This window comes from Burkholderia sp. MSMB1826, assembly GCF_001526325.1.
GTDB lineage: Bacteria > Pseudomonadota > Gammaproteobacteria > Burkholderiales > Burkholderiaceae > Burkholderia.
The window spans coordinates 284,082-384,613 of the sequence record NZ_LOYN01000043.1 but is presented as its reverse complement, the minus strand read 5'-3'; the positions used below and the strand labels follow the sequence as shown (position 1 = coordinate 384,613).

90 protein-coding genes and 4 pseudogenes (1 of these 94 only partly in view) are annotated in these 100,532 nt (G+C 67.0%); 65 read left to right on the top strand and 29 right to left on the bottom strand.

Annotated features, from left to right (window positions below):
• From WS95_RS34120 to WS95_RS25425, 4 genes and pseudogenes are all read left to right on the top strand, one after another.
• Positions 1 to 134 (top strand): annotated as a pseudogene (locus WS95_RS34120) (acetyl-CoA C-acetyltransferase); the annotation flags it as partial.
• A 135-nt stretch (positions 135 to 269) separates the two neighbouring features.
• Positions 270 to 1,010 (top strand): 3-ketoacyl-ACP reductase, encoded by a 741-nt coding sequence (locus WS95_RS25435; protein WP_034207422.1) that lies wholly within the window; start codon positions 270 to 272, stop codon positions 1,008 to 1,010.
• A 119-nt stretch (positions 1,011 to 1,129) separates the two neighbouring features.
• Positions 1,130 to 1,696, top strand: a complete 567-nt coding sequence (phaR, locus tag WS95_RS25430) for a polyhydroxyalkanoate synthesis repressor PhaR (protein ID WP_006485265.1) — start codon at positions 1,130 to 1,132, stop codon at positions 1,694 to 1,696.
• A gap of 105 nt (positions 1,697 to 1,801) precedes the next feature.
• Positions 1,802 to 2,926: a lysozyme inhibitor LprI family protein gene (locus WS95_RS25425; RefSeq protein ID WP_230624924.1), complete on the top strand. Its 1,125-nt coding sequence runs from the start codon at positions 1,802 to 1,804 to the stop codon at positions 2,924 to 2,926.
• 121 nt (positions 2,927 to 3,047) lie between these two features.
• Here the strand turns inward: WS95_RS25425 and WS95_RS25420 are convergent, their stop codons facing one another.
• A complete protein-coding gene (locus tag WS95_RS25420) occupies positions 3,048 to 3,302 on the bottom strand; it encodes a hypothetical protein (RefSeq protein ID WP_059498821.1) in 255 nt (84 codons plus the stop codon).
• Between the two features lie 401 nt (positions 3,303 to 3,703).
• Between WS95_RS25420 and WS95_RS34115 the strand changes: the two genes are divergently transcribed.
• Both WS95_RS34115 and WS95_RS25410 read left to right on the top strand, forming a co-directional pair.
• Positions 3,704 to 3,976, top strand: a complete 273-nt coding sequence (locus tag WS95_RS34115) for an AbrB/MazE/SpoVT family DNA-binding domain-containing protein (protein ID WP_082747009.1) — start codon at positions 3,704 to 3,706, stop codon at positions 3,974 to 3,976.
• Positions 3,973 to 4,341, top strand: coding sequence for a type II toxin-antitoxin system PemK/MazF family toxin (locus WS95_RS25410; RefSeq protein WP_257139945.1), 369 nt, complete (start codon positions 3,973 to 3,975; stop codon positions 4,339 to 4,341). Before WS95_RS34115 ends, WS95_RS25410 begins: the two co-directional genes overlap by 4 nt.
• Positions 4,342 to 4,674: 333 nt before the next feature.
• Here the strand turns inward: WS95_RS25410 and WS95_RS35900 are convergent, their stop codons facing one another.
• Together WS95_RS35900 and WS95_RS25405 are read right to left on the bottom strand one after the other, a co-directional pair.
• Entirely contained in the window at positions 4,675 to 5,814 is a 1,140-nt protein-coding gene (locus tag WS95_RS35900) for a phytanoyl-CoA dioxygenase family protein (protein WP_257139944.1), read from the bottom strand.
• 53 nt (positions 5,815 to 5,867) lie between these two features.
• Positions 5,868 to 6,443: a recombinase family protein gene (locus WS95_RS25405; protein ID WP_257139943.1), complete on the bottom strand. Its 576-nt coding sequence runs from the start codon at positions 6,441 to 6,443 to the stop codon at positions 5,868 to 5,870.
• Positions 6,444 to 6,574: 131 nt separating this feature from the next.
• Between WS95_RS25405 and rimO the strand changes: the two genes are divergently transcribed.
• The 4 genes from rimO (at position 6,575) to WS95_RS25385 (ending at position 10,824) form a co-directional block, all read left to right on the top strand.
• Positions 6,575 to 7,936 carry a 30S ribosomal protein S12 methylthiotransferase RimO gene (rimO, locus tag WS95_RS25400; RefSeq protein ID WP_006497181.1) on the top strand — a complete coding sequence of 454 codons (1,362 nt, stop codon included), beginning with the start codon at positions 6,575 to 6,577 and terminating at the stop codon, positions 7,934 to 7,936.
• Positions 7,937 to 7,939: 3 nt separating this feature from the next.
• A complete protein-coding gene (locus tag WS95_RS25395) occupies positions 7,940 to 8,866 on the top strand; it encodes a sugar kinase (RefSeq protein WP_034207417.1) in 927 nt (308 codons plus the stop codon).
• Between the two features lie 120 nt (positions 8,867 to 8,986).
• Positions 8,987 to 9,529 carry a hypothetical protein gene (locus WS95_RS25390; RefSeq protein ID WP_059785950.1) on the top strand — a complete coding sequence of 181 codons (543 nt, stop codon included), beginning with the start codon at positions 8,987 to 8,989 and terminating at the stop codon, positions 9,527 to 9,529.
• A 113-nt stretch (positions 9,530 to 9,642) separates the two neighbouring features.
• Positions 9,643 to 10,824 carry a cystathionine beta-lyase gene (locus WS95_RS25385; RefSeq protein WP_034207415.1) on the top strand — a complete coding sequence of 394 codons (1,182 nt, stop codon included), beginning with the start codon at positions 9,643 to 9,645 and terminating at the stop codon, positions 10,822 to 10,824.
• A gap of 87 nt (positions 10,825 to 10,911) precedes the next feature.
• Here WS95_RS25385 and serB read toward each other — a convergent pair whose 3' ends face one another.
• Positions 10,912 to 11,757, bottom strand: coding sequence for a phosphoserine phosphatase SerB (serB, locus tag WS95_RS25380; RefSeq protein WP_034207414.1), 846 nt, complete (start codon positions 11,755 to 11,757; stop codon positions 10,912 to 10,914).
• 169 nt (positions 11,758 to 11,926) lie between these two features.
• Positions 11,927 to 12,865 (bottom strand): LysR family transcriptional regulator, encoded by a 939-nt coding sequence (locus WS95_RS25375; RefSeq protein ID WP_034207413.1) that lies wholly within the window; start codon positions 12,863 to 12,865, stop codon positions 11,927 to 11,929.
• Positions 12,866 to 12,989: 124 nt separating this feature from the next.
• Here WS95_RS25375 and WS95_RS25370 point away from each other — a divergent pair, with 124 nt between their 5' ends.
• Both WS95_RS25370 and WS95_RS25365 read left to right on the top strand, forming a co-directional pair.
• On the top strand, positions 12,990 to 14,006 hold the full coding sequence (locus WS95_RS25370; protein WP_034207412.1) for a zinc-binding alcohol dehydrogenase family protein: 1,017 nt from the start codon (positions 12,990 to 12,992) through the stop codon (positions 14,004 to 14,006).
• 159 nt (positions 14,007 to 14,165) lie between these two features.
• Positions 14,166 to 14,717, top strand: coding sequence for a DUF6013 family protein (locus WS95_RS25365; protein WP_034207915.1), 552 nt, complete (start codon positions 14,166 to 14,168; stop codon positions 14,715 to 14,717).
• Between the two features lie 268 nt (positions 14,718 to 14,985).
• On the opposite strand, the gene WS95_RS25360 is transcribed toward WS95_RS25365, so the two are convergent.
• Together WS95_RS25360 and WS95_RS25355 are read right to left on the bottom strand one after the other, a co-directional pair.
• The gene (locus WS95_RS25360) at positions 14,986 to 15,789 is read right to left on the bottom strand and encodes an ABC transporter permease (RefSeq protein ID WP_059785938.1); all 804 of its coding nucleotides are present in this window, start codon (positions 15,787 to 15,789) and stop codon (positions 14,986 to 14,988) included.
• On the bottom strand, positions 15,786 to 16,487 hold the full coding sequence (locus WS95_RS25355) for an ABC transporter ATP-binding protein (RefSeq protein ID WP_059826761.1): 702 nt from the start codon (positions 16,485 to 16,487) through the stop codon (positions 15,786 to 15,788). The genes WS95_RS25360 and WS95_RS25355 overlap by 4 nt, the downstream gene beginning before the upstream one ends.
• A gap of 152 nt (positions 16,488 to 16,639) precedes the next feature.
• Between WS95_RS25355 and WS95_RS25350 the strand changes: the two genes are divergently transcribed.
• Positions 16,640 to 18,937, top strand: a complete 2,298-nt coding sequence (locus WS95_RS25350) for an AsmA family protein (protein WP_059826759.1) — start codon at positions 16,640 to 16,642, stop codon at positions 18,935 to 18,937.
• 6 nt (positions 18,938 to 18,943) lie between these two features.
• Here WS95_RS25350 and WS95_RS25345 read toward each other — a convergent pair whose 3' ends face one another.
• Positions 18,944 to 19,396, bottom strand: a complete 453-nt coding sequence (locus WS95_RS25345) for a lipocalin-like domain-containing protein (protein WP_034207409.1) — start codon at positions 19,394 to 19,396, stop codon at positions 18,944 to 18,946.
• 169 nt (positions 19,397 to 19,565) lie between these two features.
• On the opposite strand from WS95_RS25345, the gene WS95_RS25340 reads away from it, so the two are divergent.
• The 6 genes from WS95_RS25340 to WS95_RS25315 all read left to right on the top strand — a co-directional run bounded on the left by WS95_RS25340 (position 19,566) and on the right by WS95_RS25315 (position 26,300).
• On the top strand, positions 19,566 to 21,158 hold the full coding sequence (locus tag WS95_RS25340; protein ID WP_059826756.1) for an ABC-F family ATPase: 1,593 nt from the start codon (positions 19,566 to 19,568) through the stop codon (positions 21,156 to 21,158).
• A gap of 233 nt (positions 21,159 to 21,391) precedes the next feature.
• Positions 21,392 to 22,141, top strand: coding sequence for an FkbM family methyltransferase (locus WS95_RS25335; RefSeq protein WP_059826754.1), 750 nt, complete (start codon positions 21,392 to 21,394; stop codon positions 22,139 to 22,141).
• Positions 22,142 to 23,140, top strand: a complete 999-nt coding sequence (locus WS95_RS25330) for a phosphotransferase enzyme family protein (RefSeq protein WP_059826752.1) — start codon at positions 22,142 to 22,144, stop codon at positions 23,138 to 23,140.
• 1 nt (position 23,141) lies between these two features.
• A complete protein-coding gene (locus WS95_RS25325; protein ID WP_034207405.1) occupies positions 23,142 to 24,020 on the top strand; it encodes a 4Fe-4S cluster-binding domain-containing protein in 879 nt (292 codons plus the stop codon).
• Positions 24,017 to 25,084 carry an asparagine synthase-related protein gene (locus tag WS95_RS25320; protein ID WP_059826751.1) on the top strand — a complete coding sequence of 356 codons (1,068 nt, stop codon included), beginning with the start codon at positions 24,017 to 24,019 and terminating at the stop codon, positions 25,082 to 25,084. Before WS95_RS25325 ends, WS95_RS25320 begins: the two co-directional genes overlap by 4 nt.
• 7 nt (positions 25,085 to 25,091) lie before the next feature.
• On the top strand, positions 25,092 to 26,300 hold the full coding sequence (locus WS95_RS25315; RefSeq protein WP_059826748.1) for a glycosyltransferase: 1,209 nt from the start codon (positions 25,092 to 25,094) through the stop codon (positions 26,298 to 26,300).
• On the opposite strand, the gene WS95_RS25310 is transcribed toward WS95_RS25315, so the two are convergent.
• Positions 26,257 to 26,946, bottom strand: a complete 690-nt coding sequence (locus WS95_RS25310) for a cephalosporin hydroxylase family protein (RefSeq protein ID WP_034207402.1) — start codon at positions 26,944 to 26,946, stop codon at positions 26,257 to 26,259. The two genes, WS95_RS25315 and WS95_RS25310, sit on opposite strands and share 44 nt — an antisense overlap.
• A 25-nt stretch (positions 26,947 to 26,971) precedes the next feature.
• Between WS95_RS25310 and WS95_RS25305 the strand changes: the two genes are divergently transcribed.
• Complete coding sequence (locus tag WS95_RS25305) at positions 26,972 to 27,937, top strand: phosphotransferase (RefSeq protein WP_059826747.1); 966 nt, start codon at positions 26,972 to 26,974, stop codon at positions 27,935 to 27,937.
• Between the two features lie 12 nt (positions 27,938 to 27,949).
• Here WS95_RS25305 and WS95_RS25300 read toward each other — a convergent pair whose 3' ends face one another.
• Complete coding sequence (locus WS95_RS25300; RefSeq protein WP_059826746.1) at positions 27,950 to 28,528, bottom strand: polysaccharide deacetylase family protein; 579 nt, start codon at positions 28,526 to 28,528, stop codon at positions 27,950 to 27,952.
• A gap of 408 nt (positions 28,529 to 28,936) precedes the next feature.
• Between WS95_RS25300 and WS95_RS25295 the strand changes: the two genes are divergently transcribed.
• Positions 28,937 to 29,419 (top strand): DUF2501 domain-containing protein, encoded by a 483-nt coding sequence (locus tag WS95_RS25295; protein ID WP_034207399.1) that lies wholly within the window; start codon positions 28,937 to 28,939, stop codon positions 29,417 to 29,419.
• 153 nt (positions 29,420 to 29,572) lie between these two features.
• On the opposite strand, the gene WS95_RS25290 is transcribed toward WS95_RS25295, so the two are convergent.
• Positions 29,573 to 29,938: a hypothetical protein gene (locus tag WS95_RS25290; protein WP_027784520.1), complete on the bottom strand. Its 366-nt coding sequence runs from the start codon at positions 29,936 to 29,938 to the stop codon at positions 29,573 to 29,575.
• Positions 29,939 to 30,205: 267 nt separating this feature from the next.
• On the opposite strand from WS95_RS25290, the gene WS95_RS25285 reads away from it, so the two are divergent.
• The 3 genes from WS95_RS25285 (at position 30,206) to WS95_RS25275 (ending at position 33,663) form a co-directional block, all read left to right on the top strand.
• Positions 30,206 to 31,642: an aldehyde dehydrogenase family protein gene (locus WS95_RS25285; protein ID WP_034207398.1), complete on the top strand. Its 1,437-nt coding sequence runs from the start codon at positions 30,206 to 30,208 to the stop codon at positions 31,640 to 31,642.
• Positions 31,643 to 31,765: 123 nt separating this feature from the next.
• Complete coding sequence (locus WS95_RS25280; RefSeq protein ID WP_059826745.1) at positions 31,766 to 32,956, top strand: NAD(P)H-dependent flavin oxidoreductase; 1,191 nt, start codon at positions 31,766 to 31,768, stop codon at positions 32,954 to 32,956.
• A 65-nt stretch (positions 32,957 to 33,021) separates the two neighbouring features.
• Positions 33,022 to 33,663, top strand: coding sequence for an OmpW/AlkL family protein (locus WS95_RS25275; protein WP_059826743.1), 642 nt, complete (start codon positions 33,022 to 33,024; stop codon positions 33,661 to 33,663).
• 74 nt (positions 33,664 to 33,737) lie between these two features.
• On the opposite strand, the gene WS95_RS25270 is transcribed toward WS95_RS25275, so the two are convergent.
• Positions 33,738 to 33,941 (bottom strand): DUF1289 domain-containing protein, encoded by a 204-nt coding sequence (locus WS95_RS25270; RefSeq protein ID WP_059826742.1) that lies wholly within the window; start codon positions 33,939 to 33,941, stop codon positions 33,738 to 33,740.
• A 417-nt stretch (positions 33,942 to 34,358) separates the two neighbouring features.
• Here WS95_RS25270 and WS95_RS25265 point away from each other — a divergent pair, with 417 nt between their 5' ends.
• From WS95_RS25265 to WS95_RS25250, 4 genes are all read left to right on the top strand, one after another.
• On the top strand, positions 34,359 to 35,453 hold the full coding sequence (locus WS95_RS25265; RefSeq protein WP_034207395.1) for a polyamine ABC transporter substrate-binding protein: 1,095 nt from the start codon (positions 34,359 to 34,361) through the stop codon (positions 35,451 to 35,453).
• Between the two features lie 86 nt (positions 35,454 to 35,539).
• A complete protein-coding gene (locus tag WS95_RS25260) occupies positions 35,540 to 36,700 on the top strand; it encodes an ABC transporter ATP-binding protein (protein ID WP_034207394.1) in 1,161 nt (386 codons plus the stop codon).
• Positions 36,697 to 37,623 carry an ABC transporter permease subunit gene (locus tag WS95_RS25255; RefSeq protein ID WP_034207393.1) on the top strand — a complete coding sequence of 309 codons (927 nt, stop codon included), beginning with the start codon at positions 36,697 to 36,699 and terminating at the stop codon, positions 37,621 to 37,623. Before WS95_RS25260 ends, WS95_RS25255 begins: the two co-directional genes overlap by 4 nt.
• Positions 37,620 to 38,441 (top strand): ABC transporter permease subunit, encoded by an 822-nt coding sequence (locus WS95_RS25250; RefSeq protein WP_034207392.1) that lies wholly within the window; start codon positions 37,620 to 37,622, stop codon positions 38,439 to 38,441. Before WS95_RS25255 ends, WS95_RS25250 begins: the two co-directional genes overlap by 4 nt.
• A 99-nt stretch (positions 38,442 to 38,540) precedes the next feature.
• Here WS95_RS25250 and WS95_RS25245 read toward each other — a convergent pair whose 3' ends face one another.
• From WS95_RS25245 to WS95_RS25235, 3 genes and pseudogenes are all read right to left on the bottom strand, one after another.
• Positions 38,541 to 39,347, bottom strand: a complete 807-nt coding sequence (locus tag WS95_RS25245) for a sulfite exporter TauE/SafE family protein (RefSeq protein ID WP_059785902.1) — start codon at positions 39,345 to 39,347, stop codon at positions 38,541 to 38,543.
• Between the two features lie 18 nt (positions 39,348 to 39,365).
• Positions 39,366 to 40,655 (bottom strand): annotated as a pseudogene (locus WS95_RS25240) (NAD(P)/FAD-dependent oxidoreductase); the annotation flags it as partial.
• An 82-nt stretch (positions 40,656 to 40,737) separates the two neighbouring features.
• Positions 40,738 to 41,622, bottom strand: coding sequence for an MBL fold metallo-hydrolase (locus tag WS95_RS25235; protein ID WP_059785897.1), 885 nt, complete (start codon positions 41,620 to 41,622; stop codon positions 40,738 to 40,740).
• Positions 41,623 to 41,875: 253 nt separating this feature from the next.
• Between WS95_RS25235 and WS95_RS25230 the strand changes: the two genes are divergently transcribed.
• Positions 41,876 to 43,273, top strand: a complete 1,398-nt coding sequence (locus WS95_RS25230) for a sigma-54 interaction domain-containing protein (protein ID WP_059826740.1) — start codon at positions 41,876 to 41,878, stop codon at positions 43,271 to 43,273.
• Positions 43,274 to 43,432: 159 nt separating this feature from the next.
• Here WS95_RS25230 and WS95_RS25225 read toward each other — a convergent pair whose 3' ends face one another.
• From WS95_RS25225 to WS95_RS25210, 4 genes are all read right to left on the bottom strand, one after another.
• Positions 43,433 to 44,461: a MerR family transcriptional regulator gene (locus WS95_RS25225; protein WP_034207388.1), complete on the bottom strand. Its 1,029-nt coding sequence runs from the start codon at positions 44,459 to 44,461 to the stop codon at positions 43,433 to 43,435.
• 123 nt (positions 44,462 to 44,584) lie between these two features.
• Positions 44,585 to 46,138: an efflux transporter outer membrane subunit gene (locus WS95_RS25220; RefSeq protein WP_059826738.1), complete on the bottom strand. Its 1,554-nt coding sequence runs from the start codon at positions 46,136 to 46,138 to the stop codon at positions 44,585 to 44,587.
• A 2-nt stretch (positions 46,139 to 46,140) separates the two neighbouring features.
• Positions 46,141 to 49,290 (bottom strand): efflux RND transporter permease subunit, encoded by a 3,150-nt coding sequence (locus WS95_RS25215; RefSeq protein WP_059826737.1) that lies wholly within the window; start codon positions 49,288 to 49,290, stop codon positions 46,141 to 46,143.
• The gene (locus WS95_RS25210; protein ID WP_059785883.1) at positions 49,287 to 50,396 is read right to left on the bottom strand and encodes an efflux RND transporter periplasmic adaptor subunit; all 1,110 of its coding nucleotides are present in this window, start codon (positions 50,394 to 50,396) and stop codon (positions 49,287 to 49,289) included. The genes WS95_RS25215 and WS95_RS25210 overlap by 4 nt, the downstream gene beginning before the upstream one ends.
• Positions 50,397 to 50,584: 188 nt before the next feature.
• Between WS95_RS25210 and WS95_RS25205 the strand changes: the two genes are divergently transcribed.
• On the top strand, positions 50,585 to 51,205 hold the full coding sequence (locus WS95_RS25205) for a TetR/AcrR family transcriptional regulator (RefSeq protein ID WP_034207384.1): 621 nt from the start codon (positions 50,585 to 50,587) through the stop codon (positions 51,203 to 51,205).
• Positions 51,206 to 51,287: 82 nt separating this feature from the next.
• On the opposite strand, the gene WS95_RS25200 is transcribed toward WS95_RS25205, so the two are convergent.
• A complete protein-coding gene (locus WS95_RS25200) occupies positions 51,288 to 53,021 on the bottom strand; it encodes a ClcB-like voltage-gated chloride channel protein (RefSeq protein WP_218921412.1) in 1,734 nt (577 codons plus the stop codon).
• 103 nt (positions 53,022 to 53,124) lie between these two features.
• A complete protein-coding gene (locus WS95_RS25195) occupies positions 53,125 to 54,201 on the bottom strand; it encodes a YeiH family protein (RefSeq protein ID WP_059826734.1) in 1,077 nt (358 codons plus the stop codon).
• Positions 54,202 to 54,313: 112 nt separating this feature from the next.
• Here WS95_RS25195 and WS95_RS25190 point away from each other — a divergent pair, with 112 nt between their 5' ends.
• From WS95_RS25190 to WS95_RS25155, 8 genes are all read left to right on the top strand, one after another.
• Positions 54,314 to 55,207, top strand: coding sequence for a LysR family transcriptional regulator (locus WS95_RS25190; RefSeq protein WP_059826733.1), 894 nt, complete (start codon positions 54,314 to 54,316; stop codon positions 55,205 to 55,207).
• Positions 55,208 to 55,369: 162 nt separating this feature from the next.
• Positions 55,370 to 56,134, top strand: a complete 765-nt coding sequence (locus WS95_RS25185) for a sugar phosphate isomerase/epimerase family protein (RefSeq protein ID WP_059826731.1) — start codon at positions 55,370 to 55,372, stop codon at positions 56,132 to 56,134.
• A gap of 28 nt (positions 56,135 to 56,162) precedes the next feature.
• Complete coding sequence (locus tag WS95_RS25180) at positions 56,163 to 57,155, top strand: sugar kinase (protein ID WP_034207379.1); 993 nt, start codon at positions 56,163 to 56,165, stop codon at positions 57,153 to 57,155.
• Positions 57,156 to 57,268: 113 nt separating this feature from the next.
• Positions 57,269 to 58,549, top strand: coding sequence for an MFS transporter (locus tag WS95_RS25175; RefSeq protein ID WP_034207378.1), 1,281 nt, complete (start codon positions 57,269 to 57,271; stop codon positions 58,547 to 58,549).
• Between the two features lie 4 nt (positions 58,550 to 58,553).
• A complete protein-coding gene (locus tag WS95_RS25170; protein ID WP_034207377.1) occupies positions 58,554 to 59,519 on the top strand; it encodes an NAD(P)-dependent oxidoreductase in 966 nt (321 codons plus the stop codon).
• A gap of 332 nt (positions 59,520 to 59,851) precedes the next feature.
• Complete coding sequence (locus WS95_RS25165) at positions 59,852 to 60,895, top strand: LacI family DNA-binding transcriptional regulator (protein ID WP_034207376.1); 1,044 nt, start codon at positions 59,852 to 59,854, stop codon at positions 60,893 to 60,895.
• Between the two features lie 55 nt (positions 60,896 to 60,950).
• Entirely contained in the window at positions 60,951 to 61,739 is a 789-nt protein-coding gene (locus tag WS95_RS25160) for a YhfC family intramembrane metalloprotease (RefSeq protein WP_034207375.1), read from the top strand.
• 13 nt (positions 61,740 to 61,752) lie between these two features.
• Positions 61,753 to 62,115, top strand: coding sequence for a DUF3022 domain-containing protein (locus WS95_RS25155; protein ID WP_034207374.1), 363 nt, complete (start codon positions 61,753 to 61,755; stop codon positions 62,113 to 62,115).
• Between the two features lie 85 nt (positions 62,116 to 62,200).
• Here WS95_RS25155 and WS95_RS25150 read toward each other — a convergent pair whose 3' ends face one another.
• Together WS95_RS25150 and WS95_RS25145 are read right to left on the bottom strand one after the other, a co-directional pair.
• Positions 62,201 to 62,632 carry a PGDYG domain-containing protein gene (locus WS95_RS25150; RefSeq protein WP_034207373.1) on the bottom strand — a complete coding sequence of 144 codons (432 nt, stop codon included), beginning with the start codon at positions 62,630 to 62,632 and terminating at the stop codon, positions 62,201 to 62,203.
• A 134-nt stretch (positions 62,633 to 62,766) separates the two neighbouring features.
• Positions 62,767 to 63,318: a Spy/CpxP family protein refolding chaperone gene (locus WS95_RS25145; protein WP_059826730.1), complete on the bottom strand. Its 552-nt coding sequence runs from the start codon at positions 63,316 to 63,318 to the stop codon at positions 62,767 to 62,769.
• Positions 63,319 to 63,566: 248 nt separating this feature from the next.
• Here WS95_RS25145 and WS95_RS25140 point away from each other — a divergent pair, with 248 nt between their 5' ends.
• Both WS95_RS25140 and WS95_RS25135 read left to right on the top strand, forming a co-directional pair.
• Entirely contained in the window at positions 63,567 to 64,031 is a 465-nt protein-coding gene (locus WS95_RS25140; RefSeq protein ID WP_006481526.1) for an Lrp/AsnC family transcriptional regulator, read from the top strand.
• Positions 64,032 to 64,528: 497 nt separating this feature from the next.
• Positions 64,529 to 65,629, top strand: a complete 1,101-nt coding sequence (locus WS95_RS25135) for a saccharopine dehydrogenase family protein (protein ID WP_006481527.1) — start codon at positions 64,529 to 64,531, stop codon at positions 65,627 to 65,629.
• A 123-nt stretch (positions 65,630 to 65,752) separates the two neighbouring features.
• Here WS95_RS25135 and WS95_RS25130 read toward each other — a convergent pair whose 3' ends face one another.
• Together WS95_RS25130 and cydX are read right to left on the bottom strand one after the other, a co-directional pair.
• A complete protein-coding gene (locus tag WS95_RS25130) occupies positions 65,753 to 66,370 on the bottom strand; it encodes an AAA family ATPase (protein ID WP_034207371.1) in 618 nt (205 codons plus the stop codon).
• Positions 66,367 to 66,513: a cytochrome bd-I oxidase subunit CydX gene (cydX, locus tag WS95_RS32450; RefSeq protein WP_063890180.1), complete on the bottom strand. Its 147-nt coding sequence runs from the start codon at positions 66,511 to 66,513 to the stop codon at positions 66,367 to 66,369. Before cydX ends, WS95_RS25130 begins: the two co-directional genes overlap by 4 nt.
• Before the next feature lie 201 nt (positions 66,514 to 66,714).
• Between cydX and corA the strand changes: the two genes are divergently transcribed.
• Positions 66,715 to 67,692 (top strand): magnesium/cobalt transporter CorA, encoded by a 978-nt coding sequence (corA, locus tag WS95_RS25125; protein WP_059785872.1) that lies wholly within the window; start codon positions 66,715 to 66,717, stop codon positions 67,690 to 67,692.
• Between the two features lie 7 nt (positions 67,693 to 67,699).
• Here corA and WS95_RS25120 read toward each other — a convergent pair whose 3' ends face one another.
• Positions 67,700 to 67,993 carry a YciI-like protein gene (locus WS95_RS25120; RefSeq protein WP_034207368.1) on the bottom strand — a complete coding sequence of 98 codons (294 nt, stop codon included), beginning with the start codon at positions 67,991 to 67,993 and terminating at the stop codon, positions 67,700 to 67,702.
• A 456-nt stretch (positions 67,994 to 68,449) separates the two neighbouring features.
• Here WS95_RS25120 and WS95_RS25115 point away from each other — a divergent pair, with 456 nt between their 5' ends.
• The 24 genes and pseudogenes from WS95_RS25115 (at position 68,450) to WS95_RS25000 (ending at position 98,175) form a co-directional block, all read left to right on the top strand.
• Positions 68,450 to 68,938, top strand: coding sequence for an aminoacyl-tRNA deacylase (locus WS95_RS25115; RefSeq protein WP_034207367.1), 489 nt, complete (start codon positions 68,450 to 68,452; stop codon positions 68,936 to 68,938).
• An 861-nt stretch (positions 68,939 to 69,799) separates the two neighbouring features.
• Positions 69,800 to 70,504: an energy transducer TonB gene (locus WS95_RS25110; RefSeq protein WP_059826729.1), complete on the top strand. Its 705-nt coding sequence runs from the start codon at positions 69,800 to 69,802 to the stop codon at positions 70,502 to 70,504.
• An 86-nt stretch (positions 70,505 to 70,590) separates the two neighbouring features.
• The gene (locus WS95_RS25105; RefSeq protein WP_059826728.1) at positions 70,591 to 71,490 is read left to right on the top strand and encodes a MotA/TolQ/ExbB proton channel family protein; all 900 of its coding nucleotides are present in this window, start codon (positions 70,591 to 70,593) and stop codon (positions 71,488 to 71,490) included.
• Positions 71,491 to 71,510: 20 nt separating this feature from the next.
• Entirely contained in the window at positions 71,511 to 71,933 is a 423-nt protein-coding gene (locus WS95_RS25100) for an ExbD/TolR family protein (RefSeq protein ID WP_034207364.1), read from the top strand.
• Positions 71,934 to 72,014: 81 nt separating this feature from the next.
• On the top strand, positions 72,015 to 72,446 hold the full coding sequence (locus tag WS95_RS25095; protein ID WP_059785861.1) for an ExbD/TolR family protein: 432 nt from the start codon (positions 72,015 to 72,017) through the stop codon (positions 72,444 to 72,446).
• 16 nt (positions 72,447 to 72,462) lie between these two features.
• Positions 72,463 to 73,644 (top strand): tetratricopeptide repeat protein, encoded by a 1,182-nt coding sequence (locus WS95_RS25090; protein ID WP_059826725.1) that lies wholly within the window; start codon positions 72,463 to 72,465, stop codon positions 73,642 to 73,644.
• A gap of 310 nt (positions 73,645 to 73,954) precedes the next feature.
• On the top strand, positions 73,955 to 74,530 hold the full coding sequence (locus tag WS95_RS25085) for a helix-turn-helix domain-containing protein (RefSeq protein ID WP_034207361.1): 576 nt from the start codon (positions 73,955 to 73,957) through the stop codon (positions 74,528 to 74,530).
• A 251-nt stretch (positions 74,531 to 74,781) separates the two neighbouring features.
• Positions 74,782 to 77,583 carry a TonB-dependent receptor gene (locus tag WS95_RS25080; protein ID WP_059826722.1) on the top strand — a complete coding sequence of 934 codons (2,802 nt, stop codon included), beginning with the start codon at positions 74,782 to 74,784 and terminating at the stop codon, positions 77,581 to 77,583.
• A 190-nt stretch (positions 77,584 to 77,773) separates the two neighbouring features.
• Positions 77,774 to 79,633, top strand: a complete 1,860-nt coding sequence (locus WS95_RS25075) for an extracellular solute-binding protein (protein ID WP_059826719.1) — start codon at positions 77,774 to 77,776, stop codon at positions 79,631 to 79,633.
• Positions 79,634 to 79,645: 12 nt separating this feature from the next.
• The gene (locus WS95_RS25070; RefSeq protein ID WP_059826716.1) at positions 79,646 to 80,698 is read left to right on the top strand and encodes a microcin C ABC transporter permease YejB; all 1,053 of its coding nucleotides are present in this window, start codon (positions 79,646 to 79,648) and stop codon (positions 80,696 to 80,698) included.
• Positions 80,652 to 81,767, top strand: coding sequence for an ABC transporter permease (locus WS95_RS25065; RefSeq protein WP_034207357.1), 1,116 nt, complete (start codon positions 80,652 to 80,654; stop codon positions 81,765 to 81,767). The genes WS95_RS25070 and WS95_RS25065 overlap by 47 nt, the downstream gene beginning before the upstream one ends.
• The gene (locus tag WS95_RS25060; protein ID WP_034207356.1) at positions 81,764 to 83,407 is read left to right on the top strand and encodes an ABC transporter ATP-binding protein; all 1,644 of its coding nucleotides are present in this window, start codon (positions 81,764 to 81,766) and stop codon (positions 83,405 to 83,407) included. The genes WS95_RS25065 and WS95_RS25060 overlap by 4 nt, the downstream gene beginning before the upstream one ends.
• 46 nt (positions 83,408 to 83,453) lie before the next feature.
• Complete coding sequence (locus WS95_RS25055; RefSeq protein ID WP_059826713.1) at positions 83,454 to 86,615, top strand: multidrug efflux RND transporter permease subunit; 3,162 nt, start codon at positions 83,454 to 83,456, stop codon at positions 86,613 to 86,615.
• A gap of 770 nt (positions 86,616 to 87,385) precedes the next feature.
• Entirely contained in the window at positions 87,386 to 90,106 is a 2,721-nt protein-coding gene (locus tag WS95_RS25050; RefSeq protein WP_059826710.1) for a TonB-dependent receptor plug domain-containing protein, read from the top strand.
• A gap of 718 nt (positions 90,107 to 90,824) precedes the next feature.
• A complete protein-coding gene (locus tag WS95_RS25045; RefSeq protein WP_059785835.1) occupies positions 90,825 to 91,079 on the top strand; it encodes a type II toxin-antitoxin system HicA family toxin in 255 nt (84 codons plus the stop codon).
• Positions 91,076 to 91,435 (top strand): type II toxin-antitoxin system HicB family antitoxin, encoded by a 360-nt coding sequence (locus tag WS95_RS25040; RefSeq protein WP_034207352.1) that lies wholly within the window; start codon positions 91,076 to 91,078, stop codon positions 91,433 to 91,435. Before WS95_RS25045 ends, WS95_RS25040 begins: the two co-directional genes overlap by 4 nt.
• Positions 91,436 to 91,533: 98 nt before the next feature.
• Positions 91,534 to 91,798, top strand: a pseudogene (locus tag WS95_RS34095) (hypothetical protein); the annotation flags it as partial.
• Between the two features lie 134 nt (positions 91,799 to 91,932).
• Positions 91,933 to 92,337 (top strand): annotated as a pseudogene (locus WS95_RS25030) (helix-turn-helix domain-containing protein); the annotation flags it as partial.
• A 399-nt stretch (positions 92,338 to 92,736) separates the two neighbouring features.
• Complete coding sequence (locus WS95_RS25025) at positions 92,737 to 93,879, top strand: acyl-CoA dehydrogenase family protein (RefSeq protein WP_059826707.1); 1,143 nt, start codon at positions 92,737 to 92,739, stop codon at positions 93,877 to 93,879.
• Between the two features lie 49 nt (positions 93,880 to 93,928).
• Entirely contained in the window at positions 93,929 to 94,831 is a 903-nt protein-coding gene (locus WS95_RS25020; protein ID WP_059826704.1) for an HpcH/HpaI aldolase/citrate lyase family protein, read from the top strand.
• A gap of 8 nt (positions 94,832 to 94,839) precedes the next feature.
• Positions 94,840 to 95,493: a pyridoxine/pyridoxamine 5'-phosphate oxidase gene (locus WS95_RS25015; protein WP_034207347.1), complete on the top strand. Its 654-nt coding sequence runs from the start codon at positions 94,840 to 94,842 to the stop codon at positions 95,491 to 95,493.
• Positions 95,493 to 96,722 (top strand): cystathionine beta-lyase, encoded by a 1,230-nt coding sequence (gene metC, locus WS95_RS25010; protein ID WP_059826786.1) that lies wholly within the window; start codon positions 95,493 to 95,495, stop codon positions 96,720 to 96,722. The genes WS95_RS25015 and metC overlap by 1 nt, the downstream gene beginning before the upstream one ends.
• On the top strand, positions 96,716 to 97,360 hold the full coding sequence (locus WS95_RS25005; protein ID WP_063890181.1) for a glutathione S-transferase family protein: 645 nt from the start codon (positions 96,716 to 96,718) through the stop codon (positions 97,358 to 97,360). The genes metC and WS95_RS25005 overlap by 7 nt, the downstream gene beginning before the upstream one ends.
• Before the next feature lie 32 nt (positions 97,361 to 97,392).
• A complete protein-coding gene (locus WS95_RS25000; RefSeq protein WP_063890179.1) occupies positions 97,393 to 98,175 on the top strand; it encodes a glutamine amidotransferase in 783 nt (260 codons plus the stop codon).
• Here the strand turns inward: WS95_RS25000 and WS95_RS24995 are convergent.
• The 3 genes from WS95_RS24995 to WS95_RS24985 all read right to left on the bottom strand — a co-directional run.
• A complete protein-coding gene (locus WS95_RS24995) occupies positions 98,098 to 98,832 on the bottom strand; it encodes an autoinducer binding domain-containing protein (protein WP_060260633.1) in 735 nt (244 codons plus the stop codon). The genes WS95_RS25000 and WS95_RS24995 overlap by 78 nt on opposite strands.
• A gap of 85 nt (positions 98,833 to 98,917) precedes the next feature.
• A complete protein-coding gene (locus WS95_RS24990) occupies positions 98,918 to 99,403 on the bottom strand; it encodes a hypothetical protein (RefSeq protein WP_230624922.1) in 486 nt (161 codons plus the stop codon).
• Positions 99,404 to 99,408: 5 nt separating this feature from the next.
• On the bottom strand, positions 99,409 to 100,532 hold the 3' portion of the coding sequence (locus tag WS95_RS24985) for a DHA2 family efflux MFS transporter permease subunit (protein ID WP_034207345.1). Its footprint extends 415 nt past the window's final position; the window shows 1,124 of its 1,539 coding nt (coding positions 416–1,539); the start codon falls outside the window, past its right edge — the gene reads right to left on this strand; its stop codon occupies positions 99,409 to 99,411.

Below are 100,532 nucleotides of genomic sequence, written 5' to 3'. Positions count from 1 at the left end.
CGATCGGCGCGTCGGGCTGCCGGATCCTGGTGACGCTGCTGCACGAGATGGTCAAGCGCGATGCGAAGCGCGGGCTGGCGTCGCTGTGCATCGGCGGCGGGATGGGCGTCGCGCTCGCGGTCGAGCGTCCGTGATCGGTCGTTCGTAACCGGCCGTTCGCCATCGGCGAACCGGATCCGTGCGCCGGCCGATTGCAGCTTCGGCCGGCGTCACGTGAAGTCAGAGGGGGCCTCCGGCAGCTCTCGAAACCAAAAAATGGAGTGAGATTTATGTCTCAGCGAATTGCGTACGTAACGGGCGGGATGGGCGGCATCGGCACCAGCATCTGCCAGCGCCTGTCGAAAGACGGCTTCAAGGTGGTCGCAGGGTGTGGCCCGAACTCGCCGCGCCGGGTGAAATGGCTCGAGGACCAGAAGGCGCTCGGGTACGACTTCATCGCGTCGGAAGGCAACGTCGGCGACTGGGACTCGACCAAGGAAGCGTTCGACAAGGTCAAGGCGGAAGTCGGCGAGATCGACGTGCTGGTCAACAACGCGGGCATCACGCGCGACGTCGTGTTCCGCAAGATGACGCATGAAGACTGGACGGCCGTGATCGACACCAACCTGACGAGCCTGTTCAACGTGACGAAGCAGGTGATCGACGGGATGGTCGAACGTGGCTGGGGCCGTATCATCAACATTTCGTCGGTGAACGGCCAGAAAGGGCAATTCGGCCAGACCAACTACTCGACCGCGAAGGCCGGCATTCACGGCTTCACGATGGCGCTCGCACAGGAAGTCGCGACGAAGGGCGTGACGGTCAATACCGTGTCGCCCGGCTACATCGGCACCGACATGGTAAAGGCGATCCGTCCGGACGTGCTCGAGAAGATCGTCGCGACGATTCCGGTGCGGCGTCTCGGCGCGCCCGAGGAAATCGGCTCGATCGTCGCGTGGCTCGCATCGAACGATTCGGGTTTCGCGACGGGCGCCGATTTCTCGCTGAACGGCGGCCTGCACATGGGCTGAGCGTCCGGGCTGCGCGGGCAGGATGGCTGCGCAGCCGGGCGTTTTCCGAAGGCCCCCGCCTCCCGGATTCGGGCGGCGGGGATTCGTCACTTGCGCTACGCTGCACTCAAAGGCGTTACATGACTACTACAAAGAAGACGGCCGAACGGCTCATCAAGAAGTACCCGAACCGCCGGCTCTACGATACCGAGACAAGCACGTACATTACGCTCACGGACGTGAAGCAGCTCGTGCTCGAGCAGGAGGATTTCAAGGTCGTCGACGCGAAATCCAACGAAGACCTGACGCGCAGCATCCTCCTGCAGATCATCCTCGAGGAGGAGAGCGGTGGCGTACCGATGTTCTCGTCGTCGATGCTGTCGCAGATCATCCGTTTCTACGGTCATGCGATGCAGGGCATGATGGGCACGTACCTGGAAAAGAACATCCAGGCATTCATCGACATCCAGAACAAGCTCGCGGATCAATCGAAGAACCTCTACGAAGGTAACGCGATGAATCCGGAAGTCTGGTCGCAGTTCATGAACATGCAGGCGCCGATGATGCAAGGGATGATGACGAGCTACATCGAGCAGTCGAAGAACATGTTCGTGCAGATGCAGGAGCAGATGCAGAACCAGGCGAAGTCGATGTTCAGCACGTTTCCGTTCAAGCAGCCCGGCGCATCGGAGCCCGAAAAGAAGTAACGGCATCGCGGCAAACCGGCCCGGGGCGGCGCGAGCCGTCGGGCGTCGGCGCCGCGAAGCGGGGCGGCCGGTCGCTGTCGTGCATTCGGGTACGGCGATGCGCGGTTGCCGCTTGCCGGAAGAGAGCGCCGACGGTCGTCCAGGATCGTCGGCACCGAATGCCCGTGCCCGGCAGGCGCGGACATCGTCGTCGTCCAGTCGATCGAGATCCCGTCCATACGAACGAAAGCCGGGTCGCACCGTGCCCGCGCGAACGCTTGCCTGGCGTACCATAAGCGGCCGCTGCACGGCGATGCGCGAAATGCGCTAGCGGTTCCCGCGCATGGCGAGAGGCCCGATGCCGCATCATGCGGGCGGCCGAGAAAAACAAACCGACTGAGAGAGAGCATGCGAGGGATTCGAACGGCATCGACCGGCAGGCTGGCCGGTCTTGCTGCGATGTTCATGATGGGTGTCGGCCTGGCCGTGCCGGGCTTTGCGATGGATTGTGCGAAAGCCGTCCAGCCGATCGAGAAGCGCATTTGCGCGAGCCCCGCGTTGCGCGCGGCCGATGCGCGGATGAATGCGGCCTATGCGGGCGCGCTACAGGCCGCGCCGGACACCGCCGTCCGCGACATGCTGGTGCGCAGCCAGCGCCGCTGGCTCGACGCGCGCAACAAACGACTCGATACCGATTACGACGGCCATCGGCTGGCAGCCGACGAAGTGCGCAAGGCCTTCGATCGGCGCACCGCCGTGCTGGCCGACCGATCGGGCGAAGGGCTGATCGCGCGCGCACTGGCCGAGCGGCAGTGGCTCGCGAAATACAGCGGCGGCCCGCTGGCCGGCTTCGATGCCAACTGCGATTTCATCCCCGACGATGCGAGCGGCGCGCATGTTTCTTATGCGTGCTTCGGCGCGATTCATGTGCAACATCATGCGCGGGTGTGCAGTCAGAGCGAGGACTGGGCGACCGGTGCGGTCTATCAGTACCGCCTGGTGAGCGCGGCCGACGGCGGGAAGGTGCATCCGGTGGCGTTCTGCGAAGCGCAGGGCACGCATGCATGCGACAGCGGCAGCGCGCAGGCGGGGTGGGTGCGGGCCGCGGCGTCCGGTGGCGAGAACCGTACGCCGGCGCCGGTGGCCGGCCTGCCGCAGCTCGACGCCGAATTGTGGCCGCTCGGGGAGGGCGGCGATGCCGCGTGGTTCGATCGGTGTCTGAAGGCGCCGGTGTTTCCGGATGCGCACTGACGCGCGGCGTTCCGAGTTCAAGCACGGCCCGCCAAGCGAATCGACGGGCTGGGTGCTGCGGCGCCGTGGACCGGCGCGCAGGGTCATCGGTACGGATGACCGCGGCGCGTTCCGTCGTTGCTCAGTGTGCCGAACCGAAATCCTGATCGTCGTCCGACGGAGGAAGGTCGAGCACGAGCTTGACGGCACTGTAGTTCGCTTTGAGCGAAAACACGCGACCGATCACGAGAAACGTCTGGCGCGAGTTATCGAGTTCGACGAAATCGCCCGGTTGCGGCACGTGCGCGCCTTGATCGTAGGAAAAGCTGGTGCTGGTCTGCTCGCCGATGGCTTCTGCGGCGTGCTCGGTGAATTCGATCGTGATGTGGGTGGTCATGCGGGCCCCGTTGGGTCGATTGGAGAGAGCGGATGCCGCATTTTCGCATAGCGGCTGCTCTAATTCGGGGCGATTCTTGCTCGAAGGGGCGGGGCAGTGGTGTCGGTTCTCGGGTGCGCGGGCGTTTCTTTCCCGGCAGCGCGACCGGGTGTTCGGGATCCGAGCGAGTCGCGCTTGAGCCCGCAGTGGCTCGACGTGGCTCAATCCGTCGGCCCTTCGACAACCCGCGCGGAGTCGGTTGACACCGACCGACTTCGATCGCGCGCGGGAACGGAGGACGTTTCAACGATGTTGGCACACTTCACGCCAGCTCCTACGATGTATCTACGCGTTGATACATCGTATGAGTAGTCTGCGATACAACATTGCACAAGTGGTGGGAAATCTATAAGGAGCGCCTAATGACCGTTCAAACCCTCAAGCGTTGGGGGAACAGTCTTGCGGTTCGAATCCCGGCGAGCGTTGCCCGAGAGGCGCATTTCGCGGAGGGACAAGAAGTCGACATTCATGTGGTTGATGGCAAGGTGCAGATTCTTGCGCACGTTGGCATCAAGCGGTTTTCTCGTGAGCGCTATCTGCAACAGTTGCGTGAAGGGAAGCTCGAGTCGCATCCGATTGTCGATTTCGGCGATCCGCAAGGCAGTGAGTTCGGGGGACCGGACGAACACTCTTGACGCAGAACCGAAAGGATCGAAGAAAAATGCTCAATGGAGTTCCGGAAGCAGGGGACGTGATTCGGCTCTATGTCGGGCCGAGTAAGGGCAACGAGCAAGACGGATATCGTGCTGTCGTGGTTATCGCGCCGGGCGATATCAACGAACTGACGGGGCGGGTGGTCGGCTTGCCGATCACGTCGACCGTGAGGGGCTGGGAATCTGAAATTCCGATTTCGAGCCTCGCGCGGCCAGGTGTGGCGCTCGTCGATCAGATCGTGAATCTGTCGTTCAAGGCGCGCGGGTTTCAGTTTAAGGACGAGCGCGCAACAGACGAAGAAATGGAGGCGATCAGGTACGCGGTTCGAATGTTTCTCGACCTGTAGCACTAAAACGGCGCTGCGCCGTTTTCTATTTGCTCCTTGTGCTGGGAGGCTGCGTGAGTACCCGCAGAGGCCCGTTGCCGATCAGGAAATTGCGATACGACCGAATCGCGACGTCCCACACCGCGTGCATGACACTCGGCCCGGCCTCGACGATTTTTCCGTTCTGATCGACGACGGCGAGCGTTGCGGGATGACCGTCCGGCGTCACGATGCTGAGCCCTTGAAATCTGGCGGCGAGACTTTTTCACTGCTTTCATCCGTGTCGGCCGGTCAGCGTAGTGTTTCGCATTGCGATCCATAGCGAAAACTTCAGCCAACGCGGCCCATCCGGTTTCAGCGCATCCTTCTGCCTTCGTGCTGACCATATTGTGCGTAATGCGCTCGACCCGATGCGATCACGCCCGACCTGACGGCGTCAGCAACGTCAGGATTGCACGCGAGATAAGCCTCCTCGGAGAATTCGTAGTTCCATTTTGCGTCTTCAGGAAGAGGTTGCGGAGCGCGGTTCATCCAATATGCGCCATTCAGTTGCTCGATCTTGTAGTCCATTTCCTTAACGTCGTCGAGCGAGTAGTAGTGGAATACGAGCGACTTGCGAGTAAGGTTTGGATTCCTGATGACACCGCCGGCATGGAGAAGGTTGCAATGCCAAATAAATACGTCTCCCTTCTTGGCTGAAAATGATTTCTTCTCGAGCCCGAGTTCACGTACTTGGCGCTCCATATATGCCTCCCACTCAGGCATCTCGCTTGGCACGAAATGACGAGTGCCGTTACTGAAGATCATCTGTTTAATTAGATGACTTCCGGGGAAGTACTCGAGCTGGCCGGCGTCTGGATGAGCATCTTCGAGTGCAATCCAAGACGCGATCAGATGCTCATCTGACTTTGGCGTCATATACAACGCATCAACATGAGGGGGTTGCGCACTGCCTTTTTCCAAATAAAGGCTATTGCACAGAACTGGAGTGTGGCCCAGCAGACTTCCAAGAATCGGTGCAAGCCGCTCTGACAGAGACAGTTCACGTACCGATGCCATCGGAAGATAGAGATCGTTGATTTTCATGCGGCGAGATTCGATCTCCTTGGGGCTCAGGTATCCCAATGTTGTTCGTTCGCCAGTGTCGAGCATGTCGACAACGATCTCAGTGGACCGTTGATTCTTTACATCGGAAATTTGCCGAGCAACTTCGTCCACTTGGCCCGGCGTATAGAACGCCGGCAGGTAAAGGTAGCCGTCTCGAACAAACTGGTCTCGCAGATTGGTCATTTTTCGCCGCGCATTTGATTGTGATTTGCATCGGAGTAAATCATACAGATGCGTTTTTTGTAAAGAGACGTCCTTTGAATACGTGTTTTTGGGGACGGAATGAAAGCGAACTCGCGACAAGCGCCGCGAAGGTGGTGCGAGCGACACCTCTTCGAGCCGGAACGTTTCGCCGTCCACCTCGACCGACTTCTCGCCGATCAGCATCCGATTCGCCAGCAGCCGGTAGATGTGGCTCGACGCCGAGCGGCCGCTCTCGGTTATCTTGAGCCCGCGGTCGGCCGAACTCGCAGACGATCCGGACCGCGCCGTGCCCTTGTTATGAATATTTCAATGACGAGATGCACGGCTGCCGCCCGGTCATCGGCCAGTTCAAACCCACCCGCTTCAGTCTTCCGCACCCAGTGCGGATCCTTCCCGACCCGGATAGGGGCGTGCCAAGTGCCGGCGATCCATCCCTGGCACTGCCGGCGGATTGCCGCCTTCACGCGCTTGCTCTTCGTGTCCGATTCCTCGTGCGCCCGGATCATCACCAGCAGGCTGTACACGAGATCCATCGGCTGCGCCTTGAGACGCTCGCGGTTGTACTCGCGGCCGTCGCTAGCCGTCACGACCGTGATGCCGGCGTTCACGATCTGCGTGAGCTGCGCCTGTGCCTGCAGTGGCTCGGCGCGACTCAAGCGATCCAGCCCCTCAACGATCAGTACCGAGCCGGCCGGTACTTGGCCGTCCTCGACTGCACGCAGGAATACCCCCGACGCGTCTTGCCGCACATGGCGCTGGTGGTACGCCGACAGCCCTTCGTCCCGCAGTGATAGGGACGCATCAAGCCCCATCTGGTTGTCGGCCGCCCACCGGGCGGCGTGCTCGAACTGCCGATCGACGATACCGCCGGTCGCTCATTTTGGCTCGCCGCCCCTAAATCGCTGTAAACTCACGCTTTTGCCGCCACGCCCCCACATTCCAGATGTCCCAATCCCCCAAAGTAGGGTTCGTATCCCTCGGGTGCCCGAAAGCGCTCGTCGATTCCGAACAAATCATCACGCAACTGCGTGCCGAAGGTTATGAAATCTCCGGCACCTACGACGGCGCCGACCTCGTCGTCGTGAACACCTGCGGCTTCATCGACGAAGCCGTGCAGGAAAGCCTCGACGCGATCGGCGAAGCGCTGACCGAGAACGGCAAGGTGATCGTCACCGGCTGCCTCGGCGCGAAGTCGAGCGCCAGCGGCTCGAACCTGATCGAGGAAGTCCACCCGAAGGTGCTCGCCGTCACCGGCCCGCACGCGGTGGGCGAAGTGATGCAGGCCGTGCATTCGCACCTGCCGAAGCCGCACGACCCGTTCGTCGATCTCGTACCCGCGGCCGGCATCAAGCTCACGCCGCGTCACTATGCATACCTGAAGATCTCCGAAGGCTGCAACCACCGTTGCACGTTCTGCATCATCCCGTCGATGCGCGGCGACCTCGTGTCGCGCCCGGTCGCCGAAGTGATGCTGGAAGCCGAGAACCTGTTCAAGTCGGGCGTGAAGGAACTGCTCGTGATCTCGCAGGACACGAGCGCTTACGGCGTCGACGTGAAGTACCGCACGGGCTTCTGGAACGGCAAGCCGATCAAGACGCGCATGACCGACCTGGTCGCCGCGCTCGGCGAACTCGCCGCGCAGTACGGCGCGTGGGTGCGCCTGCACTACGTATATCCGTATCCGAGCGTCGACGAAGTGATTCCGCTGATGGCCGAAGGTCCGTTCAAGGGCCACGTGCTGCCGTATCTCGACGTGCCGTTCCAGCACGCGCACCCGGAAGTGCTGAAGCGCATGAAGCGTCCGGCGAACGCCGAGAAGGTGCTCGAGCGCGTGCAGAAGTGGCGCGAGATCTGCCCGGACCTGACGATCCGCAGCACGTTCATCGCGGGCTTCCCCGGCGAGACGGAAGAACAGTTCGAAACGCTGCTCGACTTCGTGCGCGAAGCGGAACTCGATCGCGTCGGCTGTTTCGCGTATTCGCCGGTCGAAGGCGCGACCGCGAACGACCTGGACGGCGCGTTGCCGGACGAGGTCCGGGAGGAGCGTCGCGCGCGCTTCATGGAAGTGGCCGAGGAAGTATCGGCGAACCGCATGCAGCGCAAGGTCGGCAAGACGCTCAAGGTGCTGATCGACGAAGTCGGCGAAGAAGGCGGCATCGGCCGGACGGCAGCGGATGCGCCGGAAATCGACGGCGTCGTCTATGTCGAGCCGGCGGCGAAGGCATCGAAGCGCTACAAGGTCGGCGATTTCGTGTCCGTGAAGATCACGGGCGCCGACGGCCACGATCTGTGGGGCGAGGTGTAAGCGATGGCCGCTGCGTTTCCGGAGATCCTCGCGCTCGGCGAGGCGATGATCGAATTCAACCAGTCGCAGCCGGGGCGTCCCGAATTCCTGCAGGGCTTCGGCGGCGACACGTCGAACTTCTGCATCGCGGCGGCGCGCCAGGGCGCGTCGACGGGCTTCGTGTCGGCGATCGGCGACGATCCGTTCGGCCGGCTGCTGGCCGACATGTGGGCGGCGGAGCAGGTCGACACGACGTACGTGCGCATCGACCGCACGGCGCCGACCGGCGTGTATTTCGTCACGCACGGCATCGACGGCCATCAGTTCGACTATCTGCGCGCGGGGTCGGCTGCGAGCCGCTATGCGACGGGCGACCTGCCGCTCGACGCGCTCGCGGCCGCGAAGGCCGTGCACTTGTCGGGCATCAGTCTTGCAATTGGCACGGCCCCGTGCGACGCGGCATTCGCGGCGATCGACCATGCGCGTCGCCACGGCGCGAAGGTCAGCTTCGACACGAACCTGCGCCTGAAGCTGTGGCCGCTGCCGCGTGCCCGTGCGGTGATGCGCGAGGCGCTGCGCCAGACGGACATCTGTCTGCCGAGCTGGGACGACGTGACGGCGCTCACGGGCGCGAACGATCGCGACGCGATCGTCGACGCGATGCTCGAGCACGGGCCGCAGGTCGTCGCGCTGAAGCTCGGCAAGGAAGGCGCGTATGTCGCGACGCCGCATGAGCGGCGCGTCGTGCCGGGCTTCGCGGTCGAGGCCGTCGACGCGACCGGCGCGGGCGACTGCTTCGGCGGCGCGTTCGTCGCGCGGATCGTCGCGGGCGACGATCCGTTCGCGGCCGCGCGTTATGCGAACGCGGCGGCGGCGCTGTCGACGACCGGTTACGGCGCGGTCGCGCCGATTCCGCACCGCGCTGCGGTGGAAAGCCTGATGCAGGGCTGACGCGAAACGCGCACGCCGACGCAGTCGCGGCGCAGGCTGGCGCGGCGACGCAAGAGCCGGGTTTCGACCCGGCACGGTCCCGCGATCGACGGGCGAATCTGAAGCAAGGAGCAACACGAGGTGGGTCGATATTCGGAATGGCAACGGGCGCTCGTCGTCGCGGGTGCGCTGGCAGCGGGCATCGCGATGCCGGCGGCGGTCGAAGCGCAGGCGGTTGCACCCGGCGTGCAGCAGGATGAACCGGCGCCGGCGCGGCCGCTGAAGCCGAATCCCGAGTTCGCCCGCTTGCCGCGCTACGAAGGCACGCTCGGCGACCGGCCGATCGTCGTGCATCTCGGCCCCAAGACGGACGAGGAAGGCGTGCACGGCGAATACCAGTTCGCCGACACGGGCGAGGTCGTGCTGCTCGCGGGCGACCGCGACGGCGATACGCTCGAGATCGAGGAGTCGAACGACGGCACGAACATCACTGGCGTGTGGATCGGCCGTTTCGACGCGGCGGGCGACCTGAAGGCGGACCGGATGAATTCGGACGAATCGGATCCGCAGCCGGTCGTGCTGCGTTTGGCGCCGGGCAAGCGCGCGGCGCTGCAGGTGCGCGACGGCCGCGTGCGCGAAATCGAGACGGTGGGCGGCGTCGTCAACCTGCGAACCGACGACTGAACGGGCGCTGGCTCGGCGTGCGCGGCGCGCACTGTACCGGGCCAAGTGCGCCGATTTTGGCTACTCTAGCGACATATTCCGCAACCGAACGGCCTCGTGCCCGGCCTCCAGTCATGACCGCATCCACTCCCAAGCGCGCGCTGCAAACCCGCATCGTTCAACCCGACGACGCCATTCCGGAAGGCTTTCGTTCGTTCGTGCCGCCGGTCGCGCGCGCGTCGACGGTCGTGTTCCCCGATCTCGCGACGATGCGCGCGCTGGTCTGGCACGACGACAACCAGTGGCGCTACGGGCTGCACGCGACGCCGACGTCGCTCGCGCTCGCGCAGCGGCTCGCCGAGATCGAGGGCGGCACGCACACGCTGCTGCAGCCGTCGGGTCTCGCGGCGATCATGAACGTCTACTTCGGGATCGTGAAAGCGAGCGACGACGTGCTGATTCCGCACAACGTGTACGGCCCGAACGCCGATTTCGGCAAGTGGCTGGCGAACGATTTCGGCATCACCGCGCGTTTTTACGATCCGTTGATCGGCGCCGGCATCGCCGAGCTGATCCAGCCGAACACGCGGCTGATCTGGATCGAGGCGCCCGGTTCGGTGACGATGGAAGTGCCCGACGTGCAGGCGATCACGGCGGCCGCGAAGGCGCGCGGCATCGTCACCGCGATCGACAACACCTTTTCGGCGGGCCTCGCGTTCAAGCCGTTCGCGCACGGCGTCGACATCTCGGTGCAGGCGCTGACCAAGTACCAGTCGGGCGGCAGCGACGTGCTGATGGGCGCGACGATCACCGCGAACGCGGAACTGCATGCGAAGCTGAAGCTCGCGCGGATGCGCTGCGGGATCGGCGTGTCGGTCGACGATTGCTCGCTCGTGCTGCGCAGCCTGCCGAGCATGCAGCTGCGCTTCGACGCGCACGGCAAGAGCGCGCTCGCGCTCGCGCAATGGCTGAAGACGCGGCCGGAGATTGCGGCGGTGCTGCATCCGCAGATCGCCGACTGCCCGGGGCACGCGTCGTTCATGCGCGATTTCACCGGCGCGGGCGGGCTGTTCTCGGTGGTGTTCGACGCACGCTACAGCGCGGAGCAGGTCGACCGTTTCGTCGAGTCGCTCGAGCTGTTCGCGATCGGCTGGAGCTGGGGCGGCGCGTGCAGCCTCGCGATGCCTTACGACGTCGCGTCGATGCGTCCGGACTGGCCGCATCGCGGCACGCTGGTGCGTTTCTACGTCGGTCTGGAAGACGAAGCCGATTTGCGCGCGGACATCGAGCGCGCGATGCAGGCCGCACTCGGCTGATCGCCGGCCGGCAACGTCCGGCACGAAAACGAAACGCCGGCGCGATGCCCTGTCGCGCCGGCGTTTTTCATTGACGGTGCGGCCGGATCAGAACAGTCGCAGCAGCCCGTCGAGGCCGACATGGTCGAACGCGACCGTCGCCGCGTCGCGCACGACGGGCTTCGCGTGATACGCGACCGACAGCCCGGCTTCGGCCATCATCTTCAGATCGTTCGAGCCGTCGCCCATCGCGATCGCGCGGCGCGGCTCGAGGCCGAGCGACGCGCACGTCTCGCGCAGCAGGCGCGCCTTCACGTCGGCGTTGACGATCTCGCCGAGCACCTTGCCGGTGAGCTTGCCGTCGACGATCTCGAGCGTGTTCGCATGCGCGTAGTCGATGCCGAGGCGGGCTTTCAGCCGCTCGGTGAAGAACGTGAAGCCGCCCGACACGAGCAGTGTCTTCATGCCGGCGGCCTTCACGCCGGCCAGCATCGTCTCGGCGCCCGGCGACAGTTGCAGCCGTTCTTCGTACACGCGCTCGAGTGCGTGCGCGTCGAGCCCGGCCAGCAGCGCGACGCGGCGCGTGAGGCTTTCGTTGAAATCGCGGATCTCGCCGCGCATCGACGCTTCGGTGATCTCCGCGACCTGCGTCTTCAGTCCGCAGAAATCGGCGATCTCGTCGATGCATTCGATCGTGATCAGCGTCGAATCCATGTCCATCACCGCGAGCCCGAAATCGCCGAGCGTGAGGCCGGCCTCGACGAACCCGAAGTCGAGCGCGTGCGTGCCGCAGTACGCGTCGATGTCGAGGCGCTGCGCCGGGCTCGCGTTTTCGACGCGCAGCGCGTGATCGTCGGTCTGCACGATGCGGGTGCCGCGCGAGAGCGCGAGCAGCGGTTTGTGATGGGCGTCCGACAGCGGCGCAAGACTCTGGATGACGAGATTGTGGGTCATGACGAGTGGTTGGAAGACGAATGAATGACGTGCGCGGCCCACGGACGGCCGCCTGCGGACGCGGGCCTCGTGCGGCTGCAGGCCGTTGCGTCGCGAACGCGCCATTGTAGCCGGTTGGCCGTGCATGGCGGCCGGCGCCGGAGCGAAACCGCGCGCGGTGCGGTGGCGGTCATCCGTTTGCGCGATCCCAGTACGGCGGATCGCCGAAATGCTCGGCCAGGAACGCGATGAACGCGAGGGTTTTCAGCGGCACGTGCGCGCGGCTCGGATAGACGGCCCAGATCGCGACGTCCTCCGCGAACGGGTAGTCGTCGAGCACGGTGACGAGCGCGCCGCTCGCGAGCAGCGGGCCGACGTCCCAGGTCGACTTGATCGCGATGCCGAAGCCGTCGACGAGCGCTTCGCGGATCGCCTCGCCGTTGCTCGCGACGAGCCGGCCGCCGACCCGCACCGTGAGCGGGCCTTGCGGCGTCGCGAACGACCAGTCGCGCTGGTCGCCGAGGATCACGCATTCGTGCTGCGTCAGGTCGGCCGGATGGCGCGGCGTGCCGTGTTCGGCGAGATAGGCGGGCGAGCAGCACAGCACGCGGCGGTTGACGGCGAGCTTGCGGGCGACGAGCGTCGAATCCTTCAGCGCACCGAGGCGGATCGCGACGTCGTAGCCGTCGTCGACCAGATCGACGATCTCGTCGGACAGCCGCAGATCGAGCGACACGGACGGATAGCGGCGCAGGAACGCCGGAATCACCGGCGCGACGTGCTGGCGGCCGAACGACGACGACATCGACACCTTCAGCCGCCCGTACGGCTCGCTGCGACCGCGGCCGACCGACGCGCGGGCGGCGTCGGCGGCCGCGAGCAGCGCGTCGGCGCGCGCCATGAAGATTTCGCCGTCCTGCGTGAGGCTGATGCGGCGCGTGGTGCGATGCAGCAACCGCGCGCCGAGCTGGCGTTCGAGCTGCGCGATGCGTGCGCTCGCGACCGCTGCCGACACGCCGAATTCGCGCCCGGCCGCGCTGACGTTCGCGAGCAGTGCCGCGCGCACGAACAGCGCGACGTCGAGCAGGTCGAGCGGCTTGTCGGGCGCCGAAACGGGAGCGGACGTCATTATTCTGAAATTCCTGAAAATGTTTCAGGAAATATAGCGGTTTTCTCGAATTATCGGGTTGCCTACGATGGCACGCATGGAGGTTGCGCCGCAGCCTGCCGGATTTCCTGAAAGGAGTATCGAGATGAAAGCCGTTGGATTGACCCGTTATCTGCCGATCGACGACCCGCAAGCGTTGCTCGACGTCGAACTGCCGCAGCCCGTGCCGGGCCCGCGGGATGTGCTCGTGAAGGTCGAGGCGATTTCCGTGAACCCGGTCGACACCAAGGTGCGTGCGCCGAAGCCGCAGATCGAGGAGACGCCGCGCGTGCTCGGCTGGGATGCGGCCGGCACGGTCGTCGCGGTCGGCGCCGACGTCACGCTGTTCCGGCCCGGCGACGAAGTGTTCTACGCGGGCAGCATCACGCGGCCCGGCGCGAACAGCGAATTCCACGCGGTCGACGAGCGGATCGCCGCGCTGAAGCCGCGCACGCTCGACTTCGCGGCGGCGGCCGCGCTGCCGCTCACCGCGCTGACCGCATGGGAAGCGCTGTTCGACCGGTTGCGCGTGTCGCCGCAGGGCGCGGACGCGGGCAAGTCGGTGCTGATCATCGGCGGCGCGGGCGGCGTGGGCTCGATTGCAATCCAGCTCGCGAAGACGCTCGGCAAGCTGCACGTGATCGCGACTGCGTCGCGGCCGGCGTCGGCCGACTGGGTGCGCGCGCTGGGCGCGGATGCGGTGGTCGACCATTTCGGCGATCTGCCGGCGCAATTGCGCGAGATCGGCCATCCGAGCGTCGACTACGTGCTGATCTTCAACGATACCGACCATCATTTCCCGGCCGCTGCGGAAGTCATCCGGCCGCAGGGCGGTATTTGCACGATCGTCGAGAACGCGAAGCCGGTGCCGGTCGAATTGCTGAAGGCGAAGAGCGCCGCGTTTCACTGGGAATTCATGTTCACGCGTGCGATGTTCGAGACGCCGGACATGATCGAGCAGCACAAGATCCTGAGCGAGGTGGCGCGGCTCGTCGACGGCGGCACGCTGCGCACGACGCTCGGCGAACAGCTCGGCACGATCAATGCCGAGAACGTGCGGCGCGCGCACCGGATGCTCGAGGGCGGGCGCGCGATCGGCAAGCTCGTGTTGAGCGGGTTCTGAGCCGGCGGTACGCGTAAGGTTGCGGCGCCGCGAACGCAAGCGGGGTAACACCCGATGCGTTTGCGGCGCATTGCATCCCGCTTGGCGGTAGACTGGCAGCGCATCATGCATCGAAAACCGCGCGGCACGCGCGTGCCGCCGCATTACAAGGAGGTCAGCATGAGCCAACGCAGCTTGTCGGTCGCCGCATCGTGGTCGGTCGTGTTCGCGGCGGCGTGCGTCAGCGCGAGCGTATTCGCGGCGCCGCCGGTCAAGGGCAGCCTGAAGGGCGGCGGTACGGGACAGCTCGAATACACCGTCAAGGTCGACTCGAAGACCTTCGGCAATACGCAGGAGACCCGCAAGATCCGCTCGGGCGAGACGGACGATTTCAACTGGAAGTCGGTGCCGCCGAGCGGTGCCGTGGCGATGCCGGACGGCTGCCCGAACGCCGACAACCTGCCGCGCGACGCGAACGGCGCGATGGTGCGGCAGACCCAGGTGCGGCTCGCGCCGTCGGTCGACGCAAAGGGCGTCGCCAACGTGCAGTTGAGCTTCCAGGCGGCCGCGCCGAAGGGCACGCGCAGCGTGACGGCCGGCGGCAAGTCGCTGCAGTGTCCGGACGTCGCGTCGGTGAGCCAGGTGAAGTGGGTGTCGATTCCGACCAACGGCGGGTCGAAGTCCGTGACGATGAGCGACGGCACCAAGGTGACGGTGTCGATCAAGCGTTGAGCGGCGCGCGCGGGCCGGCGTTTCGTCCGGTCCGGTGCGCGCGCAACCGGTTCGACGGGGGGCGGAACGAGCAGGCCAGCACGCGAGCAGGTCTGCCGTGCCGCCGTCGCGATGCATCCGTTGCCGGCTTCGCGGCGCGGCGCGGCGCCGCGACCGTGCAACGGCGACGTGTGACGTGATGCGGATGTCACCTCATGCTCGCGCGCATCCTGTCCGTCCGGTCATGACATTTCGGTGAAACTTCGCATGCGCAGGCTGCCGCCGCGCGTCAGTGCGTGCGCTCTTCGAGCCGGGACGCGAGAAAGCGGTGATCGGCCGAGAACAGCCGGCGATAGGTCATCAGCACCGCGCCGACGGTGCCGAGCGCGGACGCGGCGGCGATCAGGAACATGATCACGATCTGGTAGCGCACGGCCTGTAGCGGCGACTGGCCGGCCAGCACCTGGCCCGTCATCATCCCCGGCAGGCTCACGACGCCGACCACCGCCATCTGGTTCAGCGTCGGCAGCATGCCCGCGCGCACGGCCTGGCGCGCGGCGTCCTGCGCGGCTTCCCAGCGCGTCGCACCCAGCGCGAGCGCGGTTTCGACGCGATCGCGGCGCGCGGTGAGTTCCTCCATCATCCGCTCGACGCCGAGCGAGACGCCCGTCAGCGTATTGCCGAGAATCATCCCGAGGATCGGGATCGCGTATTGCGGCGCGAACCACGGATGGATGCGGATCACGACGAACAGGCCGACCGCCGCGACGAACCAGCTGCTGAACCAGATCGACGCGATGCTGTCGATGCGTTGGCCGCGGTACGTGCGCTTGCCGCGCCCCGCGCCGGCGAAACCGGCGATCAGCGTCATCAACGCGGTGAGCGGCAGCACGACGTACCAGTGCGGATGGCCGAACACCCAGCCGAGCACGTAGCCGATCGCGAGCAACTGCACGACGGTGCGCATCGCCGCGAGCGCGAGCTTGCGGCCGAGGCCGAGCGACAGCGCCGCCGAGATCGCGCCGTTGACGGCGACGAGCGCGGCGGCGATGCCGACGTCGACCAGACTCAGGTCCTGCAGTGCCGGGCTCATCGCGCAACCTCCGTCGGGTCGGCCGCGTGCAATACGCCGGCCTGCATCACGAGCCGTGTCGTGCCGATCCGCGCGGCCTGGGCCGGATCGTGCGAGATCCACATGTAGGCGCGTGCGTCGGGCGCGGCGTCGAACCACGCGCCGACGAGCGCTTCGATCGCGCGTGCCGATTCGGGATCGAGGGCGGAGGTGGGCTCGTCGAGCAGCAGCACGTCGGGATCGAGCTGCAGCACGCGCAGCAGCGCGGCGATCTGCGCCTCGCCGCCGGACAGGTCGCTCGCGCGCTTGTCGAGAAAGTCGGCGCCGCGGCCGGCCTGTGAGGCGAGCGTTTCGGCGCGTGCGCGATCGAACGCGACGTCGCGATAGATCGCGAGCGAATACGGATAGCGCAACTGCGATTCGACGGTGCCGTCCATTTGCGCGGGGCGCTGGCGGACATAGGCGACACTGCGCCGGTAGCGCGGAATCGCGCTGCGCCGGATCCGGCTGCCGCGCCACAGGAGGCGGCCGCCGTCGAGCGGATCGAGTAGCGCGAGGGCGCGCAGCAGCACGCTCTTGCCCGACCCGGAGGGGCCGGTGACAGCGATTCGCGAGCCCGCGGCGAGGCTGAAATCGGTCGGGGCGAGCAGCGTCTTGCCGCTGCTGGCGTCGCGCCGCGTGATGTGCTGCGCGTCGATGAGGCCGGTGGGGGAGGTCATGTCACAAATGAAAAAAAGCGTTAATGGCGCCGAAAGGCCGTCATGTCGTGCGTCATAATACCGATCGAAAAGCCGCAGTTGTCGTGCGCCGTTCGTCCACGCAAGCGGCCCGGCACGGTGCGGCAAGACTTCAGAACAACAACGGAACCGCCATGACGCTAACCCGAGCCATCGGCAAATCGGCTGCATGGGTCGTCGGCATCGTCGCGGTGCTCATCGCGGCGGCCGGCGTCTTTCTTTTCACGTTCGACTGGAACCGCGCGAAACCGTGGGTCAACGAACAGGTGAGCGCTGCACTCGGCCGCCCGTTCGCGATCAACGGCGACCTCAAGGTCGGCTGGCGTCGCCCCGATGGCGAAACCGGCTGGCGCGCATGGGTGCCCTGGCCGAGCTTCTCCGCCACGCAACTCGAAATCGGCAATCCCGACTGGGCGAAGGCGCCCAAGTTCGTTACGCTCGATGCCGCGCACTTCGATCTCGCGATCCTGCCGCTGCTTGCGCATGAAATCGTCATCCCGTCGATCGACGTCGTGAATCCCGCCGTCGATCTCGAGCGGCGCGCGGACGGCAGCAATACGTGGACCTTCCAGTTCAAGCAATCGTCGCAGCCTTCGCGGTGGAAGGTGCGGCTCGACAGCTTCGGGTTCGCGAAGGGCACCGTCACGTATCGCGACGCGATCACGAAGGCCGATCTGACCGTCGCGATCGATACGCTCGGCCAGCCGATCCCGCTCGGCGACGTGCTGAAGGAACAGGAGCAGACGTCGCGTGCGGCGTCGGCGCAGCGCGTGGGCAAGCATGGCGCCGCGCAACTGGGCGCGAAGGCCGATGCGCAAGCCGCGTCGGGGGCGAGCGCGGCCGCGGCCTCGGGCGCGTCGGCCGCGAGTGTCGTTGCGTCGGCCGCTTCCGGTTCGTCGGGGTTGCCCGCTGCGTCCGCGCCTGCCACGCCTTCCGCGTCGGCGGCCGCTGCCGCGTCCGGCGCCAGCGGCGCGGCGGCGCCCGCGAAGCCGTCCGGCCCGACCTATGCCTTCGGGCTGAAGGTCGACGGCCGTTACAAGAACGTGCCGATCAGCGGCACCGGCAAGGTCGGCGGCGTGCTCGCGATCCAGGATGCGTCGCGGCCGTTCCCGCTGCAGGCCGACGTGAAGGCCGGCGATACGCGGCTCGCGATCGTCGGCACGCTGACCGACCCGATGCATCTCGCGGCGCTCGACCTGCGGCTGTGGCTGCAGGGCACGTCGATGTCGCACCTTTATCAGCTCACCGGCATCACGCTGCCCGATACGCCGCCTTATGCGACCGAAGGGCGCTTGATCGGCAACTTCAAGCCGCACGCGAGCACCTTCCGCTACGAGAACTTCAATGGCCGCGTCGGTGGCAGCGACCTCGGCGGCACGCTCGTCTGGGCGCAGCGCGCACCGCGGCCGAAGCTGTCGGGCGAACTCGTGTCGAACCTGCTGCAGTTCTCCGATCTCGCGCCGGTGATCGGCGCGGATACGGCCGCGAGCAAGGCCAAGCGCGGCGACACGACGCGCCAGCCGCCCGATCGCGTGCTGCCGGTGGAGACGTTCCGCACCGAACGCTGGAGCGCGATCGACGCGGACGTGAAGTTCACCGGCCGCAAGCTGATCAAGAGCCCGCAGTTGCCGATCACCAACCTGTACACGCACATTCTGATGCAGGACGGCGTGCTGTCGTTCGAGCCGCTGCAGTTCGGCGTCGCGGGCGGCACGCTCGAGACGAACGCGCATCTCGACGGCAGTCGCACGCCGCTCAAGGGCCGCTTCAAGCTGGTCGCACGGCATCTGAAGCTCAAGCAGCTGTTCCCGACGCAGAAGGTGATGCAGACGGCACTCGGCGAAATCAACGGCGACGCGTCGCTGTCGGCAACCGGCAATTCGCCGGCCGCGCTCGCGGCGACGTCGACCGGCGAAGTGAAGGCGCTGATCACCAACGGCCGCATCAGCCGCTTGCTGATGGAGGCGGCGGGGTTGAACGTCGCGAACGTCGTCTACGAGAAGCTGTTCGGCAACCGCGACGTCAACATCAATTGCGCGGCGATCGATTTCGTGGCGACCGACGGCATGCTCGACCCGAAGGTCTTCGCGCTCGATACCGACGATGCGCTGATCAACGTCGACGGCCCGATCAACCTGCGCGACGAATCGCTCGACCTGAAGATCCATCCGCATACGAAGGGCTTCCGGATCTTCTCGCTGCGCTCGCCGTTGTATGCGAAGGGCACGTTCAAGAACCCGAAGGTCGGCGTCGATGCGGGCGCGCTCGCGCTGCGCGCCGGCGCGATGATCGGGCTCGGGCTGATCAACCCGTTCGCGGCGCTGATTCCGCTGATCGCGCCGAGCAACAACCGCGACGTGCCATGCTCGGAACTGTTCGGGCAGATGAAGGCGCAGGCGGCGCAGAAGGCGGCCAGCAAGGCCGGCAAGTGATGCGCGTCAGCGGCCCGCGCGCGCCCACAGCAGCACGGCGTCGACCTCGCGGCCGTCGATCCGCACCGGCGCGACGGTGCCGAGCTGCAGACGATCGCCGTCGAGCATGACGGCCCGCTGCTGGACGTCGCCGATCCAGTTCGGGAACAGGCTGACGTCCATCGCGTGGGTCAGCGTGCCGTCGTCGGCGACCTGAAAGGGGCCGGAGTAGGCGATATAGCCGCGCGCGGCGGCCGCGCATTCGTCGTCGGTGCCGCCCTGAAGATCGCCGTTGGCGTAGCGCGGCCGGCCGGCGGCCATGAGCTGGGCCGACATGTAGCCGTCCGGCGTATAGAGGATCCAGCCGCGCACGTCGCGGCCGAGCGGATAGGCGACCGCGCTGCCGTCGCACGGGCGGATTTCGTAGGACACGAGGCGCCATGCGCCTACGAGACGTTCGCGAAGCTGGCTGGCGAGCATGCGGGATTCCGGCAAGACGGCGGTGGGGCGCGTGCCGTCGTGTTGATGGGCCGCCGGGCGGCGAGGCGGAGAGCCTGGAACGGGCTGCCGGGCGGTGCGGTCGGCAGTTTCGCCGACACCTGCTAAAATACACGGTTTTCCGTCGATTTCTCTCTTAACGGGACCTGCCGTGCTTTCTACTGCCAACATCACGATGCAATTCGGGCCGAAGCCCTTGTTCGAGAATATCTCGGTCAAATTCGGCGAGGGCAACCGCTACGGTCTGATCGGCGCAAACGGCTGCGGCAAGTCGACCTTCATGAAGATCCTCGGCGGTGACCTCGAGCCGAGCGCCGGCAACGTCGCGCTGGAGCCGAACGTCCGCCTGGGCAAGCTGCGCCAGGACCAGTTCGCGTACGAGGACGTGCGCGTGCTCGACGTCGTGATGATGGGCCACACCGAAATGTGGGCCGCGATGACCGAGCGCGACGCGATCTACGCGAACCCGGAGGCGACCGACGACGACTACATGCACGCGGCCGAGCTCGAAGGCAAGTTCGCCGAATACGGCGGCTACGACGCCGAGGCGCGCGCGGGCGCGCTGCTGCTCGGCATCGGTATCGAGGAGAAGTTCCACAACGGCACGATGGCCGACGTCGCGCCGGGCTGGAAACTGCGCGTGCTGCTCGCGCAGGCGCTGTTTTCGAAGCCGGACGTGCTGCTGCTCGACGAACCGACCAACAACCTCGACATCAACTCGATCCGTTGGCTCGAGCACACGCTCAACGAGTACAACTCGACGATGATCATCATTTCGCACGATCGTCACTTCCTGAACTCGGTGTGCACGCACATGGCCGACATGGACTACGGCACGCTGAAGGTCTGGCCGGGCAACTACGACGACTACATGCTCGCATCGGCCCAGGCGCGCGAGCGTCAGGCCGCGGCGAACGCACGTGCGAAGGAGCGCGTGGCCGAACTGCAGGATTTCGTGCGCCGCTTCTCGGCGAACAAGTCGAAGGCGCGCCAGGCCACCAGCCGCGCGAAGCAGATCGACAAGATCAAGATCGAGGAATTCAAGCCGTCGTCGCGGCAGAACCCGTTCATCCGCTTCGAGTTCGAGAAGAAGCTGCACAACGTCGCGGTGGTCGCCGAAGAGATCACGAAGAAGTACGAGCGCACGATCTTCCAGAACTTCAACCTGTCGGTGCAGCCGGGCGAGCGCATCGCGATCATCGGCGAGAACGGCGCGGGCAAGACGACGCTGCTGCGTGCGCTGCTCGGCAACCTGCCGCTCGATCACGGCACGGTGAAGTGGGCCGAGAACGCGAACGTCGGCTACATGCCGCAGGACACGTACGAGGAATTCCCGGACGACATCACGCTGATGGACTGGATCGACCAGTACCGCAAGGACGGCGACGACGAAACGATGGTGCGCGGCACGCTGGGCCGCCTGCTGTTCTCGTCGGACGACATCAAGAAGTCGGTGAAGGTGCTGTCGGGCGGCGAGAAGGGCCGCATGATCTGGGGCAAGCTGATGCTCGGCCGCCACAACGTGCTGTTGATGGACGAGCCGACCAACCACATGGACATGGAATCGATCGAGTCGCTGCAGATCGCGCTCGAGCAGTTCGAAGGCACGCTGATCTTCGTGTCGCACGACCGCGAATTCGTGAGCGGGCTGGCGAACCGGATCATCGAAGTGCGTACGGACGGCACGCTGTTCGACTTCGGCGGGAATTACGAGGAGTTCCTGGCGAGCCAGGGGCAGGAGTAAGTGTCCTGAGGTTTCGTCCGGTCGTGGGGCCAGGTCAGGAATCACCGCACCGGCGAACCGCCAGCAGCGCGACAGGCCCGCATCGACAGCAATGTCGATGCGGGCTTTTTCATATCCGCTGCGGCAAAACCTGCCACGCCGCGCATTCCGGTTTCCTCTGCTCAATCGACTTCGGGTAAATTACCCATCCAGCACCGCCCATCATTCCCCATTTCGCCCCGGAGCCGCTCTCGATGCAGGACCATCCTCTCCCGCTCGACCTGTCCGGCCTTGCGCCCAGCCTCTACGCGCAGGGCACCGAGGAGGGCATCCTGTCGCGTCTGATGGAGCGGATCGCGCCGACCAACCGCTTCTGCGTCGATATCGGCGCGAGCGACGGCCTGCGCAACAGCAATACCGCGCGCTTGCTGCGCGAGCAGGATTGGTCCGGCGTACTCGTGGAAGGCAGCGCATACCGGTTCGGCAAGCTTGCCGCGCACTACGCGGGCATGGAGCGCGTCCGTCTGCATCACGATCGCGTGCAGCCCGACACGGTCGACCGACTGCTCGCCGACGCGAACGTACCGACCGACTTCGACCTGCTGTCGATCGACATCGACGGCAACGATTACTGGGTGTGGCGCGGCCTGCAATCGTTCCGGCCGCGCATCGTCGTGATCGAATACAACCCGTACTACACGCCGCCCGAGCGCTGGGTCATGTGCTTCAATCCCGACCACGAATGGGACGGATCGACCTATTACGGCGCGAGCCTCGAATCGCTCGTTCATCTCGGCAGGCAGAAGGGCTATGAACTCGTCTGCTGCGACGACATGGGCAACAACGCGTTCTTCGTGCGGCATGACCTGTACCCGCTGCTCGGCATCGCGAACAACGATCCGTCGGTGTTGTTCCGGCCGGCGATGTACAAGCTGCGCTACGTGGGACACAACACGTTCCTGACCGGTCATCCGTATCGGCACGGGCCGGCCGAGCACATCTGAATGGATTCGCTCGCCGCCACCTTCGACCAGATTCGCGACGCCTACGGGCTCGGTCGCGGCGGCCCGCCGACGCAGGTCAGCGAGCGGGTGTGGCATCTGCCGACCGACGGCGGCGCGGCCGTGGCGGTCAAGCTCCATGCGCTTGAGCACCATGCGCGAGCGATCAAGGAAACCGCCGTCCTCGCGCATCTGGAAACGCATGGCGATACGCGTTTCCATGTGCAGACGCTGGAGCGTACGACGTCCGGCGCGTCGCTGTGGTCGGGGCAGCATTCGCACGCGATGCTGACGCGCTGGGAAGCCGGGCAATTCAAAACCTACGATACGTTCTCGCCAACCGAATGGGAGGCGCTCGGCGCGAGTCTGGCCGCGTTGCACCTGAGCCTCGAATCACTGCGTCTGCCGTCGCGCGATACGATCCGCGCGCGGCTGACCTCGATCGATGCGGACACGGTGCGCCGCAGTCTGCTGGATGCACTCGATCGAGCGAATGCGAGCGCCGCCGCTGCCGCGAACCTGCGCCGCTATGTCGATCTCGCGCTGCGCATGCTCGATCGCTACTATCCGGGCAGCATCGAGGCGTTTCCGGCCGACGATCCGCAGCACCCGATCCACAACGACTACAACCAGTTCAACTATCTGTTCACGGGCAAGCTGCCGCCGCTGATCCTCGACTGGGAGGCGTCGATCGGCGCGCCTCGCGAATACGAGCTGGTGCGATGCCTGAATCACTTGCCGCTGGAAGCGCCGCACCTCGCGGCAGCGTTCGTGCGTGCCTATCGGCGCGTGCGGCCGGTGAACCCGGCCAACCTCGGATGGGCGGTCGACGCCGCATGCTTGCAGCACGCGCTCAAGCTGTGGATCGTGCAAGGCTGGCTCGACGATCCGTCGCGCTTCGCGTCGCACCTGAACGGCGCGGTGACGATGGGGGCGGCGTTGGTGGACGCGCGCGACCATCTGGTCGATTTCTTTTTCCGATGCGTGGAAGCAGGAAGCTGATGTGAGTGCGAATCCGAACACGATCCCGAATCCGCCGCGAGCCGGCGAGCGCCAGCACGTGTTTCCGCCGCCGCTGGATCGCGATTACCGCGTCGAGGACGGGCGCGTCCAGACGCGCTCGCTGGAAGCGCATATCGTCGATCACTGCAACCTGACCTGCGCGGAATGCTGTTCGCTGTCGCCGCTTTTGCCCGAATGGTATGCACGGCCCGAATCGATCGAAGCCGATCTGCGCAAGGCCGCGAAGGTGCTCCGGCCGCGCATGTTCAAGCTGGTCGGGGGCGAACCGTTGCTGCATCCGGCGCTCGTCGAACTGGTCGAACGCGTGCGCGGCACCGGCATCGCGCCCGTGATCTCGGTCACGACGAACGGCCTGAAGCTCGGCGAGATGCCCGACGCGTTCTGGCAAGCGGTGGATGCGCTGACGATCTCGCGCTATCCGAAGCCGGCGCTCTCCGCCGATCTGGTCGCGCACGTCGAGCACCAGGCCGCGCGCTTCGACGTGCGCCTGAACTGGAAGGTGCAGGACGTGTTCACGACGATGAACCGCGCCCAGCCCGGCACGGACCGCGACGAAGCCCGGCGCCTTTATCGCGATTGCTGGATCCGCGAGCGCTGCCATATGATTCGCGACGGCATGTTCTACACGTGCACGCGTCCCGCGCATTTCCATACGCTGTACAAGGGCGAGAAGGATTTCCAGGCCGACGGCCTGCCGTTGCGCGACGATGCGGGCATGCTCGACGCGATGCTGGCCTATCTGCAACGCGAGACGCCGCTCGAAGCGTGCCTGCATTGTCAGGGCGGCAGCGCGCCGGTGGCGCCGCATCGCATCCTCAAACGCATTGAAGTGGACACCTTGAAGGCTCGTTATCCATGATCGTCGGCACGCGCGACCCGTTCGGTTTCGATCGTCTGCACTACCATCCGCGCAGCGGCGTGTCGGCGTCCGGCATCCGCGCCGTATTGCGGGCGTCGGGGCAACCGGCCGGCGCGCCGGATGCGGCCGCCATCGCGGGTTACCTGAGCGGCGAGCGTCTCGTCGGCCGGACCGTGCTGCGCGACGTGTTCGCGGTGCCGCCCGGCCATGCACTGATCCGGTCGCCGCAAGGGCTGACGGTGCAGCCGGCGCCCGAGCGGCCGCAGCATGCCGATCTCGACACCGTGCTGCGCGCGTCGCTGCAGCGCGCGCTCGACAGCGGCAAGCGCGTCGCACTGGCGCTGAGCGGCGGGCTCGATTCGGCGCTGCTGCTCGCGTTGCTGCGCGAGCTCGGCGCGTTGGGGCATGTGACGGCCTACATCCTCGCGACCGGCATGCCCGATTACTGCGAACGCGATGCGGCGCTCGAACTCGCCGCGCGGATGCAGGCGAACGTGAAGATCGTGCGCGCGAACGAGGCCGATTTCGTCGCGGCGCTGCCGAGAACGACCCATGCGGTCGAGGAGCCGATGTTCAACCTGCATCCGGTCGCGAAGCTGCTGCTGGCCGATGCGATGGCGGCGGACGGCGTCGAGGTGGCGATTACCGGCGACGGCGCGGATCAGGTATTGCGCCGCGACCGGTCGGCCAACTATCTGCCGCTGTGCCACGCGTTGTTCGACGCCGCGTCGGTCGACCTGCATCCGCCGTTCGTCGACCCCGCCGTCGTCGCGCATCTGACGAGCGTCGCGCCCGACCCGAACAAGCAGTGCCTGCGCGATCTCGGCGCGCGCCTGAAGCTGCCGGACCGTCTCGTGCACGGCCCCAAGCGCGGGCGGCTCGCGCCGGCGATGGATCTCGCGACGCTGCTCGATCGCGGCCGCACGCATGCGCTGGCCGACACGCTCGGCTTGCCCGCGCCCGCGTTGCAGACGGATACCGAGCGCGTGTTGTGGACCACGCTGACACTGATTCTCGATCATCTCGATCGCCTTCATCCCGATGCTGCGCATCGCCCGACCTGAGCCGCTCATGAAACGCATCCTGTTCTGCGTCGTGCCCGAGAAGGGCCACGTCAATCCCTGCATCGGCCCGGCCCAGCATCTGCGCGCGGCCGGTTGCGACGTCGCGTTCTATGCGCCGGCCGACATCAGCGAACAGCTCGACGGCGCCGGCGACTTCGCGTTCGTCGGGCCGCGCGAGACGCCCGAGCGCCACGACCTGTCGCGCGGCGCGAGCTTCGCCGCGAACATTCGCGACGCCGACTGGCTGCGGCACTGGATCCGCACACTGCTGATCGACCTCGCGCCCGCGCAGGTGGACGGCATCCGCGCGGTGCTGCGCGAATGGCAGCCCGACGTGGTCGTGATCGATCCGCTGCTCTATGCCGCGGCGATTGCCGCCGAACTGGAAGGGCTGCCGTGGGTTTCGATGTCCAATTCGCTGAATCCGGTGCTGCCGGACGATCTGGATTCGGAACTGCTGCGCACAGTGCGATGGCTGGAACCGGAACGCACGCGGCTGTTCGCCCGCTACGGCCTCGACGCGCGCTTTCGCGGTTGCGACGTGCTGTCGCCGCACCTGACGCTCGCGTTCACGACCGACGCGCTGGTCGGCGCGCCGCCGCCCGGCGTCGAACTGGTCGGCCCCGCGATGCCGTCGGGCCCGCGCGGCGACGAGACGGCGTTCCCGTGGGAACGCGTCGATGCGGATCGCCTGCTCGTCTATATGTCGCTCGGCAGCCAGCTTTACTACCATCCGGCGCTGTTCGCGAAGGTGATCGAGGCGACGCGCGCGACGTCCGCGCAACTGGTGCTGTCGGTCGGCGAGCTGGTCGATTCGGATCTGCTGCCGGCCGGCGACGAACGCGTGATCGCGGTACGTTACGCGCCGCAACTGGCGCTGCTGCAGCGCACGCACGCGTTCGTCAGCCACGGCGGCGCGAATTCGGTGATGGAGTCGCTCGCGTGCGGCGTGCCGATGCTGCTGTCGCCGTTCTGCAACGACCAGTTCCATTCGGCGCACTTCGTCGAGCGGGCCGGCGCGGGCTGCGTGCTCGATCTGCAGCAGGCCGGCGTCGCGGAAATCGCCGGCGCGCTCGAACGCCTGTTGCGCCCGGGATCGTTGCGCGAGCAGGCGGCGCGGATCCGCGACAGCTATGCCGCGCGCGACGGCTCCGCGCAGGCCGCCCGCCTGATCAGCGCACTCGCTTCAGGAAGCCGCCTGGCGACAGCGTCATGAGCACGCGGTCCTCGATGTCGCGATCGACGTCGAACCGGTCGTCGCGGGCCAGAAATTCGCGGGTGGCCGTGGCCGGGTTGTTGCCTCGGCCGTACGGCTTGCCGTCGAACATCGACTCGGGCAGGTATTCCATGATGGTGTCCATCACGATCGCGTAGCTGCCGGGCGTCACGAACGGCGCATAGCATTCGAGTTCGCGCAGCACGTGCGCATGCGTATGCGTGAGATCGAGGATCGCCATCACGCGCGCGCCGTCGCCGATCTGCGCGCGCACCGAGGCGAGCGTGTCGGCCGCGCACGATTCGCCTTCGATCAGCACCATGCGGTGGGCGAGCCGGTGTGCGTGCAGGCGCTGCCTGACCTCGTCGCGCAGGCGCGGTTCGATCGCGACGACGCGGCCCGGGTTGCCCGCCAGTTCGAGCATCGACGCGGTGAACACCACGCCGCCGCCCGCGGCGATGCCGGTCTGGACGATGCAGTCGGGGCGCTCGCGCCAGATCAGTTCCTGCAGCGCGAGCATGTCGCCGGGCAGATGGAAGAAGCGTTCGCCGAGCCAGCGGGTCTGGAACAGATGGCCGAATTCGGCGGCGCGCGTCAGCCATTCGACGTTGATGTCCCGCATGCGGGCCGAAGGACGCTCTGACATGGTCGATGCAACGAGTGGGAGTGACGTGAAAACGCTGGAATCGTGGCTACAGCGGTACTGGAACATCGCGCCGGCGCGCCTGCGGGCGCTGGCGTCCGGCCATACTAACAAAACGTATCTCGTCGAGTGCGATGCGGGGCGCACGGTGCTGCGCGTGTCGTGGGCCGGCAAGCCGGTCGGGCAGTTGCGGCGCGAGGCGTCGATACTCGGCCGTCTCGGCGATGCGCGCATGGCGTCGATGCTGCCCGCGCTGCCTCGGCTGCGGCCGACGGTCGATGCGCAAACCGGCGTGCAGATGCCCGACGGAAGCTGGCTGCATCTGTTCGAGCATATCGACGGCCGTCCCGGCTTGCCGGACGACCCGCACGCGGGGGCGACCGATGCGATGCGCACGCTCGCGCATCTGCATGCGGCACTGGCCGCGATACCCGCGAGCGAAGCGGCGCCGCTGGCGTGGTTGCGCGCACGTCATGCGCGTGTGGCGGCGCGCGCGATGCCGTCGCTGCCGAGCAACCTGCGCGACGCTTACGACACGGTGATCCGGCGGATCGGCGCGCAGCTCGACGCAGCGTCGTCGTGGCTCACGGGGCAGGTGCATTGGCTGCACGGCGACTATCACGCAGGCAATCTGCTGTATGTCGGCAACGCGGTGAACGGCGTGCTGGATTTCGACGATGTGGGGCAGGGGGCGCAATGGCTCGAGGCGGCCTTTGCGTCGTTCGCGCTGTCGCGCGATGCGGACCGCGACGACTGCTTCGTGTTCGACCGTGCGCGCTGGGCGGCCTGCCTGCAGGTTTATGCGGCGACGCGGGCCGACGCGGCGCCCGAATGGCTGCGCGACAACCGCGAGCCGTTGATGGCGCTGTTCTGCGCGGACCAGACGCTGATCCATCTCGAAGCCGCGCAGCGCGGCCTGTGGATGCCGGGGCCGGGCATCGGGTTCCTCGGCGGCTGGCGTCAGTTGCTCGACGGGGCGCGGCTCGCGGATTAGCCGGCCGTCGCGTCAGCGCTGCCGGTTCAGGAACAGCCGTACGGCTTCGACCGTGTTGGGTCGCGCGTCGCCGTGCCGCGATCCGTCGTGCAGGCAGAACAGTACGTCGCGATGCTGGGCTGCGCAGGCGTCGACGTGCGCGCACATCGCGTCGAACAGCGCCTGCGGCGATGGCGCCGGCCGCTGCCAGTCGTCCAGTATCGCGGTCCAGCCCGTGTGTTCGCGTTGCAGGCGCGCGAGCACGGCGGCGCGATCGTCCTGCGGCAGCAATCCGTACGGAAGGCGCAGCGGGATCGCGTCCGGCGCGGCGAGGCCGGCGCGGCGGTAGACGTCACGAATCAGCATGTCGGTCGTGTGGATTTCGTCGATCAGTGCGGCGTCCGCGAGCGCTCCCGGCCGCGCATGCGAATGGGTGTGATTGCCGAGCCGATGGCCTTCGCGCGCGATTCTCGTCGCGACGTCGAGCGCGCCCGCCAGGTGTTTGCCGAGCACGAAGAAGGTCGCCGCGCACGATGCGTCGCGCAGCACGTCGAGCAGCGCGGGCGTGGAGGGGCCGGGGCCGTCGTCGAAACTGAGGTGAATGGAGGTCATGGGTTGGCGGGGCCGCTCACTGAACCGGGTCGATGGCCGGCGGGCACGTGCCGACCGGACGCGCGCCGGCCGTCAGCGCGGTCGATGCGTCGGCGATCAGCAGAAGTCGATGGGCAAACGCCACGCGAGTGATCCTTCCTGTCCGAGATCGATGTCGGGTCGCGACGGCCGAACGGCCGGCGACGACGATTTTATGACGCTTCGCGCGGGCCGGCGAGACGGAATGGCGGTCGCCCGCCTGTCGAGCCGGCGAGGCCGCGCGCGATTTCGCGTCAAGCATTGTCAAATCGCCGCGATATCACGATGCCTGACGTTTCATGCGGTGCCGGAGGCTGTCATGCCGCGGTCGATTGAGTATCCTTGGATGCGAATCGCGGTACTCACGCAGTCACAACCGGGAGGCTTCACATGAATGCACGTCTTTACCGCGCGACCGTCGCCGGCGCGCTGATCGGATTGCTCGCGCCGTTTTCGGTCGCGCATGCGCAACTGGGCGATGTCCTGAAGCAGGTCGGCGGTGGCGGCGATTCGGGCGGCAGCGCGGGCGGGGCGCTGGGCAACCTCGGCGGACTCGGCGGCGCGCTGACGGGCGGCGGCGGTACGTCGCTGATGCCGGGCAGCACCGGCAACGTCGCGGGCCTGCTGCAGTTCTGCATCCAGAACAACTATCTCGGCGGCGCAACCGGCGGCGGCGCGGCGTCGGTGAAGGACGCGCTGATGGGCAAGCTCGGCGGCAACGCGTCGTCCGACAGCGGCTATACGAGCGGCGCGAGCGGGATCCTCGACGCAGGCAACGGCAGCAAGCTCGACCTGAGCGGCGGCGGCCTGAAGCAGCAGGTGACCAAGCAGGTGTGCGACAAGGTGCTGACGCAGGCCAAGTCGCTGCTGTAAACGTATCGGCACGCATCGCGCGTGCCGATGCCGGGGGGGCGGTGCGCATGCACCGTCCCCCGGCGATCATTCCGGCCGCTACGTTCGTCGCGGCGACAAGCGCGTCGCGCTCGGCGATGCCGCACCCCGTCGCATGGGCGGCCCTCGTGCGGCTCAATCGGCCAGCCGCTTGTCCGCGAGCGCTTTGCAGCAGTCCTCGTACACCCATTGCACGAGTTTGGCCCGATAGTCGAGATCGTCGGTATCGACGATTTCCTCGACCGCGTCGCGCGCCCACGACGCGTCGACGAATCCCGCATGCCGCTTCGCGATGTCCTGCGCGAGCGCTGCGAGCCGGGCGACCGCGAGCCAGTCGGCCTGGCGGTGATGGCGGTCGAGCCAGCGGTGCGCGGCCTGGACCTGGAACGCGGCGTCCGGCCATGATTCGTTGAGGTAAAACGCGCCGAGGTTGCCGCAGGTGAGCCAGCAAAGCAGCTCCAGGCGGTCTTGCGAGCCGAGGGTATGGGATGCGTCGGACATGGCAGCGCTCACGAAGTGCGTCGATTCCGGGCGGCGCCGGCCGCAACGGGCCGATGCCGATAATAAAAACATAGCACGATGCAGGCCCGGCCGCGCATCCTGGCGGATGCCGGCGTGGCGGCGGCCCGACGAATGCGTGGCCAGCCACGCGCGGCGGGCGACGGCGTACCGACGCGACGGCGCTCGGTCCTTTCGAATGGCTGTCATTCGTCACACCAGCCACCGGAACGCTCGCTAGAATGTCGGCTTCCCTGGAGGCGGAACACGATGAAAATCTACGACCAGTTCTATATCGACGGCGCATGGCGCAAACCGGCCGGCACCGGCACGATCGACGTGATCGATTCGGGCACCGAAGCCGTGATCGGCCGGATTCCCGAGGGCGTCGCGTCCGACGCGCAGGACGCGATCCGCGCGGCGCGCGCGGCCTTCGACGCATGGGCGGCCACGCCGGCCGCGACGCGCGCGGGTTATTTGCGCAAGATCGTCGAGCACCTGCAGGCGCGCAGCGAGGAACTCGCGCAGTCGATCACCGGCGAAGTCGGCATGCCGATCAAGCTGTCGCGCGCGATCCAGGTCGGCGGCCCGATCTACAACTGGAAGGCGTACGCGAAGCTCGCCGAATCGTTCGAATTCGAGGCGCAGGTCGGCAATTCGCTGGTGGTGCGCGAGCCGGTCGGCGTCGTCGCGGCGATCACGCCGTGGAACTACCCGCTCAACCAGATCACGCTGAAGGTCGCGCCGGCGCTCGCGGCCGGCTGCACGGTCGTGCTGAAGCCATCCGAAGTCGCGCCGCTCAACGCGTTCATGCTCGCCGAAGCGATCCACGCGGCCGGGCTGCCGGCCGGCGTGTTCAACCTCGTGTGCGGGTACGGCCCGGTCGTCGGCGAGGTGCTGGCCACCGATCCGGACGTCGACATGGTGTCGTTCACCGGCTCGACGCGTGCGGGCAAGCGCGTGGCCGAGCTGGCGGCCGCGGGTGTCAAGCGCGTCGCGCTGGAGCTGGGCGGCAAGTCGGCGTCGGTGATCCTCGACGATGCCGATTTCGCGACGGCGGTGAAGGGCACGGTCAACGCGTGCTACCTGAACGCCGGCCAGACCTGCTCCGCGCATACGCGGATGCTGGTGCCGGAAGCCCGCTACGACGAAGCGCGTGAGATCGCGAAGGCCGCGGCCGAAACGTACGTCGCGGGCGACCCGCGGCAGGAGACGACGCGCCTCGGCGCGCTGGCGTCGGCCGCGCAGCAGCAGCGCGTGCAGGCGTACATCCAGCGCGGGATCGACGAAGGCGCGGAACTCGTGACGGGCGGCACCGGTTTACCGGAAGGGCTCGCGAAGGGCTTCTTCGTGAAGCCGACCGTGTTCGGCCGCGTCGATCCGAAATCGACGATCGCGCAGGAAGAGATCTTCGGGCCGGTGCTGTCGATCATCACGTATCGCGATGAAGACGAGGCCGTGCGGATCGCGAACGATTCGCCGTACGGGCTCGGCGGCGCGGTGTGGGCCGGCAGCGACGAACGCGCGATGCGCGTCGCGCGCCGCATCCGCACGGGGCAGGTGGACATCAACGGCGGCACGTGGAACGGCGCCGCGCCGTTCGGCGGCTTCAAGCAGTCGGGGCACGGCCGCGAGAACGGCGTGTACGGGCTCGAAGAGTATCTCGAATACAAGTCGATGCAGTTGAAGCCGGCGAAGCCGGCCTGAACGCCGCTCGCGGCCCGAACCGGAAACGGCACGTTCGCGTGCCGTTTTTTTATTGACGGCCGTCAAGGTGCGCGGCGGCGGATCGTCGATCATCGCGATTCCGACGTTCCGACGAGGTTTCAGATGACCGTACGCACTTCCTTTCCGCCGCTGACGATTCGCGGCCGCACCTTGCTGCCCGTCGTGCAGGGCGGCATGGGCGTCGGCATCTCCGCGCACCGGCTGGCGGGCAGCGTCGCGCGCGAAGGCGCGGTCGGCACGATCGCGAGCATCGACCTGCGGCACCATCATGCGGATCTGCTCGCGCGTTGCCGCGCGCAACCCGATCGCGCGACGCTCGAAGCGGCGAACCTCGACGCGCTCGCGCGCGAGATCCGTCTCGCGAAGACCTACGGCGAAGGGCGCGGGATGATCGCGGTCAACGTGATGAAGGCGGTGAGCGCGCATGCGGACTACGTGCGGGTCGCGTGCGACGAGGGCGCGGACGCGATCGTGATGGGCGCGGGCCTGCCGCTCGATCTGCCCGACCTCACGCAAGGGCGCGACATCGCGCTGATTCCGATCCTGTCGGACAGCCGCGGGATCGCGCTGGTGCTGAAGAAATGGATGAAGAAGGGGCGCCTGCCCGATGCGATCGTGATCGAGCATCCGGCACACGCGGGCGGGCACCTCGGCGTCACGCAGATCGACGACATGCACGACGGCCGCTTCGATTTCGCGCGCGTGCTCGACGAAACCGCACAGGTGATGGCGTCGCTCGGTCTCGCCCGCGACACGATCCCGCTGATCGTGGCCGGCGGGATCAACGGTCACGACGCGGTGCGCGCGGCGTTCGCGGCCGGCGCGAACGGCGTGCAGGTCGGGACGCCGTTCGCGGTGACGGAAGAAGGCGACGCGCATCCGCAATTCAAGCGCGTGCTCGCCGATGCGACGCCCGACGACATCGTCGAATTCGTCAGCGTGACGGGGCTGCCGGCGCGCGCCGTGAAGACGCCGTGGCTCGATCGTTACCTGCGCAACGAGACGCGCATTCGCGACAAGCTCGGCGCGTTGAAGCAGCGCTGTCCGACCGCGCTCGAATGCCTGAGCGTATGCGGGCTGCGCGACGGCATCGAGAAGTTCGGCCACTTCTGCATCGATACGCGGCTCGCGGCCGCGCTGCGCGGCGACGTCGCGAACGGGCTGTTCTTCCGCGGCCGCGAAGCGTTGCCGTTCGGCCGCGCGATCCGCAGCGTGCGCGATCTGCTCGACCTGCTGCTGACGGGCAGCGCGACCGAGCCTGCGGCAAACCGTCCCACGTTTACGCTGGCTTGACCAATATCAAGATGGCGAAAAGACCCTATAGGGAGAATGGTAACCATTCTTTGGGGGTCCGTACCATGCATAAAACGATTCGAACTTGTATCACCGCAGCCGCCGTCGCGGCCGGCGTCGTCGCGATGCCGTCGCTGTCGCACGCGGCGTCGCCGGGCGACGGCATCAACCAGGGCGACGTACTGGCCCGGCTGCGCGCGATCAGCATCCAGCCGAACGAGCGCGCGAGCGATACGCTCGGCGCGATCAACACGGGCGTGAACAACGCGATCGTGCCCGAGCTCGACTTCACGTACATGATCCGCGATTACCTCGGCGTCGAGCTGATCCTCGGCACGTCGCGGCACCAACTGACGTCGAGCCTCGGCAATCTCGGCGGCGTGGGCGTGCTGCCGCCGACGCTGCTGCTGCAGTATCACTTCAACCATGCGGGCAAGGTGCGGCCGTACGTCGGCGCCGGGTTGAACTACACGTACTTCTACAACAACGGGCTCAACGTCGGCGGAGAGGGCGTGTCGATCAACAAGAGCAGCTTCGGCCCCGCGCTGCAGTTCGGCGTGGACGTGCAGCTGACGAAGAAGGTGTTCATGAACGTCGACGTGAAGAAGATCTGGATGAGCACCGATGCGACGCTCGGCGACAAGGGCATCGGCACGCTGCACATCGATCCGCTGATCGTCGGCGTGGGCGTCGGGATGAAGTTCTAGACGCGACGGAACAAGAACAGAGTTGGGGTTGGCGGCATGGCGGTCGGCATGCCGCTCTTTTTTGCGCGGCGGATTTACAGCTTGTCGTACTGGAAGCGCATCGCGGTGCCGTCGCGCGTGATGCGCTCCCACACCGCGCGCTTTTCGTCGTCGCTCAGGAACACCCAGTTCGAGACTTCGGCGGCCGTGCGGCCGCAGCCCTTGCAGACTTCGTCGAAGAGCGTCGAGCACACGCCGATGCAGGGGCTGTCGGGGAGGTCGTGAAGATTGGATGCCATCGGGAGGTTCGCGCAGTTGAATCGTCAGCCGCCATTTTAATGCATCGCGGCGGCCCGGCCGGCCGCCGACGCCGGCGGGTCGCTCGGCGCGGCGGCGGGACGGTCCGGCCGGGCGTCGGCCGCGTTCGCCGGGCGAGCGTACCTGCCATGCGAGCGCAGGTTCGTCGCCGTCCGCTTTTCCCGGTGGACAGCCGCCGATTACCCGATAGAATTCCCCCGGAACGCTCCGCCGCACGGGCAGGCCGAACGGCCGGCAGCGGGAATCTGTTCCGTTTGCGCGACACCGGCATGATTTTTTTGTGACGGGGCGCGAATGATGGTAGTTTTCGGGGTTTTCGAGGGGCGGCGCGCCAGAATGCGCCGCCATGACGAGGCAGACGGCAGCCGGGCAACGCGTCCGGCCGGAGGGAGAACGGGATGAAAGCAAAGGTAGTGGGCCGGTTCGCGGCGCTCGCGCTGTGCGTGGGGGCATCGGCGGCAGCGGCGAAGGATACGCAGCTCAATGTCTATAACTGGTCGGACTACATTGCGAAGGACACGATCCCGAACTTCGAGAAGCAGGCGGGCGTCAAGGTCCGCTACGACAACTACGACAGCGACGACACGCTGCAGGCGAAGCTGCTGACGGGCAGCTCGGGCTACGACATCGTCGTGCCGACCAGCAACTACGCGGGCAAGCAGATCGCCGCCGGCATCTTCGCGCCGCTCGACAAGTCGAAGCTGCCGAACCTCAAGTACCTCGATCCGCAACTGATGGCGCTCGTCGCCGGCGCGGACCCGGGCAACAAGTACTCGGTGCCCTGGGCATACGGCACGACCGGTCTCGCGTACAACCTGACGAAGGCGCAGCAGGCGCTCGGCAAGGTGCCGCTCGACAACTGGGACATCCTGTTCAAGCCGGAAAACCTGTCGAAGCTGAAGACCTGCGGCGTGTCGGTGCTCGACGCGCCCGACCAGATGTTCGCGGCGGCGCTGCACTACATCGGCAAGGATCCGATGAGCACGAACCCGGCCGACTACAAGGCCGCGATGGACGTGCTGAAGAAGATCCGTCCGTACATCACGCAATTCAACTCGTCGGGTTACATCAACGATCTGGTCGGCGGCGACATCTGCTTCGCGTTCGGCTGGTCGGGCGACGTCGTGATCGCGAAGCATCGCGCGATCGAGGCGAAGAAGCCGTACAAAATCGAGTACTACATTCCGAAGGGCGGTGCGCCGGTGTGGTTCGACGTGATGGCGATCCCGAAGGATGCGAAGAACAAGGAAGCCGCGCTGCAGTGGATCAACTACATCGAGGATCCGAAGGTGCACGCGGCGATCACCAACGCGGTGTACTACCCGAGCGCCAACGCCGAGGCACGCAAGTACGTGCGCCCCGACGTCGCAAACGATCCGGCGGTCTACCCGCCGGCCGACGTCGTGAAGACGCTGTTCCTGCTCAAGCCGCTGCCGCCTGAAATCCAGCGTCTGCAGACGCGTCTGTGGACCGAGCTGAAGTCGGGCCGCTGACGCGAGCCGAAGTGAACCCGCAGTCATGAAGCCCCTGGTGCCCCCGGGGGCTTTGTTCGTCTAACGCAGGAGAGAAGCAGCACATCATGAATAGCCAGTCGGGCGCGCCGGTCGTGGGCGCGCCGTTCTCCGTTCCTTCCTCCGGCGCCGATGCGCGCGCCGAGAACTTTGTCCAGATCGTCGACGTCGTCAAGAAATTCGGCGACACCGAAGCCGTGCGCAGCGTCAACCTGACAGTGCGCCAGGGCGAGCTGTTCGCGCTGCTCGGCAGCTCGGGCTGCGGCAAGTCGACGTTGCTGCGGATGCTGGCGGGCCTCGAGACGGTCACGTCGGGCAAGATCCTGATCGACGGCGAGGACCTCGCGCAGATGCCGCCGTACAAGCGGCCCGTGAACATGATGTTCCAGTCGTATGCGCTGTTCCCGCACATGTCGGTCGAGTCGAACGTCGCGTTCGGGTTGAAGCAGGAAGGCACGCCGAAGGCCGAGATCAAGGAGCGCGTTGCCGCGGCGCTCGAACTCGTGCAGATGGGCAAGTACGCGAAGCGCAAGCCGCACCAGCTGTCGGGCGGCCAGCAGCAGCGCGTCGCGCTCGCGCGTTCGCTCGTCAAGCGTCCGAAACTGCTGCTGCTCGACGAGCCGATGTCCGCGCTCGACAAGCAGATTCGCCAGCGCACGCAGATCGAGCTCGTCAACATCCTGAACAAGGTCGGCGTCACCTGCATCATGGTCACGCACGACCAGGAAGAGGCGATGACGATGGCGAACCGCCTCGCCGTGATGAGCGAAGGCCAGATCGTGCAGATCGGCTCGCCGAACGAAGTGTACGAATACCCGAACAGCCGCTTCTCGGCCGAATTCATCGGCTCGACGAACCTGTTCGACGGCGTGACGGTCGAGGACGAACCCGATCACGTGTACATCGAATCGCCGGAGCTGCCGAGCCGGCTGTACGTGAGCCACGGGATCTCGGGCCCGCTCGGCATGCCGGTCACGGTGTCGGTGCGCCCCGAGCGGATCGCGCTCACGCGCAAGCCGCCCGAAGGCGCGTTCAACTGGGCGCGCGGCCGAATCAGCAACGTCGCGTACATGGGCGGCTATTCGCTGTATCACGTGAAGCTCGACGCGGGCAAGACGGTGGTCGCGAACGTGTCGAGCCTCGCGATTTCCGAACTCGACACGCCGGCGCTCGGCGACGAGATCTACGTGCGCTGGAGCGCGACCGCCGGCGTGGTGCTGACGTCATGAGCGCGTTCAAGTCCCTGCTCGCGTGGCCGGTGCGGCGCTTCAACCTGACGGGTGCCACGGCGGTCGTCGCCGGGCCGTTCACGTGGCTCGTGCTGTTCTTCCTCGTGCCGTTCGTGCTGGTCGTGAAGATCAGCTTCGCGGAGCTGCAGCTCGGCATCCCGCCGTATACGGAGCTCGCGTCGTACGCGGACGGCGTCGTGCACATCGCGCTGAACCTGTCGCACTACGCGTTCCTGCTCACGGACAGCCTGTATTTCGCGACCTACGTGAACTCGGTGTGGGTCGCCGCGATCACGACGCTGCTGTGTCTGCTGCTCGGCTATCCGATGGCGTACTACATCGCGCGGTCGAACCCGGCCACCCGCAACCTGCTGATGATGGGCGTGATGCTGCCGTTCTGGACGTCGTTCCTGATCCGCGTGTACGCATGGATCGGGATCCTGAAGAACAACGGGCTTTTGAACAACTTCCTGATGTGGATCGGGCTCACCCATACGCCGATCGAGCTGTACCGCACGAACTACGCGGTGTACATCGGGATGGTGTATTCGTACCTGCCGTTCCTCGTGATGCCGCTCTACGCGCACCTCGTGAAGATGGACCTGCGCCTGCTCGAAGCCGCGTACGACCTCGGCGCAAAGCCGTGGAAGGCATTCGTGCAGATCACGCTGCCGCTGTCGAAGAACGGGATCATCGCGGGCTGCCTGCTGGTGTTCATTCCGGCGGTCGGCGAGTACGTGATTCCGGAGCTGCTCGGCGGCGCGAATACGCTGATGATCGGCCGTGTGATGTGGAACGAGTTCTTCAACAACGCGGACTGGCCGATGGCGTCGGCCGTGACTTGCGCGATGGTGTTGCTGCTGCTCGTGCCGATGGCGATGTTCCAGCACTTCCAGGCGAAGGAACAGGGAGGCCGTCGATGAAGCCGAATCGTTACCTGCAGTTCACGGCGCTGTTCGTCGGTTTCGCGTTCCTGTACATCCCGATCATCAGCCTGATCGTCTATTCGTTCAACGAGTCGAAGCTCGTCACCGTGTGGTCGGGCTTCTCGTTCCGCTGGTACGCGGCGCTCGTCGAGGACGACGAGCTGCTGGCGGCCGCATGGCTGTCGCTGAAGATCGGCGTGCTGACCGCGTTCGCGTCGGTGTTCATCGGCACGTGGGCCGGCTTCGTGCTCGCGCGGATGGGGCGTTTTCGCGGCTTCGCGCTGTTCAGCGGGATGATCAACGCGCCGCTCGTGATTCCCGAGGTGATCCAGGGGATCTCGCTGCTGCTGCTGTTCATCGAGCTCGCGAAGTGGATCGGCTGGCCGGCCGAGCGCGGCGTGTTCACGATCTGGCTCGGCCACGTGATGCTGTGCATCTCGTACGTCGCGATCATCGTGCAGTCGCGCGTGCGCGAGCTGAATCCGTCGCTGGAAGAAGCCGCGCTCGATCTCGGCGCGACGCCGCTGAAGGTGTTCTTCACGATCACGCTGCCGCTGATCTCGCAGGCGCTGATCGCGGGCTGGCTGCTGTCGTTCACGCTGTCGATCGACGACCTCGTGCTGTCGGCGTTCCTGTCGGGCCCCGGCTCGACGACGCTGCCGCTCGTCGTGTTCTCGCGCGTGCGCCTCGGCTTGAACCCGGAGATGAACGCGCTCGCGACGCTGTTCATCATCGCCGTGACGGCCGGCGTCGTGATCGCGAACTTCGTGATGCTGCGTCAGGAACGCAAGCGGATGGCGGGGTTCGCGGCCTGACGCGCCGGCGGTTGCCGCCGTGAAAAACGCCCGGTGCCGACGACGAGTCGGACCGGGCGTTTCGTTGGCGGCGCGTGATCGCCGGCCCGTCGTCGGCGTTCATGCGCCGAATGCCGCCTTCGCCAGCAACCCCACCGCGACGCACACGAGCACGGCCGCGAAGCCGGCCTGCACGTGCCGCGCGGCGAGGCGGCGCGACGCGCCGCGGCCGGCGGCCATGCCGAGCGCGGTGGCGACGGTAAACCACAGCGTCACGTCGAGCGGCGCGCGCGTGCCCGACGCGAGCGTCGCGAGCACGCCGCCGGTGCCGACCAGCGCGATCACCATCAGCGACGTCGCGACCACCCCATGCATCGACACGTTCGTGAACTTGCGCAGCATCGGCACGATCACGAAGCCGCCACCGACGCCGAGCAACCCGGTCATCAAGCCCGTGACTGCGCCGGTCGACGCCAGCGCGATACCCACGGGCCACGACCACACGAGTCGGCCCGTATCGGGATTCACGCGGCCGACGCACAGCGGCGACGCGTCGGCATCGGCCGGCTGCGGCCGTAGTGCCTGTCGCAGCAGGCGGCCGGCGACGACGAGCATCGTCAGCGCGAACAGCGTGAGCAGCAGGCGCTGCGGCAGCACGTGCGCGAGCCGGACGCCGAGCGTGGTCAGCGGCACGCCGGCCACGGCCATCAGCAGCGCCGCGCGATAGCGCACGAGCCCGCGGCGGAAGCCTTCGAGCGTGCCGAGCGCGGCACTGCCCGCGACCGCGACGAGTGCGACGGGGGTGGCCTGCTGCATCGGCCAGCTCATCCCGACGACGAGCGCGGGCACTGCGAGAATGCCGCCGCCGGCGCCGGTCAGGCCGAGCACGGCGCCGACGAAGCCGCCCAGTACGAGGGAAATCAGCATGACGTCATCGCGCTCCGGTCAACGTGCGATCGCGGGCTTCGCGAGCCATTCGCGGCCCTTGAGCATCGCCTTCCAGTAGAGCGGCGGCAGCACGCGCTCCTTGAGCAGCCACGCGAGCCGCGACGGCCGCTTGCCGTCGATCAGCCATGCGGGAAAGGTCGGGGCGACCTTGCCGCCGTACAGGAATTCGGCGAGCACGATCTTGCCGCGCTCGACGGTGAGCGGGCACGAGCCGTAGCCGTCGTACGCGGCGTCGCCCCATGCGAGGCCGAGCGACGCGAGCAGGTTGTGCGCGACGACGGGCGCCTGCTTGCGGGCGGCTGCGGCGGTTTTCGCGTTGGTCGTGTTGGTGACGTCGCCGAGGGCGTAGATGTCCGGAAACCGTGTGTGCCGCAGCGTCGTCGGATCGACGTCGATCCAGCCGGCCGCATCGGCGAGCGGGCTCGCGCGCACGAAGTCGGGCGCCTTCTGCGGCGGCACGACGTGAATCATGTCGAACGAACGCTCGACCGTTTCCTTGCCGCCGTCCGGCAGCGCGCGCGAGAACGTCGCACGGCGCGCAGGCCCGTCGATCGCGACGAGGTCATGGCCGAACGACAGTGCGATGTCGTAGCTTTTCACGTACTCCATCAGCGCGGGCACGTAATCGGCGACGCCGAACAGCGCGCCGCCCGCATTCAGGAATTCGACGTTCGCGGCGTCGAGGCGCCCGGTGCGTCGCCAGTGGTCGCACGACAGGTACATCGCCTTTTGCGGTGCGCCCGCACACTTGATCGGCATCGGCGGTTGCGTGAACAGCGCATTGCCGCCGCGGAACGCGCGCACGAGCTCCCACGTGTACGGCGCGAGTTCGTAGCGGTAGTTCGACGTGACGCCGTTGCGGCCGAGCGTGTCGGCGAGGCCGTCGATCGCGTGCCAGTCGAGCTTGAGCCCCGGGCACACGACGAGCCTGCGATAACCGATGCGTCGGCCGCCGTCGAGCACGACCGCGTGCGCGTCGGGCTCGAAGCCCGCGACGGCGGCCCGGATCCGCTGCACGCCGCGCGGCAGCACGTCGGTCATCGGCCGCGCGGTGGCGCCGGGCCGGAACACGCCCGCGCCGACCATCGTCCAGCCGGGCTGGTAATAGTGAACGTCGGCGGGATCGATTACCGCGATGTCGAGCGACGCGTCGCGCGCGCGCAGGCTCGACGCGACCGCGATGCCGGCCGCGCCGGCGCCGACGATCACGATGTCGTGCCGCGCGTCCGCGGCCGGCGCCGCCTGGCGGATGCCCGCCGCGTGAAGCGCGGGCAGGTCGGCCGCCGCGATCTGCGGCGGGACCGACTGCGCGTCGGTCAGCTTGCGAATGGTCATGTCGGGGTTCTCCGGAGGGGGCGGGGCGCGCGGCTCAGATCGCGTCGAGCGGGATCTTCAGGTAGCGCACGCCGTTGTTTTCGGGCTCGGGCAGGTGGCCGGCGCGCATGTTGACCTGCACGGACGGCAGCATCAGCACGGGCATGTCGAGCGTCGCGTCGCGCGCGGTGCGCATCGCGACGAAATCGTCCTCGGTCACGCCGTCCTTCACGTGCACGTTCGTGCGGCGCTGCTCGGCGACGGTCGTCACGAACTGCACGTCGCGGCCGCCCGGCTGGTAGTCGTGGCACAGGTACAGGCGCGTGTCGGGCGGCAGCGCGAGTACGCGCGCGATCGAGCGGTACAGCGTGCGCGCGTCGCCGCCCGGGAAGTCGCAGCGGGCCGTGCCGTAGTCGGGCATGAACAGCGTGTCGCCGACGAACGCCGCGCGCTGCGTCGCGTCGGCCACGCAGTAGGTCATGCACGCGGGCGTGTGGCCCGGCGTGTGCAGCGCGCGGATCGTCAACGCGCCGAGCGCGAGCGTGTCGCCGTCGTCGACGAGCCGATCGAACTGACGGCCGTCCGCCGCGAAGCCGGGGCCCGCGTTGAACAGCGTGCCGAACACGTGCTGCACGCGGCGCACGTGCGAGCCGATCGCGATCTGGCCGCCGACCTGCGTTTTCAGGTACGGCGCGGCCGACAGGTGGTCGGCGTGCACGTGCGTCTCCAGCAGCCAGTGCACGGTCGCGCCGAGCTCGGCGACACGCGCGATCAGCCGGTCGGCGCTGACGGTGCGGGTGCGGCCGGATTTCGGGTCGTAGTCGAGCACGCTGTCGATCAGCGCGCACGCGCGGCTCGCCGTATCGAGCAGCAGATAGCTGACGGTGTGGGTCGCCGGGTCGAAAAAGCCTTCGACCGACAGGGCGGGGGCGTTGCTCACGGGGTGTCCTCGATCGGGTTCTGCATCTGCAATCGCGATCTTCATTTCAAGAAGCGTGCCAGCGGGCGGCGCGGCACCGGCCGATGCGCCAGGGACTTGATTCGGCTCGGGTTTTCGGTGCGCCGGCGTCGCCGCGAGGGCGACAACGACAGCCGGTGGCTGACAGGGACTGCCACAACTGGCAGTGTCGTGGCAGAATTGGCAGTCGGCCTGGCAGTCCGTCCGGGCGCCTCTTCGCCAAGCGAGCCTGCGCATGAATCCGCACGACACCATTCCGATCGTTCCTGCCCCGCGCCGCGACGCGATGCCGGATGTCCGCGCGCTCGTCGCGTATCTCGAGCAGGACCCGCAGCCGATGATCGTGGTCGATCCCGCCTACCGCATCCTCGCGGCGAACGATGCGTACCGGCGCCAGTTCGGCGTGGCCGGCGTCGAGCACGTGGGCCGGCACTGTTTCCAGGTGTCGCATCGCTACGACGTGCCGTGCGACCAGGCCGGCGAGCATTGCCCGATGAAGCAGGCGCTCGAATCGCGCGGGCTGAACCGCGTGCTGCACATCCACCACACGCCGCGCGGCCCCGAGCATGTCGACGTCGAGCTGCGGCCGATCTTCGACGCGGACGGCAACGTGATCGCGTATGTCGAGCGGCTGACGACGGTGCGCAGCGCGTCGGCGCAGCCGAGCGCGGAAGGGCTCGTCGGCGGCGCCGACGCGTTCAACGCGGCGCTCGGCGCGCTGCAGCGCGTTGCGCCGTCGACGCTGCCGGTGCTGCTGCTCGGCGAATCGGGCACCGGCAAGGAGCTGTTCGCCCGCGCGCTGCACGAGGCGAGCGATCGCGCGATGGGGCCGTTCGTCGTCGTCGATTGCTCGGGGATCGCCGAGACGCTGTTCGAGAGCGAACTGTTCGGCTACGAGAAGGGCGCGTTCACGGGCGCGAACCAGCGCAAGCCGGGCCTCGTCGAAACCGCGCAGGGCGGCACGCTGTTTCTCGACGAGATCGGCGACGTGCCGCTGCCGATGCAGGTGAAGCTGCTGCGGCTGATCGAATCGGGCACGTTCCGGCGCGTCGGCGGCGTCGAGGCGCTGCGCGCCGATTTCCGGCTCGTCGCGGCCACGCACAAGCCGCTGCGCGAGATGATCGACGACGGCCGGTTCCGGCAGGACCTCTACTACCGGATCAACGCGTTTCCGATTCCGCTGCCGGCGCTGCGCGAACGGCGCGGCGACATCGCGCTGCTGGCCGAATCGATCTTGCGGCGGATCGCGAACGCGCGCGGCAATGCGAGCGACACGAATGCGCGACCGTTCACGGCCCGACCGTTCGTGCTGACCGAGCGCGCGCGGGCGTGCCTCGAGGCGTATGCGTGGCCCGGCAACATCCGCGAGCTGCGCAACGTGCTCGAGCGCGCATGCCTGTTCGCGGACGACGGGACGATTCGCGTCGAACATCTGCCGGCCGAGCTCGTCGCGGCAGCGGCGGCGCCGCACGCGCAGGCGGCGGACACGCGCGGCGTGTCCGATGCGGAGCTGGTCCGTATCGCGCGCGCGTTCGACGGCACGCGCAAGGCGCTCGCCGCGCAGCTCGGATTGAGCGAGCGGACGCTGTACCGGCGGATGAAGGCGCTCGGCCTCGGCGCCCGCGAGCGCTGAACGGGCCTGCAGCGCGGCCGGCGGCGGCACGCGGCTTTGCCGATCATGGCGCGTTCGTCTCCGGATGCGCCGGGTACGTCGCACAGCACGCGATGCCGGCTGCCGATGGTGAAACGGGCGACGAGCAGGAAACCCGCTTGCCGCCCGCGCATCATGCGATCAGCGCACCGGCGCCAGCTGCGCCATCGCTTCGCGCACGAAACCGATCAGCGTGTCGTCGGCCCACGAATCCTTCGTCAGCGCCGGCTCGTTCGCCAGCGCCGCGCGGAATTTCGCGTGCGTGGCCGGATCGTGGCCCGCGTAGCTGCAGAACAGTTCGAGCCAGCGCTGCGCGAGCGCACGGCCTTGCGGCGAATCGGGTGGCACGCCCGATTCGACCGCGTCGCGCACGTCGGCCATCAGTTGTGGCCATTCCGTCGCGCGTTCGCGATAGTGCGCCCGCATGAAGCGGATCTCGTCCGGCGCGAGGTACTTCTCGAAGAGGCGCATCTTCGTTTCCGACGAGGCACGCAGCACGTAGTCGCGCAATGCGGTCGAAATGCCGATCTTCGACTGCATCGACGGTTCCTGCTCGTGCATCAGGTTCAGCTTCGCGAGCAAGCGCGGATCGTTGTTCGTGTCGCGTACCAGCAGCGCCATCCAGCGCGCGGCGAGCGCGCGCACGCGCTCGTCCTCGGCGGGCACGCCCGCATCGTGCAGCGCTCGCACTTCGGCAACGAGCGCGATCCATTCGGCGTCGCCGGCCTGGCTCTTCTGGTACATCGGCAGGCGCGCGAGTTCTTCCTCGGAGAAATATTTGTCGTACACGGTCATCAACTCCAGTGTGGTGAGCCAATCGGCCAGTTCCGGCTCGGCGCCCGCCGCGAGCTGCGCATGCAGGCTCGCGAGCCGCTCGCGCAGCTGCGCGGTTTGCGCGAGCTGGCGGTCGAGCGACGCGATCTGCTTGGCGACGAGATCGACGAGCGGGGTGCCGGGCCGGTTCAGGTAATCGCCGATTTCGGCGAGCGACAGTCCGAAGCGACGCAGGGCCTGGATCTGGTGGAGCCGGGCGATGTCGTCGCGGTCGTACAGCCGGTAGCCGTTGTCGGCGCGCGCCGAAGGCGTCAGCAGACCGATTGCGTGATAGTGATGAAGCGTGCGGACGGTCAGCCCGGTGCGTTTCGCCAGTTCTCCCACTTTCAGCCGCATTCGTTCCTCCGTTGGTGCGCACACTGGAGTCTCGAACGTTACGCTACGTGAGGGTCAAGCGGAAGATCGGCGATCGGACGGACGTGGCGGGGCGTCGCACGCCCGTCCGATCGAAGGAACGCGCTACTGGGTCGAGGATGCACCGTCGGGCGTGGCGGCGGCGCGCGCGTCCTTGTCGGCTGCGCCGGCGGTTTTACGGGACCCGTCGCCGTTGCCCGCCGGCGGCGTGCCCATCGCCTGGTAGAGCCGCGCGGTATCCGCGAGCCGTGCGCCGGTCGCGCGAATCTCGTCGAGCCGCGCATTGCGGTACTGCAACTCGCTCGCGCGCGCGGCCGACGGCGGCAGCGCGCCGAGCCGCACGCGGGCGGCCGCGTCGTCGTAGGCGCCCCGCGCGGACAGCGCGGCGCGCGACGACGCATCGAGCGCCTGCGCGTCGTGCTCGAGCGCCGCGAGCGAATCGGCGACGTTCTGGAACGCGCCGAGCACCGCCTGCTTGTACTGGTCGACCGCGGCCTCGTAGGTCGCCTTCGCTGCGCGACGCTGCGCGAGCAGCGCGCCGCCGTGGAAGATCGGCTGGCTCAGCGATGCGCCGACGTTCCAGATCGCGCCGGCGCCCGACAGCATCGTCGGCCAACTGAAGCCGCCTTTGCCCATCGCCGCCGACAGCGACAGTTGCGGAAACATCTGCGCGGTCGCGAGGCCCACTTCGGCGGCGGCGGCCTTCAGCCCCGCGTCGGCGGCCTGGATGTCCGGGCGGCTTTGCAGCAGGTCCGACGGCACGACGACAGGCACCTGCTCGGGCAGGTGCAGATCGGCGAGCGCGAGATCGGCCGGCGGCCGATCGGGCGTGCGGCCGACCAGCACCGCGAGCGCATGGCGCGCCGAGTCGCGCTGCTGGCGCAGCGCGGGCAGGCTCGCCGCGAACGTGTCGGCGCTTTGCCGGGCCGTCAGCGCGTCGCTGCGCGATGCCGAACCGAGCGCATGGCGGCGCTCGGCGTCGTGCGCCTGGTCGTTCGCGAGCGCGACGAGCCGCTCGGTCGTCTCGATCTGCGCATCGAGCACCGCCACGGTGATCGACGCGGTCACGATGTTCGCGGCCAGCGCGCGCCGCGCGGATTCGAGCTGGAACGCGCTGACGTCGACGCGTTTCGCGAGCGCGCGGTTCGCGAAGCGCGACACGCCGAACAGGTCGACCGTATAGCTCGCCTGCAGTTGCCCGACGAACGTGTCGTACAACAGCGTCGGCGCGCCGAGCGCGGGAATCGGTACGCCGAGCGCGCGCTGGCGCGCGGCCTGGCCGACCGCGTCGATCGACGGCAGCATCGAACTGCCGATCTGCCCGCGCAACTGTTCGCGCGCGGCATCCAGCGAATGCGACGCCGCACTCAGCGTCGGGTTGTTGCGCAGCCCTTCGTCGACGAGCGCGTTCAGCGCATCGGAACGGTACTGCTTCCACCAGTCCGGCACCGGCCGCGCGCCGACCTCGAACTGCTGCGCGACACCGTGCGCGGACACGGTCTGCTCGACTTGCGGCGCCGCGCCGTAGTGCGCGGGCGACGGCATCGCGGGCGGCTCGCCGCTCGGCGCGAACCACGCGCAGCCCGCGAGCGGGCCGGCGACGCTCGCCAGCGCGAGCGCCCGCACGGCTTTGGTTTTCAGGGTCATCGATCGATCCATGGTCAGGCTCCCGACGGCGCGGCCGGCGTGCTGCCGCTTGGCGGCGGGCCGTCGTGCGGGTCGCGTTCGTCGCGCTTCACGCGGAACCACGTCGCGTACAGCGCGGGCAGGTAGAACAGCGTCAGCACGGTCGCGCTCGTGATGCCGCCCATCAGCGCGGTCGCCATCGGCCCGAAGAAGTTCGAGCGCAACAGCGGAATCAGCGCGAGCACGGCGGCCGCGGCCGTCAGCGTGATCGGCCGGAAACGCCGCACGGTCGCGCCGATGATCGCGTCGACGCGGCCGTGACCGACCGCGATGTCCTGCTCGATCTGATCGACGAGGATCACCGAGTTGCGCATGATGATCCCGAACATCGCGATCACGCCGAGCATCGCGACGAAGCCGAACGGCTGGCCGAACAGCAGCAGCGTCGCGACCACGCCGATCAGCCCGAGCGGCGCGGTCAGCACGACCATCAGCACGCGCGAGAAGCTCTGCAGCTGGATCATCAGCAGCGTGAACACGGCGATCGCCATCAGCGGCATCTGCGCGTTGATCGACGTCTGCGCCTTCGCGCTTTCCTCGACCGAACCGCCGATGTCGATCCGATAGCCGACCGGCAACTGCGCGCGCAGCGCGTTCAGCTTCGCGTCGACCGCGTGCGTGACGTCGATGCCCTGTGCGCCGGCGTGCACGTCCGACTGCACGGTGATGGTCGGCTGGCGGTCGCGCTCCCACACGACGCCGTATTCGAGCGTCGGCGTGAAGCGGCCGAGCGAGCCGAGCGGCACGGGGCCGTTCGGCGTCGGCAGCGCGAGGCCCGCGAGTTTCGCCGGATCGACGCGATCGGCCTGCGGCGCGCGCAGGTCGACGGCGATCAGCTTGTCGCGCTCGCGATACTGCGTGACGGTCGTGCCGGACAGCGTCATCGCGAGGAAGCTCGACACGTCCTGCGACGTGACGTTCAGCTCGCGCGCCTTCTTCTGGTCGAGCTCGAAGCGTACCGAGCGTTCGGCCGGCTCGTCCCAGTCGAACTGCACGTTGACCGTGCGCGCATCGCCGCGCATCGTCGCCGCGACCTTCTCGGCGATCGAGCGGACCGTCGCGATGCTGTCGCCGCTCACGCGGAACTGCACCGGATAGCCGACCGGCGGCCCGTTCTCGAGCCGCGACAGCCGCCAGCGCACGGCCGGGAAGCGGTCGCGCAGCGTGGTTTCGAGCCAGGTCGCGAGCTTCTCGCGATCCTCGACCGATTTCGCGGTGATCACGAACTGCGCGAAGTTCGGCAGTTGCAGTTGCTGGTCGAGCGGCAGGTAGAAGCGCGGCGCGCCGCTGCCGACGAAGTTCACCGAATGATCGATCTCGGGGCGCTTGTCGAGCACTTTCTCGAGGCGCTCGGTCTCGCGCAGCGTCGCCGCGAACGACGCGCCTTCGGGCAGCCGCAGGTCGACCAGCAGCTCGGGCCGGTCGGAGCTCGGGAAGAACTGCTGCGGCACCAGCGAGAAGCCCATCATCGCCACGACGAAGAGGGCGCCCGTGATCAGCAGCACGACGAAGCGCCGCTCGATGCACCAGTCGATCCAGCCGCGCAGCCGCCGGTAGAAGCGGGTGTCGTAGATGTCGTGCTCGTGATCGTCGGGCAGGTGCGCCTCGTGTGCGTGCCGCTTGCGCTCAGGCAGCATGTGGAAGCCCAGCAGCGGGATCAGCACGACGGCCGCGAACCACGACGCGATCAGCGCGATCGCCGACACCTCGAAGATCGAGCGCGTGTATTCGCCGGTGCTCGATTTCGCGAGCGCGATCGGCAGGAAGCCCGATACCGTGACGAGCGTGCCCGTCAGCATCGGGAAGGCGGTGCTGGTGTACGCGAACGCGGCGGCGCGGGCGCGGCTGTAGCCCTGTTCGAGCTTCACGGCCATCATCTCGACCGCGATGATCGCATCGTCGACGAGCAGCCCGAGCGCGAGCACGAGCGTGCCGAGCGACACCTTGTGCAGCCCGATGTCGAACAGGTACATGAACAGCGCGGTGACGGCGAGCACGACCGGGATCGAGATCACGACGACCATCCCGGTGCGCAGCCCGAGCGACACGAGGCTCACGACCAGCACGATCGCGACCGCTTCGGCGACGGCTTCGAGGAAGTCGTCGACCGAATGCGAGACCGCGTGCGGCATGCTCGACACCTCGACGAGCTTCAGCCCCGCAGGCAGTTGCGCCTGCAACTCCTTCGATTCGGCGTCGAGCGCCTTGCCGAGCCGGATCACGTCGCCGCCCGGCTGCATCGTGACGCCGATGCCGAGCACGGCCTTGCCGTTGCTGCGCATCTGCGTGACGGTCGGATCGTCGTAGCCGCGCCGGACCGTGGCGAGATCGCCGAGCCGGAACGTGCGGCCGTTGATGCGGATCAGCGTATCGGCGATCGCGCCGACGTTGTCGAACTGGCCGCTCGGCCGCACGAACACGCGATCGTCGGCGGTCGTCAGCACGCCGGCCGACGACACGTCGTTCTGCGCGTTGATCGCCTGCCCGAGCTGCTGCGGCGAGATGCCGAGCCGCGTGAGCTGCGCGTTGTTCACCTCGATGAAGATCCGCTGGTCGGGGTCGCCGAAATAGTCGACCTTGCCGACGCCCGGCACGCGCAGCAGCACGGTGCGCAACTGGTCCGCGTAGTCGTGCAGTTGCGCGGGCGTGAAGCCGTCGCCCTCGAGCGTCCAGATGTTGGTGTAGACGTCGCCGAATTCGTCGTTGAAGAACGGGCCCTGCACGCCGGGCGGCAGCGTATAGCCGATGTCGCCCACTTTCTTGCGGATCTGGTACCAGGTCTCGGGCACGTCCTTCACCGGCGCCGAATCCTTCATCGTGAAGAAGATCAGCGATTCGCCGGGGCGCGAATAGCTGCGCAGGAAGTCGATGGCCGGCGTTTCCTGCAGCTTGCGGCCGATCCGGTCGGTCACCTGTTCCTGTACCTGCCGCGCGCTCGCGCCAGGCCAGAAGGTGCGGATCACCATCACGCGGAACGTGAACGGCGGGTCTTCGGATTGCGCGAGCCGCGTGTACGCGAGGATGCCCGCGAGCGTCGCGAGCGCGATCAGGTAGACGACCAGCGCCTGGTGGCGCAGCGCCCATGCGGACAGGTTGAACCGGCCTTCTTCGTGGGAGACGCTCACGATGCGAAGTCCTCCGGATGCAGCGGCGCGATCGCGCGCACCTTCTCGCCCGCGCTGACCGTATGCACGCCCTGCAGCACGACGCGCTCGCCCGGTTGCAGCCCGTGCGACACGGTGACGGTGCGCTCGTTGAAGCGCGCGACGTCGACGCGGCGCAACTCGAGCGTGTCGTCCTTCGCGCGCACGACCCAGACGGCCGGGTGCGCGCCGTCGTGGAACAGCGCGGTCGCAGGCAGCGTGATCGGCTGCGTATCGGCGGCGGCCGGTGCGCCGTCGAACGCGACGTCCGCGGTCATCCCGAGCCGGATCGCCGGATCGGGCGCGCCGAGCGTGAGTTTCACGCGATAGGTGCGGCTTTGCGGATCGGCGGCCGGCGCGATTTCGCGGACTTTCGCGGCGAACCGGCGACCCGGCAGCGCCGGCAGCGTGACGGTGGCCGCGTGACCGGGCGCGAGCGACGCGAGCGCGGCCTCGGGCACGTCGCTGACCACGTCGACGTCGCCCGACCACGCGAGCTGGTAGACCGGCTGGCCGGCCGACACGTTCTGGCCGGTATCGGCCTGTTCGGCGGTGATGGCGCCCGCATGATCGGCGACGAGCGTCGCGTAGCGCAGCTGGTTCTTCGCGAGCGCGAGCTGCTGCTGCGCCTGGTCGCGTTGCGCGAGCGCCGACGTGTAGCTGTTCTGGGTCTGTTCGAGCTGCGCGGTCGCGATCAGGTTTTCGCGGGCCTGCGCGCGATCGCGATCGAGCTGCTGCTTCGCGAACGCGAGGGTGTGCGTCGCGGCATCGAGTTGCGCCTGCGCGCTTGCGGCGTTCTTCTCGACGTCGGACGGATCGAGCAGCGCAACGACCTGGCCGACCTTCACCGTATCGCCGAGCCGCACCCGGCGCTCGATGATCTTGCCGGCGATGCGGAACGACAGCGGGGTGGCGTAGCGCGGCTGGATGTCGCCGGGCAGCGTGCGCGCGGCCGCGAGGGTGTCGGCCCGTGCGGGCAGCGCGACGACGGGGCGCGGGGCGGGCGGTGCGGATTCTTTCGGATGACAGGCGGCAAGGACGAGCGCGGCGCCGATCAGCAGCGCGGCGCGGGAACCGGAGCGATTCACGAAACCCCCAGGTGAGGTGGAGCGGTACGAAGCCGGCAAGCGCGGCGGGCGCTTGCCCCGAGCGGCGCCGGCACCGGCGCACGCGGACAGACGAACGACATCTTCGGAAACTGTGGCGAATTCTAATACACACCTGTATTTGAATGCAAAGATGAATCTGAAAGGGAGGGGATGCTAGACTGCGCGTCATGAAACCACAGCGCTTAACTCGCGAGCAGAGCAGGGACCAGACGCGCGAACGTCTGCTGAAAGCCGCGCATCGAATTTTTCTGAAGAAAGGCTATGTGGCCGCGAGCGTCGAGGACATCGCGGCGGCGGCCGGCTATACGCGCGGTGCGTTCTACTCGAATTTCCGCAGCAAGTCCGACCTGTTGCTGGAATTGCTGGAGCGTAATCACGACGAGGTGCGCGCCGACTTCGAGGCGATTTTCGAAGGGGGCGGCACGCGCGAGCAGATGGAATCGATGGCGCTCGCGTATTACCGTACGCTGTTTCGCGACGACGAATACTCGCTGCTGTGGGGCGAGGCGAAACTGCAGGCCGCGCGCGACGCGAAGTTCCGCGTGCGCTTCAACCAGTTCCTGCACGGCAAGCGCGTGCAGATGGCCGAATTCATCCAGCGCTTCGCCGAGCGGTCGGGCACGCCGCTGCTGCTGCCGGCCGACACGCTCGCGTTCGGGCTGATGTGCCTGTGCGACGGCGTGCAGTCGTACTACACGGCCGATCCGCAGCACGTGTCGGTCGACGCGGCGGAAGCGGTGCTCGCGGGGTTCTTCGCGCGGGTCGTGCTGGGGCGCGCGCCGGACTGACGGCCGCACGTCCGTTGCCGGAGCGCTACGCGCGGCATCCGACGGTCAGCGCGCGGCGGTGTACGGCACGCGCGGCCGACGGTCAGCGCTCGCCGGTCATCCGCCGGTACGCGTCGAGCAGCGACGTCTTGTAGACGACGCCCGCGAGCGTCGGCTCGGCTTCGCTCTCGATCACCGGCAGCCGTTCGCCCTGGAACGCCATGAAGCGCTCGAGCGCGGTCGCGAGCGGCATGTCGGGCGTGAGCAGCGGAAACGGCGTATGCGCGTAGTGCGCGGCCGTCTTGTCGGTCGTGTCGCGCTTGTCGAGCAGGTCCGACGTGATGTCCTTCAGCGCGACCGCGCCGCGAAAGCGCCCGGCGTCGTCGGTCACGTACAGATACTTCACCGGATATTCGAGAAACACGCGCGTCATGTCGGCGACGCTCGCGGTGAGCGGCACGACCGTCTGCGCGGGCTGGATCAGCTCGCGCATCTGCGTGGTGCGCAGGCGCTGCCGCTCCTGCGCGTCCTGGTAGTGGTGCAGCGTGATCTCGTACATCGACGTCGTGCCCGTCGCGCGTGCGACGAAATACGCGAACACGCACGACACCAGCAGCGGCAGCACGACCTGATAGCTCAGCGTCATCTCGAAGATCATCAGGATCGCCATCAGCGGCGCTTGCGTGGCGCCCGCCATGAACGCGCCCATCCCGACGATCGCGTACGCGAAATACGCGGACGTATGGCCCGGCCACAGCGCGTCCATCGCGAGCCCGAACAGCGAGCCGAACACGGCGCCGACGAACAGCGTCGGCGTGAACACGCCGCCGATCGCGCCCGAGCCGGCCGTCGCGGCGGTCGCGATGACCTTGAACACGAGGACCGCGACGAGCGCCTGCCAGGTCCACGGCGAATGGAGGATGTGGTTCACGACGCTGTAGCCGTTGCCCCACACGTCCGGAATCCACACCGAGATCAGGCCGACGACGAGGCCGCCGAGCGCGAGCCGCACGGGCAGCGGCACGGGCAGCCGCTTGAACTGCGTCTTCGACGCGTCGAGCAGGTGCAGGAACTGCGGCGCCAGCACGCCGCACAGCGTGCCGAGCACGACGAACAGCAGCACCTCGGGGCCGGTCACGGCCGGAAACACCGGCATCTCGTACGGCGGCCGGTAGCCGGCGAATTCGCGCATCACGATGTTCGCGACGACCGACGCGACCACCATCGGCCCGAAGCTCTCCATCGCGATCGTGCCGAGCACGATCTCCGACACGAAAAAGGCGCCGGCGATCGGCGCGTTGTAAGCGGACGTGATGCCGGCCGCCGCGCCGCAAGCGACCAGCAGGCGCAGGCGCGGCGGGTCGAAGTGCGCGAAGCGGCCGACGAGCGACGCCGCGAGCGCCGCGAGCTGCACCATCGGGCCTTCGCGGCCGATCGAGCCGCCGCTGCCGATCGTCAGCAGCGACGACACGCTGCGCCACAGGCTCTGCCGTACCGGTACGACGCCGTTGCCGAGCGCGACCGATTCCATGTAGTCGGTGTTGGCGGCCTGACGGTCGCCGCGCGTCGCGAGCAGCAGCACGCAGCCGGCGAGGAATCCGCCCGCGGCCGGCATCCAGAACCGCACGTACCACGGCAGGCGCTTCGCCATCTGCACGAAGCTGCCGCTCTGCCCCGAGATCAGGTGCTGCATCAGGTCGATGCCTTCGCGGAACGCCATCGTGGCAAAGGCGCCGCCGACGCCGACGATGGCCGACCAGATCAGCATCGTATGGGCGTCCGACAGGCGGAACAGCGTTTGGGCGCGAGTGCGCAGCTTCAGCAGAAACGAGAGCACGGCTGAAAGGGGGCGATGGAAAACGACGCGAAGCATAGCACTGCGCCGCGCCCGCGGGATCTTCCCGTCGGGCGCGGCGCGCGAACCGTCACGGACGTGCGGCTCAGCCAAGCCAGTGCTGCACGGCCAAGGTGATCCCGTAGCCGCCGGCGATCAGCCACACGTACAGGATCAGGCCGGTCATCAGCGCACGCGGGCCGGCTGCGCGGATCTGCGCGACACGCGTCTCGATGCCGAGTGCGGTCATGGCCATCGTCAGCGCGAAGGTGTCGAGCACGTTCAGCGTATGCGTGACGTCCGCAGGCAGCACGTTCAGCGAATTGACGATCACGAAGCCGAGGAAGCCGAGCGCGAACCAGGGAACCGCCACCTTGCGCTTGCCTTGCGCGCCGCCGGCCGTGTCGCGAGCCGAGCGCACCGAGCGGGCGAGCCACCAGCCGAGCGCGAGCAGCACCGGCACCAGCAGCATCACGCGCGTCATCTTCACGATCGTCGCGACGTGCGCGACCTGCGGGCTGATGTCGCTCGCCGCGCCGACCACCTGCGCGACTTCGTGGATCGTGCCGCCGAAGAACAGGCCGAGGCCGGCCGGATCGAGGTTCAGCCACCCGGCGTGATAGGCGACCGGGTACAGGAACATCGACAGCGTGCCGAACAGCACGACACTGCCCACGGCCATCGCGCTCTGGTGCGGCTTCGACTGCAGCGTCGACTCGAACGCGAGCACGGCGGCCGCACCGCAGATCGCGCTGCCGGCGGCGGTCAGCAGCGCGGCGTCGCGATCGAGCTTCATCAGCTTCATGCCGACCCAGGTGCCGATCGCGAGCGTGCTGACGACGATCAGCACCGACACCGCGAGGCCCGGCAGCCCGACCTGCGCGATTTCCTGCAGGCTCACGCGCAACCCGAAGAACGCGACCGCGATGCGCAGCAGCTTGCGTGCGGAGAAATCGACACCGGCCGCCCAGCTGGCCGGCATGCCGTCGCGCAGCCCGTTGCCGTACGCCGCCCCGGCGACGATGCCGACGATCAGCGGCGACAGGCCGAGCCCCGCGATCGCGGGAAGCTCGGCGAGGCTCGTGACGGCGGCGGCGAACAGCGCGACGAACAGCACGCCGTTCAACTGGCCGCGCATCGACGGCGCGGCATGGCTGAGAGGGGGAGTCGGGGCAGTGGACATGGAGGCACCGTGACGGAGCGTGTGGCGATGGTGTAATCCTAGTTTCGTTATATCGATATGAAAAATTGTGATTTGTGACGTAAACTATCCGGAAAACCGATAATTCATCCCCATGACCCCGGATCAACTGATAACGTTCGCCGCCGTCGCTGAGCATCTGAACATCAGCCGCGCCGCCGTGGCGCTGCATCTGTCGCAGCCGGCCGTATCGGGCCAGTTGCGGCTGCTGCAGGACGAGTTCGGCGAGCCGCTGTACCAGCGCGACGGCCGCGGCATCCGCCTCACGCCGGTCGGCGAGCAACTCGCGCAATACGCGAGGGCGCAGCGCGACACGTTCGCGCAGGCGCGTGCGTTTCGAGACGCGATACGCGGGCTGGAGGCCGGCACGCTGCGTATCGGCGCGAGCACGACGCCCGCGAGCTATCTGCTGCCGTATCTGATCGCGGCGTTCCAGCCGCGCGCGCCGCGTGTGTCGATCCAGACGATGAGCGGCAATACGGCCGACGTGGTCGCGGCGCTGTCGTCGCTCGACATCGCGCTGATCGAAGGGCCGCCCGGCGAGACATTGCCGCCGGGCACGGCCGTGCACGCGTGGCACGAGGACGAGATCGTCGCGATCGTGCCGGCCGGCCATCCGCTCGCGGCGCCCGGCCACGACGCGGGCGTGACGCTCGACGCGCTCGCCGCCCATCCGCTCGTGCTGCGCGAGGCGGGTTCCGCCGTGCGGCAACTCGTCGAGCGCGCGTTCGCGCAGGGCGGCGCGCCGATGCGCGTCGCGTTCGAGATCGCGGGGGTCGAGGCGGTGAAGGAGGCCGTGCGCGCAGGAATGGGCGTCGGGTTCGTGTCCGCGATGTCGCTGCGTCACGAGGATGCCGCGCTCGTGCCGCGCTCGCTGGCGCCCGCGCCGCTCACGCGGCATTTCTCCATTCTCGTGCCGCATGGCGGCGCACCGTCGCGGGTCGCCGCGCAATTCCTCGAAATGAGCCTCGCGCAGGACCTCGCGTAGGCGCTCGCCGCCGCGCCGGGAACATGCGTTGCATACGGTTGCGCGCGTATTCGTGCGACGACACGGCCTTAGGGATTTCCTCTATGGCGTGGGTCCGACGCGAGGCGCACCATCCGTCTCAAGCAAATGGAACCGGTTCCATTCCGGTTGAAAAAGGGCAACATGGCAGACATCGTGATCGTGGCGAGCGCATTCGGGATGGACCGGGTGCGCCAGGAGGGCCACAGTGCATTCATCGCCACCGTGGCGGCATCCGGGGCGGCCGGCTTCGAGGTGCGGCGCGAGTTGTTCGCGTCGGACGACGACACGGCGCCCGGCGCGCTGGCCGCGCTCGGTGCGCAGATCGCCGGCCACGGGCTGTGGTCGGTCTATTCGACCCCGGACTCGCTGTACACGGAAACGGGGGCGCTCGACGCCGACGCCTTGCGCGATGCGCTCGCGCAAGCCGATGCGCTCGGCGCGCGCTTCGTGAAATTCCAGCTCGGCGGCTTTGCCGGCGACGCGCACGCGGCCGAGATCGTCGCGCTGGCGCGCGGCGCGCGGGCCCGCGTGGTGGTCGAGAACGGCCAGCTCGAGCTCGGCGGCGCGTTCGCGCAGTTCCGCGGGCTGTTCGACGCGCTGTCCGACGCCGGCATGCCCGATGCGCTCGGCATGACGTTCGACATCGGCAACTGGCAGTGGCGCGGCGAAGCGCCGCTCGACTGCGCGCAGGTGCTCGCGCCGCATGTGGAATACATTCACTGCAAGACCATCGAAGGCGAGGGCGCGCGTCGTTTCGCCGCCGCGCCGGCGCCGAACGACCCGCTCGTGACCGACGTACTCGCCGCGCTGCCGCAGCACGCGCCGCGCGGCATCGAGTTCCCGTTCGACGCGGCCGATCTGGCCGGCGATGCCTGCCGGCGCGTCGCATGGCTTGCGACCGCGTGACGGCGGAAGGATCCAGAGGCGTTCAGTCATGAAAACAGCACTCGATGTCGTGACCTACGGCGAAGCGATGGCGATGTTCGTCGCGACGGAGCCGGGCCATCTCGCGCACGCCGGGCAATTCGCGAAGCGGATCGCGGGCGCCGATCTCAACGTCGCGATCGGCCTGTCCCGGCTCGGCTTCCGGGTCGGCTGGATGAGCCGGGTCGGCCGCGACTCGTTCGGCCGCTACGTGCTCGACACGCTGGCGCGCGAGGGAATCGACGCGTCGTGCGTGACCGTCGATCCGCGCTACCCGACCGGCTTCCAGCTGAAGTCGCGCAACGACGACGGCAGCGATCCGACCGTCGAATATTTCCGCAAGGGCTCGGCGGCGAGCCACCTGTCGTGCGACGACTACGTGGCCGACTACGTGCTCGGCGCGCGCCATCTGCACCTGACGGGCGTCGCACCGGCGATTTCGGCGACGTCGTGCGAACTCGCATTCCGGCTCGCGCGCGAGATGCGTGCGGCCGGCAAGACGATCTCGTTCGACCCGAACCTGCGCCCGACGCTGTGGCCGTCCGCCGACGTGATGGCGAAGACGCTGAATGCCCTCGCGACGCTCGCCGACTGGGTGCTGCCGGGCCTGGCCGAAGGTCGGCAATTGACCGGGCACGAGACGCCGGCCGACATCGCGGGCTTCTATCTCGCGCGGGGCGCGCGCGGCGTCGTGATCAAGCTCGGCGAGCAAGGCGCGTATTTCCGCACGGCCGACGGCCGCGAAGGCACCGTCGCCGGCGAGCGCGTCGAGCGCGTGGTCGACACGGTCGGCGCCGGCGACGGCTTCGCGGTCGGCGTGGTCAGCGCGCTGCTCGAAGGCCGGAGCGTCGAGCAGGCGGTCGCGCGCGGCAACCGGATCGGTGCGCTCGCGATCCAGGTGATCGGCGATTCGGAAGGGTTGCCGACGCGCGACGCGCTCGACCGTCTCGAAAGTGTCGACAATCGCGCCGATCGCTTAGAGGAAACCGTCACCGCGCAATGAGAGGCCGGACACGGCACAATCCGCGGATCCATTTCGTGCGCGACGCACGGTAGTTTTGTTCGAGGCCGGGCGGGCGCTGGCGCCCACTGCGGCCCCTATACGGAGACACTCTCATGGCAGCCAATCTCGCAGCGCGTCGGTGGTGGACGATCATGCCGATCGTCTTCATCACGTACAGCCTCGCTTACCTCGATCGCGCGAACTACGGGTTCGCGGCGGCGGCCGGCATCAACCAGGACCTCGGGATCAGCAAGGGCCTGTCGTCGCTGATCGGCGCGCTGTTCTTCCTCGGCTACTTCTTCTTCCAGATCCCCGGCGCGATCTACGCGGAACGCCGCAGCGTGAAGAAGCTCGTGTTCGTCAGTCTCGTGCTGTGGGGCGGCTGCGCGGCCCTGACCGGCGTGGTCAGCAACATCCCGTCGCTGATGGCGATCCGCTTCGTGCTGGGCGTCGTCGAGGCGGCCGTGATGCCGGCGATGCTGATCTACATCAGCAACTGGTTCACGAAGAACGAGCGCTCGCGCGCGAATACGTTCCTGATCCTCGGCAATCCGGTCACCGTGCTGTGGATGTCGATCGTGTCCGGTTATCTCGTGCATGAATTCGGCTGGCGCCACATGTTTATCGCCGAAGGCGTCCCGGCCGTCATCTGGGCCGTGTGCTGGTGGTGCCTCGTGCAGGACAAGCCGGCCGATTCGCCGTGGCTCAGCGCGCAGGAAAAGCGCGACCTCGACGCCGCGCTCGCGGCCGAGCAGGCGGCGATCAAGCCGGTCCGCAACTATGGCGAGGCATTCCGCTCGCCGGCCGTGATCAAGCTGTGCGCGCAGTATTTCTGCTGGAGCATCGGCGTGTACGGCTTCGTGCTGTGGCTGCCGTCGATCGTGAAGAACGGTTCCGATCTCGGGATGGTCGCGACCGGCTGGCTGTCCGCGCTGCCGTACCTCGCGGCGACGATCGCGATGCTCGCCGCGTCGTGGGCGTCCGACAAGGTCGGTTCGCGCCGCGGCTTCGTGTGGCCGTTCCTGCTGGTCGGCGCGGCCGCGTTCGCCGCGTCGTACGCGCTCGGCTCGTCGCATTTCTGGATCTCGTATGCGCTGCTGGTCGTCGCGGGCGCCGCGATGTACGCACCGTACGGCCCGTTCTTCGCGATCGTGCCGGAACTGCTGCCGAAGAACGTCGCCGGCGGCGCGATGGCGCTGATCAACAGCATGGGCGCGCTCGGTTCGTTCGTCGGCTCGTATTTCGTCGGCTATCTGAACGGCGCGACCGGGTCGCCCGTCGCGTCGTACGCGTTCATGAGCGCCGCGCTCGTCGCCGCGGTGATCCTCACGCTGTCCGTCAAACCCCAGGCGCGCGATGCGCATCCGCTCGCGGCGCCGCTGCAAGGAAAATGAAACGATGAAGCCCCGTATCGTCGCGTACAAGCCGCTGCCCGATGACGTTCTCGCGTACCTGCGCGAGCATGCGGAGGTGGTGCAGGCCGACGGCGCCGACGCGCTCGCCGCTGCGCTCGGCGACGCGGACGGCGCGATCGGCGCGAGCCTGAAGGTCACGCCGCAGATGCTCGACCGCGCGCCGCGGCTGAAGGCGTGGTCGACGATCTCGGTCGGCTACGACAACTTCGACGTCGCCGATCTCACGCGGCGCGGCATCGTGCTCGCGCATACGCCGGACGTGCTGACCGAGTCGACGGCCGACACGGTGTTTTCGCTGATCCTGGCCTCCGCACGGCGCGTGGTCGAACTGGCCGAATGGGTGAAGGCCGGCCACTGGCATCGTAGCATCGGCCCGGACCTGTACGGCACCGACGTGCAGGGCAAGACGCTCGGCATCGTCGGGCTCGGGCGGATCGGCGGCGCGGTCGCGCGGCGCGCGGCGCTCGGCTTCCGGATGCAGGTGCTGTACGCGAACCGGTCCGCGCATGCCGAGGCCGAGACGCAGTACGGCGCCCGGCGCGTGACGCTCGATGCGCTGCTCGCGCAGTCGGATTTCGTGTGCCTGCAGGTGCCGCTGTCGCCCGACACGCGTCACCTGATCGGCGCGCCCGAATTCGCGAAGATGAAGCGCAGTGCGATCCTGATCAACGCGTCGCGCGGGCCCGTCGTCGACGAAGCCGCGCTGGTCGACGCGCTGCGCGCGGGGACGATCCGGGGCGCGGGGCTCGACGTGTTCGAGAAGGAGCCGCTGCCGGCGGATTCGCCGCTGCTGCAGATGAAGAACGTCGTCGCGCTGCCGCATATCGGCTCGGCGACGCACGAGACGCGCCATGCGATGGCGCGCTGCGCCGCGGAAAACCTGGTCGGCGCGCTGGCCGGCACGCTGCGCACGAATCTCGTCAATCCGGATGCGCTGGCGCACGCCTGAGCCGCCTCCGGCAACCGGCCGGCGCGGCGCCGGCGCCGTTAGAGTCGATGATCTTGGTGCCGGCGGGCCGGCTGCGTTATGATCGCCCGCTCTCGTCGCATCGACGGTCGGCCGCGCGGCCGGCCGCATCGGGCGACGGGCATCCGCGCCAGCTCCGGTGCGGCCGACTGCCGTAGCACGCGACCGGCGGGCGCTGCGCGAGCGCGAAGCACCGGGCCGGCGCAGGCGCCGACGCGCCAGCACAGGGGAGGCCGCCGATTGGCTTACGTTTCCAACAACAATGGTCCGTCTGCTCACGAAGCGGCGCGGATCGTACGTCGCGAGGCACGACAGTGACCGATTCGCAACCTTCCACGACGCGTCCGGCGACGATCAGCGACGTCGCGCGCGAGGCCGGTACGGGCAAGACCAGCGTTTCGCGCTACCTGAACGGCGAGACGCACGTGCTGTCCGTCGATCTGCGCCAGCGGATCGAAGCGGCCATCGCGCGGCTCAACTACCGGCCGAACCAGATGGCGCGCGGGCTCAAGCGCGGCCGCAACCGGCTGCTCGGCATGCTCGCGGCCGACCTGACCAATCCTTACACCGTCGAAGTGCTGCAGGGCGTCGAGGCCGCGTGCCATGCGCTCGGCTACATGCCGCTCATCTGTCACGCAGCGAACGAAGTCGAGATGGAGCGCCGTTTCCTGCAACTGCTCACGACCTACCGCGTCGAAGGGCTGATCGTCAACGCGCTCGGCGCCGACGAAGACGTGCTGCGCCCGTTGCGCGGCGCGGGCATTCCGGCCGTGCTCGTCGACCGCACGGTCGAGGGCTTCGAGGCCGACCTGATCGGTCTCGACAACGACGACGCGATCGAGACCGCGCTCGCGCACCTGGTCGAACACGGTTTCGACGCGATCCATTTCGTCGTGCAGCCGTTCGAGCGCGTCAGCTCGCGGCGCGTGCGCGAGGCCGCGTTCCGCGCGGCGCTGGCCGCGCGCGGGCTGGCGGTGCCGTCGACGGTCGTGCTCGACCTGAACGCGCCCGACGCGGCCGCGGCGGCGCTCGCCGACGTCGATGCGCGCATCGATCACGCGGCCCGGCGCGGCGTGCGCGCGGCGCTGTTCGCCGCGAATGCGCCGGTCGCGCTGGCGATCGCGCGCCACCTGCGCGCGCGCTTCGGCGCCGCGTGGCAGCAGCAGGCGGCGCTGCTGTCGATCGACGATCCGGAGTGGGCCGAGCTGATCGGCATCACGACGATCCGTCAGCCCACCTACGAAATCGGCTACAAGGCCGTCGAATTCGTGCACGAGCGGATCGACGGCGCGGCGGGCGACGTGCGCGTCGCGATGCTGCCCGGCGAGCTGATTGCGCGCGCGTCGACCGCAAGCTGAGTATCATTCGGGGCACGCGGCGCATCGGGTGCGCTGCCTCGAACCAAGGAAATACATGACTGTCGCTCCCGTCACGCTGGCGGCGCTGATCGCCGCCACGCTAATCATCGCGCTGCTGCCGCTCGTCCTCTACCGCATCCTGCGCAAGCCGCTTGCGCTCAATCGCCGCGACACGATCGTCGGCGTCGCCGTCTTCACGCTGTTTGCCATGATCCTCGAGCGCGCGTTCCACGGGCTCGTGCTGAGCCACACGCCCGAGGACGGCTGGCTCACGCAGCCGCTCGCGTTCGTCGCGTACGGCGCGCTTGCGACCGCCGTATTCGAGGAAGTCGGCCGCTATCTCGGGATGCGCGTGCTGAACCGTCGCTATGGCGCATCGGCCGGCGACGCTCGCGGCATCGGCTACGGGATCGGTCACGGCGGCGCCGAAGCGTGGTTCGTCGGCGTGCTGGTGTGGGGCCAGTGGTCGTATCTCGCGTGGCTCGCGAGCCGCGGCCAGCTCGAGACGCAGTTGTCCGACCTGCCGGTCGACACCGTCGTGCGGCTGCACATGATGCTCGCGACGCTGTCGGTCCAGTCGATCCTGCTGTTGCTGCTCGAACGCTGCGCGGCGTTCGCGGTGCAACTGGCGCTGTCGGTGCTGGTGTGGCGCGGCGTGCGGGCCGGCCGGATGGCCGTGTTGCCGCTCGCGATCGTGCTGCATGCGCTCGCGGCGACGCCGACGCTGCTGTACCAGGTGCGCGTGCTGCCGGCCGCATGGGTCGAGGCCGCGTATTTCGTGCTGGCCGCGATCCTGGCGGTCGTGCTGGCGAAGGCGTGCCGGCCGTCGCGTGCGGCGGCCTGACGGGAGAGACGGCATGGACGACTATCTGATCGAATGCCCGAGCGCCGAATTCGACGCGCTCGCACGCGTGATCTGCGATCTGTTTCCGGAGCAGACGCGCTTCGCCGAAAGCAGCGACGCGCGCGGGCGCTTCCTGTCCGTGCACTGGCTGGCGATGCGTTTCGGCGCGACGCCGAAGCGGATGACGCTCGACATCCGGATCGTGCCGGCCGCGCTCGCGCGCTACCTGGCGCTCAAGCCGATGCAGCGCGCGCGCAGCCATGCGGTGCTGCATGCGTATACGGAAGCGATGCTCGGATCGCTCGAAGAGCGACACGCGGCCGGCGAGGCCGTCGAGCGCGACGCGGAACTCGAGCTCGACGAAGACTTTGCGTGAGCAGCGGCGCCGGCCTTGGGCCGGCGCGGTGCATTACGCGGGTGCATTACGCGGGTGAATTACGCGGGTGAATTACGCGGGTGAATTACGCGTCGCGATAGACCTGCGCGAAGCGCTGCGCCTGCACGACGCCGTAGTCGCCCGGCGCGTATTGCATCACCCAGTCGCCGGCGACGCCGCGCAGCGTGTCGCCGTTCTCCGAGCGGGCGATCGTGAACGGCTCGTCCATCCGGCGTGCGAGCACGACGGCCGGCCGGTTGCGGTAAGCGCCCGGCGCACCGTGCGCGAGCGCCGGATCGGCGGGCAGGTATTTGGCGTCGAAGCGCGCGCGCGACACGACCCAGCGGTCGCCGGTCGAGCCGGTGATCAGCGCGTCGCCCACAGCATAACGGTTCGGGCCTTCGAGGCTCATCAGTTCGCCGTCGGCCTGCGCGAACGACACGGCGACGGTTTCGTCCTTGACGACGCGACGGGCCTGCGGATCGGTACGCAGATCGAGTTGCTTGAGTTCGAGCATGGCGGAGAGGGGCGGGAAAGCGGGAAAAGCCGGGAGCTTATCCCGAATTCGGCGCGCCGTGTGACGCGCCGATGCCGCCAGCGGCGCGGCGCCGTTCGGCCCGGACGGGCGGCACGGCGCCGGCGGTGAGGGCGTCAGGGCTGCGCGGGAGCGCTCGCGGCCGGCGCGGCGGCCACGTTGCCTTCCTTGCCCTTCGTCCTGCCCTTGCCGCGGTGCTCGCCGCCGTGGTGCAGCCAGTTGCGGAAGGTCGTGTCGGCCAGCGCCTTCTGCTCGGCCGGGAAGCTCTCGTAGAGCGGCGCGAAGGCGTCGGCGAGCTTCTTCGCGCCGTCGGCGTTCGCCTGCGACAGTTCCGCGTACTGCTTCATGTCGTCGAGCGCGGACACGTCGTGCTTGGCGATCCGTTCGCCGTAGAGACGGCCCATCGTTGCGCCGTTGTCGCGCATCGTATCGGCGAACGTCTTCCATTGCGGCTCCTGCGCCGACGTGATCTTCAACTGGTCGTGCAGGTACTTGATGCGCTGCTCGATGCGCGCTTCGTGGCGTGCCGCGCGCTGTTCGGCGCTCGGGGCCGACGCCGCGGCCGTCGTGGCCGGCGCCTGGGCGGGCGCTTGCGGCTGCGCCGGGGTTTGCGCGAACGCGCTGGCTGCAACGACGAGCGTAGCGAGGGTGAGCGAGATTTTCTTCATGGTTGGCTCTCCGGGGTGGTGTCTGGCGAGCGGGCGCGGCGGCCAACGCCGCCGGCGCGCATCTCGCGTCGCCCGCTATTAGTAGCACGTTGCATGCAATGCGGCAGAGAATGCGACACTTGCTTACATCCGATACGAATCGAAATCGAAAGGTTCGAATCCGGTCATGCCGGTTGGGCGCGCCGGCGTTCGGCGCTATCATCGCGTCACTTTCCACTCCGCCGGCATCTGCGTACCGGCCCAGCGTCATGCGCCCACCCCGCCTCGACCAACTCGACGATCTCGACCGGCAACTCGTCGCGCTGCTGCAAGCCGATGCGCGCGCCAGCGTCGCGGATCTCGCGCGTCAGCTCGACGTGGCGCGCACGACGGTCGTCGCACGCATCGCGCGTCTCGAACGCACCAACGTGATCGCCGGATACAGCGTGCGACTGGGGCAGGACGTGCTCGACGCCAGCATCTATGCGTACGTCGGCATCATCCTCACGCCGAAGTTCGGCAAGGACGTATTGCGCAAGCTCGACCGGATGCCGGAAGTCCAGCTGCTGTGCGCGGTGAGCGGCGAGTACGACTACGTCGCGTGGCTGCGCGCCGATTCGCCCGAACGGCTCAACGATCTGCTCGACCAGATCGGCACGCTCGAAGGCGTCGAGCGCACGACGACGTCGATCATCCTGTCGCGCAAGATCGATCGCGGCACGATCGGCGGCTGACCGGTCGCATGCCGCGCCGCGCATGACCGCGCGAGCGTGGTGCGGATGGCGTGGCGTCGCGGGCGCCAGGCGCGACGTCGGGTGCATGCTCGCGCGCATTCGTCATGGCTTTCGCTATACGTCGTGATCGGCGCGGGGTATCCGCCGTCGTCGGCATCCTCCTTTCGCGCACGTCGCGCGTCTCTCCGAATCTCCTTTCGTATGCCGCTTCGGCCGGCGTGCCGCATTCGACGCATGGGCGGTTCGTGTGCCGTGCCGCGCCGTGCGTCCTCGTCTTCGTCGTCGCCATGCGCAACCGCCAACGACCGGTTTGCGACAGCCCGTTTACGCGATTTTTAGATGGGCATGTCATTTAGGCGAAACGTATCGTCATAACGTCGAAATTATCGGTCGTTTCGCATCATTCTTCGTCTTGGAACTGATTTTGAGCGTCCCTACACTGTGTGCATGGCTCGACGCCGTCCACAACACCACACCCATCATCAGGAGATAAGCGCATGAAAATCGCCATCGTCGGCGCAGGTCTGATCGGCCACACCATTGCTCACATGCTGCGTGAAACGGGCGACTACGAAGTCGTCGCGTTCGACCGCGACGCGGATGCGCTCGCGAAGCTGTCGCGCGAAGGCATTGCGACGCAGCGGGTCGATTCGGCCGATGCGAATGCGATTCGCGAAGCAGTGAAGGGCTTCGATGCGCTCGTCAACGCGCTGCCGTACTATCTCGCGGTCAACGTGGCCGCCGCCGCGAAGGCTGCCGGCGTTCACTACTTCGATCTGACCGAGGACGTGCGCGCCACGCACGCGATCCGCGAACTGGCCGACGGCTCCGATCGCGCGTTCATGCCGCAGTGCGGCCTCGCGCCGGGCTTCATCGGCATCGCCGCGCACGAGCTCGTGAACGGTTTCAGCGAAGTGCGCGACGTGAAGATGCGCGTCGGCGCGCTGCCCGAATATCCGACCAACGCGCTGAAGTACAACCTCACGTGGAGCGTCGACGGTCTGATCAACGAATACTGTCAGCCGTGCGAAGCGATCCGCGACGGCCGCAAGCAATGGGTGCAGCCGCTCGAAGGCCTCGAACACTTCTCGCTCGACGGCACCGAATACGAAGCGTTCAACACGTCGGGCGGCCTCGGCACGCTGTGCGAAACGCTGTCGGGCAAGGTCGAGACGCTCGACTACAAGTCGGTGCGCTATCCGGGCCACCGCGAGCTCGTGCAGTTCCTGCTGGAAGACCTGCGCCTGTCGACCGACCGCGACACGCTGAAGTCGATCATGCGCCGCGCGGTGCCGTCGACGAAGCAGGACGTCGTGCTCGTGTTCGTCACGGTGACGGGTGTGAAGGACGGCCAGCTGGTGCAGGACGTGTTCACGCGCAAGATCTTCGCGAAGGACGTGTGCGGGATGCACATGAGCGCGATCCAGATCACGACGGCCGGCGCGATGTGCGCGGTGCTGGATCTGTTCCGCGAAAAGAAGCTGCCGCAGAGCGGTTTCATCCCGCAGGAAAAGGTGTCGCTGAAGGCGTTCCTGTCGAACCGCTTCGGCAAGCTGTACGACGGCGGCACGATGGAGCGCGTGCACGCGGTCGCCTGACCGCGGTTGCCGGACCATTCGCCAGCGTCTGACTCTGGCACGAGGGCCGTACGACGCCGGGAGCGCAGCAGCGCTTCCGGCGTTGTTTTTTGAGGAAGCGGGAAGGGCGCCTGGCGGCGCCGATCAGGCGGGCAGCGGCGGGACGATCGTCGCCGGTTGCGGCGGCGGCACGATGCGGTACAGCAGCGCGTCGATGTCCGCGTCGGACGGCGCGGTGTTGTCGAACATCACGATGCCGTCGCATTCGTGGCCGGTCGGCACGAAGCGGCGCTGCCGGTATTCGTCCCAGTGCGCGAGCTTGTACGCGTCGTTCGGATTGGCGCGCGCGACGATCCGCTGATGCGCGACGTCTTCCGACGTGTGAACCCAGACGACCGTCAGCGCGACCTCGGGCGCGATACCGAGCCACGTGCGATCGAGGATGCGCCGGTCGCGCACCTCGCGCGACAGCGGGCCGACGACGAGCGCACCGATGCCGAGCGCGAGATTTTCACGGGCCGTGTCGAGCAGGCCCTGGTATTCGGGATCGCGAAGATGTTTGAGGTAGAGCGGGCTGTCGCGGTCGTTCGGATCGTCCGTGAGCGCGCCCATCGCGGCCGCGCTGTAGCGGCCGTACAGCGTATCCTTGTCGAGCAGGCAGAACGCCTCGCCGGTCGCGCGCATCAGCGGCCCGATGAGCCGCTTCGCGAGCGTGGTCTTGCCGGTGCCGGCGTGACCGCAGAAGAACACGAGATGCGTCACGAATACCGGCTCCCCGCTTTCCGGCGCGACGTGTCGCCGCGCTCTTCGCCGCGCGAGAACACTTCCGCTTCCAGCCACATCGCGTTGATGACGCCGAAGCCGAGTGCCACGCCGATGCCGAGTATCCACGAGAAATACCACATAGGTCTGTCTCCTTGACGGTGGGGCCGCGCGGCCGTTGTGCATCGCGCAACGCAGGCCCGGCGGGCCTGTCGATGTGCCCCGATGCGCGTGCTGCGGCGCACGCAGCCCGATCATGACCAATATCGGCGTGCCGCGCAAGCCGGGCCGTCCGTGCGGCAAACCGGTAAACTGATGGGCAAACCGCAACATCGTGGGACAACATGCTGATCAACTGTGCTGCTTACCAGGACGGCCGCAAGCTGGCCGATATCGACATCGCCGCCATCAGCGATTACGTGTCGAAGCCCGAATGCTTCGTGTGGGTCGCGCTGAAGGATCCGACGCCCGAGGAAATCGATCTGATGGGCGAGGAGTTCGGATTGCACGAGCTGGCGCTGGAGGATGCCCGCAAGGGTCATCAGCGACCGAAGATCGAGGAATACGGCGATTCGCTGTTCGCGGTGCTGCATACGGTCGAACTCGATGAGGACGACGAATTCAAGGTCGGCGAACTGAACGTGTTCGTCGGCCCGAATTACGTGCTGTCGATCCGCAATCACACCGAGCAGGATTTCCGCGACGTGCGCAAGCGCTGCGAGCGCGAACCGCATCTGCTGCGCGAGGGGTCGGCGTTCGTGTTCTACGCGTTGATGGACCAGGTCGTCGACCGGTATTTCCCGATCCTCGAAACGCTCGGCACCGAGCTCGAGGAACTCGAGGATCGCATCTTCGCGAAGGCGACGCCCGCGTCGTCGCGCGCGATCATCGAAGATCTCTATTCGCTGAAACGCCGGCTCGTGCTGCTGTACCAACACACGGCGCCGCTGATGGAGCCGCTCGCGAAGCTCACCGGCGGGCGCATTCCGGAAGTCTGCAGCGGGATGTCGGCCTACTTCCGCGACGTGTACGACCATCTGCAGCGAATCGTGAAGACGATCGAAGGGCGCCGCGAGATGGTCGTCACCGCGATCCAGGTCAACCTCGGGATGATTTCGCTCGCGGAGAACGAGGTGACCAAGCGGCTCGGCTCGTTCGCCGCGCTGTTCGCGATACCGACGATGATCGCCGGCATCTACGGGATGAACTTCGCGAACATGCCCGAGCTGCACCTGAAATACGGGTTCTACGGCTGTATCGCGGTGATGGCCGTCGCCGATCTCGCGTTGTGGTGGCGCTTCAAGCGGGCAGGATGGTTGTAGCCCGATTTCACGCGGGACGCGGCGCGTGCTTGCCGACCACGACGCGCCACGGCCGCACGCGCCACGATTTCACGAGGCCGTTCTGCACGTACGGATCGGCGCGCGCGAACGATTCGGCCGCTTCCGGCGAATCACCTTCGAACACGAGCACGGCCTGGTCGGCCGGGTCCGCCAGCGCGCCCGCGAGCACGAGTTCGCCGCGCTGGGTCGCGGCCTGCGCGAGCGCGAGATGCTCGGCACGGAACGCGTCGCGCCGCGACAGGTAATCGTCGACGAGTTCGTAGATCAACTGGTAATGCATGATCGCTCCAGGAGTCGGTTTCCGCCCGGAGGATGGGGCGGCCGGCTCAGTATAGGACACCGGGAAAGCTGTGGGCGACGTGGCTTGCCGGCATGACGGCGCGCATTCGCGGGTGCGTTTTTTGAACGGCGCATCCTCGGCGGTATCTCATTGTTCTTCGGAAAACGCAACTAACAGTCTAGTTTCCCGACATCGGCAAATTGCCGACCCGTTCGCGTCTACGTCGCACTACCTGGAATTCGTCTACAGGGACGAGGGGCTTTCCAGGCCCCGTTCTGGGTCTCGATTTCGCATGCCGGCGAGGGCAGGCGCGCGGATGAAAAATGACCGGGGCGGGCTGCCGGGGCATCTGGAGCGGTGTCGCGCGAGGGCGTTTCCATTGGGCCGGAATGCGACCTATGCTGAACGAATCCGGAGCGAACGCCGTTCGCCCGATTCACCCAGACGAGGTGTGCCATGCCGGTCTCAGCCACCCTGCAGGATTGCCTGCGCCAGAAGTCATCGCGGTACGAAATCGTGTACCACCCCTATAGTCATACGAGCATGGAGACGGCCGCCGCCGCGCATATTCCCGGCGACCGGCTCGCGAAAACGGTGCTCCTCGAGGACGCCGAGGGCTACGTCGCCGCCGTATTGCCGACGACGCATGCCGTGCGCCTGTCGGATCTCTGGGTGAAGACGGGACGCCATCTCGTGCTCGCCCGGGAGGTCGAATTGCGCGAGTTGTTCAAGGATTGCGACATGGGCGCGCTGCCGCCGGTCTGCATGGCGTACGGGATGAAGACGTTCCTCGAGGAACGCCTCGCGCAGCAGCCGGAAGTGTATTTCGAGGCCGGCGATCACGAAGCGCTGATACACATGATGCAGGACGAATTCCTGATGCTGATGGAGACCGCCGAGCGCGCGCATTTCTCGCACCGGATGCAGGGGATGATGCTGTCCTGAGCGATGCCGGTCGTGCGTCGACGAAGCATGCGCGGGCATTTGTCTCGCCGGTCTCGGTGAAGCGAATGTGCCGGTGCGCGCAAAGTAGCGGGTAACGAATTCACGCTGACGCAGCGGGTTCTGGCATCAAAAAAACAGATTCGGTATGCAGATCATCGTATGGATCCGATCGGTGGAGAAGGCGCGGTTATTTTAATGTGGATTCCTTATAAACAAGAGGCGAATTCCCATCCGAACATCGCATGAACAAGCCCCGGCGCCGCATGACGATGGTCAATCGGATTTCATCCGTGCGATGTGACGAAGAAACGCATCCGGAGATGCTCATTACCGACGCGCCAATTCGGTGCTTGGCACTAAATTGGTGATTATTTTAGAGAGGCACTTGATTGGTGCGATTGCCATACAAATCAATTACTAAATCAATGGAAAATGGTCGGCCAAGTTTACTAAATCATTATTCGAGCAAACTCTCCAAACTTTGTATTCGGGTATCAAATAAAGTTTGACGCTCAAATTTTTTCCTTGCTATCTTCTGCACCCAAGACGAACGACTCGGCTGACATCAGTGCGTAACGAAGAGCCAATCGTCACGCGAGAAAAGTGCCTGTGTCGACGCAGCTGACAATTGCCTGAACGCGCTGGTTCGGGGTAGACGCCGGATAGGGTGGCTATCCCGTTGCGGTTGAAACGATTCCTTGAAATTGAATAAATCGGGATCCGAAATCGATGCTTTCGATTCGGATGGCTAATTGCATCAAAAATGAAATTTCGGGGTGAGGCGGAGACGGAACCGACCCGGTTCCTGGGCCGGCCATCATCGCGAAACTGGGCGATTCGCTTGGGGGATGGATAGTGGGCATGAAAGTCGAAGAGCATCTGGTTGCTTCGAACAGCGGACTGGCCACGCTTGGGCGTCCGCGGGAATTCGGCAAGAAGCAGCAGAACCCGGTGCGCCGTTTCGGCGGCATCGCAGTCGTCCTCCTGTTGCACGCAGTGCTGATCTACGCATTGCTCAACGGCCTCGCGACGAAAGTCGTGCAGGTGATCCAGCATCCGATCGAAACCCGCATCATCGAGCCGGTGAAGCCGCCGCCGCCCCCGCCGCTGCCGGTCGTCAAGCTTCCGCCACCAAAATTCGCGCCCCCGCCGCCGCCGTTCGTGCCGCCGCCCGAAGTGCCGGTGCAGGCGCCGCCGCAAGCGCCGATCACGCACCAGGCGGCGCCGGTGCCGTCCGCGCCGGCCGTGCAGGCGCCCGTCATCGCACCGCCCGCGCCCGCACCCGCGAAGCCGGTCAGCCACGAAGTGGGGGTCGTCTGCCCGAATTCGGACACGATTCGCGCGTCGATGCAGTACCCGAAGGAAGCGCAGGAAAACAACATCACGGGTGAGGTGACGATCGAGTTCGTCGTGGACGCGGACGGGAACATCACGAACGAACGCGTGGCCCAGTCGGCCGACCCCGTGCTCGATCGTGCGGCCTACAACACCGTGAAGCGGTTCAAATGCGTGGCGCAAGGCCAGGCCGTAAGGGTGCAGGTGCCGTTCTCGTTCAACCTGAATTGATGCAGTGGGCGGTCCGGCAAGCGCCGGACCGGGGAAAACCGTCTTGAACTTCAATCGTAAGTTCAACGAAAGAATTGGAGTGGGGTATGACCAAGCGTTCTCTGGCCGCACTGGCGGCAAGCCTGTTGATGTCCGTCGCTGCAATCGACGGGCTCGTTGCACCGCAATTCGCTTACGCGCAAGCGAGCGGATCCACGGCGGCATCCGACACGTCGGCACAGGCCGCGGCGCCGGCGCCGTCCGCCGCCGACTCGGCCCCGCCGCCGGCGCCGGCCGCGACCGAAGCGGTCGAGAATCCGTACGGGCTGGGGGCGCTTTGGAAGAACGGCGACTTCGTCGCGCGCTTCGTGCTGATCCTGCTCGTGATCATGTCGATGGGCAGCTGGTACATCATGGTCACGAAGTTCGTCGAGCAGTTGCGGGCGAACCGCCGCGCGAAGCTTGCGGACGCGCAACTCTGGAGCGCGCCGTCGCTGGCCGAAGGCGCGAAGCTGCTCGACGAGGCATCGCCGTTCCGCTTCATCGCCGAAACGGCGATCGAGGCGGGCGAGCATCACGACGAGGCATTGCTCGAAGCCGTGGACCGCAACACGTGGATCGACGTGTCCGTCGAGCGCTCGATCACGAACGTGTCGAACCGCATGCAGGACGGGCTCGCGTTCCTGGCGACGGTCGGGTCGACCGCGCCGTTCGTCGGGCTGTTCGGCACGGTCTGGGGGATCTATCACGCGCTGACGGCGATCGGGATCGCGGGCCAGGCGTCGATCGACAAGGTCGCGGGCCCGGTGGGCGAGGCGCTGATCATGACGGCGATCGGCCTGGCGGTCGCGGTGCCGGCCGTACTCGGCTACAACTTCCTCGTCCGGCGCAACAAGTCGGTGATGGAGCGGGTCCGCAACTTCGGCGCCCAGCTGCATACCGTGCTGCTGGCCGGCAGCAAGCGTGCCGCTCGCGCGCCGTCGCCTGCCGCGTCGCTCGTGAACTGACCGGCTGACGGAGGCGCGCGATGGGCATGAACGTCGGGCAGGACGAAAGCGACGAGGTGATCGCGAACATCAACACGACGCCGCTCGTCGACGTGATGCTGGTGCTGCTGATCATCTTCCTGATCACGATTCCGGTCGTCACGCATACGATCCAGCTGCAGTTGCCGAAGGAGGTCGTGCAGCCGCTGCAGACCACACCGAAGAGCGTCGAGATCGCGGTGAATCGCGACGGCGATTTCTTCTGGGGTGAACAACGGGTGGATGCGTCGACGTTGCTCGCGAAGCTGAAGGGCGTGTCGCAGCAGCAGCCGCAGCCGAGCGTGCACGTGCGCGGCGACCAGAACACGCGCTACGAGTTCATCGGCCGGGTCGTCACGATGTGCGAGCGGGCAGGTATCGCGAAGGTGTCGTTCATTACGGAACCGCCGGCGCGGGGTGGCTAGCCTTGCACGGGAACGGCGCGCGCGTCGATTCCGATTGCCGGCGACGCATGGGATCAGAGCAAGCATCGACAGGAGCAGACGATGGGAATGAACATGCCTTCGGGCGGAGGCGGCGCCGAGCCGGACGTGATGGTCGACATCAACACCACGCCGCTGATCGACGTGATGCTGGTGCTGTTGATCATGCTGATCATCACGATCCCGATCCAGATGCATTCGGTGAAGATGGACCTGCCGGTGGGCAACCCGCCGCCGCCCGCCACACCGCCGGAGGTCGTGCAGATCGATATCGACTTCGACGGGACGACGACGTGGAACGGCGCGCCGGTGCCGGATCGCGCGGCACTCGAGGCGAAACTGACGGCGGTCGCGCACGAGCCCGTGCAGGCGGAGATCCATCTGCGGGCGAACAAGCTGGCGCCGTACAAGGACGTGGCGGCCGTACTGGCGTCCGCACAGCGCGTGGGCGCGACGAAGATCGGCCTGATCGGCAACGAGCAGTTCATGCAATGACGGGACAGGCCAACCGATGAGCCAGCGACGATGGAAACGGATGACGGCGCTGGGTGCGGCCTGCGCGCTCGGCCGCCCGGCGTGGACGGCCGACGCATTGCGGCCGGACGTGGCGAAGCCGCTGGCGGCCGCGCAGGACCTGTATCGCGCGCACAAGTATCGCGACGCGCTCGGCAAGATCGCGCAGGCAGCCGCCGTGCCCAACCGCACGCCGTATGAAACCTACATGGTGGAAGCGACGCGCGGCGCGGCGGCGATGGCGGCCGGCGATACCGGCGTGGCCGCGCAGGCCTACGAAACCGTCCTGAACTCGGGGCGCCTGTCGGGCGAGGACGAGCAGCGGACGACGGCGGCGCTCGCGGGGATCTACTTCCAGCAGAAGAACTATCCGCAGGCGATCCGCGTCGCGCAGCGCTACTTGAAGGCGGGCGGTACGGATCCGGAAATGCACACGCTGCTCACGCAGGCGTATTACCTGTCGAACGATTGCGGCCAGGTCGTGAGCCAGCTGAAGGCGAGCGCGGACGCACAGGTGAAGGCCGGCCACGCGCCGGACGAAGGGCAGTTGCAGATGCTGGCGGCCTGCGCGCAAAAGAGCAAGGATGCCGCTGCGTATCGCGGCGCGCTCGGCATGCTGGTGGCTTATCATCCGAGCCCCGCGTACTGGGAGGAAATGATCTCGGCGATTCGCGGCAGCCCCGGTTACCTGTCGTCGCTCGACCTCGACATCTACCGGCTGCGCAGGGCGACGGGCTCGCTGACGACGGCCGACGCCTATATGGAGATGACGCAGCTCGCGCTGGTGGCCGGCACGCCGGCCGAGGGCCGGCAGGTGATCGACCAGGGTTTCGCGTCCGGCGTGCTCGGCAAGGATGCGCAGGCGGACCGCGAGAAACGGCTGCAGGCGCTGGCCGCGAGGCGCGCACAGTCGGGCGCGGACGCGGCCGATCCGGTGGCGCCGATCGACGCCGGCATGAATCTGGTGTTCGCGGGCCACACGGCGCAGGGGCTGTCGATGATGGAGCAGGCAATCGCGAAGGGCGGGCTCGAGCATCCCGATGCGGCGCGGCTGCGGCTCGGCGAGGCGTACTACGTGGCGGGCCAGAAGGCGCATGCGGTCCAGGTGCTGCGCACGGTCAAGGGTAACGACGGATCGGGGGATCTGGCGAAGCTGTGGACGGTCGTCGCGTCGCGGTAAGGCGACGCTTGGGGGACGCAGCGGCCGAATGCGGGATGGGCGCCGTACCGCATGCACGTGCCATTGCGGACACCTGAAGGCGGAGAAGTCCGACGGGGCGAGGAAAAAAGGGGCAGCCGTGTTGATTAGTAAACCGAATGAAATGAGCGCGAATCGCGCGACCGCGAAGCGGGACTCCCGTTTCGCTTCGCGCGGGACGTGCGCGCGGCGGCGACGGGCAGCGGAGCCTCGCGCCGTGGCGGCGGCTTCATGGCATCGGGCAAGGCCTGCCGACATCAAATCGATTGCGATTGAGAGGGTCCGTTCTTCCATGGTCTTGCCTCCCGATGAATCGGTGCTCGTCGCGGTTTCGCTCGGCAACAAGATCCGCGCGCTTCGGCAGCGGCTGAAACTCACGCTCGACGAAGCGGCCACGACGGCAGGAATCTCGAAGCCATTCCTGTCGCAGGTCGAGCGTGGGCGCGCGACGCCGTCGATCACATCGCTGGTCCGGATTGCGAAGGCGCTCGGCGTGACGATGCAGTACTTCATCGACACGCCGACCGAGGCGCGCTCGGTGTGCCGCGGCGACGCCCTGCGGTATTTCCAGTTCACGAACTCGGCGAGTTCCTTTGCCCGGCTGACGAATCTCGTGGACGGTCGCAAGCTCGACGCGATTCTCGTCAGGATACCGGCGGGGCAGTCGCCGTCGGAAGTGACGACGCATGCAGGGGAGGAGTTCCTCTATGTGATGCGCGGAAGGGTCGCGCTGACGCTGGAGGATTGCACGTTCGTGTTGAGCCCCGGCGACACCGCGCACTACGAGTCGACGCTGCCGCACGCGTGGCACAACACGGCCGATGAAGAAGCGGTGATCGTCTGGGTCGGTACGCCGCGGCTGTTCTAGCCCGTCGGGCCAGGATCATTCGAAACGGAAGGCAAGCAGTGCGCTCAGTGTAAGTAAATCAGTATTACGAATTACACAATACGAAAGGATCGTGCGGCGTTCGAACTGCACGGCCGATTCGTTCGGGTCGCGGTGGTTGGCAGGTCGGAAATGGCGGACTCCGGCACACGGGCGCCCGGAGCGCGCGGCGGAATTCACGAGATTCGGACGCGCAGTGGGTGGGGTCTTACTGACGAGCGAGAGGAAACACGATGAAGCAAAGAGCACTAGCGTTGGCCATCAAAAGAATGGTCTGGGCAGAACTGGCGCTTACCGCGACGCTGGCTGTGCCGGCTTTCGCACAGAGCCAGCCGGGCCCCGGCGCCGTCGCCGTGGCGGATGCGGTCGCGGCCAACGCGCCTGCGGCCACGACCGTCGCACAGGTCGGCGGCACCGCGAGCACGCCCGCCGCAACGGGGGCGGCCGCACCCGACGCGGCACCCGGTGCGGCCGCGACGGGCGACACGGCGCCCGCCGCCCCGGCCGCGAACGGGCAGGGCAAGGTCGCGCAGATCAAGCGTTTCGAGGTGACAGGCTCGCTGATCCGGCAATCCGACAAGACCGGCTTTCAGCAGGTCCAGACGATCACGCCGAAGGAGATCCAGGCCAGCGGCGCGGTGACGGTGACCGACTTCCTGCGCAATGCGACGGCCAACTCGGCGAACAGCTGGGGCGAGGGGCAGTCGGGCAACTTCGCGGCCGGCGCGGCCGGCATCGCGCTGCGCGGCCTGTCCGAGAAATACACGCTCGTGCTGGTCGACGGCCAGCGGGTGGCGCCGTATGCGTTCTTCTCGAACAGCGTCGATTCGTTCTTCGACCTCAACACGCTGCCGCTCAACGACATCGAGCGCATCGAAATCGTGAAGACGGGCGCGGTGTCGCAATACGGGTCGGACGCGATCGGCGGCGTCGTCAACATCATCACGAAACACGATTTCCGCGGGCTACAGCTCGACGGCAGCATCGGCAGCGCGATCAACGGCGGCAACGGCGACGGCACGACGAAGTTCGGCGTACTCGGCGGCTTTGGCGACCTGAACGCCGACCGCTTCAACGTGACGGCGGCGCTCAGCTACTACAAGTCGAACGGTTTCACGCTCGCCGATCGCGATTCGACGCGTAACCAGGACTTCACGGGCAAGCCGGGCGGCTTTTCGCTGCTCGCACCGTCCTACTGGAACATGCCCGACGGCAGTGCGCAGGCGTTGAACGGCTGCCCGTTCGGCGGGGCGGTTCGCCCGGCCGCGCCGAATTCGCTGTCGGCCGGCCTGCCGGGCACGATCTGCGCGTTCAACACGGCGGAAAGCACGTCGATCCTGCCGATGACCGAACGCCTGAACGCGAAGCTGCATGGCGACTTCAAGATCAACGACACGACGACGGCGTTCGCGGACTTCCTGGAAAGCTACAACACGACCACGACCAACGACGGCCTGTGGAACAACGTGATCGGCAACCCGCAGAGCCCGGCGCTCGTCTGGAATCCGCAGACGCAATTGTTGTCGCCGTTCAACACGGTCGTGCCGGTGACCAACCCGTACAACACGACGGGCGCGGCGACGCCGTTGACCTACGCGTTCCCGAACACGGTCGCGCAGAAGACCTGGGCGAACTACTGGCGCGCGGCGGCCGGCATCAAGGGTTCGTTCACGCTGCCGTACGGCGACTGGGACTGGGCGACGTCGGTCAGCCATTCGCAGAGCACGGTGTCGAACGTGTTCACGAATCAGCTGAACGTGAACGCGCTGAACAACATCTACCAGAACGGCACGCTGAATTTCGCGAACCCGGCCGCGACGCCGAACGCATTCAACGGCCTGTACCAGGAAGCGAACAATCTCGGCATCTCGAAGCTCGATACGATCGACGCGACGCTGTCGACGCCGAACCTGTTCCACCTGCCGACCGGCGACGTCGGCATCGGCTTCGGCGCGCAGTTCACGCACCAGAGCGAAACGCTGACGCCGGGTTCCGAGTACTTGAGCGGCGCGGTGATCACGCCCGATCTGCAGACGGTGAACGGCGCGCGCAACGTCGCGGCCGTCTATTACCAGGTCAACGTACCGATCCTGGAGAACCTGACGTTCAGCCAGGCAGGCCGCTACGACCACTACACGGACGTGGGTGGTGCGTTCTCGCCGCGCTTCGCACTGCGCTATCAGCCGATCAAGGCGCTCACGCTGTATACGTCGTACAACCGCGGGTTCCGTGCGCCGACCTTCGTCGAAGACAGCAAGTCCCAGACGCTCGGCATCCAGGTCGACCCGGCCACCGGCCAGAACTACACGTCGATCACGGTCGGCAACCCGAACCTCGCACCGGAACGCACGCGCAACTTCAACATCGGCTTCCAGGTCTCGCCGGCCCGCTACACGGATCTCGGCTTCGACTGGTACAAGATCCGCATCGACAACGTGATCGGGCAGGGCAAGCCGTCGCAGGTCGTGACGGACCCGACGACGGGCCAGTTGCTGTACAAGGTGATTCCGTACCAGAACCTCGGCTACCTCGACACGAACGGCTTCGAAGGCACGTTCCGCCAGGGGCTGCCGCTCAAGGGCTGGGGCATGCTCACGCTGTCGGGCGACTGGGCGTACGTCAACAGCTACAAGATCGGCTTCCCGGGCAGCGCACCGGTGAACGGCGCGGGCAACAACTTCACGATCACGCAGCCGTTCGGCGGCAGCTTCCCGCGCTGGCGCGGCAACACGACGCTGGACTGGAACTATCGCAAGTTCGACGCGGCGCTGACGTGGCAGTTCACGGGCCCGTACGCGCAGAACCTGATGCCGGAGCCGGCGAAGGTCGGCTCGTACAGCCAGTTCAACCTGATGGTGACGTATACGGGCTTCAAGAACTGGACGATCTACGGCGGCATCGACAACATCTTCAACCGCACGCCGCCGTATGACCCGATCTTCGCGAACGGCACGCTGAGTCAGAGCGGGTACGACACGTCGGTGTATTCGTACATCGGCCGCTTCGCGCAAGTCGGCGCGACGTACAAGTTCTGACGGCGATACGCGCAAGACCGACCAGCTTGGACGGGCCGCTCCACGTCCACTACCCCAATTAGGAGCGGCCTTTTTTTTTACCGGGCGCGATGACGGTACGGCCGGGTCCGACCGGCATCGACGACGTATGAATCGACAGGCATTGATCGCGTGCGGGCATCGGGCCGGCATGTTACCGGGTTGACTGAACATGAGACTGTTGAAATGGCGGCGGATGCCCGCGCTGATCGCGTGCGTGGCGCTGGCCGCGGTCATGCCGCCGGTCGCGCACGCGGTGCCGGCCATCGCGCAATACGACCAGCCGAAATACCCGCCGGGCTTTACGCATTTCGATTACGCGGATCCGCAGGCGCCGGACACCGGCGCGCTCAATTTCGAAAACTACGACGAAGCGCAGAGCTACGACTCGCTGAACCCGTTCCTCGTGCGCGGCTCGCCCGCGCCGGACATCAAGAACCTGATGTTCGACACGCTGATGCAGCGCAGTTGGGACGAACTCGCGTCCGAATACGCGTTGATCGCCGACGACGTCGAGGTGGCGCCGGACGGGCTGTCGGCCACGTTCCACATCAATGCGGCCGCGCGCTTCTCGAACGGCGACGCGATCACCGCGGCCGACGTCAAGTATTCGTTCGATACGCTGACGAGCCCGCAGGCGTCGCCGCTGTACAACGCGCAGTTCTCGATCATCCGGCGCGCGGTGGTCGTCGACGGTCACACGATCCGCTTCGAATTCAAGCATGCGGAGCGCGACGCCCCGCTGATCGCAGGCGACCTGCCGGTGTTCTCGCCGAAGTGGGGGCAGCGCGCGGACGGTACGCGACCGCCGTTCGACCAGATCGCGAATGTGCCGCCGATCGCGAGCGGCGCGTACCTGATCGAGCAGCGCAGGAACGACAAGCAGATCGTGTACGTGCGCAACCCGCACTACTGGGCCGCGAACCTGCCGTCGCGGCGCGGGATGTTCCGTTTCGCACGCGTGTCGTTCAAGTTGTACCTCGACCAGTACACGGCGCTCGAGGCGCTGAAGGCCGGCGACGTGGACGCGCGGATGGAATACAGCTCGACGCAGTGGGCGCGCAAGTACGTCGGCAAGAATTTTCGCAACGGACTGCTGACGAAGGGCGAATTCCCGGACGGCCCCGCACAGATGCAGGGTTTCCTGATGAACCTGCGCAAGCCGATGTTCCAGGACGTACGCGTGCGGCATGCGCTCGCGCTGGCATTCGACTTCGACTGGATGAGCCGGATGATGTTCTACGGGCAGTACCGCCGCACCAACAGTTTCTGGGACGCGAGCCCGTTCGCCGCGTCCGGCATGCCGAGCGCGAAGGAGCTCGCGCTGCTCGACCCGTACCGGTCGACGCTGCCGCCGGAGGTGTTCGGTCCGATGATCAAGCAGCCGTCGACGCTGCCGCCGGGCTCGCTGCGCGCGAATCTCAGGCAAGCGCGCGACCTGCTCGCGCAGGCCGGCTGGCACTACCGCGACGGCGCGTTGCGCGACGCGAGCGGCACGCCGATGACGATCGAGATCATCGACGACCAGCCCGGGATGGATCGCCTGATCCTGCCGTACACGCAGGCGCTCGCGACGCTCGGCATCCATGCGTACCTGCACGAGATCGACAGCGCGCTCTACCAGAAGCGGCTCGACAATTTCGAGTACGACATGACGACATACATCTACTCGCCCGTGACGATCCCCGGCGCGGAGCTGACACGCCGTTTCGGCAGCGCGGCCGCGTCGCAGCCCGGTTCGGAGAACTATCCGGGCGTGAAGTCGAAGGCCGTCGACGCACTGATCCGCGCGGCGCTCGCGGCCAATACGCTCGAGGATCTCGAGACGGCCACGCACGCCCTCGACCGCGTGCTGATCAACCTGTACGTGCTGGTCCCGCAGTACTACATGCCGAACGCGCGGATCGCGTACAAGACGACGCTCGGCCATCCGGCGGTCGTGCCGGCTTCCTATCAGTACGAGGACTGGATCATCGACTACTGGTACGTGAAGCAGCCGGCCGCACGAGCACAACCCGCTCCGGCGGCCTGACGGGGAGCAACGATGCTGGCATACATATTGAGGCGGCTGCTGCTGATGATTCCGACGCTGATCGGGGTGGTGACGATCACGTTCGCGGTCACGCAGTTCGTGCCGGGCGGGCCGGTGGAGCAGGTGCTCGCGCAGTTGCGCCACGGCAGCGCGCGGGGCGGCGAGGCGGGCGCAGGCGCGGGCGGCTACCACGGCAGCCAGGGCGTCGACCCGCAGCAGATCGAGCAGATCCGCAAGCAGTTCGGTTTCGACAAGCCGCCACTGGAGCGCTATCTGCTGATGCTGAAAAGCTATGCGACGTTCGACCTCGGCCAGTCCTACTTCGCGCACCGCAGCGTGTGGACGGTCATCCGCTCCAAGCTGCCGGTGTCGATCACGCTCGGGCTGTGGACGGTGATCCTCACGTATCTGGTGTCGGTGCCGCTCGGCATCGCGAAGGCGGTGCGCAACGGCTCGCGGTTCGACACTGCGACGAGCGTGCTGGTGCTGACCGGCTACGCGGTGCCGGGCTTCGTGCTCGGCGTGCTGCTGCTGATGCTGTTCGGCGGCGGCACGTTCTGGCAGGTCTTTCCGATGCGCGGGCTCACGTCGGACAACTTCGACGAGCTGACGCTGGTCGGCAAGATCCTCGACTATCTGTGGCATGTCGCGTTGCCGGTGACGGCCTCGGTGGTCGGCAATTTCGCGATCGTCACGATCCTCACGAAGAACACGTTCCTCGACGAAATCGGCCGGCAATACGTGCTCACAGCACGCGCGAAGGGCGCGCCGGAGCGCGACGTGCTGTGGAAGCACGTGCTGCGCAACGCGGCGATTCCGCTGCTCACCGGGTTGCCGGCCGCGTTCGTCGGCGCGTTCCTGAACGGCAACCTGTTGATCGAGACGCTGTTCTCGCTCGACGGGATGGGGCAACTGTCGTACGACTCGGTGATCCGCCGCGACTACCCGGTCGTGCTCGGCTCGCTGTTCCTGTTCACCCTGATCGGTCTGCTGACCAAGCTCATCGCGGATATCTGCTATGTCCTCGTCGACCCCCGTATCCAGTTCAGCCGCCTGGACCACTGATCCGGCCGCCGTCGCGTGCACGGCGTCGCCGTCGCCGTGGCGACGCACGTGGCTGCGGTTTCGCGCGCAGCGGCTTGGCTACTGGAGCCTCGTGATCTTTGCCACGCTGTTCGCACTCAGCCTGCTGGCCGACGGATTGTCGAACGACCGGCCGCTGCTCGTGCGCTACGACGGACACTATTATTTTCCGATCCTGAAGGATTATCCGGAAACGCAGTTCGGCGGTGATTTTCCGGCGAAGACCAACTATCTCGATCCGTACATCCGCGCGAAACTCGAGTCGCATGGCAACTTCGCGATCTATCCGCCGAACCGCTACCGCTACGACACGATCGACTACTTCGCGTCGCGGCCGTATCCGGCGCCGCCGTCCGCGAGCAACTGGCTCGGCACCGACCAGTTCGGCCGCGACGTGCTCGCGCGGTTGCTGTACGGGTTTCGGCTGTCGGTGCTGATGGCGTTGGCGCTGACGGTGTCGGGCGTCGCGCTCGGCGTGCTGACGGGGGCGCTGCAGGGCTTCTACGGCGGGCGCACCGATCTCGTCGGGCAGCGCCTGATCGAGGTCTGGAGCGCGCTGCCCGACCTGTACCTGCTGATCATCTTCGCGTCGATCTTCGAGCCGTCGCTGTGGCTGCTGTTCGTCCTGCTGTCGATGTTCGGCTGGCTCGTGCTGTCCGACTACGTGCGTGCGGAGTTCCTGCGCAACCGTGCGCTCGACTACGTGAAGGCCGCGCGCACGATGGGGTTGTCGAACTGGCAGATCATGTGGCGACATGTGCTGCCGAACAGCCTGACGCCGGTGATCACGTTCCTGCCGTTCCGGATGAGCGCGGCGATCCTGTCGCTGACGAGCCTCGACTTCCTCGGCCTCGGCGTGCAGCCGCCGACGCCGAGCCTCGGCGAACTGCTGCAGGAAGGCAAGAACTACCTCGACGCGTGGTGGATCTCGATCTCCGCGTTCTCGGCGCTGGTCGTCACGCTGCTGCTGCTCACGTTCATGGGCGACGCGCTGCGCAACGCACTCGACATGCGCGCGCGCGGCTCGGCCTTCGGCGGGGAGCAACGATGACGGCCCCCTTGCTGGACATCCGGCGGTTCTCCGCGCACTTCGGCGCGAAAGCCGCCGTGCAGGATCTGAGCCTCTCGGTCGGACGCGGCGAGCGCGTCGCGCTCGTCGGCGAATCGGGCTCGGGCAAGAGCGTGACGGCACTGTCGATCCTGCGGCTCGCGCAGCAGGCGACGCTGTCGGGACAGATGCTGTTCGACGGCGAGGATCTGCTCGCCAAGACCGAGCAGCAGATGCGCGGCATCCGCGGCGCCGATATCGCGATGGTGTTCCAGGAGCCGATGACGGCGCTCAATCCGCTGTATACGATCGGCAAGCAGATCGCCGAGAGTCTGCGGTTGCACGAGGGGCTGCGGGCGGGCGAGGCGCGCGAGCGCGGCATCGCGCTGCTGCGGCGCACCGGGATTCCCGAACCGGAACGGCGCATCGACAGCTTCCCGCACCAGTTGTCGGGTGGCCAGCGGCAACGCGCGATGATCGCGATGGCGCTCGCGTGCCGGCCGCGGCTGTTGCTCGCCGACGAGCCGACGACGGCGCTCGACGTGACGGTGCGCCAGCAGATCGTCGACCTGCTGATCGAACTGCAGGAGCAGGAGGCGGCCGCGCGCGGAATGGCCGTGCTGCTGATCACGCACGACCTGAATCTCGTGCGGCGCTTCGCGCAGCGCGTGGCCGTGATGGAGCAGGGCGTGCTCGTCGAGACGAACACGACCGCCGCACTATTCGCCGCGCCGCAGCACGCGTACACGCGCCGGCTGCTGGACAGCGCGCCGCAACGCGCCGTGCAGCCGGTCGCGGCTGGCGCGCAGACGATCCTCGACGTGCAGCAACTCGCCGTCGATTACCGCATCGCTGCGAAGGGCTGGCGCGCGGTGTTCGGCAAGACGGCGTTCCGGGCCGTGCACGACGTGAAGCTGAGCCTGCGGCGCGGCGAGACGCTCGGCATCGTCGGCGAATCGGGATCGGGGAAATCGACGCTGGCGGCGGCCGTGCTCGGCCTGCAGCGGCCGGCGTCGGGCGACATCGAGATCGACGGCATGCCGCTGGCGTTGCTGCGCACGACCCGCGGCCGGCGCGCGCTGTACGGCCGCATGCAGGTCGTGTTCCAGGATCCGTTCGGCTCGCTGTCGCCGCGCATGACGGTCGAGCAGATCGTCGGCGAGGGGCTCGCCGTGCACCGGCCGCCGTCGTCCGGCGCCGCGCGGCGCGCGCGGATCGCGGCCCTGCTGCAGGAGGTCGGCCTGCCGGCCGAAGCGATGCTGCGCTATCCGCACGAATTTTCCGGCGGCCAGCGCCAGCGCATCGCGATCGCACGCGCGCTGGCGGTCGAGCCGGAACTGCTGGTGCTGGACGAGCCGACGAGCGCGCTCGACGTGTCGATTCAGAAGCAGGTCCTGAATCTGCTGACGAATCTGCAAAAGAAGTACGCACTGAGCTACCTGTTCATCACGCACGATCTCGCGGTGATGCGCGCGATGGCTCACCGGGTCATCGTGATGAAGGCGGGACGCGTGGTCGAGGAGGGCGATACGCTCGACGTGTTGCACGCGCCGTCCCACCCGTATACGCAGGCGCTGCTCGCGTCGTCGATGCTCGCGCCGGAACCGGGGCCGCAGCAGAGGGAAGGGGGCGCGGATGATTGACGTGAAGCGGGCGCGGGGCGCCCGTGCCGTTCGCTGAGGCGCCGCGATGCCGTCGTTCTTCATCGACCGCCCGGTGTTCGCGTGGATCGTCGCGCTCGCGATCGTCGTCGCGGGCATGCTCGCCATTCCGCAATTGCCGATCGCGCAGTATCCGCGTCTTGCGCCACCGCGCGTCGTGATCACCGCGACCTATCCCGGCGCGTCGACCGAGACCGTCGACGGCGACGTCGGCAGCATCATCGAGGAAAGCCTCGACGGCGCCGACGGGCTGCAGTACTACGAGACGAGCAGCGACGGTCACGGCAACCTCGAGATCGACGTGACGTTCGCGCCCGGCACCAATCCGGACATCGCGCTCGTCGACGTCAACAACCGGCTGAAGCAGGTCGAGCCGCGGCTGCCGCAACAGGTCGTGCAGCAGGGCATCGGCGTGTTCAAGGCCGCCAACACGTTCCTGATGCTCGTCACGCTGACGTCGACCGACGGCACGCGCGACTCCGCGCAGCTCGGCGACTATCTGAACCGCTACGTGCTGCGCGAACTGAAACGTGCGCCGGGCGTCGGCGCGGCCGAGCTATGGGACGCCGACGAGGCGCTGCGGGTCTGGCTCGATCCGAACAAGTTGCGCGAATACGACCTCGGCGCCGACGACGTGATCGCGGCGATCGGCGTGCAGAACGCGACGGTGACGGCCGGCGCGATCGGCGATGCGCCGTTCGTGCACGGCCAGCAGCTCACCGCGACGATCGTCGTCAAGGGGCAGTTGACGTCGCCGGAGGAGTTCGGTCGGATCGTGCTGAAGTCGAAGCAGGACGGTTCGGTGGTGCGCGTCGCCGACGTCGCCCGCGTCGAAATCGGCCGCGACGACTATTCGTTCTATTCGCGGCTGAACGGCCGTCCGGCGGCCACCGTCGGCATCCAGCTCGGCCCGCGGGGCAACGCGCTCGAAACGTCCGACGCGATCCGCGCGCGGCTTGCCGAGCTGTCGAAGACGCTGCCGCCGGGCGTCGCGGTCGAGATTCCGTTCGACGGCGCGCATTTCGTGAAGATCGCCATCCGCGAAGTCGTGCTGACGCTTGCCGAGGCCGTCGTGCTGGTGTTCTGCGTGATGTGGCTGTTCCTGCGCGAGCTGCGCTACACGCTCGTGCCGACGGTGGTGATTCCCGTCACGCTGATGGGCGCGTTCGTCGCGATGTGGGCGTTCGGGCTGTCGATCAACGTGTTCACGATGTTCGGCCTCGTGCTGGCGATCGGCATCCTCGTCGACGATGCGATTGTCGTGGTCGAGAGCGTGCATCGCGTGATGGAGGAGGGGGTGTCGCCGCGCGATGCGACGCGCCGCGCGATGAAGCGGATCGGTGGGGCGATCGTCGGCGTGACGGCGGTGCTGACCGCCGTGTTCGTGCCGATGGCGTTCTTCCCGGGCAGCGTCGGCGGCATCTACCGGCAGTTCGCGGTGTCGATGATCGCGTCGATGCTCGTGTCGTCGTTCATGGCACTGTCGCTCACGCCGGCGCTGTGCGCGAACCTGCTGAAACCGGTCGGCCGTCACGAAGGCGGCGGCGGCCGCGTGCCGCGACGCAACCTCGGCGCGCGCCTGGCCGACCGCTTCGGTGTCGGATTCGCGCGCGCGGAGGCCGGCTATCGGCGCCTGACCGTGGCGGCGGTACGCCGCACGGGCGCGGTCGCGGGCATCTACGTCGCACTCGTGGCCGTGTGCGGGCTGCTGTCCTGGATGATGCCGGGCGGTTTTCTGCCGACCGAGGACCAAGGGCAACTGCAGGTGATGATCCAGTTGCCGGCTGGCGCCACGCAGGCGCGCACGGCCGCGGTCGTCCAGCGCGTCGAGGCGATCCTGCGGGCGGAGGCGGCCGTCGCGAACGTGACGAGCGTGATCGGCTGGAGTTTCGCGGGCAGCGGGCAGAACGTCGGGATGGCATTCGTCGAGCTGAAGGACTGGTCGCAGCGCGACGTCGATGCGATGACGTTGCGCGATCGGCTCAACCGGCGTTTCGACGCGATTCTCGACGGCGACGTACAGGCGACGCTGCCGCCGTCCGTGCCCGGCCTCGGTCACGCGGACGGCTTCACGTTCCGTCTCGAGGATCGTGGCGGGGTCAGGCTCGACGCGCTGAAGGCCGCTCGCGAGCAACTGGCCGCGCGCGCGAAGGCGGACCCGGCGCTCGCGTCCGTGCATTTCGAGGACTTGCCGGATGCGCCGCGCATCGAGCTCGACGTCGATCGCGCGAAGGCGTATGCGCTTGGCGTGCCGTTCGAGCGCATCGCGGGGCTGCTTGGCGGCACCTTCGGCTCGAACTACGTCAACGATTTTCCGGCGTCGGGCCGGATGCGCCGCGTGATCATCGAGGCCGATCCGGGCGCGCGCGCGACCGACGCGCAACTGATGGCGCTGACGGTGCCGAACCGGACGGGGGACATGGTGCCGCTGTCGGCTATTGCCGCGCCGCACTGGACGGTCGGGCCCGTGATGCTGAATCGCTACGACGGCTACCCGTCGCTCGACGTCAGCGGCCGGGCGGCAACCCACATCAGTTCGGGCGCGGCGATGGCGGAGATGGAGCGGCTGGCCGCCATGCTGCCGGCCGGGATCGGTTACGACTGGGTCAACGCGGCGCGCGAGGAGCGGATCGCCGAGCGGCAGACGCCGCTGCTGGTCGGGTTGTCGGTGCTCGCGGTATTCATGGCGCTCGCCGCGCTGTACGAAAGCTGGACGATCCCGCTGTCGGTGCTGACGATCGTGCCGCTTGGCATCGTGGGCGCGTTGGCGGCGGCGCTCGCGCGCGGGATGCCGAACGACGTGTACTTCAAGGTCGGGATGATTACGGTGATCGGGTTGTCGGCGAAGAATGCGATTCTGATCGTGCAGTTCGCACGCGAACTCGTCGCGCGCGGCGTGTCGCTGCGGCAGGCGGTGGTGGATGCGGCGGCCGCGCGGTTTCGGCCGATCGTGATGACGTCGATGGCGTTTCTGCTCGGCGTCGTGCCGTTGGTGCTGGCGACCGGTGCGGGCGCGGAAAGCCGGCGTTCGATCGGGACCGGCGCGTTCGGGGGCGTGCTGGCGGCGACGATGTTCGGGCTGGTGTTCGCGCCGGTGGCGTTTCGGGTCGTCGTGTCCATCAGCCGGCGCGGGCGACATGCGGCGGTGACGAAGCGCATGGAAACGGCCGGGAATCTGGAGGTCGACTGATGTGCGCGACGCTACGCACGTGCTCGAAGGGTCTCTATATCAGGAATCCTATCTGTTTATCGAAGCACACCGTCCAGGGCCGACCGGGAAATCCCGTTCTCGAGGGGTGCCCGTCTCAGCTAAACAAAATAGTTTGGACCGGCGAGCGCCTGCAGTGTGCTCCATTGCGGCGCATTCGAGAGCGCGTGAAAAAGCAGACGAACAAGGAAGAAAGGCGGCGGTTGCAGTTGATGAACCATATCGGTTTTTAGTCGGCACCAACCGAGTGCATCCACTGCACCTAAACAAAGTTATGTGTCATCAAATATTTTTTGACGCGTCGATTCTGTCCTGCTATGTTCGCGTCCACGTAAAGATTGGTAGTGAACGGTAATGGGGATTCCGTGCATTAAGACTTTCAAAGCGAATACGTAAAGCAGTCCTTCAGCGGACGACTGCCTTTCCTGGCAGCGCATACGCTCTGGTTGATGAAGCGCCATGGTGCGAATGTGCCAAGTGCCGTTTGCGGTGCGGCTTGCATGCGGCCGTTCGATGCATGGATATATCGATTTGTATAATTAGCGATGCTAATTTTATATGAATGTCGTTTCTTTTAATTAGGTTTAATTGTTGTTGTAAACACAAGAAATAAAGTTGAAAGAAGCGGGCGGTCGGACGGAATGGTTGTGAGCACAAGATGACGAATCAGGAATGCGGGGCAACGCTATTTAAAGGCCGGCGAATCTCCGTTCGTACAAAAAGGTCAGGCCTTGCGACGACAGAGGGGTGTTATGAAACCAACGGCTTTGGGATCGGCAATACGCAGCATCGCATGGGCTGAAGTCGCGTTGACGGCGGCTTTGGGTACCTCCGCTTACGCGCAGACGACGCCTGTCGACGGGGGCGTCGCCGCCGGGCAAACCGGCGGCACTGCCGCTGAGGCGCCCGCGCCGGCATCGGGCGCCGCCGCGGGCGGGCAGACCGTGAAAAAGCTCGACAAGTTCGAGGTGACGGGCTCGCTGATCCGCACGTCCGACAAGGTCGGCCACACCGAAGTGCAGGTCATCACCGCGAAGGAAATCCAGCAAAGCGGATACACGACGGTCGCCGATTTCCTGCGTTCGACCTCGGCCAATTCCGCCAGCAGCTGGGGCCAGACGACGATGAACAGCTCGGCCCCCGGCGGCGCCGGCATGGCGTTGCGCGGGCTCAGCGAGAAATACACGCTCGTGCTCGTCGACGGCCAGCGCGTCGCGAACTATGCGCAGTCGGTGAACTTCACCGACACGTTCTTCGACGTCAACGCGATTCCGCTGAACATGGTGGAGCGCGTCGAGATCGTCAAGACCGGCGCGGTGTCCGTCTACGGGTCGGACGCGATCGCGGGCGTCGTCAACATCATCACGAAGAAGAACTTTCAGGGCCTGCAGATCGACGGCCAACTCGGCAAGGCGCAGCATCCGGGCGACGGGCAGGGCAACTTCAGCGTACTGGCCGGCTTCGGCGATCTGAATTCGGATCGCTTCAACGTCACCGCGGCCGCCAGCTACTACCGCGATTCGGGCTCGACGCTCGGCGATCGCGACATGACGTCGGCACAAGACTTCACGCAATATCCCGGCGGCCTGGCCGCGCCGCTCGGGCCGAACCAGCAGTCGTACTGGTCGCTGGCGGATGGCTCGAAGGTGCCGCTTTCGCCGTGCCCGCCGGGCAGCAAGACGAGTGCGACCAATTGCACGTACAACCCGGCCGCCTCGACATCGCTCGTTCCGTCCACGACGCGCCTGAACGCGAAGGTGCGCGCCACCTTCAAGATCGACGACAACACGCAGGCCTATGCGGGCTTCTGGGTGAGCCGCGATGAAACCGTCCAGTCGCAGGGGCCGGCCTCGATCTCTAGCACGACGAACGTCTACAACCCGTCGACCGGATCCGTTTCGCCGTTGCCGCGCACCGTACCGGTGAGCAACCCCTATAACCCGTTCGGCGTGCCGACGGCGATCAACCTGACCTTCCCGGCCAACGTCGTGGGGGCGGATACGGTCTCGACGTTCTGGATGGCGAATACCGGCGTCAAAGGCTCGTTCGACGCGGGCAGGTTCGGCGCGTGGGACTGGTCGGCCGATTACGGCCACTCGCAGAGCACGGTCGATACGACGTACAGCAACCGGATCAACGTCGCGGGCCTCGAGAACATGCTCGCCAACGGCACCTACAACTTCTCGAACCCGGGCTCCACGCCGAACGGCCTGAAGGGTGTTTTCACGGACGACGATCAGCAGGCCATCTCGAAGGTCGACAGCGTGACGGCCAAGGCCTCGACGTCGAATCTGTTCACGCTGCCCGGGGGACCCGTCGGTCTGGGCCTGGGCACCGAGTTCCGCCACGAATCGTCGACGATCAACCCGCAGACGCTCGCGTCGCAAGGCGTATCCGCGCCCGCGAACGTGCAGACGGTGGAAGGTTCGCGCAACGTCGCCGCCGCGTTCTACCAGGTCGACATTCCGATCCTGCGCAACCTGACGTTCACGCAGGCGGGCCGCTACGATCACTACAGCGACTTCGGCGGGGCGTTTTCGCCGAGCTTTGCGCTGCGTTTCCAGCCCGTGCAAATGCTGACGACGTATGCATCGTATAGTCGCGGCTTCCGCGCGCCGACCCTCGTCGAAAACTCGCAGGCCGTCTATCTCTCTCACCAGAACCTCGTCGATCCGAACGATCCGAGCGGTGTGCCGACGAAGCACTTCACGACGGAGCAAGTCGCGGGCAATCCGAATCTTCAGCCCGAGCACACGAAGAACTACAACATCGGCTTCCAGCTTTCGCCCGACGCGATGACCGATATCGGCGCGGCGTTCTACAAGGTCCGCATCGACGGCGTCATCGGCACCGACGATCCGAACGCGGTGCTCGTCGCCAACGATCCCTCCCGCGTCGTGCGCAATGCCGACGGGTCGGTGCGTTACCTCGTTCAGCATTTCGTGAACCTCGGCGCGCTCGACACCGATGGTTTCGATCTGAACTTCCGCAAGGCGCTGCGCACCAAGTACGGCACGTTCACGCTCTCGGGCGACTGGGCCTATGTGTGGCACTTCAAGCTGCACAGCCCCGGAACCGCGCCGCAGGACTTCGCCGGCAACAACCTGGCGCTGCTGCAGCCGTTCGGCGCGAGCAACCCGCGCTGGAAGGGCAATACGAGCCTGAGCTGGGACTACCGGCAACTGACCACCACGCTGACCTGGCAATACACGGGGCCCTATACGAACGCCGTGGCCGCCGAATTCGGCGACGGCGGCACGGGCTCAGTGGCGTCGTACAGCCAGTTCAACCTGATGTTCAACTACCGCGGCTTCAAGCATTGGACGATTTACGGCGGTATCACGAACCTCTTCGACAAGAAGCCGCCGTTCGACGTCGAGTGGCAAGCCGTGCCCGACATCACGGGCTATGACCAGTCGCTCTACACGGACCTTGGCCGTTTCTTCCAGGTCGGCGCGACGTACCGGTTCTGACGGCGAGGAAGCCGCCAGGCGGCAACCGGTCCCGGCGCGCGGCGCGCGCCGGGACGACGAAGGATGGGCGCGGACCGGATCGGCTACATCGCGCAGAAATACGGTGGTCGAGATGCAGGTTCGATCCGCGCTTGAGGCGCACCTCGTAGGCGTCTTCGTGGTCTTCCTTCCGGACTGGCAGCCAGCCTCAAGTGCGGAGATGTAAGGTTTCGCGGCCAGCGTGCCGTGTCACGGAATGCCGCGCTGGCGCTCGGCGCGTCGTGGCTGATCGACGATTTCGAGGCGCGATCGAGCCGCCGGGGCGCATAAATCCGGTCGCGCCGGCCGGGTCACATGCCGACGCGTTGTTTCGTCGGGTTTACGCGCCAAACCGCATCATTTTCTCACCATATGAAATCGCCGAAACCCCGCGCCAGCGGGCGTTTACGCCGATCCCGGCCGGTGCATCAAAAACGATCCATTTAGCGAAGCGCGGGGAGGGGGATGCGATTTTCCGGGTGCGGGGTCGGGTGTTCGTGAGTCGGCCCCGCTGGCAAACCCGAGTCATTCGCGCGATTTCAGCCCTCTGGCGGGCTGGCAGCGCCATCGTAATCCTGCGTGCCTCGACGCGTCAGACAGGGCTAGCGGCCCGCGATCGCGTCGGTGGGAATCAAACGGCGATAGCACAATTTGCTATCATTCGATATCAAGTGATATCAAATTGTGCTATCACGAGTCTATGAAGACGAAACACGCCCGCACGCTGAGCGCGATCTACACGAAGCCGACCCTGGGCGGCATCGTGTTCGCGGATATCGAAGCATTGGTTGTCGCGTTGGGCGGCAGCATTCACGAAGGCGCCGGGTCGCGCATTGCCTTCGAGCTGAACGGGACGCGCCGATACCTGCACCGCCCGCATCCGGGCAAAGAGGCGAAGCGCTATCAGGTAGCGGATGTGCGCGAGTGGTTCAATGAAATGGGGATAAAGCCATGACCAACGCAATGACGTACAAGGGCTATTACGCCCGCGTCGACTTCGACGGCCGCGACAATATTTTTGTCGGGCATGTGCTCGGCGTCGATGACAAGATCAGCTTTCACGGCGAGACGGTCGCCGAACTGACGGACGACTTTCACGCGGCCGTCGACCATTACCTCGACGAGTGCGCACGCACGGGCCGAGCGCCGCAAAAGCCGGCGTCGGGAAAGCTGATGTTGCGCATCAATCCGGAAACGCACGCGGCCGTCGGTGTCGCGGCGGCCGTTGCAGGCAAGAGCGTAAATCAGTGGTCGGAAGAGGTGCTCGGGCGCGCTGCGCGCGAAGTGTTAGAACGCGCCGCACACGTTTGATCGAGGTCCGAAATATGACCAAAGATGTTCAATCGCGATGGTTGGTTTGGCCAAAACGGGCGCTATACACGGCGACAAATGCCGGCCTCTTTTTCGTGGGAGCCGCTAACCTCGGCGATCTGGTCGGCACGCTCGACGAAGCGAAGAAAATGCAGAACGAGCGCGCGCATCACGGCGTTCGGGCTCGGCGGCCACGCGACCAAAGACGCTGAAAAGTACGTTCGCGCCATGAACACGATGGGCGTCAGCACGTCCGACAACATGACGTTGATGCGCGACGCGTGGTCGATCTTCGCCGACGAGCATCACGCTCAAATGGTCATGCCGACGCTGTCGAAGATGAAGTTTGCTAGCGATTCAATTTGACATAATCAACATTATCGATAGTTTGTGTTGTAGCAGCCATATCCTAATGTCGTGTTCTGGCTATTTACAGATGTCGTGTTTTTGACTGCTGGCGTGCTGGACGGCTCGTTGAGTAAGCCCGGGAGCCGACCATGCAGCCAGCCGGATTGGTGACACTGACGATGCGAGAGCTTGATCGACTCAAGGTAATCCAGGCCGTGGTGGACACGGGCTTGAAGCCTGGGCGTGCGGCTAAACGGCTGGGCCTGAGCGTGCGCCAGGTGGAACGGCTGATCATCCGATATCGAGAGCAAGGAGCCAGCGGCGTAGCTTCGGGCCGTCGCGGCCGGCCGGGCAACCGCAAGCTCGACGACGGGCTGGCGTTACGTGCCCTGACCGTTATTCGCGAGCGCTACGCTGATTTCGGGCCGACGCTGGCGTGCGAGAAGCTCTGGGAGTGCCACGGCATTCGGTTGGCCAAGGAGACGGTCAGGAGGCTGATGACGGACGCGGGCTTGTGGATTCCACGTCGACAGCATCCGCTGAAGGTTTATCAGTTGACCGTCTGGCTGAAATCACTTTTAAATAGCCGGCAGGCGGACATCTGAATCCTGGTATGACACGCGTTGTCAAACCCGGATTCAGGCGATGCGAAACACGGAGTTGAATCGTAGTCCAAATTGTTTCAGTGTCGACCATCCTCTGCGCGATCGCGTCGCGCTCGACCGCACGCACGCAGGCGGCCGCCCCACCCTTCGCCGCACCGATACGCCGGATGTCCAGCGTCGGTGAATCGATCGGCCTCGTATCCCGGGCCGTCGAGATCCCCCTGAACCGTCCATTCACCCTGCAACTACCACTACTGCCAGTACCTGCGCTGTCCGTGGCCCCTTAATCTTGTCGTCACCACTGGCGCGCCGTCGAAGGCCGCGCCGCTTCGACCGGAGACACGAAAGATGCCATTTGACTGGACGCAGGAGCAGCACGCGACGCGTACGCGGTTTCGCCAGATCGGCGCGGGGATCGCCGCCGCCGTCGCACATGACGGCAACGCGCCCGCCCGATTCGACGAAGCCGGCTGGACGCGGCTCGGGCACGAAGGATTGTGGGACATGATCGTGCCGGAGACGTATGGAGGCGACGGTCACGGCTGGTGGCATTTTTCCGCGGCGCTGGAAGGGCTTGCATCGTCGATCCGCCGTCCGGCGCTGCTGCTGTCGGTGATCGCGCAGGCCGGCATGGTGCGCGCGCTCGAGCGATATGGCACGGCGGCGCAGCAGGACCGCTATTTCGGCGCGATCCTGCGCGGCGAACTGAGCGCGACCGCGATTGCCGAGCCGGGCACCGGCACCGACGTGCGCAGTATCGCGACGACGCTCGTCGAGCACGGCGACGGCTATCGGCTGACCGGCAGCAAATTCAATATCGCGCATGCACCGCTTGCGCGTTTCATCCTCGTCGTCACGCGCATCGAAACGCCGGGTCGGCGCAACACCGCGCTCGTGATCGTCGATCGCGACCAGCCGGGCATGACGGTGGCCGCGCCCGACCGCAAGCTCGGCCTCGACGACCTGCCCACCGGCGCGCTGCATTTCGACGACTGTCCGATCATGCGCGGCCAACTGCTCGGCGAACCGGGTGCCGGGCTCGGCAACCTGATCGACATCATCTCGCTCGGCCGTCTCTATTACGGCCTCGTCGCCGCCCAGGTGACGGCGCCCTATCTGCGCGATGCGATCGGCTATTGCCGCGAGCGACGCAGCTTCGACAGCACGATCGACACGCATCAGTACGTGCAGCGCCGCCTCGTGGACCTGCAGATCGGTATCGAGCGCGGCACGTGGCTCGCGCGCGGCGCGCTCGCGCAGTTGCTGACGGACCATCCGCAAGCGTTGATGACGTGCTCGATCGCGAAGCTGGTCGGCGCTCAGGATCTCGTCGACAGCGCGCTCGGCCTCGTGCGGCTGTACGGCAGCCTCGGCTACCAGGCCGGGCCGGTGGCCGCGTTCGCCTCGGACGCGCTGGGCTTCATGAGCGTCGGCGGCACCGAGGAAATGCATCGCAAGAACATCTTCAACCAGATGATGCGCGCCGGCTGATCGCCCGCGCCATCGCCACGCGTACCACGCGCCCTACAGGAAACCACGCATGACACCGACGAACCGACGCCCTTCCCGCCTGCGCCGCTCCTGGCTGTTTCTCGCCGGCGCCGATCACGATGCGCTCGTTGACGGCACCGCGAGCGGTGCGGACGTCCTGATCCAGGAACTGGAAACCTTTACTCCTCCCGACCGGCGCCCGGCCGCGCGCGAACTGAGCGAGCGGGTGCTCGCGGGCTGGCGCGATGCCGGCGTGCTGGCGTCCGTGCGCGTGAATCCGCTCGACGCGGGCGGCATCGACGACCTGCGCGCCGCGATGCGCGGGCGCCCGGACATCGTGATGATGTCGTACGTCGCGACGCCCGAGCAGGTCGTCGCGCTCGACGAAGCCGTCACACGTTTCGAGCGCGAGTACGGCATCGCGCCGGGCTCGACCGAGCTCGTGCCGAACGTCGAGACGACGCTCGGTCTCGTGAACACGATGGCGATCGCGCGCTCGAGCCCGCGTGTATCGGCCGTGCTCGTCGCGACCGAGGACATGGTGGCCGACATGGGCGCCGAGCGCACCCGTGCGGGTCGCGAGCTCGACTACGTGCGCTCGCGCTTTCGCGTCGAATGCGCGGCGGTCGGCGTGACCGCGATCGACTGCCCGTACAGCTATGCCGACAACGAAGGTGCTGAACTCGACATGCGCGTGTCGCGTGGCCTCGGCTACCAGGCGAAAGCGATCGTCAACGCGCAGTTCGTGCCGGTCGTCAATCGCGTACTGACGCCGACGGCCGACGAAGTCGCCCTCGCCCGCCGCGTGATCGACGCGTTCGACTACGCGCGGCGCGCCTCCGGCGGCCGTCGCGTTGCCGCCGCCGTCGTCGACGGCTTCCTCGCGGAAGTCCCCGACTATCTCGCCGCGCATCGGTTGATCGCCCGCGCGACGCAATTCGGCATCGCATGAGTGTCGCCATGGATACGATCGCAACGCGCCTGAAGGCGCTGAAAACGCTCGCCCACGCTGCGCCGCACGTGGCGACCGACAACTGGGCCGGCACGCCGCACGCGCAGTTCGAACGCTGGCTCGACGAGGCCGTGACCGCCGGCGCACTGGAACCGCAAGTAACGACGCTGTCGACGGTCCACCCGGACGGACGGCCCGATGCGCGGTCCGTCGTGCTGCTGAATGTGGACGCTCGCGGCTGGCATTTCGCGGCGAACGCGCGCAGTCCCAAGGGGCGCCAGCTCGCGAACCGGCCGTTCGCGGCGCTGACTTTTTACTGGCCGGTGATCGCGAGCCAGATCCGGCTGAGCGGCCCGGTCGAGCGGTTGCCGGCCGCCGAAGGCCATGCCGATTTCGCGGGTCGCCCCGAGCGGTCGCGCGCGAGCATTCTGGCCGGACGGCAAAGCGAACGGCTCGACGATCCCGCCGACCTGACGCGTGCGATCGACGCGCAGCTCGAGCGTCTGGCCGCCGATCCCGCGCTCGTGTCGGAGGACTGGCACCTGTATGCGCTGGCGCCCGACGAAGTCGAGTTCTGGCGGGCCGACAGTTCGCGCCGTTTCGCGCGGCAGGCTTATCGTCGCGCCGGCGCGCGCTGGGAACGGTGTGCGCTATGGCCGTGATGTCCGCCGAACCGCCGTCGCTGCCGCGCGACGGCATGCATGACCGCCTGCACGACGACACGCGGCTCGCGCACGCGGGCCGCGACAGCGCCGCGTGGCACGGCTTCGTCAATCCGCCCGTCTACCATGCGTCGACCGTGCTCAGCCCGACGGTGTCGGATCTGCTGAACCGCACGCAGCCGTATATCTACGGCCGTCGCGGCACGCCGACGACGGAAGCGCTCGAGCGCGCGGTGACGAGCCTCGAGGGGGGAGCCGGCGCGGTGCTGTGCCCGTCGGGCCTGTCCGCGTGCACGCTCGCGCTGCTGTCGTGCCTGAAGCCTGGCGACCATCTGCTGATGACCGCATCGGTCTACGGCCCGGTGCGTCACGCATGCGAAGGCGTGCTTGCGCGGCTCGGCGTCGAGACGACGTGGTACGGCGGCGGCACGTCCGTCGCAGCCGCGTTTCGTCCGAACACGCGCGCGCTGTACGTCGAAGTGCCCGGGTCCTACACGTTCGACATGCACGACATCCCTGCCCTCGTGCGGCTCGCGCACGCACACGGCGCCCAGGTCATCGCGGACAACAGCTGGGCCACGCCGCTGTTCTTTCAGCCGCATGCGTTCGGGATCGACCTGTCGATCCAGGCCGCCACCAAGTATCTGGTCGGGCACTCGGATGCGATGCTCGGCACGGTGTCGGCCAGCGCGCGCGCGTGGCCCGCGTTGAAGCAACTGCATGGCGATCTCGGGCTGTGCGCGGGCCCCGACGACGTGTATCTCGCGCTGCGCGGGTTGCGTACCCTCGGCGTGCGGTTACGGCAGCACCAGCGCAACGCGCTCGCGGTCGCGAGCTGGCTCGACGGGCGTCCCGAGGTGCAGCGCGTGCTGTATCCGGCCCTGCCGGGCGACGACGGGCACGCGCTGTGGCGCCGCGATTTCCGTGGCGCGTCGGGGCTGTTCTCGGTCGTGCTGCAGCCGGCTCCCGCGCACGCGATCGACGCGTTGCTCGATCACCTGACGCTGTTCGGGCTCGGCTATTCGTGGGGTGGCTACGAGAGTCTCGCGCTGCCGTTCGAGCTGGATGCGCACGACCTCGCGGCGCGCTGGCCGTCCGGCAGCCGCGGCGTGCGCCTGCACATCGGGCTCGAGGATCCGGACGACCTGATCGCCGACCTGGCGGCTGGCCTCGATCGCTACGCGGCATGCGCGTCGATCGCCGCCTGCGAGGATGCGTCGCGATGCTGACCGTCTGGGGCCGCCGCACGTCGTTCAACGTGCAGAAGGTGTTGTGGCTGATCGGCGAGCTCGGCCTGCCCTACCGGCATATTCCGGTCGGCGGCGAGCACGGCTCGCTGCAGACGCCCGCGTTCGCGGCGCTGAATCCGACCTGCCGGATTCCGGTGATCGACTGGGACGGCGACGTCGTATGGGAGTCGCACACGATCCTGCGCTATCTGGCCGCGCGGGTGCCGAACAATCCGTTCTGGTGTCGCGACACGTTCGCACGTTCGCGCGCGGAGCGCTGGATGGACTGGTCGCAGACCGCGCTCGAACCCGACGTGATGACCGGATTGTTCTGGGCACTCGTGCGAACGCCATCGGAGCGGCGCGACGATGCGATCGTGCGCGACAAGGCCGCGCGCAGCGCCATGCATTACCGGCTGCTCGACCGGCTGCTGTCGACCCAGCCGTTTCTCGGCGGCGCGACGCCGGGCTTGGCCGACATTCCGGCCGGCGCGACGCTGTTCCGCTATTTCTCGCTCGACGTCGAGCGGCCGCCGCTGCCGCACGTCGAGGCCTGGTACGCCCGCCTGTGCCGACGGCCCGCCTACCGCGAACAGGTGATGGTGTCGTTCGAAGCGTTGCGCGGCCAGCCGGGCTGATCTTCTACCGACTCTTCTACCGACCACACGACATGACGCACTCCGCACTTCGTCCGATCCTGATCGTGCTGCATCGCGAACAGTCGAGCCCCGGCCGGATCGGCCGGCTGCTCGCCGCGCGCGGCCATCCGCTCGACATCCGCCGTCCGCCGCTCGGCGATCCGTTGCCGACGACGCTCGCCGACCATGCCGGCGCCGTGGTGTTCGGCGGCCCGATGAGCGCCAATGACGGCGATCGCTGGATCCGCGACGAGATCGACTGGATCGGCGTGCCGCTGCGCGAGGCGGCGCCGTTTCTCGGCGTCTGCCTCGGCGCGCAGATGATGATCCGCCATCTGGGCGGTCGCGTGAGCGCGCATCGGGACGGACGCGCGGAAATCGGCTACTGGCCGATCGCCGCGACGCCGGCCGGCCGGCGGCTCGGTTCATGGCCGTCGCACGTGTACCAGTGGCATCGCGAGGGCTTCGAGCGCGTTGCCGGGCTCGAGATTCTCGCGACGGGCAAGCATTTCGAGAACCAGGCCGTCCGTTACGGGCCGTGCGCGTACGGTGTCCAGTTCCATCCGGAAGTGAGCTATCCGATGATGCGGCGCTGGAGCACGGCCGCCGCGCACAAGCTCGCGGCGCCCGGCGCGCAGGATCTCGCGACGCAGGCGAGCGAAGGCTGCCGCCACGACCGCTCGACGGCCGCGTGGCTCAGCGCGTTTCTCGACCGTTGGCTCGACGAGACGCCGGCATCAGGTCGGCACCGTCACGTCGGAGATGCTGATCAGCCCCCACTCGACCGCGCGCAGCACGGCTTCGTGCCGACGTGACACGTTGAACTTGCGGCGAATGTTCATGAAGTGGAAGTTGATGCACGACTCGGTCACGTTCAGGATGTGGCCGATTTCCCACGAGGTCTTGCCGGCCGCATGCCAGCGCAGGCACTCGACCTCCCGCCGGCTGAGGCGCGGCACGCTGTCGGGCGGTGCGTGGCAGCGCGTGCCGGCGATCGCTTCGCATGCGATGTCGCGCAACAGCGTAAGCGCGGCCAGATGCCGGTCGCAGCGCTCGCGCGTGGCGGCGAGATCGTCCGCGCTTGCGCACGACAGCATGCCGACCTCCCCCTTCGGGCCGCGCACGGGCAGCACGACGCCGCTGCGCATGCCGTACGCGGCCGCCGCTTCGTAGCACGGCCGTTGCCCGGGCAATCCGAACAGCGCGTCGTCCCAGACGAGCGGCAGCGCCGAACGAAAGCAATGCTGCAGCATCGGGTCGATGCGGTCGAACTGCCGCTGCCGGTACAGCGCCGTCCAGCCCGGCACGCCGCTGCTCCACTTGCGCGCGAGATCGAACGATGCGCCGGTAAACGGCAACACGATCAGTACGACCTTGTCGAATCCCATGCCGGCGGCCGCGTCGGTCATCCGCTGCCATGACGCGTCCGTGTCGCCGGGTACCAACCATTTCAGACAATCCAGTCCTTTCATACAAGCCACCCCGTTTATTCGTTGAAATCTTCAATCAGGCGGACTTGCGCAACCGGTTCGAGGCGTTGCGCGCGAACGGGCCGCGCTAGACCGCCTCGGTCAGTCGTCGCCGACCCGCCTGCTTCGCGTCATCCAGCGAAGCCGCGACGTCGAACGGAATCCCGAACGCCTTTTCGATGCCGGACGCGTTGGCGATGGCCGCTTCACGCTCGTTCGGGTCCGGTTCGACCGACACGAGCGCGCGGCAGACCGCGGCGAGCGCGGCGCGGTTTTGCTTGAGCCACATGCCGCGCTCCTTGCGGTCGTCGTGCGGCTCGTCGGGGCGGGCCGGCGGAAAGATCATGACAAACGGCTCGCCGTGCCGCATCAGCGCGTGCATGTCGTCGAGCCAGCGTTGTGCGTAGCCGCGGGATGCGATTGCATCGTTGCGCACGACGACGAGCGGAAATTCCGCGACGTCGAATACGGCGAGCGTCGCCAGTGCGGGCGGCGTATTTCCGGCGTGGTGGGTAGGCATCGGGTCAATCTCCATCGAATTGAACAGCATGGGTCGGAACGGGCCGCGCAGCACTCGCTTCATCGTTTGGCGGCGGCGCCGGGGCCGAACGGCGGGCGGGCGAGCCACACCACCGCGATCACGGCGAGATACACGCAACCGAGCGCGAACGACACGTCGTTGAACGAAATCTGGTACGCCTGCGCATCGACCAGGTTGCCGAGCAGCGCCGCCGCGCGTTGCGGATCGCCGCCGCCGAGCTGCGCGAGCTCGGCGCGAACGGCCGGATCGAACTTGCTCACGTGTTCGCTGAGCTGCGCGTGATGCAGGATCGCGCGCCGGTCCCACAGGAACGACGTGATCGACACGGCGAAGCTCGCGCCGAGCGTACGCAGGAACGTCGACAGGCCGGAGCCCGCGGCGATTTCGTCCGGCTTCAGGTCGGACAGCAGGATGCTGTTGATCGGCATGATGAACAGCGCGAGGCCGAGGCCCTGCAGCAACTGGATCAGCGCGATGTGCGTGAAGTCGACGTCGGGCACGAAGCCCGCGCGCAGGAACGACGACGTACCGAGGATCGCGAACGCGCAGCACACGAGCACGCGCATGTTGAAGCGCGGCGCGTACTTGCCCATGAACGGCGTCATCAGCACGGGGATCACGCCCATCGGCGCGACGGCCAGCCCGGCCCAGAACGCCGTATAGCCGAGCGTGCGCTGCAGCCACTGCGGCACGATCACGTTGACCGCGAAGAACGCCGAGTACGCGAGCACGAGCGTCAGCGTGCCGGCCGCGAAGTTGCGATGCGCGAACAGCCTCAGGTTCACGATCGGGTTCGGCTCGTTGAGCTCCCAGATCAGGAACAGCAGGATCCCGAACGCGGCGACCACGGACATCACGACGATGAACGTCGAGTTGAACCAGTCGGCCTCGTTACCCTTGTCGAGCACGATCTGCAGCGCGCCGACGCCGACGACGAGCGCGGCGAGACCGACATAATCGACGCGCGCGGCGACCGTCGTCTCGACGCGCGCGCGCATCTGCGCGAACACGCACATCGCGGCGAATACGCCGATCGGGAGATTGATCAGGAACGCCCAGCGCCACGAGTAATGTTCCGTCACCCAGCCGCCGAACACGGGGCCGGCGATCGGCGCGACGACGGTGACCATCGCGATCATCGACAGCGCGAAGCCGCGCCGCT

What these genes read in the sequence shown, in the direction of transcription:
- WS95_RS25435 (WP_034207422.1), top strand. Translation starts at nt 270, where the DNA reads ATGTCTCAGCGAATTGCGTACGTAACGGGCGGGATGGGCGGCATCGGC.
- phaR (WP_006485265.1), top strand. Translation starts at nt 1,130, where the DNA reads ATGACTACTACAAAGAAGACGGCCGAACGGCTCATCAAGAAGTACCCG.
- WS95_RS25420 (WP_059498821.1), bottom strand. Translation starts at nt 3,302, where the DNA reads ATGACCACCCACATCACGATCGAATTCACCGAGCACGCCGCAGAAGCC.
- WS95_RS34115 (WP_082747009.1), top strand. Translation starts at nt 3,704, where the DNA reads ATGACCGTTCAAACCCTCAAGCGTTGGGGGAACAGTCTTGCGGTTCGA.
- WS95_RS35900 (WP_257139944.1), bottom strand. Translation starts at nt 5,814, where the DNA reads ATGCTGATCGGCGAGAAGTCGGTCGAGGTGGACGGCGAAACGTTCCGG.
- WS95_RS25405 (WP_257139943.1), bottom strand. Translation starts at nt 6,443, where the DNA reads ATGGGGCTTGATGCGTCCCTATCACTGCGGGACGAAGGGCTGTCGGCG.
- rimO (WP_006497181.1), top strand. Translation starts at nt 6,575, where the DNA reads ATGTCCCAATCCCCCAAAGTAGGGTTCGTATCCCTCGGGTGCCCGAAA.
- WS95_RS25395 (WP_034207417.1), top strand. Translation starts at nt 7,940, where the DNA reads ATGGCCGCTGCGTTTCCGGAGATCCTCGCGCTCGGCGAGGCGATGATC.
- WS95_RS25385 (WP_034207415.1), top strand. Translation starts at nt 9,643, where the DNA reads ATGACCGCATCCACTCCCAAGCGCGCGCTGCAAACCCGCATCGTTCAA.
- serB (WP_034207414.1), bottom strand. Translation starts at nt 11,757, where the DNA reads ATGACCCACAATCTCGTCATCCAGAGTCTTGCGCCGCTGTCGGACGCC.
- WS95_RS25375 (WP_034207413.1), bottom strand. Translation starts at nt 12,865, where the DNA reads ATGACGTCCGCTCCCGTTTCGGCGCCCGACAAGCCGCTCGACCTGCTC.
- WS95_RS25370 (WP_034207412.1), top strand. Translation starts at nt 12,990, where the DNA reads ATGAAAGCCGTTGGATTGACCCGTTATCTGCCGATCGACGACCCGCAA.
- WS95_RS25365 (WP_034207915.1), top strand. Translation starts at nt 14,166, where the DNA reads ATGAGCCAACGCAGCTTGTCGGTCGCCGCATCGTGGTCGGTCGTGTTC.
- WS95_RS25360 (WP_059785938.1), bottom strand. Translation starts at nt 15,789, where the DNA reads ATGAGCCCGGCACTGCAGGACCTGAGTCTGGTCGACGTCGGCATCGCC.
- WS95_RS25355 (WP_059826761.1), bottom strand. Translation starts at nt 16,487, where the DNA reads ATGACCTCCCCCACCGGCCTCATCGACGCGCAGCACATCACGCGGCGC.
- WS95_RS25350 (WP_059826759.1), top strand. Translation starts at nt 16,640, where the DNA reads ATGACGCTAACCCGAGCCATCGGCAAATCGGCTGCATGGGTCGTCGGC.
- WS95_RS25345 (WP_034207409.1), bottom strand. Translation starts at nt 19,396, where the DNA reads ATGCTCGCCAGCCAGCTTCGCGAACGTCTCGTAGGCGCATGGCGCCTC.
- WS95_RS25335 (WP_059826754.1), top strand. Translation starts at nt 21,392, where the DNA reads ATGCAGGACCATCCTCTCCCGCTCGACCTGTCCGGCCTTGCGCCCAGC.
- WS95_RS25330 (WP_059826752.1), top strand. Translation starts at nt 22,142, where the DNA reads ATGGATTCGCTCGCCGCCACCTTCGACCAGATTCGCGACGCCTACGGG.
- WS95_RS25320 (WP_059826751.1), top strand. Translation starts at nt 24,017, where the DNA reads ATGATCGTCGGCACGCGCGACCCGTTCGGTTTCGATCGTCTGCACTAC.
- WS95_RS25315 (WP_059826748.1), top strand. Translation starts at nt 25,092, where the DNA reads ATGAAACGCATCCTGTTCTGCGTCGTGCCCGAGAAGGGCCACGTCAAT.
- WS95_RS25310 (WP_034207402.1), bottom strand. Translation starts at nt 26,946, where the DNA reads ATGTCAGAGCGTCCTTCGGCCCGCATGCGGGACATCAACGTCGAATGG.
- WS95_RS25300 (WP_059826746.1), bottom strand. Translation starts at nt 28,528, where the DNA reads ATGACCTCCATTCACCTCAGTTTCGACGACGGCCCCGGCCCCTCCACG.
- WS95_RS25295 (WP_034207399.1), top strand. Translation starts at nt 28,937, where the DNA reads ATGAATGCACGTCTTTACCGCGCGACCGTCGCCGGCGCGCTGATCGGA.
- WS95_RS25290 (WP_027784520.1), bottom strand. Translation starts at nt 29,938, where the DNA reads ATGTCCGACGCATCCCATACCCTCGGCTCGCAAGACCGCCTGGAGCTG.
- WS95_RS25285 (WP_034207398.1), top strand. Translation starts at nt 30,206, where the DNA reads ATGAAAATCTACGACCAGTTCTATATCGACGGCGCATGGCGCAAACCG.
- WS95_RS25280 (WP_059826745.1), top strand. Translation starts at nt 31,766, where the DNA reads ATGACCGTACGCACTTCCTTTCCGCCGCTGACGATTCGCGGCCGCACC.
- WS95_RS25275 (WP_059826743.1), top strand. Translation starts at nt 33,022, where the DNA reads ATGCATAAAACGATTCGAACTTGTATCACCGCAGCCGCCGTCGCGGCC.
- WS95_RS25270 (WP_059826742.1), bottom strand. Translation starts at nt 33,941, where the DNA reads ATGGCATCCAATCTTCACGACCTCCCCGACAGCCCCTGCATCGGCGTG.
- WS95_RS25265 (WP_034207395.1), top strand. Translation starts at nt 34,359, where the DNA reads ATGAAAGCAAAGGTAGTGGGCCGGTTCGCGGCGCTCGCGCTGTGCGTG.
- WS95_RS25260 (WP_034207394.1), top strand. Translation starts at nt 35,540, where the DNA reads ATGAATAGCCAGTCGGGCGCGCCGGTCGTGGGCGCGCCGTTCTCCGTT.
- WS95_RS25255 (WP_034207393.1), top strand. Translation starts at nt 36,697, where the DNA reads ATGAGCGCGTTCAAGTCCCTGCTCGCGTGGCCGGTGCGGCGCTTCAAC.
- WS95_RS25250 (WP_034207392.1), top strand. Translation starts at nt 37,620, where the DNA reads ATGAAGCCGAATCGTTACCTGCAGTTCACGGCGCTGTTCGTCGGTTTC.
- WS95_RS25245 (WP_059785902.1), bottom strand. Translation starts at nt 39,347, where the DNA reads ATGCTGATTTCCCTCGTACTGGGCGGCTTCGTCGGCGCCGTGCTCGGC.
- WS95_RS25230 (WP_059826740.1), top strand. Translation starts at nt 41,876, where the DNA reads ATGAATCCGCACGACACCATTCCGATCGTTCCTGCCCCGCGCCGCGAC.
- WS95_RS25225 (WP_034207388.1), bottom strand. Translation starts at nt 44,461, where the DNA reads ATGCGGCTGAAAGTGGGAGAACTGGCGAAACGCACCGGGCTGACCGTC.
- WS95_RS25220 (WP_059826738.1), bottom strand. Translation starts at nt 46,138, where the DNA reads ATGGATCGATCGATGACCCTGAAAACCAAAGCCGTGCGGGCGCTCGCG.
- WS95_RS25205 (WP_034207384.1), top strand. Translation starts at nt 50,585, where the DNA reads ATGAAACCACAGCGCTTAACTCGCGAGCAGAGCAGGGACCAGACGCGC.
- WS95_RS25195 (WP_059826734.1), bottom strand. Translation starts at nt 54,201, where the DNA reads ATGTCCACTGCCCCGACTCCCCCTCTCAGCCATGCCGCGCCGTCGATG.
- WS95_RS25190 (WP_059826733.1), top strand. Translation starts at nt 54,314, where the DNA reads ATGACCCCGGATCAACTGATAACGTTCGCCGCCGTCGCTGAGCATCTG.
- WS95_RS25185 (WP_059826731.1), top strand. Translation starts at nt 55,370, where the DNA reads ATGGCAGACATCGTGATCGTGGCGAGCGCATTCGGGATGGACCGGGTG.
- WS95_RS25180 (WP_034207379.1), top strand. Translation starts at nt 56,163, where the DNA reads ATGAAAACAGCACTCGATGTCGTGACCTACGGCGAAGCGATGGCGATG.
- WS95_RS25175 (WP_034207378.1), top strand. Translation starts at nt 57,269, where the DNA reads ATGGCAGCCAATCTCGCAGCGCGTCGGTGGTGGACGATCATGCCGATC.
- WS95_RS25170 (WP_034207377.1), top strand. Translation starts at nt 58,554, where the DNA reads ATGAAGCCCCGTATCGTCGCGTACAAGCCGCTGCCCGATGACGTTCTC.
- WS95_RS25160 (WP_034207375.1), top strand. Translation starts at nt 60,951, where the DNA reads ATGACTGTCGCTCCCGTCACGCTGGCGGCGCTGATCGCCGCCACGCTA.
- WS95_RS25155 (WP_034207374.1), top strand. Translation starts at nt 61,753, where the DNA reads ATGGACGACTATCTGATCGAATGCCCGAGCGCCGAATTCGACGCGCTC.
- WS95_RS25150 (WP_034207373.1), bottom strand. Translation starts at nt 62,632, where the DNA reads ATGCTCGAACTCAAGCAACTCGATCTGCGTACCGATCCGCAGGCCCGT.
- WS95_RS25145 (WP_059826730.1), bottom strand. Translation starts at nt 63,318, where the DNA reads ATGAAGAAAATCTCGCTCACCCTCGCTACGCTCGTCGTTGCAGCCAGC.
- WS95_RS25140 (WP_006481526.1), top strand. Translation starts at nt 63,567, where the DNA reads ATGCGCCCACCCCGCCTCGACCAACTCGACGATCTCGACCGGCAACTC.
- WS95_RS25135 (WP_006481527.1), top strand. Translation starts at nt 64,529, where the DNA reads ATGAAAATCGCCATCGTCGGCGCAGGTCTGATCGGCCACACCATTGCT.
- cydX (WP_063890180.1), bottom strand. Translation starts at nt 66,513, where the DNA reads ATGTGGTATTTCTCGTGGATACTCGGCATCGGCGTGGCACTCGGCTTC.
- corA (WP_059785872.1), top strand. Translation starts at nt 66,715, where the DNA reads ATGCTGATCAACTGTGCTGCTTACCAGGACGGCCGCAAGCTGGCCGAT.
- WS95_RS25120 (WP_034207368.1), bottom strand. Translation starts at nt 67,993, where the DNA reads ATGCATTACCAGTTGATCTACGAACTCGTCGACGATTACCTGTCGCGG.
- WS95_RS25115 (WP_034207367.1), top strand. Translation starts at nt 68,450, where the DNA reads ATGCCGGTCTCAGCCACCCTGCAGGATTGCCTGCGCCAGAAGTCATCG.
- WS95_RS25110 (WP_059826729.1), top strand. Translation starts at nt 69,800, where the DNA reads ATGAAAGTCGAAGAGCATCTGGTTGCTTCGAACAGCGGACTGGCCACG.
- WS95_RS25105 (WP_059826728.1), top strand. Translation starts at nt 70,591, where the DNA reads ATGACCAAGCGTTCTCTGGCCGCACTGGCGGCAAGCCTGTTGATGTCC.
- WS95_RS25100 (WP_034207364.1), top strand. Translation starts at nt 71,511, where the DNA reads ATGGGCATGAACGTCGGGCAGGACGAAAGCGACGAGGTGATCGCGAAC.
- WS95_RS25095 (WP_059785861.1), top strand. Translation starts at nt 72,015, where the DNA reads ATGGGAATGAACATGCCTTCGGGCGGAGGCGGCGCCGAGCCGGACGTG.
- WS95_RS25090 (WP_059826725.1), top strand. Translation starts at nt 72,463, where the DNA reads ATGAGCCAGCGACGATGGAAACGGATGACGGCGCTGGGTGCGGCCTGC.
- WS95_RS25085 (WP_034207361.1), top strand. Translation starts at nt 73,955, where the DNA reads ATGGTCTTGCCTCCCGATGAATCGGTGCTCGTCGCGGTTTCGCTCGGC.
- WS95_RS25080 (WP_059826722.1), top strand. Translation starts at nt 74,782, where the DNA reads ATGAAGCAAAGAGCACTAGCGTTGGCCATCAAAAGAATGGTCTGGGCA.
- WS95_RS25075 (WP_059826719.1), top strand. Translation starts at nt 77,774, where the DNA reads ATGAGACTGTTGAAATGGCGGCGGATGCCCGCGCTGATCGCGTGCGTG.
- WS95_RS25070 (WP_059826716.1), top strand. Translation starts at nt 79,646, where the DNA reads ATGCTGGCATACATATTGAGGCGGCTGCTGCTGATGATTCCGACGCTG.
- WS95_RS25065 (WP_034207357.1), top strand. Translation starts at nt 80,652, where the DNA reads ATGTCCTCGTCGACCCCCGTATCCAGTTCAGCCGCCTGGACCACTGAT.
- WS95_RS25060 (WP_034207356.1), top strand. Translation starts at nt 81,764, where the DNA reads ATGACGGCCCCCTTGCTGGACATCCGGCGGTTCTCCGCGCACTTCGGC.
- WS95_RS25055 (WP_059826713.1), top strand. Translation starts at nt 83,454, where the DNA reads ATGCCGTCGTTCTTCATCGACCGCCCGGTGTTCGCGTGGATCGTCGCG.
- WS95_RS25050 (WP_059826710.1), top strand. Translation starts at nt 87,386, where the DNA reads ATGAAACCAACGGCTTTGGGATCGGCAATACGCAGCATCGCATGGGCT.
- WS95_RS25045 (WP_059785835.1), top strand. Translation starts at nt 90,825, where the DNA reads ATGAAGACGAAACACGCCCGCACGCTGAGCGCGATCTACACGAAGCCG.
- WS95_RS25040 (WP_034207352.1), top strand. Translation starts at nt 91,076, where the DNA reads ATGACCAACGCAATGACGTACAAGGGCTATTACGCCCGCGTCGACTTC.
- WS95_RS25025 (WP_059826707.1), top strand. Translation starts at nt 92,737, where the DNA reads ATGCCATTTGACTGGACGCAGGAGCAGCACGCGACGCGTACGCGGTTT.
- WS95_RS25020 (WP_059826704.1), top strand. Translation starts at nt 93,929, where the DNA reads ATGACACCGACGAACCGACGCCCTTCCCGCCTGCGCCGCTCCTGGCTG.
- WS95_RS25015 (WP_034207347.1), top strand. Translation starts at nt 94,840, where the DNA reads ATGGATACGATCGCAACGCGCCTGAAGGCGCTGAAAACGCTCGCCCAC.
- metC (WP_059826786.1), top strand. Translation starts at nt 95,493, where the DNA reads ATGTCCGCCGAACCGCCGTCGCTGCCGCGCGACGGCATGCATGACCGC.
- WS95_RS25005 (WP_063890181.1), top strand. Translation starts at nt 96,716, where the DNA reads ATGCTGACCGTCTGGGGCCGCCGCACGTCGTTCAACGTGCAGAAGGTG.
- WS95_RS25000 (WP_063890179.1), top strand. Translation starts at nt 97,393, where the DNA reads ATGACGCACTCCGCACTTCGTCCGATCCTGATCGTGCTGCATCGCGAA.
- WS95_RS24995 (WP_060260633.1), bottom strand. Translation starts at nt 98,832, where the DNA reads ATGAAAGGACTGGATTGTCTGAAATGGTTGGTACCCGGCGACACGGAC.